The organism is Marinobacter sp. X15-166B (genome assembly GCF_001752365.1).
Lineage (GTDB): Bacteria > Pseudomonadota > Gammaproteobacteria > Pseudomonadales > Oleiphilaceae > Marinobacter.
In genome coordinates this window covers 2,648,918-2,763,387 of record NZ_MEIY01000001.1, presented here as the reverse complement: position 1 = coordinate 2,763,387, position 114,470 = coordinate 2,648,918, and the positions used below count along the sequence as shown (strand labels likewise).

Genomic DNA, 114,470 nt, shown 5'->3' with positions numbered 1-114,470 from the left:
CGCCCGCCACCAATGGTTTGCCCGCCGGGAATAACAATGCCGTCCGGCGTCACCGTCGTGGTCACGCCCAGGGTGGCCAGCCCGTCCGCCATCACCTGAATGCGGTCACTCTCCTTGACCCGCAACTCTTCTGCCCCGCGCAGCACCGTCTCCCCCTCGGCACAGGCCGCCGCAATGAACAGCACCGGGAATTCGTCGATGGCCAGTGGCACCTGGTCTTCGGGAATTTCAATGCCTTTCAGCTGGGCCGAGCGTACCGTCAGATCCGCCACCGGCTCGCCGCCCATGTCGCGCTCGTTGCTGACTTCTATATCAGCCCCCATCAGGCGCAGAATGTTGATGATGCCAACGCGGGTGGGATTCATGCCCACGTGGCGCAGGGTCAACTCGGAATCCGGCGCGATGGTCGCAGCAACCATAAAGAAAGCCGCAGAGGAGATGTCTGCGGGCACGTCAATGGTGGTGGCGGTTAACCGGCTGCCGCCGGTGACGCTGGCGGTGGCGCCGTCGCGGTGCACGTGGCACCCGAAGCCGGCGAGCATCCGCTCGGTGTGATCACGGGTCGGCGCGGGTTCAGTCACCGAGGTCATGCCCTCGGCGTACAAGCCGGCCAGCAACAAGCAGGATTTGACCTGGGCACTGGCGACCGGCATGTCGTAGTGAATGCCGGTCAGCTTCTGGCCACCGCTGATTTTCAACGGCGGACGCCCACCCTCTGCGGTGTCGATGACCGCGCCCATGGCGCGCAGAGGGGAGGCAACCCGGTTCATCGGCCGGGACGTCAGGCTGGCGTCACCGGTGAGCTCGCTGTCAAACGCCTGGGCCGCCAGCAAGCCGGCAAACAGCCGCATGCCGGTGCCCGAATTGCCCAGATAGATGGGCCCGCGCGGTGCGGCCAGACCATCAATGCCGACCCCGTGGATGCGCACCTGGCCCTTGTCCGGGCCTTCGATGGTCACCCCCATATCGCGGAACGCCTGAATGGTCGCCAGGCTGTCTTCACCCTCCAGAAACCCGGTGACTTCCGTGACGCCGTCGGCCAGCGCCCCCAGCATGATGGAGCGGTGGGACATTGACTTGTCGCCCGGCACCCGTATATCCCCGGAAACACGTCCGCCGGGCTGCATATGAAAGGTTACTTGTTTTTGATTCATGTCTGTCACGTACGACTGTCCTGAAAGCATTTTAGAAAAGTGTTCCCGCGCCGCTTTGGCACGGGTAAATACCTTGAGCAACCGGGCTCCGTCCTCAGTGGCAATGGCGGTGCGCAACTGCTGCAGATCCGCGTTGAAATGATCAATCACCCTCAACACAGCCTGCCGATTCGACAAAAATATGTCGTGCCACATGACCGGATCGCTGGCGGCGATGCGGGTAAAGTCACGAAAACCACCGGCCGCGTAGCGGAAGATGTCCATATTCTGATCTTCACCGGCCAGGGTATCAACCAGCGAAAACGCGATCAGGTGCGGAAGGTGGCTGGTGGCGGCCAGGACTTCGTCATGGTAGGCGGCGGTCATGGTCAACACGGTTGCGCCGCACCCTTCCCACAAGCGGGTCAGCTTTGCGAGCCCGTCACTGTCGGTGTGGGCCTGCGGGGTCAGGATGACCTTGTGGCGGTCAAACAGATCGCCGGTGGCCGCCTGGATACCGCTGCGCTCGGAGCCTGCAATCGGATGTCCCGGAATCACCTTGGGGCCGACCTGTCCGAACACCGCGGCCACCGCCTGCACAAAACTGACTTTGGTACTGCCCACATCGGTCAGCAGCGCATCCGCGTGCAGCCAGGGCCGCACCTGCTCGAGCACCGCCCGGGTGGCCTTTACCGGGACGGCGACCACCACCAGGTCGGCGCCAGTGACCGCGTCACGGATCGAGGCCGCTTCGTCGATCACTCCCGCAGCCAGGCCCTGCGCGAGATCCCCAGCCCGGGCGTCGGCACCAACGACCGTGGCCACGAGACCCCGGCTTTTACAGGCTTTGGCGAGTGAGCCGCCAATGAGCCCCAGCCCGATAACGGCCATCCGCTGAAACACGGGGCGTTGGTCAGGCACCCGCACCCACCTCGTTCAGGGCTACCGCCAGTGCCTGCAGCAGCTTGTCGTTCTCGTCCGCCAAGCCCACCGATACCCGCAAGTGCTCGGGCATCCCGTACCCGGCTACCGGGCGTACGATCACGCCCTGCCTGAGCAGGCTGGTGTTGATGTCGGCGGCCCGCTCCCCCACCCGCACCGCGATAAAGTTACCCGCTGATGGAATGAACTCCAGCCCGAGCCGTTCAAACCCGGTTTCCAATTGTGTCATCCCGGCGCTGTTGACCGCTCGGGAGCGCTCCAGATAAGCATCATCGGCGAGCACCGCAGTGGCCGCAGAAAGCGCAATGGCATCGACATTAAAAGGCTGGCGCACCCGGTTGAGCACATCGGCGATCGCCGGGTGACTGAGGGCGTAACCGACCCGCAGGGCGGCAAGCCCCCAGGCCTTTGAAAAGGTACGCACGACAATCAGATTGGGGAACTGACGGAGCAACGCAACCCCATCAGCGCTGCCCTCATCGACCATGAATTCACAATAGGCTTCATCCAGCACCACCAGCACCCGTGCGGGAATACGCCGGAGAAAAGCCTCAATGGCGGCCGCGGTATGCACCGTGCCGGTGGGGTTGTTGGGGTTGGCGACGAAAATCAGCCGGGTGGCGTCGGTCACCGCGTCGGCCATTGCGTCCAGATCGTGCCCCCACTCTTTGGCGGGCACACACACACCGCGCGCGCCTATGGCCTGGGTAACCAGCGGATAGACCGCAAACGCATACTGCGAATAAATAACTTCGGCGGATCCGTCGGCGTAGCAACGGGCGATCACTTCCAGAATATCGTTGGACCCGTTACCCAGAGTGATCTGCTCCGGGCTCACCGAAAAGCGTGTCGACAGTGCCTGTTTCAGCGCAAATCCGTTACCGTCCGGATAACGGCACAACTCCGCCAGTGCCCGGCCGGCAGCGGCCATGGCCAGCTCACTGGGCCCCAGGGGGTTTTCGTTGCTGGCCAGCTTGATGATGCCCTCGGGGCTCAGTCCGAACTCGCGGGCCAGCTCTTCGATCGGCTTGCCGGGCTGGTAGGGTGACAACGCCTGCACACCTTGTACGGCCAGGCTCTGATAATCAACAGACATATAAACGCCTCCCGGGCCAGGCTTCCAGAGCCCGGCGTTGCGTGATTCAGGATCAGAGCACACCGATTGGGTAGGACCCCAACCGCTTGAGCTCAACCGCTTCCTGGTCAATTTCAGCAATGACCTTGGCCACATTTTCATCGTCCATGTGGCCTTCAAAATCTATATAGAACACATAAGCCCAGGTGCGATTGGGGGACGGCCGGGTCTCGATTTTGGTCAGACTCAAACCGTGCTTGTGGAACGGCTCCAGCACCTGGTACAAGGCACCGGGCTTGTTGCGCATGGACACCAGAATCGATGACTTGTCCTCGCCACTGATGGCCACATCTTCACGTCCGATGATCAGGAAACGCGTGGTGTTGTCCGGACGGTCTTCGATGTTGCCCGCCAACACCTGCAAACCATACAGCTCGGCCGCCATGTCGCCCGCAATCGCGGCGGCACCGGGTTCCTCGGAGGCCCTGCGCGCCGCTTCCGCATTACTGCTGACGGTGATGCGCTCGACTCCAAAACGGTGTGTATCCAGCCACTGCCGGCACTGGGCAAATGATTGCTGATGGGAATAAATGCGGGTGATGTCCTCACTGTTGGTGTCCGGAGACGTCAGCAGGTGGTGGTGTATCCGCAACTGCACTTCACCACAGATCTTCAACGGCGAACTGATGAACATGTCGAGGGTGTGACTGATCATCCCCTCGGTGGAGTTCTCAACCGGCACCACCCCGTAATGGGCTGCCCCGGATTCCACCTCACGGAATACCGCGTCAATCGCCGGCATGGGCACACTGATGGCGGAATGGCCGAAGTGTTTCAGCGCCGCCGACTGGGTGAAGGTGCCGGCCGGCCCCAAAAAGGCCACGTGCATGGGCTTCTCCAGCGCCAGACACGCCGACATGATTTCCCGGAACAGGCGCGCCATCTCTTCGTCCGCCAGCGGCCCGGGGTTGTCCGCCTTGATCCGCCGCAGCACCTGCGCTTCCCGCTCGGGACGATAAAAGAACACGTCCTCCGGGTTGGCCTCCACTTTGACCCGGGCGACCTCCTGGGCGCAGGTCGCCCGTGCGCTGATCAGGGCCATGATTTCTTTGTCCAGACGATCGATCTCGTCTCTCAGCTTACCAAGTCGGGCCTGTTCATTCGCCATGTTATGCCCTCTCTTTCGCAAACTCGGCCATATAATCAATGAGTGCGTCCACGCCGGCTTCCGGCATGGCGTTGTACAGACTGGCGCGCATGCCGCCCACCGAGCGGTGCCCTTGCAGATTCAGCAGGCGGCGTTCTTCAGCCCCCGCCAGAAAGGCACCATTGAGGCTGTCGTCCGCCAGCACAAACGGTACGTTCATCCAGGAGCGATAACGCTGCTCGATCGGATTGGCATAAAAATCGTTGCCGTCGATGAAATCGTACAACTTGCCGGCTTTGCGCTGGTTCCGTTCGCCCATTGCGGCCACCCCACCCTGGGCCTTGAGCCACTTGAACACCAGCCCCGACAGGTACCAGGAATAGGTTGCCGGCGTGTTGTACATGGAGCCGTTGGCGGCCGCCACCTGGTAATTCATCATGGTCGGCGTGTCCTTGCGGGCCCGCCCGAGCAGGTCCTTACGCACCACCACCACCACCAGCCCCGAGGGCCCGATGTTTTTCTGCGCGCCGGCGTAGATCAAACCGAACCGGGACATGTCCATCGGCCGCGACAGGATGGTGGACGACAGGTCGGCCACCAACGGCACACCGGGGCTGTCCGGTACAAAATCGAACTCCAGCCCGCCAATCGTTTCATTGGGGGTGTAATGCAGGTAGGCCGCATCCGGGCTGGTGGTCCAGCTCTCGGCGGCAGGAATGGTCGCGAAACCTTGCGGCTCACTGCTGCCGGCCACGTTGACGGTGGCATAGCGACGGGCTTCCGCAATGGCTTTCTGCGACCAGATACCGGTGTTGATATAGTCGGCTGAGGTTTTGTCTCCGAGCAGATTCAGGGGGACAGTGGCGAACTGACTGCTGGCGCCGCCCTGCATGAACAGGACCGCATAGTCATCGGACACGCCCGCCAGCTCACGGAAATCCTGCTCGGCGGTGGTCGCAATCTCGACAAACTCGTCGCTGCGATGGCTCATTTCCATGACTGACATGCCGGTGCCCTGCCAATCCAGCATTTCATCCCGGGCCTGAGCCAACACTTCTGCCGGCAGCGTGGCCGGACCCGCACAAAAATTATACGCCCTACTCATAGTCAGCCGATCTCTCGCTCTTCCAATTTACGCCACCCGGTTCGGTAACGGACATGCGCTGTCCGCCACAGAACCGGATGATCCAGCTTGCACACTTACTCGTCGGCGGTCTCTGCAGACTCATCCCCGGCGTCGGCGTCGCCATCTGCTGCGGCGGCGTCGGCCAATCCGGACTCGTCCTCACCGCTGTCTTCGATGCGCTCAACGCCCACCAGCCGCTCGTTCTCCTGACTCAGCCGGATCAGGCGCACGCCCTGAGTGTTACGACCAAGAATACTGACTTCATCCGTACGGGTGCGCACCAGGGTGCCCTTGTCGGAGATCAGCATCATTTCGTCGCCTTCGAACAATTGCAAGGCGGCCACCAGATCGCCGTTTCTGTCGGTGCACTGCAGGGCGATGACTCCCTGACTGCCGCGGCCGTACACGGGGAACTCGTCCAGTGCGGTGCGTTTGCCGTAACCGTGTTCACTGGCCATCAGCAGCACACCATCCTCCTGGGGAATGATCAGCGAAACGACCCGCTGCCCCTCCGGCATGCGGATGCCGCGCACCCCACGAGCCGTCCGACTCATGGGCCGCACCGCGTCCTCTTTGAATCGTACCGCCTTGCCGGCCGAGGAAAACAGCATGATTTCGGCGTCTCCTTCGGTGATGGCGGCACCGATCAGGGTATCCCCTTCATCCAGCGACAGGGCGATCAAGCCGCTGCTGCGCGGGCGGGAAAAGTTGACCAGCGGGGTCTTTTTGACCACCCCGTTGGCGGTGGCCATCAGCACGAAGTGATCTTCCGGGTAATCGCGCACCGGCAGGAAGGTGGTGATCCGTTCACCTTCGTCCAGGGGCAGGATGTTGACCATCGGACGCCCGCGGGAGGCACGACTGGCGCGGGGAATTTCAAACACCCGCAACCAGTAGACTTTACCGTGGTTGGTGAAGCACAGGATAGTGTCGTGGGAGTTGGCCACCAGCAACTTCTCGATGAAATCTTCTTCTTTCATGGAGGTAGCGGCACGGCCGCGACCACCCCGGCGCTGGGCCTGGTAGTCTTCGACCGCCTGGGTCTTGGCGTAGCCGCCGTGGGATATGGTGACCACCAGATCTTCTTCGTCAATCAGGTCCGCCACGGTCAGATCCTGGCTGGAGCTCATGATCTCGGTGCGGCGCTCATCACCGTACTCGTCCACCACGGCCGCCAATTCGTCCCGGATAACCTGCATCAGGCGCTCGGGCGAGCTGAGAATGTCCAGCAGATCGGCAATTTTTTCCAGAATTTCACGGTATTCGCTCTGGAGCTTTTCCGTCTCCAATCCGGTCAACCGATGCAGCCTCAGATCCAGAATGGCCTGCGCCTGCTCCGGCGACAGATGGTATTGGCCGTCGCGCAACCCGTAGATTTCCGGCAGATCGTCGGGACGGCAGGCGTCTTCGCCGGCCCGCTCCAGCATGGCGCTGACCACGCCGGGCGGCCAGCCACGGGCCACCAGCTTGTCTTTCGCTTCAGACGCCGAAGGCGACTGACGGATCAACTCGATGACTTCATCGATGTTCGCCAGCGCAATCGACAGCCCTTCCAGAATGTGGCCCCGTTCCCGGGCCTTGCGCAGCTCGTAAATGGTCCTGCGGGTGACCACTTCGCGCCGGTGGCGCACGAAGGCGCTGAGCATGTCTTTCAGGTTGAGTATTTTGGGCTCACCGTCAATCAATGCAACCATATTGATACCGAACACGGTTTCAAGCTGGGTATGAATGAACAGGTTATTGACCACCACCTCGGGGTTTTCATTGCGTCGCAGTTCGATGACGACACGGATCCCCTCTTTGTTGGATTCGTCCCGCAGCTCAGTGATGCCTTCCAGACGCTTTTCTTTGACCAGCTCGGCAATCCGCTCGATCAACCGGGCCTTGTTCAGCTGGTAGGGCAACTCGGTGATGACGATGGACTCACGACCGTTCTTGGGATCGGCCTCAATTTCATAGCGCGCACGGATGCGGATCCGCCCGCGGCCGGTGCGGTAAGCCTCAACAATCCCCGCCCGGCCGTTGATGATGCCCTGGGTGGGGAAGTCCGGCCCGGGAATGAACTCCATCAGCTCATCCACGCTCAGATCCGGGTTGTCAATCAGGGCCAGACAACCGTTCACCACTTCGGTCAGGTTATGGGGGGGTATGTTGGTGGCCATACCCACGGCAATTCCCGAAGAGCCGTTCACCAGCAGATTTGGTATCCGGGTGGGCATGACTTCGGGAATGAACTCAGTGCCGTCGTAGTTGGGTACGTAATCCACCGTTTCCTTGTCGAGATCCGCCATGATCGCGTGGGCAATCTTTTTCATGCGGATTTCGGTGTAACGCATAGCGGCCGCGTTGTCGCCGTCGATGGAGCCAAAGTTGCCCTGCCCGTCTACCAGCGGGTAGCGAAGCGAGAACGGCTGAGCCATCCGTACAATGGTGTCGTAAACGGCCGAATCACCGTGGGGGTGGTATTTACCAATAACGTCACCCACCACACGGGCTGATTTTTTATAGGCCTTGTTCCAGTCGTTGTTCATGACGGACATGGCGTACAGTACGCGTCGGTGTACAGGTTTCAAACCGTCACGGACATCCGGAAGTGCCCGCCCGACAATAACGCTCATGGCGTAATCGAGATAAGACTGCTTGAGCTCGTCTTCAATATTAACGGGCAGGATCTCTTTGGCTAATTCACCCATCGAGAGAGGTTCCTTTACATTTGCTGGAAGTCGACTTGGTTATTCACTCACAAGCCGATGATTCTACCACAATCAAGCCGTTGGCTCAGTCAAAAACCACGGTCTTGTTTTCGTAGATGATTACGCGGTCTTCAATGTGAGCGCGAAGGCCCCGGGCGAGCACGTTCTTTTCCACGTCTTTGCCGAGGCGCACCATGTCTTCGATGGTGTCGCTGTGGCTGACGCGAATCACGTCCTGTTCGATAATCGGGCCCTGGTCCAGCTCCTCGGTCACATAGTGACTGGTGGCACCGATCAGTTTGACCCCGCGGCTGGCCGCCTGATGGTAAGGACGGGCACCCGCGAACGACGGCAGGAAACTGTGGTGGATGTTGATGGCCCGCCCGGCGTAACGCTCACACAGGTCCGGTGGCAGAATCTGCATGTAACGCGCCAGCACGATGACGTCCGCTTCGTAGGAATCGATCAACGCGCTGACGTCAGCAAATGCCTGTTCCCGGGTCTCCCGGCTCACCGGGACGTGGTGATAGGGTATATCGTGCCACTCGACCATGCGGCGTAAGTCGTCGTGGTTGGAAATCACTGCAACCACTTCCGCACTCAGCTCATTGCTGTGCCAACGGTGCAACAGGTCGGCGACACAATGGGACTCTTTGCTGCACATCAGAATAACCCGCTTGGGACGGGCCGAGTCGGCGATGTGCCAGGCCATGTCGAACTCACGGGCAATGGGCTCAAAGGCTGCACGGAACTGTTCCAGACCAAAGGGCAGTGAACTCGCTTTAATTTCGTGACGCATGAAAAAACGGCCGACCTGGGGATCCGAGTGATGACTGGCCTCGGTGATCCAGCCGTTGTAGGTCGACAAAAAATTACTAACCTTTGCGACAATGCCAACCCTGTCAGGGCAAGAGATCACAAGGCGATAGGTATGCTCCATGGGAACCTTTCCTTCTAGATTCAGGGAAAGCAGGCAAACATAAAACAGATCTGCCCGTAAAAATGACGGGCTATGATACCGCATCTGCCCGTCAGAAACGAAGTGCCTGGCCCGAACCGGTGCACCGTCTGCCCATTTGCATCATTTGCCGCTATGGGCCAGTCTTTATAAATCCTCCGAGCCACTCAGACAGGTGACAGCATGACCATGGATCGAGACGCATCACCCCTCAAATTCTTGCACTACTTCATTGTTTCAATAACGCTTTTCGGCTTCGCCGCGCACACCATGGCCGCCGCCCCGATACTGGAAGGTGAACGTCACCACCCGGTGGAAGGCTCACAGGGCATGGTGGCCACCAGTCACACGCTGGCCACCGACGTCGCCCTGCAAGTGTTGAAACAGGGCGGCAACGCCGTCGACGCAGCGGTGACGGCCAGCTTCGCGCTGGCGGTCACCCAGCCGCGTTCCGGCAATATTGGCGGTGGTGGCTTTATGCTGTTTGCCCCGGGAGACGGCTCCCCGGTCACCGCCATAGACTACCGGGAGAAGGCACCCGCGGCGGCCCACGAGACCATGTTCCAGGATGAAGACGGCAACGTGGTGCAGGAGCGCAGCCGCTACACTCATCTGGCCGCGGGCGTACCGGGCACGGTGGCGGGCATGGCCATGGCCCTGGAGCAGTACGGCACTATAACCCTGGCGGAAGCGCTGGCGCCGGCCATACGTCTGGCCCGCGAGGGCTTTATCGTGCCGCTCCGCTTTACCCAGGGGCTGGAACAGGCGAAAGAACGATTGCAACGTTCGGCCACCACCAAAACCACCTTCTACAAACAGGACGGTTCAGCTTACCAGCCGGGGGAAAGATTCCGTCAACCGGAGCTGGCCGACACCCTGCAACGCATTGCCGATACCGGCATACAGGATTTCTATGAAGGTGAAACCGCCAAGCTGATTGTGGCAGAAATGGAACGCAATGGCGGCCTGATTACCATGGAGGATCTCGCCAATTACCGGCCGGTCATGCGCGAACCGGTGCACGGTCGCTACCGGGGTTACGACATTTACTCCATGTCGCCCCCCTCCTCGGGTGGCACCCACATCGTACAGATCCTGAACATCCTGGAAGACTATCCGATCGCGGACTACGGCCATAACTCGGCCCAGACCCTCCACCTGATGGCCGAAGCGATGAAGCTGGCCTACGCCGACCGGACCCGCTACCTGGGTGACACGGATTTTGTGGAGGTACCGCTGAAGGGGTTGACCGATAAGGACTATGCCCGCCATCTGCGTCAGGGTATCGATCCCGACCGGGCCCGGCCGGCCAAAGACATACAGGCGGGGCAGCCGGGGGAATACGAAAGCAACGAAACCACGCATTTTTCGATCGTCGACCGCTGGGGCAACGCCGTGTCCAACACCTACACCATCAACTTCAGTTATGGCTCAGGCATCACCGTGGCCGGCGCAGGATTCCTGCTCAATAACGAGATGGATGACTTCAGTGCCAAACCCGGGGTAGCCAATGCCTACGGCCTGCTCGGCGGCGGTGCCAACAAGGTCGAACCCAACAAGCGCATGCTCAGCTCCATGTCGCCCACCATCGTGCGTCAGAACGGCAGCAACCGGCTGGTCACCGGCAGCCCCGGAGGCTCCCGCATCATCACCACCACCTTGCAGGTACTGATGAACGTGATCGACCACGGCATGAACATTCAGTCTGCGGTTGCGGCCCCGCGCATTCACCACCAGTGGCTGCCGGATGAAATCCGTATCGAACGGGGCATCAGCCCGGACACCGTCCGGCTGCTGCAGGACAAGGGGCATACCGTGGTCACCAAGCCGGCCATGGGCGCCATTCAAAGCATCTACATCGATGATACGGGCCGATTCTACGGCGGCGCGGACCCACGGCGCAGCACTTCATCGGCACAAGGCTACTAGAAATTATTGCGGAATTTACCCGGGGACAGACCTGCGTCTGGCCCCGGGTGGTTGTGAAGCTCAGTGCGGGATCGATTTCGACAATACGTTCATCACCAGAACACCTGCAATGATCAGCGCCATACCGACCACGGCGGGGGCATCCAGTCGCTGCCCAAACGCCAACCAGCCCACCACGGATATCAGCACAATGCCAATCCCCGACCAGAGTGCGTAAGCCACGCCGACCGGGATGGTACGCAGCATGAGCGACAGAAAATAAAACGCGATGCCGTAGCCCAGCACCACAATCAGGGAGGGCCAGAGGCGGCTGAAACCCTCACTGGATTTCAGCGCCGAGGTAGCCACTACTTCAGCGACGATCGCCGTTAGCAGGAATAACCAGTTTTTCATCGTATGGTTCCGGGAAATAATAAAGCCAGGGGTTTGCATGCGGTCACATTACCCGCAACTATGTGTATATGGCAGCCACCAGTCAGGGTGACCCTATGGAAGCAACTTTTGTCAGCAATCTGGTCGACCAACTTTACAAAAATCTGGGCGACACGCTCAACTCTCTGGGCATGAGCGGAATCGACTGGCAGGTGCTGCTTGTGCACCTCGCCGGTCAGCTGATCATCACCAGCATCTATCTTGCCTTTTTTGCGGGTCTGTACCTGCTGGTTATGTTTATCGTCCAGCAGGTGTTCGGCCGCATTCCCTTGCGCTCCATCAATATCCGCCATGTGCGTACCAGTGTGCGCTATCTGCTTTTACTGGGCGCCTCGCTGGCCATATTTGCCCAGTTCGGCGCCAGCACCGAGTTTCTCGGTGCCCTGGCGCGCGCCGGGTTCGTGGCGCTGGGCTTTTTTATCGGCTGGATGATTCTGTCCCGCGTCGTTGAGAATCTGCTGTCCCGCTACCGGGTTGACCCATCCATCCAGCAGCTGATCGAAAATCTGTTGTCGGTATGCGCTCTGGCTCTGGGGGTGGTAACGGTGCTGGCCCAGTTCGGGTTTGACGTGGTGTCCATTGTGGCCGGACTGGGCATCGTGGGGATCGCGGTGGGTTTTGCCGCCCAGTCCACCCTGTCCAACTTTATCGCCGGCATTACCCTGCTGATCGAACGTCCGTTCAGCATCGGCGACTGGGTCATCATCAACGGTCAGGAGGGCAAAGTCATCCGCATCGCCTTGCGTACCACCTGGCTGCGCACCCGCGACAACATTTTCACCATGATCCCCAATGACAGCGTTGCGTCAACCGATATCATCAATTACAGCGCCGAGGGTCCCACCCGGCTTAACATTCCGCTGGGTATTGCCTACAAGGAGTCGGTCGCCACGGCGCGGGACGCAATCATGAAGGTGTTGGCGGCGCATCCGGAGGTGATTCAGCGGGACGACATGGCGCCGCGGGTGCTGTTGAAAAATCTGGCCGACTCTTCGGTCAACCTGATGGCCCAGGTGTGGATCGAAGCCGGCGATCTGGACCATCAGCCGAAAATCATGGCGGACCTGCTGGAAACCATCAAGGAAGCCCTCGATGCCGAGGATATCGAGATTCCCTTCCCGCACCTGCAGCTGTTCATCGACGAGGCGGCGGGTCTGACACCGGTGCTGGAACCCCTGTATACGGCCACAGCCGCACCGGCGGAGCAGAAGCCGGGTTGATCCGCCCCGGTGGGTGCGCGGCGCCCCGGGGCACGGGCTAGAGCTGGTAAAACGCCCGATACCAGTCCACGAATCTGGCTATGCCCTCTTCCACCGGAGTGGAGGGTTTATAACCCACGTCGTCCATCAAGGCGTTAACGTCCGCATAGGTGGCGGGAACATCGCCCGGCTGCAGGGGCAGCAGGTTTTTGATCGCCTTTTTACCCACCCGCTCCTCGATGATTTCAATGAAGCGGGACAATTCCACCGGGTTGTTGCTGCCGATGTTGTACAACCGGTAAGGTGCCATGCTGGTGGCAGAATCCGGGGTGCCGCCCGTCCATGCCGGGTTGGGCGTGGCCACCTGGTCCAGCGTGCGTATCACACCTTCCACAATATCATCGATGTAGGTGAAATCGCGGCGATGCCTGCCAAAATTGAACACATCAATCGGTTCACCGGCGAGAATTTTACGGGTAAAAATAAACAACGCCATATCCGGCCGGCCCCAGGGCCCGTAAACGGTGAAAAAGCGCAGCCCGGTGGTGGGCAACTGATACAGATGGCTGTAGGTGTGCGCCATCAGCTCGTTGGCCTTTTTGGAGGCCGCGTACAGGCTCAGCGGATGATCGACATTGTCGTGCACCGAAAACGGCATGGTCTCGTTGGCGCCATACACCGAGCTGCTGGAGGCGTACACCAGGTGCTGCACCCCGTGGTGACGACAGCCTTCGAGAATGTTCATAAAACCCACCAGATTGGCATCCACGTAGGCGTGGGGGTTTTCAAGGGAATAACGCACCCCGCCTGGGCCGCCAGATGCACCACCCGCTCTGGTTTGTGGGTGCGGAAGAGTTCCGCCATGGCCTCCCGGTCGGCCACGTCCTGGCGTACCTCGGTGAAACCCGGTTGTCCTGTCAGGCGGGCCAGCCGCGCCTCCTTGAGGTTCACGTCGTAGTAATCGTTGACGTTGTCGACACCGATGACTTCATCACCGCGGGCGAGCAGGCGCTGCGCCAGGTGTGAACCGATGAACCCCGCTGTCCCTGTCACAAGAATTTTCACCGCCGAATCTCCGTAGGTCGTTCGTGGGCTGCTCTGCTGAGTGTCGCCCAGTTTATCGAATATGCCACTCTGGCCCCAAAAACAAAAAGAGCGCCCGGTGCGGGCGCTCTTTTGCAGACCGGCTACCGATCAGAACACCAGCCCGGCGCTCAGAAAGGGGCCACCAATCCTGATGTCGAGCTTGTCGTTGCTGTCTTCGTAATCGATCGACATCTGGCGATAGCCCGCGCGCAAGCGCACCACCGCCAGTTGGTACTGGGCGTAAGCGTTGAAATCGTAGACGGAATCACCACTGTACGCGATGGCGTTGCCTTCGGCACCGACCGCCAGGCCGGTCATGGGCAGATCAAACCGGGCAGCTACGTAGCCCATGGGCAGTACCGCATCGATTTCGGTCTTGCTGGCCGCGACCACGGGGCTGAGCTGAGTCATGGTCAGTTCGCCGGACAGGTCCCGCACGGTGAGCCCCAGGTCCAGATTGAGCCAGTTATCCAGCAATTCGTAATACAGCGTCAGATCCAGTTGATCCAGCTCCAGATCAGACCTGACCGGTCCGGCGACCAGAGTGTCGTAACCGCTCAACCCCAACTCGCCCCGACCACTCTGCTCTATCGCCGTGTAGGTCAGGCGCACATTGGGCAGCAGCGGAATCGGGTGCTCAATGTGGATGCCCAGATTGACGTTGTCCTGATTCTTCAGATTGAGCTCGTTGTCCACGTCGACGAACTTACTGTTCTTACCTGCGGTGCCGGTCAGTTCGGAGTCCCAGTAACTGATACTGGCGCCCACACCGACTATGTCCGCGTTTGCCAGTGGTGCGGCCAACACCAGAGCGCCACCGACTGCCACCATCAACTTACGCATAGCATTCCCTTTCCTGTTGAGCGATGAATATCAATTGAACTGCATCCCCAAACGGTGACCCACTTCTTCATAGGCTTCGATAACATCCCCCAGCCCCTGGCGGAAGCGATCTTTGTCCATTTTGGTGCGGGTGTCCTTGTCCCAGATCCGGCACCCATCGGGGCTGAATTCGTCCCCCAGAACAATCGTGCCATCGGCGCGACCGAACTCCAGTTTGTAGTCCACCAGCAACATACCGGCCTGGTCAAACAGGGTTTTCAGCACGTCGTTGACCTTGTAGGTCAGCACCTTCATCTGCTCGAGCTCGTCAGCAGTGGCCCAGCCAAGACTGATGGAAATGGCTTCGTTCACCATCGGATCGTGCAAGGCGTCGTTCTTGAGAAACAATTCGTAGGTCGGCGGGGTCAGCTCCAGCCCTTCTTCCACCCCCAGGCGACGACACAGACTGCCGGCAGAAATATTACGCACCACACACTCGACGGGGATCATGTCCAGCTTTTTGACCAGGGACTCATGGGGGGACAGCAAACCTTCGAAGTGGGTGGGGATACCCGCAGCGGCCAGCTTTTCCATGATGAATGCGTTGAACTGGTTGTTCACCCGCCCCTTCCGGTTGAGCTGCTCGACCTTCTGGCCATCAAACGCCGAGGTATCGTCCCGGAATTCCAGTACAAACAGGTTCGGATCATCGGTGCGGTACACTGACTTGGCCTTACCTGCATAAAGTTCTTCACGTTTTTCCATTGGTGTTCTCCGGCAGTCGCAACCGCGCATGTAATTTCAGAAGTTAATAAAGCTGCTCGTATAGCCGGGACAGCAGCTGTGCCGAGCGGTCCTCGCCCTGGTGGTCGCCCGCCTTGCCGGTGGTTACCCGTACGCCGCCGTCATCCCGCGCGAGGCTGACATGGAAGGTGTACTCCGGCTCGGGATCATCCGCAAACCAGCGAAACCAGCCCCGGGACAGCTCTTTCTCGGAACGGAAATCCACGTACAGCTGACCCTCGCTGCGGTCCAGATCGACGACGGTCACCCCCGCCTGCGCCAAAGCCTTGCGCACCTCGATCCACGCGCGGTCAAAGCCCAGCGTCATCGCCAGGGCGACCGGGCGCTCCCCCTCGGTGATCAACTGGACCCGAGGCACATTGGCAATCCCCAACGCAGCCCGGGAATAGGATTTGGTGTCATCCCGCGCTTGCAGAAACTCGGCCAGATCCGCCAGCAATTTCTTTTCAAGCTCGATGTCGATCGCCCGGGCCTGCCATTGCAGCAACTGCGCAGGTGCCGAGGCAACCCGACGGGGGCGCAACTGGAGCTCGGTGGTTTTACGGCGCACCCCGGGCGCGACTCGGGCCTGCACCAGCATCAGTGGTTCATTGTCTGCGTCCAGGGGCAATTCCAGTAACTCCCTGGCACGGCGACTGTAGTTCACCAGCTCACTCTGCACCTGCCCTAACTGGGGACTGTCGTAGGCAACCCCCAGACCCCGGTCGTTCAGATAGGCGGTCATCCGCGGCCACAACTGGCCCGGCACTTCGTTGACCAGCAACCAGGCGTTATCGTCCAGCGCTTCGACCAGGTAATTCTGCTCCAGAATTTCCGCGGTCATATCGGGCGGCACCGGAATCTCGGACGCGTACAGCCGGCCCTGATTGCGGCCAGGCAGTTCACGGATGGGATAGGCCTCGCCGATCCGCGCTCTCTGCGCTTCATTCGCGGTTTTTATGGGCGCCCTCGCCGTCGCATCGACATAACGCTGGGAGCGATCTTCAATCACTCCACACCCGGCGAGCGTCGTCACTAGCAGTGCGCTCACCGCAACAACTCTAATGGCCATCAGGCTGTCCTAAAGAAATTCCAACAAATAGCGTCACCGCCGCCCTCAAAGCACACCTGCGGCAACCAGAGCGTCTTCGACCTCGCCATGAAACTGCTCATGCAGGGACGTCAGTGGCAAACGGATGCCGTCATCAAGGTGTCCGAGACGATGCAGGGCCCACTTGACCGGGATGGGATTGGCCTCGAGGAACAGTTTCCGGTTCAACGGCATCAGCAATTCGTTCAGGCGCTCGGTTTCGGCCCGGTCACCCGCGATGGCCGCCTCGCACAAGCTGGCCATGGCTCTGGGTGCAACGTTGGCGGTCACCGAGATGTTGCCCTTGCCCCCGGCGAGCATCAGTTCAGCAGCCGTGGCATCGTCGCCTGAGTAAACCACCATCCGCCCACTGACCGCATTGATCAACTCAATGCCCCGGGGAATATTTCCCGTGGCGTCCTTGATGCCGACAATATTGGGGATATCGGCCAGCCGCTCCACCGTTTCATTGAGCATGTCGCAGGCGGTGCGCCCCGGAACGTTATAAACAATCTGGTTCACCGGCACCGCTTCTGCAATGGCGCGGAAATGGCGGTACAAGCCTTCCTGACTCGGTTTGTTGTAGTAAGGCACCACCAGCAGACACGCGTCGGCCCCCAGTTTGTATGCCTCGGTGGTCAGATGTATCGCTTCGCGGGTGCTGTTACCGCCGGTCCCGGCAATCACCGGTATGCGACCATCAAGATATTTGATGATATGACCAATAACCTTACAGTGTTCATTCGGATCGAGTGTTGACGACTCCCCTGTGGTACCGACGGCCACAATGCCGTGGGTGCCATTCTCAAGATGAAAGTCAAGCAATGCATCCAGGTGTTCCCAATGGATGCTGCCATCCTCGTGCATGGGGGTCACCAGCGCGACAAGGCTACCAGTAATCATAAAGACTCCGTCCGAGTAAAATGGTTATGGTAATGTTGGCTGCGAACTGACACAAGGGAAATAGAGGAGAACCCATGTCCAAGGTTGAACTTAACAAGCCGGTACCGGATTTTGAAGCCCGGGCGACCAGTGAAAAACACATCCGATTGGCGGATTTCAAAGGCAAGCAAAATGTGGTGATCTATTTCTACCCCAAAGACCACACCCCGGGCTGTACCACCCAGGGACAGAATTTTCGCGACCACCACCAGGCGTTCCAGGCACTGGACACGGTGATTTTGGGGGTATCCCGGGACAGCCTCAGAACCCATGAGAATTTCCGTGCCAAACACGAGTTTCCGTTCGAGCTGATCTCCGACCCCGACGAAGCCTTGTGCCAGCATTTCGGCGTAATCAAACTCAAGAAGCTGTATGGTCGAGAATACATGGGCATTGACCGCAGCACCTTCCTGATCGACAAGGACGGGGTCTTGCGCCGGGAATGGCGCACCGTCAAGGTCAAAGGCCATGTCGACGAAGTACTCGACGCTGTCAACGCGCTCTAAGCCAGCGCGCTGACCGGGCCTTCCTCTCAGGCCCGGTCAAACCGGGGAAGATCGCGTTTGACCGGCCAGGCGGTAAATACGGCCTTCAGCATGGTGGCCAGCGGAATCGCAAAGAACACCCCCCACAACCCCCAGACCCCACCGAAAAACAGTACCGCGGCAATGATGACCACCGGGTGCAGGTTGTTCACTTCGGAAAACAGGATCGGCACCAGCACGTTACCGTCCAGCGCCTGGATCACACCATAGGCCACCATCACCCAGACAAACTGCGAACCCCAGCCAAAGGTAAACAGGGCTATCACAGCGACCGGTATGGTCACCGCCGCCGCACCTATGTAGGGAATCACCACACTCAACCCCACCAGCAGGGCCAATAACGCCGTATAGGGCAACCCAAAGAGCTTGAAGGTCACATAACTGGTGCCCCCCACAATGATGATTTCCACGGCCTTGCCGCGCACGTAATTGGCACACTGGACGTTCACTTCGTCCCCAATCTGACGCATCAGCGGGCGCTGATGGGGCAACATCCGGGCAATGGCATCAATCAGCAGATTGCGGTCTTTGAGAAAAAAGAACACCAGAATCGGCACCAACACGATGTAAATCAGTATGGCGAGCAGATCGGGGATGCTCGACAGGGAAAACGACACCAACCACTGGGTCATGCGCGCGGTTTCAGCCGTCACCTGCCGATACAGGTTATTGACCGCCTCAGCGGACACCAGGGCTGGATACTGCTCAGGCAAAAGCTCAAGGTGTTCCTGTAAGCCTCTTATTATTCTTGGGGTTTCACCGGCCAGCGCGGTCACCTGAGTCCACACCAGCGGCAACAGCCCGAACATGAACCCGATCAGCACCCCCAGAAAGACCACGAACACCACGGCAATCGCCAGGCTTTCCGGCACCCCCCATTGGGTCAGCTTGGTCACCAGCCCCTGCAGAATGAAGGCAATGATTATGGCTGCAATCAGCGGGGCCAGCATGGCACCAAAAAAGATGACCGCCAGGGTGCCCACCACCAACAACAGCAGCAGGACAATTGCTTCTTCGTCTGAAAAGTATTTGTACGCAAGACCGCGTAGAATCCGAACCATCAAGGCCTCCTGAGGCTGCTTACTGGCCGCCGCACCGTATCACAAAACGGAAATTGCCATCGGTTTCTGTCTGGCAGACCAAGTGATGGTGCGACAATTTGAGGTACGCCGGAATGTCCCGTACCGAGCCGGCATCTGTAGCAATCACTTCCAGCTGCTCACCCGGACTCATCGCATTAAGGGCCAGCTTGGTTTTTAATAGGGGCATGGGACAACGCAGCCCGGAGGTGTCCAGAAATTTAGTAGGCATAGTGAGTAACAGGCATCATATTAATGGAACAGGCGCATTATGCCGATGGTCTTCGGTGAATGCACGGGCAAAGACGCAACCGCATCAGAGTGTACATGAGATTCATCAGGCAACATCTTTTTTCACCTGCAGTTAAAGCCACACTGACCGCCCTCCTGGTCGTCAGCTTCTCCCCGCACCAGCTGTTCGCCGCCGATCAGCCCCTGCCTTCTTTTGGCGGCCTGGGCGGCGGTCTGATCTCCGATCAGATGGAGGCTGAAATTGGCCGCCAGGTCATGGGGTCACTGAGGCGGTCCGCACCGCGGATCAGCGACGCCCTGGTTAACGATTACCTGCGCAACCTGGTCTACCGCTTGCTGCCCTCGGTGCCCCTGAACGATAAAAACATCACTCTGGTGATCATCGACAACGCAGACATCAACGCGTTTGCGGTGCCGGGCAATATTGTCGGCGTCAATGGCGGGCTGTTTCTGCACGCCAGCAGCGAGCAGCAGTTTGCCGCAGTTCTGGCCCACGAACTGGCCCACCTCAGCCAACGGCATTTTGCCAGACGCCTGGAACAACATGAACAAAGCGCACCGGTGGCGCTGGCCGGCATGATGGCAGGCATCATCCTCTCGGTGGTCACCAAATCGGACATCGGCATTGCGGCCATTGCCGGCACCCAGGCCTACGCCGTGCAGAACATGCTGCAGTACAGTCGCGCCCACGAACAGGAAGCGGACCGCATCGGCCTGGAAATCATGGCCGATGCCGGCATGGACCCCCGGGGCATGCCGGAAATGTTTGCCATCATGCTGCAGGAAAGCCGTTTGCAGGGTAACCAGATGCCCGAGTACCTGTCGACCCACCCCCTGACCCAGAGCCGTGTGTCCGACACCCACGCCCGTGCGGCGCAATACCGCGCCAGCGAGGCCACTGACGATCTGGAATACCATCTGATGCGCAACCGGCTGCAAGTGCACTACGCCCAAGACGCCAGCGCGGCTATCAAGACGCTGGAAGCCAACCTGAATGCCGGCTCTGACAAATTGCGCAGCGCCCGCCAGTACGGGCTCGCGGTCGCCCATCTTGCCAACCAGGCTCCGCACAAGGCCGAAGCTATCCTGCAACAACTGCTCAGCGCACACCCAAACCGGATCACCTACCAGGTCACCCTGGCGGAAGCGCTGGTCGCACAGCAGAAGCTGGCACGCGCCCGGAGCCTGCTGGAAGCTGCCCTGGTGCGGAATCCGGGCAACACCCCGATCATGGATGCCCTCGCTACGGTGGAAATGAGCGACGGTCATGGCCGGGCGGCGGCCGGATATTTACAAGGTCTCACCCGACAGGACCCACAGAACGATGAATTGTGGCGCCGGCTGGCGGACGCGGAAGGCCTGGCCCGCAACATTGTCGGTGTGCATCGGGCAAAAGCGGAATATTTCATCTTGATGGGCGATCTTGAAGCCGCCCAACGGCAGTTGCAGGAGGCCCAGGAAAAAGTGGCTCCTGGTGCCCCCCTCCGTCAGGTGATCACCGAGCGCCTCTCGGCTGTGTCTGCAGCCCTGCAGAGGCGCCAGTGAGCTGACCCTCAGTTATTGGCGGCGGCCGCCAGATTCATGCCGGAGGTAAAATCAAGCATGCGCTGCAAAGGCGACAGCGCCCGCTCACGCAGATCCGCGTCGACCAGCACCTCCTGATTACCATTCTCTAGCACATGGAGCAGGTTTTCCAGACCGTTCATGGCCATCCACGGGCATTGCGCACAGCTTCGGCAGGTCGCTCCATCCCCTGCGGTCGGGGCCTCGATCAGCGTTTTGTTCGGCGCCAGCTGCTGCATCTTGTAAAAAATGCCGTTATCGGTGGCCACAATGAAGCGTTCATTCGGCATGGACTGCACCGCATGGATCAATTGCGAGGTTGATCCAATCACATCAGCCAGCTCTACCACCGCCTCCGGCGACTCGGGGTGCACCAGTACCGCGGCGTCCGGGTAAAGTGCCTTGAGGTCTTCCAGGCCGCGGAACTTGAACTCTTCGTGCACGATGCACGATCCGTCCCACATGAGCATATCGGCGCCGGTGGTTTTCTGGATGTAGTTCCCCAGGTGTTTGTCCGGTGCCCAGAGTATCTTTTCCCCCTTGGCATCCAGCGATTCGACAATCGCCTGCGCGCAACTCGAGGTGACCACCCAGTCGGCCCGCGCCTTGACCGCCGCAGAGGTGTTCGCATAGACCACCACCGTGCGATCGGGGTGCTGGTCACAAAAAGCCGCGAACTCATCGGCCGGGCAACCGATATCCAGAGAACAGGTGGCCTCCAGAGTGGGCATCAGGACCCGTTTTTCAGGGTTCAGTATCTTGGCAGTTTCACCCATGAACCGCACCCCGGCCACCACCACGGTTGACGCCGGATGACGATTGCCAAAACGAGCCATTTCCAGCGAGTCCGCCACGCAGCCACCGGTTTCTTCGGCCAGCCTTTGAATATCCGGATCGGTGTAGTAATGAGCGACCAGCACCGCATCCTGATCTAACAACGCCTGACGGATACGCGCTTCCAGTGCCGCCTTTTCTTCATGGCTCAGCGGTTTGGGTTCGGCGGCATGAGCCAGATATTCTTGTACCAGAATTCGGTCTACAGACTTTGTCATTACAGCATCTCTGATTATTGGCAGTTTCGGGATCAGTATACCACCTTAAAAATGGCTTTGATCACTCGACCTCAGGAGCTTGCGGTTGCAACCTCTCCTGCACACATTGCCCTATTAGATGGGTTCTTTCGGCCAAAAAAAAGAGCCCTCAGGCTCTTTTTTCCGACTTCGCACCGACTCTTGGGGCCGGCAGGCGAAATCATGTTGGTGGGTCGTGATGGATTCGAACCATCGACCAATTGGTTAAAAGCCAACTGCTCTACCAACTGAGCTAACGACCCAAAACTACTCAGCAAGCCTGCGACAACTTTACCACCTGCTTACCCGAATGTCCTGATGCTCAGCCACCAGAATCATTCAAATATGGTGGGTCGTGATGGATTCGAACCATCGACCAATTGGTTAAAAGCCAACTGCTCTACCAACTGAGCTAACGACCCAAGCGAGGCGCACATAATACGGATTTTATTCCGGTAATCAACCCCTTTTTTGCAGAAATCTGGCAGAAATTCAGCGCGCGTCCAAAAATTTCTGCGCCAGCGCGGCCGCACTGCTCTGCGGATAGTTACTTACCACCTCTTCCATCCGGCTGATGGCCTGCTGTTTGCTGCCCTGCCGGTCCAGCGTAATGCCGAGTTTATAGGCCGCATCGGGGGCCTTGCGGTGATCGTCATAGCGGCTGATGACAATGGTGAAGGCCTGCTTCGCCTGCTCCAGCTGCGGCTTGACAAGGTACACCTCGCCCAGCCAGTAATACGCATTCACCATCAGATCCCCTTCGGGGTACTTGCTGATAAAGTCGTACAGGGCACTGATGGCCGCATCGTAGTCTTTGTCGTCGTGGATGAGTGCCTGGATGGCCTGATAGGCCTGCTGTTCCTCGTCGCCAGGAGCCCGGTAGTCGCGACTCGGACGCGGCTCGCTCTGCGCCTGCGCTGGTTGCTCTGCCGCGACGGGCACGGCAGTCACGTTCTGCAATTGTTCTGACAGACTCAGGATGCGCTGATCCAGATCGATGTAACGGCTTTTGGATTGCCTGGAAAGCCGGTCAATCTGATTGCTCTGCTCTTCCAGCGTGCCCCGCAACTGGCGCACCTCCCGCTGCAGCTGTTCGATCATATAAAACAGCTCGGCATTCCCCTGGGTAGCGGCGGACGTGCGCTGCGCTGCAGCCTGACTGGTCTGAAAAGCCGGTGTAGCCGATTGCGCCAGTGCACTACCCACGAAGGATAGTGCCACCGTCGCCATGAGGTATTTTCTCATGGATTATCCTGTATAAACGTGAGCCCGGCCGGTTTTACTGGAAGACCAGCTCAACCCGGCGGTTCTGGGCGTGATCACTTTCGCTGGAACCCATCGCTTGTGGCTTCTCTTCACCGTAGCTCACGGTTTCCAGCTGATTGCGGGAGGCACCGTTAACGATCAGAAAACGCTGCACGGAGTTGGCACGACGCTCGCCGAGGGCCAGGTTGTACTCTTTGCTGCCACGCTCATCGGCATGGCCTTCCAGGCGTACACGCTGCCCCGGGTTGGCGGCCAGGAACTGGGCGTGGGCGATCAGCACATCACGAACGTCCTGCTTGATCTCGGAGGTGTCAAAGTCGAAGTAAAACACCGTCACATTGCGCAGCGCTTCCAGTTCTGCCTGTTCGGCCAACTGCTGCGCCTCGGCATCGGTCAGTCCGGTTGAGGAAATGCCATCTTCTCCGGCACCGCCATAAACCGTACTGCCACCACTTTGGTCTACCGCAGACGCACCGGTACCGTAACCTTCTTCGCCGTCAATGTCACCGGTCGAGGAGCAACCCGCCATCAACCCCAGTGACAGTACGATTGCAAATGCTTTTTGCTGCACAGAAAACTTCATAATGCTTTCCTTGTATATCATGGATGTTAAGTAGTAATGATCATCAGGATCACCGGATCACCGGTGACCAGGCAGGATCCCGGACATCGCCTTCTGTGGCCGGTAATGTGTAGCTGGCCCCTCCCTCAACGGAAATAACCGTCAACACACTTTGCTCACCCTGCCGGGTGGCGTAAATCAGCATCCGGCCATTGGGCGAGACGCTGGGTGACTCGTCCAGACGGGTGCGGGTCAATACGGTTTCTTCACCGCTGTCGGTGTTCATCCGCGCAATGTGAAACGCTCCCGCCCGCTGATGCACGTAATACACGTGTTTGCCATCGGCACTGGGACGCGGCCGGGCGTTGTAGCGACTGCCAAAGGTGAGACGTCGCGGTGCAGCACGCTCACTTTGCTTGTAGTATATCTGAGGCCCCCCGGAGCGGTCGGAGGTGAAGTAAAAGCCCTTGCCGTCCGGCGCCCAGGCGCCTTCCGTATCGATCGCCCAATGGTTGGTCAAGCGGGTCAGTTTGCGACTCGCGATATCCATTTTATAGATCTCGGCGTTACCATCCTTGGAGAGGGTCATCAGCAGTGAGCGCCCGTCACTCGACCAGGCGGGGGCCGAGTTCAGTCCCGCAAAGGCCGCAATTTTGGTCCGCGCCCCGGTCGCCAGTTCATGAATGTAAATTGCCGGCTTGCCGGTTTCAAATGACACATAGGCAAGCTTTTTGGCGTCCGGTGACCAGGCCGGCGATAAAATGGGTTCCTTGCTTTCCAGGCGGATGCGCGAGCGCTGGCCATCGAAATCACTGACCTGAAGCTTGTAGAGCGGCTCACCACCCCGTTTTTGCAGGGTCACATAGGCCAGCTTCGTGGAGAACGCCCCCGGTACCCCGGTAATAGCCTCGTACACCTTGTCACTGACGAAGTGGGCCAGAGAGCGCATGCTTTTGACCGGTGCCGACGCCGTTTCCCCCAGCAGGCGCTCCTCCCGGTTTACGTCAAACAGTTCATAGCGGACCACCACCTTGGCACCGTCACGGGTCAGCTCACCAATCAACAGGTAACGCTGCCCCAGCAGCCGCCAGTCGCGGTAATATACGTCCGCCCCCCGGGAAGGCAGACTCAGCATTTTTTCCGGCGACAGGGTGGCGAACTCCCCGCTGAGCATCAGATTTTGGCGGACGATGTCACTCAGATCATGGGCGGCGCCGAGATCTCCCGACTTGGCAAAGGGCACCACCGCCATTGGAATCGCCCGGTCGGCCCCCTCGGTCACCCGGATCAGCAACTCCGCCCGGGCCGAGACTGCAAATCCGGACACCAACAACAGCAGCGCCAGAGCTCGGGCAATCGCCCCCAGACCAGAAGCCCCGCGGGCCGAGAATTTGATATGAGTTCTGTTCATGCGCGGCACTCTCTTTATCTCAGTCGCTGTTTATTGAATTCAATGGTGAATTGGCGAAAATAGGCTTCAAACGTATCCCGGTCGTTTGGCACCGGGTAGCGGTTCAAGCTGCGCACCGCACTCATCGCCGAACTGTCAAACGCAGCGTTGCCACTGCCGCTCACCAGCTTTGCCGACACCAGTTCGCCGGTAGGCAGGAGGCTGATCTGCACCCGCGCCACCATGTCGTTGGTGGCGGAGGGTGGCTCGTACCAGGCCTGACTCAGCCTTTGCCGGATCAACCCCTGATAACGCTCGCTGTCTGACAGCATGCGGGCGTTTTTTCGCTTGGGCCGCTGCGGCGGCCTCGGCCCGGCGGGCTTCTTCCGCCAGTCTGTTTTTCTGAGCCTCATCCGCCAGGGACTGCAGCAGTGCTTCCTGCCGTTTACGCTCGACCTCCCGACGCTGAGCCTCGGCCACCCGCTGGGCCTCGGCGGCGGCTTCCTGTTCCCGGCGCTGCTTCTCGGCCTCGGCCTGACGACGCCTCTCTTCAGCGGCCCGGCGTTCACGTTCGGCTTGTTTCTGCGCGGCTTCGGCTTCGGCCTTGCGCTGGGCCTGAGCTTTTGCTTCTGCCTCGGCTTTCTGGCGGGCCGCTTCGGCCCGTCGCGCAACCTGCTCGCGCTCACGCTCTTGCGCGGCCCTGGCCTGCTGTTCCTGCTGGCGCCGCTGCTCCTCTTTCTTTTGCTCTTCCCGGCGCTTCTGTTCCAGCCTGGCCTGCTCGGCGCGCGCGGCCTGCTCCGCTGCTTGTCGCTGTCGCTCTTGCTCTTGCTCTGCCCGGGCCGGAGGCTGACTGACCGGTTCGGGCTGCTGGATCATCAGGGTTGCCGAGATACTGCTCGGCGCCGCTATTTCTTTCGGTGAGGTCCACTCCCAACTGAACAAGGCCACCGCCAGAATCACGCCATGCAGCACCAACGAGAAGGCAACCGGCGACTTCCATGGCGGCGCGCCGGCACTGATACTCTCCCGCTCTCGACCCGTCACTCAACACCCACCTTACTTGTCGTCTGCCTGCGCTTCAGTTATCAAGCCAACACCGGTGGCACCCGCACCCTGCAGTTCTGCCATCAGCCGGACTACGGTGCCGTATTCCACGTTGGCATCGCCGCGCACCAGCACTTCACGATTGCTGCGGCCCGCCAAAATCTTCGCGATCTGCTCGCCCAGCTCTGACAGCGCCATCGGATCGCTGCCCCGATCACCCACGTCCAGATAATAAGCTCCATTGCTGTCGACCGAAATGATAATGGATTCGACGTCTTTCTCCGCGTGAATCGGATCCGAGGTGGTTTCCGGTAAATCCACTTTAACGCCTTGGGTCATCATCGGCGCAGTCACCATAAAGATCACCAGCAGCACCAACATGACATCGATATACGGCACCACGTTGATTTCGGCCATCGGCTTGCGCCGGGGGCCCAGCATCATTCCCATGCCCTTCATAATCGCGCTCCTGTCACCTCGGGTCTCTGTGCGGTCATGCTGTTAAGGCTCACTTGGCCGCCGCTTTTTCACTGTGGTGCACCCGGCGATGCAGGATGCTGGAAAATTCATCCGCAAAAGTTTCGTAGTTTTTCAACAACGCGTCGGACTTGGCGGCAAACCGGTTATAGGCAATGACTGCCGGAATGGCCGCAAACAACCCCATGGCGGTGGCAATCAGCGCTTCGGAGATGCCGGGGGCGACCGTTGCCAGAGTCGCCTGCTGCACCTGAGCCAGCCCACGGAAGGAGTTCATAATGCCCCAGACGGTGCCAAACAAACCGATGTAGGGACTGGTGGAACCCACCGTCGCCAGAAACGGCAGATGCAACTCCAGACGCTCCTGCTCCCGCGAGAAGGCTACGCGCATGGCCCGCTGGGTACCCTCCATGACCGCATCCGCATCCCGGCTTTGCTGGCGCAAACGTGAAAACTCTTTAAAACCGGCCCGGAACAGCGACTCCATCCCCGAGAAGGGGGTCGGATTGGCGTTGACGTCCCGGTAGAGCTGCCCCAGATCCATACCGGACCAGAACTGTTCCTCGAACGCCAGTTGCGCCTTGCGGGCCTGGTTAAAGACTTTGACCCGCTGGTAAATCAGCGCCCACGAAACAATCGAGGCGACGACCAGCAATAACATAACCAACTTGACCAACAAGCCAGCGTTCGCAATGAGAGACCATACCGAAACGTCTGTTTCCACCTTCTACTCCCGGTCCATTCCAATTTATAGGTGTGGGTTAGCGTATCTTGTTCAATAGTTCGAGGATTGCGTCCGGCATCCGCCTGGGCTTGCCCGTATCCAGTGCCACACAGGCAACCTTTACATCGGCCTCCGCCAACAGGACGCCGTCACTTTTGCGCGTGACCCGTTGCAAAAACCCCATCCAGACCCGTCCAAAACCGGTCAGTTCGGCGCTGACCAGCAGTTCGTCATCCAGTTTTGCGGCCGCCGCGTAATGAATGGACAGCCGCTGCACCACGTAGCTGTAGTTGTCGGCCAAACCACCGCGCAGACCAATTCCCCGGTCCCGGACCCACTCCGTGCGTGCCCGCTCCATGTAATGCAGGTACTTGGCATGAAAAACAATACCACCTGCATCGGTATCTTCAATATATACCCGCACCGGTAGCCGGTACGTGGCTGAGGCTGATTCAGTCAATGCGGCTCTCCTGCAGATTGCGTGGCGGCGTAACCCCGAAATGCAGGTAGGCATTGGAGGTGACCATGCGCCCGCGCGGGGTGCGGACAATGAAACCCTGCTGGATCAAAAACGGTTCGAGCACATCTTCAATGGTGCCCCGCTCTTCACTGATGGCGGCCGCCAGGCTTTCAACCCCCACCGGACCACCGTCAAACTTTTCAATCATCGCCAACAGCAGCCGACGGTCCATATGATCGAAGCCTTCGCTGTCCACCTTGAGCATATTCAGCGCGTCGTCGGCCAGTTGCGCAGTGATGCTGCCATCCGCTTTTACTTCGGCAAAATCACGGGCCCGGCGCAGCAGACGGTTGGCGATGCGCGGGGTGCCCCGTGAGCGCCGGGCAATCTCGAAGGCCCCGGCGCGATCAATGCCCACTCCCGACAATTCGGCCGAGCGCATGACGATCCGGGTCAGATCGTCGGTGTTATAAAATTCCAGACGCTGGACGATCCCAAACCGGTCCCGCAAGGGCGCGGTCAGCAAGCCGGCGCGGGTGGTGGCGCCGACCAGGGTAAACGGCGGCAAATCCAGCTTGATGGAGCGGGCTGCAGGGCCCTCGCCGATCATGATATCCAGCTGGTAGTCTTCCATGGCCGGGTAGAGCACTTCTTCGATGGCCGCGCTGAGGCGATGGATTTCATCGATGAACAGCACATCGCCTTCTTCCAGATTGGTCAACATGGCCGCCAGGTCACCGGCCTTTTCCAGTACCGGTCCGGAGGTGGTTTTGATCGCCACGCCCATTTCATTGGCGATGATGTTGGCCAGAGTGGTTTTGCCCAGCCCGGGCGGCCCGAAGATCAGCACATGGTCCAGTGCCTCCTGCCGTTTGCGCGCCGCGGATATGAATATACCCATCTGTTCGCGCACCGCTTCCTGACCCACGTATTCGGCCAGTAACGTGGGCCGGATGGCCCGGTCGTAAACCTCTTCATACTGGCCGTGTTCGGCGGAAATCAGTCGATCAGACTCAATCATTAAGGTGCCCGTTAGTGATGACGGCGTAACGCTGGCTATTGTACAAATGTCGCTGAGGGTGTCACGTTACCCTCTCTACACATAACGCGCCAGCTAAGGCCTTCATATTGAGATTAAATTCCGGTTATCCTGCCGGAATCATGCTTCTCAGCGACAAACGAATCAGCTCGGCGCTGCTCATTCCGGGTGCGGCCACTGAATTGACCGCCTTGGCGGCCTCCTGGGGGCGATACCCCAGGGTAATGAGTGCCGCTTCGGCCTCTTCGGCAGGATCGCTGACCCCGGCCGGCGCAGGCTCACTGCCCTCCCCGCCCGCCGGCACCGGTGTGAACTGCCCCTCCAGTTGCCCCACCCGGTCGGCCATCTCGATCAACAGGCGCTCCGCGGTTTTCTTGCCGATACCCGGCAGTTTGACCAGGGATTTGACATCCTTGGCTTCGATGCAACGGATGAAACGTTCCGCATCAAGGCCCGAGAGTATGCCCAGCGCCACCTTGGGACCCACGCCGTTGACCCGGATCAGCAACCGGAACAGATCCCGGTCAATCTTGGTGGCAAAACCGCACAGACTCTGGGCGTCATCCCGCACCACCAGATGGGTGTGGAGGATCAATTCCTGCCCCGGCTCCGGTAACTGGTAAAACGTGGTGCAGGGAATGTCCACCTCGTAGCCCACCCCGCCGCAATCAACCAATACCTGTGCCGGCGCTTTTTCCACCAGCAGGCCTCGAATACGACCAATCAATGCATGACTCCTTCGGCACCAGGCCAGACGTTAGTTGTTGGGTCTACAAACCGGGTATTCAGCGAATGCGGCCGCCGCGCACACGGCCTCTCGCCGGGGCTGCCCCTGACGGGCCCGCACTGGCAGCCACCCGAATCAGACTCTGGCTCATGTGGGCATGGCACATGGCAATCGCCAGGGCATCGGCGGCATCGGCCTGAGGCTTGCGCGACAACCCCAACAGGACCTGCACCATGTGCTGCACCTGGGATTTGTCCGCGCCGCCTTTACCGACCACCGCCTGTTTCACCTGACGGGCGGAATATTCGCTGACGGGTAACCCGCTGTTCGCCGCGCTGACAATTGCGGCTCCCCGGGCCTGCCCCAGTTTGAGGGCAGAATCCGGGTTGCGGGCCATGAACACCTGCTCAATGGCGAATTCCTGCGGACGATATTCGCCGATCAGGGTCGCCAGGCTGTGAAAGATGATTTGCAGGCGCTCGGCGAGAGGTTTTTCACCCAGCCGGATGCACCCGCTATCGAGGTAGTGAATATGACGCCCCTCGGTACGGACGATACCGTACCCGGTAATTCGGGATCCAGGATCGACACCCAGTATGATGGCCACATTCACTCCCTGGGAAGGATCAATCGGTCAGTTGCGCCATGATGTCCTCCGGTATCTCGGCGTTGGAATACACGTTCTGAACATCGTCCAGATCTTCGAGCATGTCCAACAGCTTCAACACCGTTTCCGCACTCTCGCTATCGAGCTCGGCGGTGGTGGAGGGCACCATGGTAATCTCGGCGTCGTCCGGGGTCAGCCCGGCCGCCACCAGAGCCTCTTTAACCCCCAGATATTGCTCGGGGCTGGTGAGGATTTCAAAGGATCCATCCTCTTGCTCGGCCACATCGTCCGCCCCGGCTTCGAGAGCGACCTCGATCAACGCCTCTTCGTCGGCGTCCGGCGAGTAGGTCAGGACCCCCTGCTTGCTGAACAGGTAGGCCACCGAGCCATCCGTACCCAGATTGCCACCATTGCGGCTGAACGCATGACGCACTTCGGCCACGGTACGGTTTCGGTTATCGGTCATGACCTCAACATAGATCGCCACGCCACCCGGGCCGTAGCCCTCGTAGGTCAGCTCTTCATAATTGCTGTCATCGCCCCCACCGGCACCCCGCTCAATGGCGCGCTCGATGGTGTCTTTTTTCATGTTGGCGGTGAGCGCCTTGTCGATCACCCCGCGCAACCGGGGGTTGTCTTCCGGATTGCCCCCGCCCTCACGGGCGGCCACCGTCAACTCCCGGATGATTTTGGTGAAAATCTTGCCACGCTTGGCGTCCTGAGCCGCCTTGCGATGCTTGATATTGGACCATTTACTGTGTCCGGCCATAACCCACTCCGTTACCGCTTAATCCACATCTGGTGTCTCTTACCCGGTGTCTTAACCTTGCGGTTTTGCACCGTCTGTAGCCGCATCACCAGCCGATGTTAATGCCGACCGACGCAAGCGTATGTGCAACTCTTTGAGCTGCTTGTCCTCCACCACGCCCGGCGCTTGGGTCATCAGACAGGTTGCGCTCTGGGTTTTCGGGAAGGCGATCACGTCGCGGATCGACGAAGCGCCGGTCATCAGCATGATCAGGCGGTCCAGCCCGAACGCCAACCCACCGTGGGGAGGGCACCCGTACTTGAGCGCGTCCAACAAAAACCCGAACTTCGCCTGAGCTTCCTCGTCATCAATACCCAGGGTGCGGAACACCGTGCTCTGCATGGTGGCATCGTGGATACGGATGGAGCCACCGCCCAGTTCCGTGCCGTTCAGCACCATGTCGTAGGCCCGGGACAGGGCCGCAGCCGGTGCGGCCGCCAGCTCGTCGGCCGTGCAGGCGGGCGCAGTGAACGGGTGATGGATGGGCGTCAGGCCACCGTCCGGCGTTTCTTCGAACATGGGGAAGTCCACCACCCACAGGGGCGCCCATTCGCGGGTCAGCAGGTTCATGTCGTGACCGATGCGAACGCGCAATGCGCCCAGGGCTTCGTTGACCACGGTGGCGCGGTCCGCCCCGAAAAAGACGATGTCGCCGTCTTCGGCACCGGCGCGTTCTACTACCGCCAGCGCCACCTCATCACCGAGGAATTTGACGATGGGCGACTGCAGGCCTTCTGCGCCTTTGCTCAGCTCATTGACCTTGATGTACGCCAGCCCCTTGGCACCGTAGATGCCCACGTATTTGGTGTAATCATCAATCTGCTTGCGGGTCAACTCGCCGCCTTTCGGTACCCGCAAAGCCGCCACACGTCCTTTGGGATCCCGGGCCGGGCCTGCGAACACCTTGAAATCCACATTGGCGACCAATTCACCCACGTCCACCAGTTCCAGCGGAATACGCAAATCCGGCTTGTCGCTGCCAAAACGCCGCATGGCCTCGGCATAAGGCATCCGCGGGAATTCGGGCAGGTCAACCTGCATCACTTCCCGGAACAGATCCCGCATCATGGTTTCGGTCAGGCCCATCAGACCTTCTTCATCGATGAACGATGCCTCGATGTCAATCTGGGTGAATTCCGGCTGGCGATCGGCCCGCAGGTCTTCATCGCGGAAACATTTGGCGATCTGATAATAGCGATCCGCACCGGACACCATCAGCAACTGTTTGAACAGCTGCGGTGACTGGGGCAAGGCGAAGAACGAGCCTTCATGGGTGCGGCTGGGCACCAGATAGTCCCGGGCGCCCTCGGGCGTGGCCCGGGTCAGTATGGGGGTTTCCACATCCATAAAGCCGTTGCTGTCCAGAAAGTTGCGCATATAACTGGTGACCCGGGAACGGAACCGCAACCGTTTGAGCATTTCAGGGCGACGCAAATCGATGAACCGATAGCGCAAACGCACATCCTCACCCACGTCCACGTGTTCGTCCAGCGGGAAAGGCGGCGTTGCCGCGGCGTTCAGGATACTGACCTCATGGCACACAACTTCAACCTGGCCGGTGACCATAGTGTTGTTTTCAGTACCCGCCGGGCGACGACGCACGCGCCCGCTGACCTGAATGACAAACTCACTGCGGACTTTTTCGGCAATCGCAAAACTCTCAGCGGCTTCCGGATTGAACACCACCTGGGCGATGCCATCGCGGTCCCGCAGGTCAAGAAAAATGACACCGCCGTGATCGCGACGACGATGAACCCAACCGCAAAGGGTTACGTCCTGGTCAATGTGAGATTCGTTGATTCCACCGCAATAGTGACTGCGCATACCCGTTCCCGTTCGCTCTGTGTGTAGGTAAAGTTGGTTTCTGGAAAAGCCGCCCATTATAAACACAATAGCGGCGAAAATCAGGGTTGTTAATGACGCTGTCCCGCCGGAGGGCTAGAATGGCCCGTTCAGCCTGATCTACCCGTGGAGATAAGCAGTGTCCGCCCGAGCCGAGCAAAAACTCCGAACCCGCCGTGCGCTGATGGACGCCGCCCTTGCCCAGCTCAGTGCCGAACGCGGCTTTGGCAGCCTGAGTCTGCGTGAGGTGGCCCGTGAAGCCGGCATCGCCCCGACGTCTTTTTACCGCCACTTCAGCGACTTGAATGAACTCGGCCTGGTGCTGGTGGATGAAGGCGGTGTGGCCCTGCGCCAGCTGATGCGGCAGGCCCGTAAACGCATCGCCCAGAACGGCAGCGCCATTACCACCTCCATTGACACTTTCATGGAATACCTGGACGACAACGCCAATCTGTTCCGGTTAATGTTGCGGGAACGCACCGGTGTCTCCAAGCCGTTCCGCACCGCCGTGCAGGCGGAAATCGACCATTTTGTGACCGAACTGGCGGACGACCTGCGCCGGGTCGCTCAGGAGGAAAACCGGCCGCTGCTGGACGCGCGCCTGGTCGCCGAGGCCATGGTAACCCTGGTCTTCAACCAGGGTGCTGACGCCCTGGATGCCAGCCCCAAAGAACGCAAGGTGCTCACCACCAAACTGAAGCTGGAACTGCGGATGATTCTGATCGGCGCACAAGTGCTGGCCCGGGTGGCGGCCAAGCAGTAGCTTGCTCACACTGCCTGTACCGCCTGCACCACGGTGCTCAGCTCGGCAATCCGCTGCGTCAGCGCCTCACGCCCATAAGGGACCACCGGCTGCTTGCCCCACACCGGTGCGGGCCACGCCGGATCGCTGTTGAAGCGGACGATGTGATGCACGTGCAGTTGCGGCACCACATTACCCAGCGCCGCCACGTTCAGCTTGTCACCGCCAAAATGAGCCATGAGCGCCCGGCCCAGCGCCGCCGACTCCCGCATCAGCTGCACCTGATCGGCGTCCGCCAGCTCATAACTTTCCCGGACGGCGGGGCGTCTTGGCACCAGAATGACCCACGGCCAGGTGGCATCGTTCATCAGCCGGATGTCGCACAGGGCACTGACCCCCAAGCCGACCGTATCGGCCTGCAGACGGTCATGCAACCGATAGCTCTGCGCCATTACCCGCCCCCCGGGTGAAACTGGTTGTGGCCGCGGCCAATGGCGTAATACACCAGTTTGTGGCGCGCCAGCATGTCGGGCTCGTACAGGTTACGGCCATCGAATACGACTTTTTCTTTCAGGGCCGCGGCCATGCCGGCAAAATCCGGTGAGCGAAACTCTTTCCATTCGGTGCAGATCACCAGCGCGTCAGCGCCTTTCAGGGCCTGTTCCTTGGTCCCGCACAGGATCAACCCCTCCTGATCACCGTACAGGCGCTGGGTTTCCTGCATGGCCTCCGGGTCGAACGCCTGCACGGTGGCGCCGGCTTTCCACAACTCCTCCATAAACACCCGGGACGGTGCTTCGCGCATGTCGTCGGTGTCGGGCTTGAAGGCCAGTCCCCACAAGGCGATAACCCTTCCGCCGAGATCACCGTTGAAGTAATGGTTGAGCTTGTCGACCAGCACGTACTTCTGCGCGGCATTGACCTGCTCCACCGCATTCAGCAACACCGCCTCGTAGTCACAACTGCGGGCAGTACGCGCCAGCGCCTGCACATCCTTGGGGAAACACGAGCCCCCATAACCGGCACCAGGGTAGATGAAGTGGTAGCCGATACGGGGATCCGACCCAATACCGCGGCGCACCTGTTCAACATCAGCACCCAACCGCTCCGCCAGATTGGCGATTTCGTTCATGAAACTGATTTTGGTCGCCAGCATCGCGTTGGCCGCATACTTGGTCAGCTCTGCGGAGCGGATATCCATGTAGATCATGCGGTCGTTGCTGCGATTGAACGGGTAGTAGACCTCCCGCAACAACTCCTGAGCCCGCTCACTGTCAGAGCCGATGATGATCCGGTCCGGCTTCATGAAGTCGTGGATGGCGGCGCCCTCTTTCAAAAATTCCGGGTTGGACACCACGTCAAACTCCAGTTCCAGATCGCGCTGCTCCAACTCCGCCCGGACTGCGGCCCTGACCCGATCCCCGGTGCCCACCGGCACCGTGGACTTATCCACGATCACCTTGTACTCGCTCATGCGCTGGCCGATGCTGCGGGCGACCGCGGTCACGTACTGCAGATCCGCCGAACCGTCTTCATCCGGTGGTGTGCCCACCGCAATGAACTGCAGAACCCCATGGGCCACCGCCGCGTCGGCATCCGTGGTGAACTGCAGGCGGCCGGCCTCAACGGTCTGCCGGACAATGGGCTCCAGTCCAGGCTCATAGATGGGGATCTGTCCGCTCAGCAGCCGGTCGATTTTTGCCTGATCCACATCCATGCACAAAACATCGTGACCCACATCCGCAAGACAGGCCCCCGTCACCAATCCCACGTAGCCTGTACCAAATATTGTGATTTTCATCCGTATATATACCCGTTATTTTGTGTCGGTCGTAAGCCCGGCTGTTCAGCTGCCCGCTTTCCGGTCCTGCCAGATCTTCTCCCAGGCCAACGCGGTGCGGACAATTGTGGCCAGATCATCAAAGTCCGGGGTCCAACCCAGGGTTTCGGTAATGCGGCGGTTGTCGGCCATCAGCGCCGCCGGATCTCCCGCACGACGTCCGGTTTCGGTGACCGGGAAATCCACCCCCGCCTGTTCCCTCACCACATCGATCACCTCACGCACGGTGAAGCCACGGCCGTACCCGCAATTCAACACCACGGATTCTCCCCCACGGGCCATGTAGTCAAGCGCCATCACATGAGCCTTGGCCAGATCCTCGACATGGATATAGTCCCGCACGCAGGTGCCATCGCGGGTATCGTAGTCGGTGCCGAACACACTCATGCCCTCGCGGACCCCCGCCACGCACTCACAGGCCACCTTGATCAGGTGGGTGGCCTCGGGGGTGGCCTGGCCCAGCACTCCTTCGGGGTTGGCACCGGCAACATTGAAATATCGCAGAATCACGTAGCCCAGGGACGAGGCAGCGGCCAAATCCATGATCATGCGCTCGCTCATCATTTTCGAGGCCCCGTAGGGGTTGATGGGCGCCAGCGGCAAATCTTCGGTGAGCACGGTTTCAGCCGGCATGCCGTACACGGCTGCGGTCGACGAAAACACCATGTGAGGCACCCGATGGCGCTCGATCGCCTTCAGCAGGTTCAAGGTATTGCGGGTGTTGTTGCTGTAATACTTGAGGGGGTTGCTGACCGACTCAGGCACCACAATGTTGGCGGCGAAGTGCAGGACCGCATCAAAGCGGTGGGTTTCGAACAGCGCTTCCAGCGCCTGCTCATCGGCCAGATCGCCAACCACGAGCTCGCCGCAGGTGACGGCCCAGCGGTACCCGGTGGACAGATTGTCAAACACCACCACTTCGTGACCGGCGCGGCCCAGTTGCCGCACCACATGACTGCCGATATAACCCGCCCCGCCGGTAACCAAAACTTTCATAATTCCGCCTTGTGTGTCCCTGATACTGACTGACGCAGGCGGCGCTTCTGTGCCCGCCGCGCCGCAAAAAAATCACTGATCAGCTGGCTGCAACGCTCGGCCAACACGCCGCCAGTGGTTTCCACCCGCCAGTTCAGGTGGGTCTCATCAAGCGTCCGGCGTGCGGATTCGACCGCCCCGGCCTTGGGCTCGGTTGCGCCATACACCAGCCTGGAGATCCGACTGTGCACAAGCGCACCCACACACATGGTGCAGGGTTCCAACGTAACGTATAAGGTCGCGCCGCTCAGGCGGTAGTTACCTTCTCGCCTGGCTGCGGCCCGGATTGCCTGAATTTCGGCATGGGCCGTGGGATCGCAGCTACTTATCGGCAAATTATAGCCGGACCCGAGTTCTTTGCCATCACGCACCACCACCGCACCCACAGGTACTTCGCCCGCGGCGGCCGCCTGCTCGGCCAGGGTGAGCGCGCGGCGCATCCATTCTGCATCGTCAACCAACATCGGTTGCTCTCCGGTTCAGCCGGCGCCGCATGGCCCCAGATTGATCTTCATTTGGTATTAAAACGAGCATTATGAAGCGCCGGCAGGGGGATGACCAGAGTTCTGTGCAGGGAGCCGTCTAGGCCTTGGACGCTTGCAGGGCTTTGTAGCGCTCGGCCAACTCGGCACGAATCGCCCGCCGTTCCTTGCCATTGGCAAATCGCCGGATTTCATCATCGGTGCGTGGGTCCAGCGGGGGCACCTTGACGGATTTACCATCCTCGTCAACCGCCACCATGGTAAAAAAGCAGCTGTTGGTATGCCGGACCAACTTTTCACGGATGTTTTCAGTGATCACTTTGATGCCCACTTCCATGGACGTGTTGCCGGTATAATTAACGCTGGCCAGAAAGGTGACCAGTTCACCGACGTGGACGGGTTGGAGAAAGGTAACCTGATCGACGGACAGAGTGACCACATAACTCCCGGCGTACCGGCTGGCGCAGGCATAGGCCACCTGATCAAGGTATTTGAGCAAGTCGCCACCGTGCACATTACCAGAAAAGTTGGCCATGTCCGGTGTCATCAAAACCGTCATGGTCAGTGTTTTAGATTCGAGTTCCATAATGCTCTCTTAAGAAGATTGCCAGCCCGTCAACGCGGTGCCCGATACCCTGAGCGGCGTCAACTGCCGGTCGAATTATACCGGCCTTTGTTATTGAATCTCTTAATCCCGGCTTCGCAGCGCCCACCTGGTGTATTAACCGCTACAGGTTCGCCCGTCGGTGCAGCCAGTCAGGCAATAAGCGGCACAAAACGAAAGCCCGGGAATGCGCGACGCTCAAGGTGGCCGTCCTCACGCTTAGCCACAACCACCAGATCGGTCTGGACGGGAATCACCATGATGCCGCCGGGGTTCAGCTGTTCAATCAGCCCGGAAGGAAGCTCTTTGGCGGCGGCGGATACCAGAATCTTGTCGAAGGTCTGGCCTGGGACGCCGAGAGCCCCGCCGGCAGCCTGCAGTTTGATGTTGGTGAACGGATATTTTTCGAGATTGCTGCGTGCCAGCGCCAGCAGTCCGGGAACACGCTCAACCCCGGTCACAAAACCCGAGCGGGCGGTTTGAGCCAGCAGCGCGGTGCTCCAGCCCGATCCACAGCCGATATCAAGAATACGGTCACTTTCTTCAAGCTCCAGCAGTTCCAGCATAAACGCCACGGTGTAAGGCTGGGAAATCGTTTGTCCGGAGCCGATGGCCAGCGGATAATCCTCATAAGCCTCATCCTGCAGGTCCGGGCTGACAAAGTCTTTGCGGTCAATCGTCTTGAAACTTTCGATCAGCCGCGCAGATTTGAGCACCCCGCGCTGCTGCAGATGACGACAGAGCTCGTAATGATTGATCATCTTTTTCTCCCGCTCCACGTCATTTCAGGATAGGCGGACTTCACTGAAATGTCCTTAGCGATGCAGGACCGGGTGATTTTTGCCGGGGCGGTCGCGCGCTGCGCGAAATCCACCAATGAAGGTTCAGCGGAAGGGCTGCTTGTCAAGCTGCACATTCCCGCCGGCCTCTTTATCGATATTAATCCAGGCCTGCCTGTTGTCGCTCCCGTTATCACGAAGCTTACCGTCGCACTGTGAAATAAACGTGCGGGTGAGATGGTTACCCTGAGGATGCGGACTCAGAGGCCACGCAACGGTCGCCGGGGCACCCGCTCTATTCAGTTTGGGGTCGGTCGGCTGATTGGTGCTGAAAATTGACCAGTTCATCAGGCGGTAGGGGTTCACTGAAGTAATAGCCCTGCGCCAGATCACACCCCAGCTCGTCCAGCAATGCCAACTGGGCCCGCTCCTCAACGCCTTCCGCCACCACCAGCAATCCCAGACTGTGCGCCATGGCAATGGTGGCGACGACCAGATCGCGATCCTCTTTGTTCAGGGTAATGCCGTTAATGAAACTTCGATCCACCTTCAACACATCGAATGCATACCGCCGCAGATAACTTAACGACGAATACCCGGTCCCGAAATCGTCCATCGCCAGCAGAACCCCCAGCTCATTGAGGTCTGCCAGCGCCTTGTCAATGTGTGCCTCGCCGTTCATCAACACGCCTTCGGTGATTTCAAGTTCCAGTCTCGCTGGCTCGATCTCTTGCTCGCGGAGGGTTTGTGCAATAAATTCGACCAGTTTTTTGTCCCGGAACTGTCGGGGGGACAGATTCACCGCCATGGTGTAGTGCCGTTGGTGCTGCGCTTGCCACTGACCCAGAAACGCAATTGCCTGTTTGATGACAAACTTGCCGACGGGACCAATCAACCCGGTATGTTCGGCGATGGGAATGAACTCGGCCGGCGACACCTGGCCCAGAATCGGATTACGCCAGCGCAGCAAGGCTTCCGCGCCTACCATGCGTTCCGTGCGGACGTCGAATTTAGGCTGGTAAGACACTGAAAACTCGTTACGTTCCAGCGCACCGTGCAGCTGCGCTTCGATTTCCAGACGGCGTAAAATGCGGTCGTTCATTTCTTTGGTAAAAAAAGAATAGGCGTTACGCCCCAGGGCCTTGGCCTGATACATGGCGGTGTCCGCATTGCGCAACAGGTTGGAGGCGGATGCACCGTTGTCGGGGTAAATCGCGATGCCAATACTCAGGGTCAGGACCAGCTCCCGGCCATCAAACCGGAAAGGCTCCCGAAATAACCCGAGCAAACCTTCGGCAATGTCCACCAGATCGTTGATGTCCTTCAGGGCCCGCAGCAGAACAATGAACTCGTCCCCGCCCAGACGGCCCACCGTATCCGATTTGCGCACCGCCCGTTTCAACCGCCGGGCGGCTTCAACCAGCAGTTTGTCGCCGACCTCATGGCCCAGAGAGTCGTTGACCTTCTTGAAATCGTCGATGTCCAGAAACAGGACCGCGGCTTGCTCCCCGTCCCGCTCCATTTCCTTGAGCATTTGCGACAACCGGTCCAGAGACAGGAAACGGTTGGGCAAGGAGGTCAGCGCGTCAAAATACGCCTGCTGGCGAATCATTTTGGCAGCTTTTTGTTTTTCGGTGATATCGCGCACGATGACCATAAACTGTGCCTGCGTCGGCAGGTAACTCACCCGCGCTTCGAAGTACGCCAGGTCTGCAGGCAGGTTCAGCTCATACTCGAAACTGGAATGCCCGCTCTGTTCCATGGCTCGCGCCATTTGGGTCTGAAACTTGCGCGCGATCTTGTTGGGCAGAAACTCCATGGCCCGCTGACCAATCAAGTTCTCGGGTGCAACGTAAAGGTTGGTATGATCGCCGGCGTGGTAGTCGATGACCACCCCGTCTGCATTCATCAAGAAAAACAAATCGGGGGTCGCTTCAAAGACGGCCCTGAGCATGTGCTCCTTCAATACCGTTTCGGCCTGGGCCCGGCGCACTTCAGCCAAATCGATATCGATGCAATACATTTCCCGCTGATTGTTGTCGTCGACAAACATGACATGATTGGAAAAGACGTTGACGTCTTCGCCCGCCTTGTTGCGCAATACCAGTTCGGACGCGGGAATCGCCACCCCTTGCTCCAGCCAGTCCCGATGGCCCGCGATCACCGCGCCGCGCATGTCTGCGGGAATGATCAGATCTTCCAGCTTGCGACCCAGGGCTTCTGCTGCGGTGTAGCCATAGATCACTTCACTCCCTCTGTTCCAATAAACAACCCGACGCTGTTCGTCGTACCCCTGAACGGAGATCGCATCCACCGCATCAAATAACTGATGTACGGACTCACGTGTAGCTGTTTTTCGGATTTCCATATCGTCAGCTTGACTGCCTCGTATATAGCCAATAAAAAAGCCCACCATACGTGGGCTTGAGAATGCATTCAATCCAACAATCGCCCGTCACGGCCGGGCGCTGGATCATTCCCACTCAATGGTGGCGGGCGGTTTGGATGACACATCGTACGTCACCCGCGACACCCCGGATATCTCGTTGATAATCCGGTTGGATACGGTTTCCAGCAACTCATAGGGCAGGTGCGCCCAGCGAGCGGTCATAAAATCGATGGTTTCTACCGCACGCAACGCGATCACCCATTCGTAGCGGCGGGCGTCGCCCACCACCCCGACCGACTTGACCGGCAAAAACACCGCAAACGCCTGACTGGTTTTGTGGTAGAGGTCCGCACGGTGAAGTTCTTCCAGGAAAATCGCGTCCGCACGACGCAGAATATCCGCGTATTCTTTTTTGACCTCTCCGAGGATACGGACGCCAAGCCCCGGGCCTGGGAATGGATGGCGGTACACCATGTCATAGGGCAAGCCCAGCTCCAGACCGATCTTGCGCACTTCGTCCTTGAAGAGCTCCCGCAGCGGCTCCACCAGCTTGAGTTTCATGGTCTCAGGCAGCCCCCCCACGTTGTGGTGGGATTTGATGACCTGGGCTTTACCGGTTTTACCCGCCGCCGATTCAATCACATCGGGGTAGATGGTGCCTTGCGCCAGCCAGTTCACATCGGTGATCCGGTGGGCTTCTTCATCAAACACTTCTATAAAGGTGTTGCCGATGATCTTGCGCTTCTGCTCCGGGTCACTGACGCCTTGCAATCGCTCGAGGAACAAGTCCTGGGAGTCTGCGCGAATGACCTTCACGCCCATGTTACGGGCGAACATATCCATCACCTGTTCGCCTTCGTGCAACCGCAGCAGACCGTTATCCACAAACACACAGGTCAGCTGATCCCCAATGGCCCGGTGCAGCAGGGCCGCCGTAACCGAAGAATCCACCCCACCGGAGAGCCCCAGCAGCACCTTGTCGGTGCCGACCTGCGCCTGGATCTGACGGACCGCGTCATCAACGATTTTCGCGGGCGTCCACAGGGCTTCACAGCCGCAGATGTTCACCACAAAGTGCTCCAGAATCCGCGTACCCTGCAGCGTGTGGGTCACTTCCGGGTGGAACTGGACACCGTAAAGGTTACGGGACAGGTCCTGCATCGCGGCGATGGGCGCGCTCTCGGTGGACGCCAGCAACTCAAACCCGGCCGGCATGGTGACTACTTTGTCGCCGTGGCTCATCCACACATCCAGCAACGCGTCGCCGGTCGCCGTCAGGTGGTCTTTGATGTCGTTCAGCAAGGGGCTCTCGGCGCGCACTTTGACCTGGGCGTAGCCGAACTCGCGTTTTTCTGAATTGGCCACCTTGCCGCCCAACTGCTCGGCCATGGTTTGCATGCCGTAGCAAATTCCCAGGACGGGCACCTTGCCATCCAGCACGCTTTGAGGCGCGCGGGGTCCGCCCAGCTCAGTGACGGACTCCGGGCCACCGGCCAGAATGATGCCTTTGGCGCCAAACTCGTTCAGCTCGTCGTCGGTAATATCGAACGCCCTGATTTCGCAATACACGCCGATTTCACGAACGCGGCGAGCGATCAGCTGGGTGTACTGTGATCCAAAGTCGAGAATCAGGATGCGGTGGTCGTGAATGTTCTGGGCCATGAGTTCCTCAAATCAGGGTAATCGGCTGGCATCAGCCGATACGGTAGTTTGGCGCTTCTTTAGTGATGGTCACGTCGTGGACATGACTCTCCCGCATACCTGCGTTGGTGATGCGCACAAACTGGGGCTTGGTGCGCATCTGCTCCATATCCTCACAGCCGGTGTACCCCATGGACGCACGCAGCCCGCCCATCAGCTGATGAACAATATTGCGCATGGGTCCCTTGCAGGCAACGCGGCCTTCAATGCCTTCGGGCACCAGTTTTTCAACACCTTCGCTGGCGTCCTGGAAATAGCGGTCACTGGATCCCTGTCCCTGCCCCATGGCACCCAACGAGCCCATGCCCCGGTACGCTTTGTAACTGCGCCCCTGGAACAGTTCGATTTCGCCGGGTGCTTCGTCCGTTCCCGCTAACAGGCTGCCAACCATCACGCTGTAGGCACCCGCCGCAATGGCTTTGGATATATCGCCGGAGAAACGCACCCCACCGTCGGCAATCACCGGCACGCCGCGCTCCTTCAGCGCGGCGGCCACGTTGGACACTGCGGTGATTTGCGGCACACCGATTCCGGCAACGATCCGGGTGGTGCAAATCGAGCCCGGGCCAATGCCCACTTTGACGCCGTCAGCGCCGGCATCCGCCAGGGCAATGGCGGCGTCGGCGGTTGCAATATTGCCACCAATGACCTGCACATGGGGGTAAGTTTCCTTCACCCAGCGGACCCGCTCGATCACCCCGCTGGAATGTCCGTGGGCGGTATCCACCACGATGACATCAACCTCGGCCTGGACCAGCGCCTTGACCCGTGCCTCAGTGTCGGCGCCGGTACCCACGGCCGCGCCCACACGCAAACGGCCGTGTTCATCCTTGCAGGCCATGGGATAATCTTTCGCCTTCTGGATGTCCTTGACCGTAATCAGACCCCGCAGTTCGAACTCGTCGTTGACCACCAGAATCTTTTCGATGCGGTGTTTGTGCAATAGCTCTTTGACCAGCGTCAGATCAGCGCCTTCCTTGACCGTCACCAGCTTTTCCTTGGGCGTCATGATCTCGGACACCAGCGTATCCATGCGGCTCTCGAAACGGATATCGCGTCCGGTCACAATGCCGACCAGCTCACGACCTTCCACCACCGGCATGCCTGAGAAGTTATTCGCCAGGGTGATATCAACCAGTTCGCGCACTGTGGTGTCGGGGGTTACCGTGATCGGGTCCTTGACCACGCCACTTTCGAACTTCTTGACCTTGCGCACTTCGGCCGCCTGCTGTTCAACGGTCATATTTTTGTGCATCATGCCGATACCGCCTTCCTGCGCCATGGCAATGGCCAGGTCAGCGTCGGTCACCGTGTCCATCGCGGCCGAGACCAGGGGAATATTCAAAGCGATCCCTTTGGTCAATTGTGTTTTGAGGCTGACATTTTTGGGCAGAATTTCAGAATATCCAGGCACAAGCAGGACATCGTCAAATGTGAGGGCTTCTTCGGCAATACGCAGCATTGGGACCCGCCTTTTGAACATGCTAAGTTGCGGGTTTGACGATGACGCCAAACCCTTAATCGGCCTATTATAAGTAGGTGACAGCTTACAGTAAACCGCACACTGCCAAGGGGTCGATCGCATGTTTCTGAAATCTCGCTGAATGTGCCTTTCGGCATCTTCGGCATTCCCTTATAAAATAGACCCGCATCTGACCGACAATCCCGTCACCGCGACCCAAATTAAATGCAGGATTCTATGGATCACCCGCACATTCCCGCGCAAATTCGTGCGCTGACCGTCAGCGAACTCAACCACCAGGTACGTCATCTGCTCGAAACCAGCTTCATGCAGGTCTGGGTGGAAGGCGAGCTGTCCAGTTTTTCACGGCCCTCCTCCGGCCACTGGTACTTCACTCTGAAAGACCGCAAGTGTCAGGTTCGTTGCGCCATGTTCCGCGGGTTCAACCAGCGGGTCCGCAGCATCCCGCGGGAAGGGGACCTGGTGCGCATCCGGGGCAAAGTCAGCCTGTACGAAAACCGGGGCGACTTCCAGATGATCGCCGAACAGATTGAGCCCGCGGGCCTGGGGGCCTTACAGCAGGCCTTCGAGGCTCTCAAGCGCAAGCTGCACGGCGAGGGTCTGTTTGCTGTGGAGCGCAAACGGGCACTACCCTACCCACCCCGGCACATTGGCATTGTGACCTCGCCCACCGGCGCGGCCATCCACGACATACTGACCGTGCTGGCGCGCCGCTGCCCCAGCATCCCGGTCACTCTCTACCCCACCGCGGTACAGGGCAAGGCGGCCACAGCCGACATCATCGCCGCCATCGAGCGGGCGCAGCAACACGGCAAGGCGGATGTACTGATTGTTGGCCGGGGGGGCGGCTCCGTCGAAGACCTGTGGTGTTTCAACGAAGAGTCGCTGGCCCGGGCGCTGGCCGCCTGCACCATCCCCACGGTCAGCGCCGTCGGTCACGAAGTCGACGTCAGCATCGCCGATTTTGTTGCGGATTTGCGCGCGCCGACCCCGTCGGCCGCCGCCGAGAGCATTTCGCCCGACCAGCAGGACTGGCTGCGGGCCTTGCGCGATTATGAACAGCGCCTCGTGCACGCCACCGGCCGGGCGCTGCGACTGTTCGAAACCCGCCTGAACCATCTGAGCACGCGACTGCGGGACCCGCGCCGGGAATTGCAGATCAAGGCTCAGCGCCTGGACGAGCTGGAGCTGCGCCTGGATAACAGCATGACCCAGGCGGTGCGGCAATTACGCAATCGCGTGGAGCAGCTGCAGGACCGGCTGCGCGGTCAGTCGCCCCGTCGCCAGCTTGGCCAACACCAGCAGGAACTGGCCCGCCTGCAACAACGCCTGGACCATACGATCCATACCCTGATGGCACAACGCCGGCGCCAACTCGAACACCTGGTGCAGACGCTGCATGTGGTCAGCCCCCTGGCCACCCTCGGTCGCGGCTACGCCATTGTCCAGGACGAGCACCAGCGGATCATCCGGCACGCCAGTGATGTGCAGCCCGGCGACCCAATCCGCGCCCGTGTCGCCGAAGGGGTCATCGAAGCGACCGTTACCTCCAACGCTTTGCTGTAGACCGGCACGACCGGCATGCCGGCGTCCGACGGTGACGCACTTAGCCAATGGTCTAGTAGCCGCCGACCTCAATCTGCTGAAAAGTTGGAGCCAGCGACGCTCCAGACAATAACGACAACAACACCACGCAGATAATAAGGGGACGCCATGGATTACCGTGCCACGTGGGACCTCTCCATCAACGCTCCGGAACAATTCTGGGGCGAGCAAGCGCAACACATCCACTGGCTGACCCCGCCGAAAACCATTTTCAGGGCCGTTGACGCCGCCCATGGCGAATGGTTTTCCGATGGCACCCTCAACTCGTCTGACCTGGCGCTTGACGCCAATATCCGTGCCGGACGGGGAGCCCAGCATGCGCTGATCTACGACTCGCCGGTGACCAACACTGTCCGCTATTACACTTACACAGAACTGAAAGAAGAAGTGGCGCGATTTGCCGGCGCCCTGCGGGCCGAAGGCGTCCAGAAAGGTGACCGGGTGGTCATTTACATGCCCATGATCCCGCAGGCGGTCATTGCCATGCTGGCCTGTGCCCGCCTGGGCGCGGTGCACTCCACGGTGTTTGGCGGCTTTGCCGCCGGTGAACTGGCGGCGCGTATTGACGATGCAGCACCGAAAGCCGTGGTGACCGCCTCCTGCGGCATTGAAGTCAGCAAGATCATTGCCTACAAACCGCTCGTTGACGAAGCGCTCCGGCAGGCCCGCCATCAACCGGACTGCTGCATTGTGTTTCAGCGCCCGGAAGCGACCGCCACCCTGGTGGCTGGCAGAGACAAGGACTGGGGCGAAGTGATGGCCGCCGCGCACCCCGCCGACCCGGTACCGGTGGCGGCCACCGATCCGCTGTATATTCTGTACACCTCCGGCACCACCGGAAAACCCAAAGGGGTGGTGCGGGACAATGGTGGACACGCGGTGGCACTGCGCTACAGCATGTCGCTGGTTTACGATGCCCGCCCCGGTGACGTGTTCTGGGCCGCTTCCGACGTGGGTTGGGTGGTTGGCCACAGCTATATTGTTTACGGCCCCCTATTTGCGGGTTGCACCAGCGTACTCTATGAGGGCAAGCCCGTTAAAACCCCCGATGCCGGGGCCTTCTGGCGCGTGTGCCAGGACCACAAGGTCAACCTGCTGTTTGCCGCGCCAACCGCCTTCCGGGCGATACGCAAGGAAGACCCGGAAGCGGATCAGCTGCACCGTTACCAGATTCCGGCCCTGAAACGCATCTTCCTTGCCGGAGAACGTCTGGATCCAGCCACCTATGACTGGCTTCGGGAGTGCACCCACCTGCCAGTGCTTGACCACTGGTGGCAGACCGAAACCGGCTGGGCCATCTGTTGCAACCCCATCGGCATCGAGATGATGACGGTCAAGCCCGGTTCCGCCAGCCTGCCCTCCCCTGGTTACAACGTTCAGGTCGTGGATGCCGCCGGTCGCCAGGCGGGCGCGGGCGAACAGGGTCGGATTGCCATCAAACTGCCCCTGCCACCGGGCTGCCTGACCACGGTGTGGGGGGACGATGGCCGTTACCGGAGCACCTACCTGGATCCGATACCCGGCTATTACGACTCCGGGGACAGCGGTTACATCGATGAAGACGGATATGTGTTTGTCATGGGGCGCACGGACGATGCCATCAACGTGGCAGGGCACCGACTGTCTACCGGCCAGATGGAAGAGGTCATTGCTTCCCACCCGGCGGTGGCCGAATGCTGCGTGGTGGGCACGCATGACGGCCTGAAAGGGCAATTGCCACTCGGATTGGTACTGGTCAAGGACAGCGCCACCATCGCCCCCGACGAACTGGAAGAAGAACTGATCGATATGGTGCGGGAAAAAATCGGCGCACTCGCCTGTTTTCAGCGGGCGATCGTGGTTGAACGGCTGCCCAAGACCCGATCCGGAAAAATCCTGCGCCGTATTATCCGGCAGATGGCTGACGGTGAGCCCTGGTCCGCCCCCAGCACCATTGATGACCCGGCGATTCTGGAAGAAATCAACCAGCGCCTGTCCGGTGGCGAAACATAAACAACCCAACTTTGACGCCCCCAAAACTGGGTCTATACTGAATTTGCGGTGTAAGAACAGTGGTATTTCGTGAAAGTGCTCGACGCTCTATGGCTAGTAGCTGCTCGCTGACCCTTCTCCGGTACTCTCTGAACTTATTATCAGCAATAGTTATTCCGTCAGGAATAACAGCACGCCCGTGCGGGCACAATCCAGGAACTACAGGAAAGATCAATGTCTGACATCAAAACCGGCCACGTGAAGTGGTTCAATGAATCCAAAGGTTTCGGCTTTATCGCTCAGGATGGTGGCAGTGACGTATTTGTACACTACAGCGCCATAAACGCCGGAGGCTTCCGCACACTGACTGAAGGCCAACAGGTACAGTTCACCGTGACCCAAGGCCCGAAAGGCCCCCAAGCGGAGAATGTAACCCCTGTTTGAGGCGCGTGCCTCTCGCCGTTGTCCCTCACGGGCATCGAAAAAGCCGGCAAGCTTGCCGGCTTTTTCTTTGGCGTAACTCAGGCGCTTAATTCTGCGGGCCGGGCCGCCGCCGGCGCCGGTCGATCCGTACCCACGTGACGGGCAACCGCGGACAACAGCGCCTGAATCGTGGCGGAGGTAGTGTCTTCCGCCAGGGCCGCCCCACTGTAATGGGCGCCTTCGATGCTCACCCGGATACAGGCCAGTGCATTGGCTCGGGTCCCTTCACCCAAGGCAAACTCATCATAGGCCTCTACTGCCACCACCACCCCAAATTCGGCTTTCAGGGCTTCCACAACGGCCTCGACCGCCCCCAGGCCCTGACCTTCAAGCTGCATGGGATGATCCGGCCGGCCAAAGCTTACGTGGGCACGCACCCCGGCTTCGTCCCGGTGCAGATCGTAGGACGCCAATGCCCAGGCGGGGGCCACACTGAGGTATTTCTCTTCAAACAGGCGGTGTATGGTCAGCGAGTCGATTTCACCGCCGTTGGTTTCAGCCTCTTGCTGCACCACCTTACTGAACTCGATCTGCAACCAGCGCGGCAGACTGATGTCGTAATCCCGCTCCAGCACGTAAGCAACGCCGCCTTTGCCTGACTGGCTGTTGATACGCACAACTTCGTCGTAACGACGCCCCACATCCGAGGGATCTATCGGCAAATACGCCACCTGCCAGAGATCATCGGCCGAACGCCGGGCCAGGCACTTGCGGATGGCATCCTGGTGGCTGCCCGAAAACGCGGTAAACACCAGATCACCGGCATAGGGGTGACGGGGATGGGTGGAGATCTCGGTGCAGGCCTCCACGGTTTCCACGATTTCGGCCATCCCGGACAGGTCCAGGCACGGGTCGATTCCCTGGGAATAGAGGTTCATAGCCATGGTCACCAGGTCCATGTTTCCGGTGCGCTCACCATTGCCCATCAACGTACCTTCCACCCGGTCGGCACCGGCCATCACCGCCAACTCAGCGGCTGCAACCCCGCAGCCCCGGTCGTTGTGGGTGTGCACACTGATACTGAAGTGGTCCCGATGGCGCACGTGGTCGCAGACCCATTCAACCTGATCGGCGAACACGTTGGGGGTGGACATTTCGACGGTCGCAGGCAAGTTGATGATCACCGCCTGCCCCTGATCCGGTCGCCACACCGCGTTGACGCTGTCAATGACCTCAACCGCAAAGTCCAGCTCGGTCCCGGTAAAACTTTCGGGCGAGTATTGAAAGGTCCACTGGGTTTCGGGGGTGCGATCGGCATGCTCTTTCACCCAGCGCGCGCCGTTCACGGCAATCTCGCGGATGCCGTCCCGGTCCAGCTCAAAGACCTGCTCCCGTTGCACGGTGGAGGTCGAGTTGTAGACGTGCACAATCGCTTGTTTGGCACCCTTCAGCGCTTCGAAGGTGCGGGCAATCAGTTCGGGACGTGCCTGGGTCAGCACCTGAATGCTCACGTCGTTGGGAATGCGGTCTTCTTCGATCAATTTGCGACAAAAATCGAAATCGGGCTGACTGGCCGCCGGAAATCCGATTTCAATTTCCTTGAACCCCAGCTTTACCAACAAATCAAATAACCGCTGCTTCTGACTCACACCCATGGGCTTAACCAGCGCCTGATTGCCGTCCCGGAGATCAACCGCACACCATTGCGGCGCCTGCTCGATCACCCGGTCCGGCCAGCGACGGTCGGTTTTGCGCACTGGTTTGAAGGCAACGTATTTACGATGGGTAAAGCTCATGTTGAAACCACCTTTCAATGTGAATAGTCAGACAGTGGGGACAGCATACTGCACCCGACCGGGATAATGATTGCGTTTTAGCGCTCTAAAAAAACTATTATCAGCTACATTATTGCCAATACATGCACCATGGAGACCAATCATGCCTGCAAGCGACAAAAAGCTGGTAAAACTGGACAGAATGGACCGAAAAATCCTCGAGCAACTGCAGTTGCGGGGCGACCTGACCAACCAGCAACTCGCCGACACCGTGGGCTTATCGCCCTCACCGTGCCTGCGCCGGGTACGTGCCCTGGAGGAGGCCGGGATCATCCGTCACCGGGTCACCGTGCTGGACCCCAAAAAGCTCGGGCTGTCCCTGACCGCGATCATTCTGATTGGTATGGACCGGCACACACCGGAACGGTTCGCCGCGTTTGAAGCTGCGGTGGCCAGTCACCCGGAAGTGCAGGAGTGCTACCTGATCACCGGCCACGAAGCGGACTACATGCTCAAGGTGGTGGTCCCCGACATGGACCACTACCATCACTTTCTGCTCAATCACCTCACCCGCATCAAGGGTGTCAGCGGGGTGCACTCGAGTTTTGTTCTGCGACGGGTGCTGGACAGCACGGCCCTGCCCCTGAGTTACCTGGAACAGCCGGCCCCCTAGCCCCCGGCCCTCCGGTGTCGGGCCGCTCACCCATGAATCTGTACCTTGACCGGCAGGCTCCGTACAATAACCCCCACATCACCATGAGGACAACAACCGCCCCGACCAAACCGCGCAGGTTTGACGGTCTCCAGAGTTGTCAATTCTCCTTCAACAGCTTACGGAAGATACAATGCGAGCAAGCCGTTATCTGATTGCCACCCAGAAAGAAAGTCCGGCCGATGCCGAGATCATCAGTCACCAGCTCATGCTCCGCGCGGGCATGATCCGCAGACTGGCATCAGGATTATATACCTGGCTCCCCATGGGGCTGCGGGTATTGCGCAAAGTGGAAAAAATCGTGCGCACCGAAATGGATAAAAGCGGGGCTCAGGAACTGTTGATGCCCGCCGTGCAGCCGGCCGAACTCTGGCAAGAATCCGGACGCTGGGAGGAATACGGGGGCGAACTTTTGCGGATGAACGATCGCCACGGCCGTGAATTCTGCTTTGGCCCGACCCACGAGGAAGTGATCACCGACATCGTCCGCAATGAGCTGAAAAGCTATAAAGAGCTGCCCGCCAACTTTTACCAGATTCAGACCAAATTCCGCGACGAGCGCCGCCCCCGGTTCGGGGTCATGCGCGCGCGGGAGTTCCTGATGAAGGACGCCTATTCCTTCCATCTGAACGCGGACTCCCTGGATGAGACCTATCAGCTGATGCACCACACCTACTGTGCCATATTCGACCGGCTGGGCCTCAATTACCGTGCGGTACAAGCAGATTCCGGTTCGATCGGCGGCAGCGCCTCGCACGAATTCCACGTACTCGCCTCCTCCGGTGAAGACGACATCGCGTTCAGCACCCGGGGTGATTACGCCGCCAACATCGAGAAAGCCGAAGCGGTGGCCCCCGCCGGCGAGCGTCCGGCTCCGGCCGAGCCACTGACCGAAGTCGCCACCCCGGACCAGCGCACCATCGAAGCGGTCTCGCAATTCCTCGGTATCGACGCCACCCGTACGGTGAAAACCCTGCTGGTGAAAGCCGAACTGCCGGAGGAAGCCGAAGCCGATGCCGATGCCGGGGTGGTGGCCCTGATTCTGCGCGGAGACCACACCCTTAACGAAATCAAGGCCGCCAACCTGCCCGGCGTTGCCGACCCACTGACCATGGCGACCGACGAAGAAATCGAGCAAGCCACCGGTTGCAATCCGGGCTCGATCGGTCCGGTGGGTCTGAACATCCCGGTCATTGTTGACCGCAGCGCGGCCCATCTGGCGGACTTTGTCTGTGGTGCCAACAAGGAAGGCATGCACCTCACGGGCGTAAACTGGGAGCGCGACGCCCCGCTGTCCCGGGTGGAGGACCTGCGCAATGTGATCGAAGGCGACCCCAGTCCGGACGGCAAGGGCACTCTCGAAATCCGCCGCGGTATCGAAGTCGGCCATATTTTCAAGCTGGGCAACAAATACAGCAAGGCCCTGAACGCCACCGTACTGGATGAACACGGCAAAGCCACAATTGTGGAAATGGGTTGTTACGGGGTTGGGGTGTCGCGGATTGTCGCCGCGGCCATTGAACAGAACCACGATGACAAGGGCATCATCTGGCCGGAGGCCATTGCGCCGTTCGAGATTGCCCTCATCACGCTGAATGCCCATAAGTCCGAAGCGGTCATGGAGGGAGCAGAGAAACTCTATGACCAGTTGCGTCAGGCGGGCTTTGATGTACTGCTGGATGACCGTAAAGAACGTCCGGGCGTGAAGTTTGCCGACATGGAACTGATCGGCATTCCCCATCGCATTGTGATTTCGGAACGCGGGCTGAAAGCCGGGACCCTGGAGTACAAGGGTCGTCGTGATGACGAGAGTCAGGACATCGCTGTGGCTGATATCCTGCCGTTCTTGCTGGCCGCCTCCCCCCGTCGCGGGCTGTAACTGCCATATCCGGCTGGTGACGGCGGTCGCCAGCCGATTTGCCCCTTATTCACGGCCCTCCCGACCCTGCGGGTAAACCCTGGGCTCTATATCCAGCGCGACCCCGAAGCGGGCCCACACAGCGCTGCGGATCTGGTCCGCCAGCGCCAGTATGTCCCTGCCCGTTCCCCGGGCATGGTTCACCAGCACCAAAGCTTGCCGGTTGTGCACCCCAACGCGCTCGTTACGAAACCCTTTCCAGCCACACTGATCGATCATCCACGCGGCGGCGAGCTTTACTTTATGGGTACCGGGGTAACCCACTATACCCGGAAACTCCGAGCGCAGGCGCTGCCAGGTGGGCATGGACACTTCGGGGTTTTTAAAGAAGCTGCCCGCATTGGGCAGCTGCGGCGGATCCGGCAACTTGCGGCGGCGGATCGCCATCACGCCCTGGGCCACCGTGAGGGGGGTCAGCGCCCCTTCGGGTTGGGCAAAGTAGTTGCGCAACTCGCCGTATCCCAGCGAAAAGGGTTTGCTGCGGCACAGGCGCAGACTGACCTCAAGAATGATGTACCGATCCGGCCGGTGTTTGAACAGGCTGTCGCGATAACTGAACCGGCAGTCCGGGTTAGTGAGCTCAACCAGCTCCCCCGTTTCACAATCCAGTGCCAGCAGACTTTCCAGGGTGTCGCCAAGCTCCACTCCGTAAGCGCCGATATTCTGCACCGGGGCCGCCCCCACCGTGCCGGGTATCAGGGCCAGATTCTCGATGCCGCGGTAATTGGCAGCCGCCGCATAGAGAACCGCGTCGTGCCAGTTCTCGCCGGCCCCCAGTATCAGAGTGGCCCGGTCGCCTTCGACATCGCGCCAGTACTTGCCCATCTTGGCAATGTGGATGACCAGGGTATTCACCTGATCCACCAGCACCAGATTGCTGCCTCCCCCCAGAATCAGCGGGTCGAGGTTGCGTTCCTTGGCCCACAACAGCGCCGCCATCAATTCTGACACCTTGCGGACAGACACAAAGTAGCGCGCCCTCACGTCAAACTGAAAGGTGTTGAAGGCCCGCAGGCATACGTTTTCCCGGATACTTAATGGTTTAGCCACAAGCTCCTGTCACCTCAAGTTTCTGCCGGACCGCCTGCAACAGCCCCAGACCGGCATCCTCGATCAGGTCGAGCACATGCTCAAAGCCTTCCTCTCCACCGTAGTAGGGGTCGGGTACTTCCTCAAGGGCCTGCCGGGGTGCGTAATTCAGGAACAACTCCGGCTCGGTGCCACCGGCGCTCGACCAGGCGCCGTGCAGTATGTCCAGATTACTCCGATCCATGGCCAATACAAAATCAAACTCGGTCAGATCTTCCGCCCGGAATTGCCGGGCCTGCAGGTGCTCCAGGGCCACACCCCGTTTTGCCGCGGCGGCGATGGTGCGTTCGTCCGGTGATTTGCCGGTGTGCCAGTCTGCGGTGCCACAGGAATCGACTTTGACCGCATCGGCCAGCCCCGCGTTTTCGAGCATCTGCTGAAACACGCCTTCGGCGGTTGGCGAACGGCAGATATTGCCAAGACAAACAAACAACACTTTGATTGCATGATTCACAACACAACTCCCACCGTTAACAAATCATTAATCAGATGCAGCCAGCAACGCCCGCAGCCGTTGCAGATCTTCTTCCGTATCGACCCCCGCGGGGGGGGCGACGCAGGCCTCGTCCACATGGATGCGGGCACCATGGTGCAGCGCTCGCAGTTGCTCCAGCGACTCCGTCACCTCACTGGGCGCCGGGGGCCAGGTCACGAAACTACGCAGCAGACTGACCCGGTAACCATAGATGCCAATATGCCGGTAATAATGGCAACTGGCCGGCAGGTCCCGGGGCGGTTGCTGGCCCGCCCAGTCATTGCGGGCCCAGGGAATCGGGGCGCGACTGAAATAGTGGGCAAACCCGTTGATGTCGGTGACCACCTTCACCACATTGGGGTTGGTCACCGCACCGATATCGGTAATCCGCTCACTCAGGGTGGCAATGGCTGCCTGCGGATGGGCCAGCAGGTTATGGCCCACCTGATTGATCAGAGCCGCGGGTATCAGCGGCTCATCGCCTTGCACATTCACCAGGCAGGCGTCCCCGGGGAAACCGAGTTGGCGGGCCACTTCTTCCAGCCGGTCGGTGCCACTGGCGTGGTCGGCCGAGGTCATCAGCGCTTCGGCGCCGAATCCCTCGCACACCTGCACAATGCGCTGGTCATCGGTGGCAATCACCACCCGTTCGGCATCACTTTCCATGGCCCGCTCAAACACATGCTGGATCATGGGTTTGCCCGCAATATCGGCCAGTGGTTTACCGGGCAGCCGGGTGGACGCAAAGCGCGCGGGGATAACAACGGTGAACGACATGGTTTGCTCCTTCACAGGCGGTCAGCCGGATGCACGAACATACTTAATGTTTATCCAAGCGCTCGTCGGTGGTCAGCGTGCGGGCTTCCACCGCCAGCATCACCGGAATACCGTCACGCACCGGGAACGCCATGGCATCGGTGTAGCAGATCAGTTCCTGTTTGTCCGCATCCAGCTTCAGATCCCCCTTGCACACCGGACACGCCAGCATCGCCAGCAATTTTTTATCCATGATTGAGTCTCGCTATCGAAGTAAACATCAACGTGTGTAACCCAGTTCTGCGAGCCGTTCCAGCAACCCCGGCTCAAACGACTTGTCCAGAACGGCCTCTACCTCCAGCACCCAGGTGTTTACAGGGGCGATGGCGCGGCACTTGACCGCATCTTTCGCGGTCATTAACAACAGCTCGTCCGGCTCGGTCAGCAGATCATCGGCGGCAAACCGGTGGTGATCGGGCAGCGCCCGCCCTCTGACCCGGGCACCCAGTGCGCTCAGCGTATCGAAAAACCGCCCCGGGTTGCCGATGCCGGCCACCGCCCGCACCCGTTGACCGGCCAGTCTGGTCACCGGCTGCAGTTCCCCCGTGCCCAGGTGACGCAAGGTCGTGGGCTGCAGGGTCATCAAAAACGACCGGCCATGGGCCAGCTCCGCCCTGGCCTGCCCATTGGTGATCACAAAGTCCACCGAGCGCAGCCGTGACAGGGGCTCCCGCATTGGCCCCACCGGTATGGGCGCGCCGTTACCCACCCCTCGGGCGCCATCAAATACCGCGATTTCAATATCCCGGGGCAGACGGTAATGCTGTAACCCGTCGTCACACACCAACACATCGCCCAAGTGCTGCGCCAGGGCCCACTGGGCTGCGCGGTTGCGATCCGGGTCCACCACAACGGGACAATTGCACTGCTGTGCCAGCATCAGCGGCTCATCCCCCGAGGCCCGGGAATCGGTCGTGGCCGTGACCCGCAGCGGATAGTCCGCCGCTTTGCCGCCATACCCCCGGGTCAGAATAACCGGTCGCCAGCCATGACGGCGCAACATCCTGACCAGCCAGGCGGTCAGCGGCGATTTGCCGGTGCCTCCGGCGGTGATGTTGCCCACTACAATAACCGGAGCGGCCACCGGATGGCGAGCGGCGTAGGCCAACGCCCGGTCGCGCCTTTGGTGTGCAATGTGACGATAAGCAAGGGCCAGCGGCCACAGGATTGCCAGGGGGCGCCCCCGCCGGTACCACAACCGGTCCACCAGGGTGGTCATGCCGGGTCGCTGAACTGCATCTGGTGCAGCTGGGCGTAGGCCCCACCCGCCGCCAGCAGCTGGTCGTGGCGACCGGATTCAATGATGCGGCCGTTATCGAGCACCACAATCCGGTCAGCCTGCTCAATGGTCGACAGGCGGTGAGCAATGACCAGAGTGGTGCGGCCTTGCATCACGCTTTCCAGCGCTGCCTGTATGTGTCGCTCAGACTCGGTATCCAGGGCCGAGGTAGCCTCATCGAGAATCAGGATGGGCGCGTCTTTGAGCAGCGCGCGGGCAATCGCCAGGCGCTGGCGCTGGCCGCCCGACAACATCACCCCGTTGTCGCCGATCAAGGTATCCAGCCCTTCGGGCATGCGATCAATAAACTCGAGCGCATGGGCCTTGGCGGCGGCTTCCCTGATGTCTTCCCGGCTGTAGGTGTCGAGCGAACCGTAGGCAATGTTGGCCGCTACCGTGTCGTTAAACAGCACCACATTCTGGGTCACCAACGCAACTTGTGCCCGCAACGCTTGCAGCTGGTAATCCATCAACGGGTGGCCGTCCACCAGAATTTCGCCACTGGTGTAATCGTAAAAACGGGGCAGCAGGCTGACCAGAGTGGACTTGCCACTGCCGGAGCGCCCCACCAGCGCCACACTCTGTCCGGCCGGAATATCGAGATTGATGTTACCCAGTACGTCGTCCAGCTGTTCACCGTACCGGAAGCAGACATCACGGAAACGGATATCGCCCTTGACCCGCGCCGGCGCATAATCGCCGGTGTCCTGTTCCGGCTCTTCGTCGATGGTGCTGAACACGTCGTGGGCGGCGGCCACGCCCTTCTGGATTTTAGCGTGGACCGAGGTCACCTGGCGGATGGGCTTCGCCATGGTGGTGGCCGCGGTAATGAAGGCCACCAGCTGGCCGGTGGTCATGGAGCCCCGGATTTCCGGGGCCAGCATGACCCACACCAGGGCGGCGATGGCAACTGCGACCAGCACCTGGATAACCGGCACGCTGATGGCCTGGGTGGAGGCCATTTTGAGACTCTGTTGCAGGTTACGTTCGCTGACTTTGCGAAACCGCGCCTGCTCGTAGGCTTCCCCCCCGAAGGTGCGGACCACCCGATACCCGGTGATACTTTCGGAAGCCACGTGGGTGATGTCCCCCATGGAGCCCTGGATACGCTGGCTTAATTTGCGGAACCGCTTGCTGGCGTAACTGACCACCAGTCCGATCACCGGCCCGGCGGCCAGAAAGATCAACGTCAGTTTCCAATTGGTGTAGAGCATGAAGCTCAACAGCCCGAGAATGGTCAGCCCTTCGCGCAGAGTGATGGTAATCGCGTTGGTGCTGGCCTCGGCAACCTGCTCCACGTTATAGGTGAGTTTGGACACCAGCCGGCCGGAGGCGTTGCTGTCGAAATAGCGGGAGGGCAAGGTCATCAACCGGTCGAACACCTCGGTACGCAAGGCGTTGATTACCTGACGACCGACATAGCTGATGAAGTACTGGCTCATGAAGGTGCCCAGACCGCGCAGCGAAAACACCGCAACAATCAGGCCCGTCAAAAACACCCGGTTCTGGGCCGTGGGGTTTTCGATGGCAGCAATCACATACTCCATCGCCGCGGCCATGCCGGTAGAGGCAACGGCATAAATGACGTTGCCCAGCACCGCCAGAGCAAAAGCCAGCCAGAACGGCTTGACGTATCGCAGCAAGCGCTTGTAGGTTTGCCAGTTACTGTCCGTCGATTGCTGCTCAGTCACGCCGTCGCCTTGCTGCTCAGCGGTCATCGTTCGCCCGCTCGGTTGTAATGCTCAGTTTGCTGAAACCCAGCTGGCCCGCCACATCCATAGCGCGCACCACATACTGATGGGCGGTGTTGGCGTCTGCGGTGATGATAAACGGCAGACTCCGGTCCCCCTCTGCCAGCTCACTCACCGCCCGCTTCAGTGTTTCCAGTCGATTATTGACCAGTGTACGATCATTGACGGCATACTGCCCCTGGGCGTTGATGACCACATCAATCTGTTGCACGGCTGCTTCGGCGGCCTCGCCATTGGCTTCAGGCAGGTCAACCAGCAAATGGCTTTCCCTGCTGAAGGTGGTCGAGACCATGAAAAATATCAGCAGCAGAAACACCACATCGATGAGCGGCGTCAGATCAACCCCGACTTCCTGACTTCTCTGGCGCTTGAACTTCACGACGCTCAGGCTCCTTCAACGTCGATTTCACGGTCGCCATGGACCACCTCGACCAGCTTGATCGCTTCCTGTTCCATATTGACCACCAGGGCATCGACACGGCGGATAAAATATCGGTGGGCAATCAGCGCCGGGATGGCCACACTCAACCCCGAAGCGGTGGTGATCAGCGCCTCGGATATCCCTCCGGCCAGGTTGCCGGCGTCGCCCACCCCCGCCAGCTGGATTTCGGCAAACACCTTGATCATGCCGATCACCGTACCCAGCAGCCCCAGCAACGGGGTGATGGTTGCGACCGTGCCCAGAGGATTCAGAAACCGTTCCAGCTCGTGGATTACCTGGCTGGCCTCGTGCTCGATGCTTTCTTTCATGATCTCACGACCGTGCTTGGCGTTCATCAATCCGGAGGCCAGCACCCGCCCCATGGGGGAGGAAGCATAGAGGACCTGCAATTTGCGACTGTTCAGCTCTTTCTTTTTGATCCAGCGCCAGAGTTCATTAATCGTATGCTGAGGCGCGATACGGGGCGCCCGCAAGGACCAGAAGCGCTCAAGAATAATGGCCAGTGCAAGAATGGAACAAGCCACAATCGGCACCATAAGAATGCCACCAGCTTTCAACAACTCGAACACGCCTGATCTCCCTGATAGTTTAAAAGCGGCGCTACTTTAACATAGCTATTGGCCGTGGCCACAGTACGAGTGTCACGCTATGAAGCGGGATTCGCCGATCACGGCGGCGAGGCCCGCATCCAGAAGGGCACCCGGGCCCGGGTTGGGTGCACGGTGAACCCGTCCCGGCTGAGCCGGAACTGGATGCCCCCCGTCAGGGCGGTGTTGAAACTGCGGCTGGCAACCCCTTGATAGCGGGCTACAACATCGGGGTGGGGATGGCCGAAGCGATGGCGGTAACCCGCACTGTACACGACCGCCGCAGGCCGCAAGGTCTCGACCCAGAGTTTGCCGGATGAGGTTTGGCTGCCATGATGGGCTGCCACCACCACCAGAGTCTCCCCGGGATCGGCGTCGAGCACCTTCAGCAAGCGCTCTTCCGCCCCTCGGGAAATATCCCCCGGCAGGATCACCCGGACCGCCCCGTAGCGGGCCACCACCACGCAGGATGCATTATTACTGCTGCGCTCCCCCGGCGGCGGGTAGTCCCGCCAGAAGGACAATTCAACCCTCCCCACCCAGCTGCGCGTCCCCACGGGGCACGCCAGCGCCCCGGGCAGGTACTTCGCAAGCCGTGCCGGCTCGCCGCTGTACGCCACGCCAACCGTGAGCGCCGCTTGCAGCTGTGGCAGCCCGCCGGCATGGTCCAGATCGCCATGACTGATCACCAGCTGATCAATATGGCGAACCCCCAGGCGGCGATAATTCGGCAACAGCACGCCAGTAACGGCGGCGTACCCTGATGGGTATTCGGGTCCGGTGTCGTAGACCAGCACCTGGTTCTCGTCACGCAACAGCACGGACAACCCCTGCCCCACGTCCCAGACCCATAACTCGGGGTGCGTTACCGTGGTATTGCCCGCGTGCCGGCCAGCGCCGGTCACCGCCCACAACACCACCCAGGCCATCACTGCCCGTCGAAAACCGCGCCCCGGATACAGCAAGGCCAGCAGCCCCGGCAGGGTCAGGACCAGGACTTCCACCCGGGTCGGTGACCAGGCCGGAGCCGGTGCGTCCGCCAGCCGTTCCAGAGTCCACCACAGAGGGGTCAGCACGGCCTCAAAGCCAAGCCCGACCCAGGGCGTCAGTGCCGGCAGGAGCGCGGCAATCAGCGCACCCAGCAACAACAGCGGCATGACCACCACCGACACCCAGGGCACCGCCACCAGATTGGCCAATACCCCCATCACCACCGGCGGCTGGTCCATGAAAGCCAGCACCGGCCCCAGCCCGACGAACACGGCCAACTGCGCCACGATCACCCCCCGTACCGGACCCGGCCGGCCTGCTCGCCGCGAAAACACCAGCACCAGCACGGCAACCGCTGCGAACGACAGCCAGAACCCCCGGTCGAGAGGTGAAAACGGGTCGGTCAGCAGGGTGATTGCCAACGCCAGCAACAGCCCCAGCCACACACTCACCTGCCGGCCGCATAACAGCACCCACCCCGCCACGGCAATCATGATAAGTGCCCGCCGGGTGGGCACCGCAAACCCGGCGGCCAGCGCATAGACCAGGCTGGCCGCCATTACCGCTGCAAACACCAGCAGCCGTGACCGGGACGGCGTCGACCAGTGCGCGGGTAACCGCAGCAACAAGCGACTTGCCAACCAGCCGGCGCCCAGGGCAATCAAGCCCAGATGCAGACCGGAGATGGCCACCAGGTGGATGGTTCCGGTGGCTTTGAACACCCGCCAATGATCAGCATTCAGTGCGCCCCGTTCACCGATAAGCAGCGATTGCACCAGCGGAAAACTGCGCAGATTGCCCCACCGGGCCTGTAATGCCCGGGCAAGGCCGCCCCGCCACTGGTGATAGGCGCACCTCGGCCCGCACCGGACATCGGTTGCCGGGGTGAGTTCCCGTACCGTTCCGGTTGCTCCGAAGCCGTGACGGAACAGCCAGCCTTCGTACCCGAACCCAGCCGGGTTTGCCGAGCCATGGGGGCGTTTGAGGCTGACGACCAGATTGACGGTCTGTGGAATGTACCTATGGGCGTCCCGGCCGTACCAGGCAAGTTTCAGTTTCCGGGGCAGGGCCTTGCCCCCCGGACGGAGGCCGGTGGCGGTGTCGTGCCACCGCTGCACACACAGATCGAAGCGCACGCTGGCGAACGCCCCCTCCGTCGGCAAGCCACACAGGTAGCCGCTTACACGCAGGGTCTGGCCTTCCAGCTCGGCCGGCAGCCTGCGCTCCAGCCGTGCGTCAGCCTGCCACGCCGCCCATGCCAGACCGGCGAGAAAACACCCCAGCAGCAGGGCCGGATTCGCCCGGCGCGTGACGATCCCGAACAGGGCAGCCACGACCACCCCCCCGACCAGCGCTGACGAAGGTGGAATGACGCCAACCCAATACAGTAAGATAACGCCGCACGAGAACGCGGCCATCCCTGCCCGCACCGAACACCTCCCGGACAATTCCGTGTCCGATTAACGAAATTTCGAATATTCTGCTCTAACCTGATAAGAGCGCAACCGACTGGCTGAATAGGCAGAACTTCCAGATGCCCAAGAAGTTCATGAAGCGTTACTTACCTTCCCCAGACAAAATACGCTCCATTAAAGCACTAAGCTTTCTGGGCGACATCCTGCACGAACCCAACTTGTGGCACATCAACCGCCATGGGGTGTCCCGGGCCTTTTTGGTGGGGGTGTTTTTGTGCTTCATCCCCATGCCGTTCCAGATGGTCGCGGCCGCTGTCTGTGCTATCTGGTTCAACGCCAATCTGCCGCTGTCCGTGGCCCTGGTGTGGATCAGCAATCCCCTCACCATACCGCCCATTTTCTATTTCAACTATAAAGTGGGGGCCTGGATACTGCACCGCCCGGTGCTGGACTTCGAGTTTCAGCTTTCCTGGTCGTGGATCAGCGGGCGCCTGGTGGAAATCGGCATCCCGCTGTTTTTTGGTTCGGTACTGGTGGCAACCGTCAGCAGTTGCGCCTGTTATCTGCTGATCCAGTATCTGTGGCGACGCAAGGTGCGTATCGACTGGCGCCAGCGTCGCAGCAGTAGTCAGCGTTGCTAGCCGTCGTCGGCCTGCAAGCACCCCTGCTCCAACCGCAACACCCGTCCCAGACTGCGTGCCATCCGCATATCATGGGTAACCAGCACGAACGCGATACCCAGCTGATCGCGCAGTGATTCGATCAACCGTCGCACACTGTCACCGGTGTGCTCATCCAGGTTACCGGTCGGCTCGTCCATGAGCACGCATTGCGGATCATTGGCCAGTGCCCGGGCTATGGCCACCCGCTGACGCTCCCCTCCGGACAGCTCCGCGGGCTTGTGCTCGAGCCGCTGCTGCAAGCCCACTTCGGCCAGCAATGTTTGCGCCTTGGTACGCGCTTTCTTCAGAGACACGCCCCCCAGCGCAAGGGGCATCATGACGTTTTCCAGGGCACTGAACTCGGGCAGCAGGTGGTGGAACTGATAGACAAACCCCAAATGCCGGTTACGGAACCGCGCCCGGCCCGCCTCGCTCATGCGGTGGATATCCTGGCCGCAGATGGCAATGTGTCCCGAGGACGGCTTGTCGAGACCGCCCAGCAGGTTGAGCAAGGTGGTCTTGCCCGCCCCACTGCTGCCAACAATGGCCACCGTTTCCCCCGCCTCTACCGTCAGAGAGATGTCGGAAAAGATGGTCAGCTGGCCGGGGCCTTCATGGTAGGTGCGGGTGACCCGGTCGCAAAAAATGACCGGCCGGGGCGCGGCGGTGGAAAAACTTGACTCACTCATAACGAAGGGCCTCTGCCGGGTCGATGCGGGATGCGCGCCAGGCGGGGTAGATGGTCGCCAACAGGCTCATGGCCAGCCCGGCGCCACTGATTACATACACGTCCTGCCACTGCAATTGCGAAGGCAGGTAACTGATGAAATAGACATCGGCGCTCAGGAACTGATGCCCCAATGCCGTTTCCAGCCAGGCAATCAGGTCGCTGATGTGATAAGCACCCAGCACCCCCAGAGCGGTACCGACCAGGGTGCCAAACACGCCGATCACCGCCCCCTGCACAATAAAAATGCGCATGATACGGCCCGGGGTCGCGCCCATGGTGCGCAGGATGGCAATATCCGCGGTTTTATCGGTCACCACCATCACCAGGGTCGAGACAATGTTAAAAGCCGCCACCGCGACGATGAACATCAGCAGCAGACCAATCATGGTCTTCTCCATGCGGATCGCCTGAAACAGGTTGCCGTGGGTGCGGGTCCAGTCAGACACGTAGTAACGTCCGCCCAAACCCACAGCGGCCTCCTCGGCAACCCTCGGGGCCATGAACAGGTCCTTGACCAGCAGCCGCACCCCCTGGGCCTTGCCACCGGTGCGCATCAGCGTGGCCGCATCGTCCATGTGAATCAACGTGTAGTTTCCGTCCAGCTCGGCACCCACACTGAACACCCCCTTCACCGTGAACCGCTTCAGCCGGGGCAGCACCCCTGCGGGGGTGATCGACGCTTCGGGCAACACCACGGTCACCTTGTCGCCGATTTGCAAGCGCAGGCTGGACGCCATCAACTTGCCGATGATGATGCCGAACTCACCGGATTTGAGATCATCCAGCCGGCCCTCGATCATGTGATTTTCAATAATGGAGACGGTCCGCTCCTGCTCCGGCAAAATGCCGTTCAGCATCACCCCGCGCACGTTGCCTCCGCCGGTCACCATGCCCTGTCCTTGCACATAAGGCGCAGCGGCAATGACCGAGGGGTGACTGGTCACCCGCTCATCCACCAGCTGCCAGTCTTCCAGAACGTCATCACCGATGATGACCGCGTGAGGGACCATGCCCAGAATGCGCTGTTTGAGCTCCCGGTCGAATCCGTTCATCACCGAGAGCACAATGATCAGCACGGCAACGCCCAGCATGAGGCCGATCATCGAGGTCAGCGAGATAAAGGATATAAAGTGGTTGCGGCGTTTGGCGGCGGTATACCGCAACCCCACGTACCACGAAAGAGGTTTGAACATAATTAGGAGCCTGCTGCTAAACTGTGCAATTACAAAAGAAAACCGGCATATACGGAGCACTCATGTCATCCCGGATCCCCACACTGACCCCCTCGGAACGCCGTGACTACTTTCGCATCGATGACCGCATTGGCCTGGAAGTCCGCATATTACCCTCTGACCAGAGCAGCGACACCATCATCCCGTTCGATGACGGGCCACTGGGAGAACTGCGCGCTGAGCTGAAGCGCCTGGACCAGGATATCCGCCAGCAACTGAGCAGCCTCGCCGAAACAGACCGCTTGCTGAGCACCCTGATCAAGTCACTGAACAGCAAGGTAGATACGTTGGCGCGCATTATGGCCTTTGATCAAAATCCGTTGCAACCGAAGGACTGGAATCAAGTCACTCTCAGTGAAGGTGGCCTTGCGTTTGAGGCTCCGGAAAATCGCTACCAGCCGGATGACCTGCTGGTCCTGCGGATGACCCTGTCACCGGAGCTGTTTCAGCCCGAGGCCGTCGCCCGGGTAATCAAGGTCACGGCTGGCGGGGCGGGCAATGATCGGGTGCACACCCGGTTTTCGGCTATCAGTGAAAACAGCCGGCAACAAATAGCCCGACATGTGATGAGGTGGCAGGTTCGGCAACGGCAAAAGTAGTAAGATATTAATTTTTAGAAATCAATACATTCGGGAGTAGTTACAACAATGAAAATCACTGCAACCAGAGGGGTTCTGCCCCTCGCCGCCACCCTGGTACTGAGCTGGACCGGATTAAGTGCCCCGCTGGCGGTGGCTGACGAAGTGCGGGTCCCGATCATGAGTCAGGCCGATCGCAGCGCCCTGGCCAAACTGCCCCGTAGCGGCCAGTCGCAAGCAGCCGTGCGCCAGTCGTTCGGCACCCCGCAAGCCACCTCCGGCCCGGTTGGCCAGCCTCCCATCAGTCACTGGGACTATCCCGCCTTTGTGGTGTATTTCGAACAGGACCGGGTGATCCACACGGTGTTGAAACCGGATCTTTGACACCGGGCTGGTCCGGTACCCGCAGGCGCACAATAAAAACGCCTCTGACACCCTGACGTGGCCCCATGGACACGGTAGAATGCCGGCCATGGACCTTCGGTTATGCAACCCTTACAGAGAGTGGTGGTGACTTGACTGCAACAACCGTGATGCCCGCCGAGTGGGCCCCCCAAAGCGCTGTCATGCTGACCTGGCCCCATCAAGGCACTGACTGGCACGAGTCTCTCCACGAGGTGGAGCCGGTGTTTCTGGCCATTGCCCGGGCCGTGCTGCGTTTTCAGCACCTTCTGATCAGTTGCGAAGACGGTGACCGGCTTGCCAGGGTTACCGAGGAACTGGAACGATACTGTGCCGAGCACCGACTGCCGGGCCGGGTGATCGCCATCTGGGCGCCGGCCAACGACACCTGGGCGCGGGACCACGGGCCGCTCAGCGTCGTCGGGGCCAACGGCCTGCAACTGCTGGATTTCCGTTTTAATGCATGGGGAGACAAGTTTCCGTGGACCAAAGACAACGCGCTGAACCAGCACCTCAGCAAGGCCGGGGCTTTCGGTCAGACCCCCTTGCACCCGGTTGATTTTGTTCTCGAAGGCGGCGCACTGGAATCGGACGGTGCGGGCACCCTGCTGGTAACCAGCGAATGCCTGCTGACCCCCACCCGCAACCCGGCCTACGACCGCAGTGGCATTGAAGACATGCTCGGCGAAACCCTCGGCGCCCAACGGGTGCTGTGGCTGAACCACGGTTACCTCGCGGGGGATGACACCGACAGCCATATTGATACTCTGGCACGCTTCTGCGCGGTGGATCACATCGCCTATGTGGCCTGCGACCGGCCGGACGACGAGCATTACCCGGCGCTACGCGCCATGAAGGACGAACTGGAACAGTTCCGTCAGGCGGACGGCCAACCCTACAAACTGACCGCCCTGCCCTGGCCGGACGCCCTGTTCGACGACGACGGCGACCGTCTGCCCGCAACTTACGCCAACTTCCTGATCATTAACGGTGCCGTATTGTTACCGGTGTACCGAGTGCCCCAGGACCAGGCCGCCATCGACATCGTGCAGGCCATTTTTCCTGACCGCGAAATCATTGCCATCGACTGTGCACCGCTGATCCGCCAGCATGGCAGCCTGCACTGCGTCACCATGCAATTACCTGAAGGAGTCGTTGCACCTTGAGCACAAGCCCGTCAACACTGAAAATTGCCGCCATCCAGCAAGCCTCCGGCGCTGACAAGCAGCGTAGCATGGCCACCTCGGAACGCCTGATCCGTCAGGCGGCCCGCGAAGGGGCCCAACTGATCGTGCTGCAGGAATTGCACGCCACGCAGTATTTTTGTCAGCAGGAAGACACCGCCATATTCGATCTGGCCGAACCCATTCCCGGCCCGACCAGCCACCAACTGGCTGCGCTTGCGCGGGAACTCGGGGTGGTGCTGGTGGGCTCCATTTTTGAGCGCCGCATGAACGGCGTGTACCACAATACCTGCGTGGTCTTCGAAACCGACGGCACCCTGGCGGGCCAGTACCGCAAGATGCACATTCCGGACGACCCCGGCTTTTATGAGAAGTTTTATTTTACCCCCGGGGATGCGGTTGATAACAACGGACGCAGCGGCTTTACCCCCATTGACACCTCCGTGGGCCGCCTGGGCCTGCTGATCTGCTGGGATCAGTGGTATCCGGAAGCCGCCCGCCTGATGGCGCTGGCGGGCGCGGAAATCCTGATCTACCCGACCGCCATTGGCTGGGACACCACCGATGACCCGGACGAACAGGCGCGCCAGCTGGAAGCCTGGGTAACCGTCCAGCGCGGCCACGCGGTAGCCAACAACCTGCCGGTGATTGCCCCCAACCGTGTGGGTCACGAACCCGATCCTGCGGGCCACGCGGAAGGCACACTGTTCTGGGGCAACAGCTTTATCTGCGGCCCCCAGGGCGAGATTCTGGCCCGGGCCAATCACACCGACGAACAGGTACTGAGCGCCACCATCGACCGGAACCGCACTGACGCCATCCGCCGTATCTGGCCCTATTTCCGTGACCGGCGCCTCGACGCCTACGGCGATCTGCTGAAACGGGTGCGGGATTAACGCACCATGCTAAGATTGATTGATTCGGTCATTGATCAGCTCAATACCGTGGTGCTGGGCAAAGACCGGCAGGTTCGCCTCGCGCTATGCGGGCTGATGGCTCAGGGTCATCTGTTGATCGAAGACATTCCCGGCCTGGGCAAAACGACCCTGTCCCACGCCCTGGCCCGGGTGATGGGCTTGAGTTACCATCGCATCCAGTTCACCAATGACCTGCTGCCGGCCGATGTGCTGGGGTTTTCCATGTACGATCGGGACGCCGGACAACTGGTGTTTCATCCGGGGCCAATCTTCGCACAGGTGGTCCTGGCCGACGAGATCAACCGGGCGTCGCCGCGTACCCAGAGTGCCCTGCTGGAAGCCATGGAAGAACGCAAGGTGTCCATAGAAGGCGAAACCCGCCCGCTGCCCCGGCCGTTTTTTGTGATCGCCACGCAGAACCCGATTGAGCAGGGGGGCACTTACCCGCTGCCGGAGTCGCAACTGGACCGCTTCCTGATGCGCCTGCGCCTCGGTTATCCGGACCCGAAAGCGGAGCGAGAGCTCCTTGAGGGTGAAGACCGGCGCGAGATGACGGCGCGACTGCAGCCGATCCTGTCGCAACAGGACGTACTGGGGATACAGGACGCGGTTGGCCGGGTGACCGCGAGCGGGCCATTGCTGGATTATGTCCAGCGACTGCTGGAACACAGCCGGCGCATGCCCGGGCTGATGTACGGGCTTTCCCCCCGGGCCGGACTGGGACTGATCCGCGCGGCCAAAGCCTGGGCGCTGATCCAGGGGCGCCGCCACGTGCTCCCCGACGACGTCCAGGCGGTATTCCCCGCCATTGCCGAACACCGCCTGGAACCTGACGACTCCGCCAAAAGCGCAGAGCGGGTGCGGCACATGCTGCAGACCGTTCCGGTGATCGACTGAGCAGCGCCCCGGGAACGAAGTGGCGGCCCTAGTGTCAGATAGCGACAGGTAATGACGGAAATTAAACATTTCAATCAGTAACGCACCGGCCCGCTGGCCGGCTGCGTGTACCATACCGTTTTGAGAAAGACCGGCAGATTGCGCACCCAAGCGGCTGTACTGGCCGGTCTGCACATGAGAGAGAAACCATGACCGACACGAACCATTCACGACTGATCATTCTTGGCTCCGGCCCGGCTGGCTACACCGCCGCTGTCTACGCCGCCCGCGCCAACCTGCAACCGACCCTGATTACCGGTCTGGAAGTGGGTGGCCAGCTGACCACGACCACAGACGTCGATAACTGGCCCGGTGACAACGACGGCGTTCAGGGACCGGAGCTGATGCAGCGCATGCTGAAGCACGCCGAACGCTTTGACACCAACATTGTCTATGACACCATCAATGAGACCGATTTACAGACGCGCCCGTTCCGGCTCAAGGGTGACAGCGGTGAATACACCTGCGATGCCCTGATTATTTCTACCGGCGCATCCGCCATGTATCTGGGTTTGGAGTCAGAAGAAGCGTTCAAGGGTAAAGGCGTCTCCGCCTGCGCCACCTGCGATGGTTTTTTCTACAAAAAACAAAAAGTTGCAGTTATAGGCGGCGGCAACACCGCGGTGGAAGAGGCGCTCTACCTGTCGAACATTGCCGATGAAGTCACCCTCGTGCATCGCCGCGATGCGCTGCGCGCGGAGAAAATCCTGCAGGACAAATTGTTCGAAAAAGCCCGCACCGGCAACATCCGCTTGATGTGGGATCACACCCTGGACGAAGTACTGGGGGACGAAACCGGGGTTACCGGCATGCGCATCAAGAGCACTAAAGACGGTACCACCCAGGAGATCGACCTAGCCGGCGTGTTCATCGCGATCGGGCACTCCCCGAACACCGGCATGTTTGAGGGCCAGCTCGACATGGAGAACGGCTACATAAAGATCCGCTCCGGGCTGGAAGGCATGGCCACCCAGACCAGTATCCCCGGCGTCTTTGCGGCTGGCGACGTGGCGGATCACACCTACCGGCAAGCGGTGACGTCAGCCGGTTTTGGCTGCATGGCGGCTCTGGACGCTGAGCGGTTCCTCGACCAACAGAACTAGCAATGTCTGCACTTGCCCTGCTTGACGACGACGCGCTCTGGTTCCCGACCCCGGAGCGCGCTTTGGTCGAACCGGACGGATTGCTGGCGGTTGGCGGAGACCTGTCACCGGAACGCTTGTTACTTGCTTATCGACACGGCATTTTCCCGTGGTACAGCGACAACCAGCCCATATTGTGGTGGTCCCCCGACCCGCGCTGCATTTTGCGGCCGGAACGTATTCACGTTTCGAGAAGCCTGCGGCGAACCCTCAATCAGCGGCGATTTACGGTCACCCTCAACCGCGATTTTCGGGCGGTGATCGAATTGTGCGCCGACAGCCGCGATGACGGCACCTGGATTACCGAGGAGATGATCGCGGCCTACACCCGCCTTCACCGGCAAGGGCATGCCCACTCCATCGAAGCCTGGGACGATCGGGGCGCCCTGGTTGGTGGCCTGTATGGCATCGCCCTGGGGCGCTGTTTCTTTGGCGAATCCATGTTCTCGCTGCAAACCGATGCGTCCAAGGTGATTATGGTCCACCTCGCGCATCAGTTGGCGGCCTGGGGTTACGTGGTAATGGACTGCCAGGTCGAGAGCGGGCATCTGTTGCGCATGGGCGCCGAATGTGTTCCCCGGACAGAGTTTTTATCTATACTGGAGGAACACGTAGACTGCGCTCCCGGCCACTGCCACTGGGAGCTCCAGTGGCAGTGGCCGGGAGCGAAGACCTGAATGAGCAATCTGAAAACCCTGGTGTTTTTTGCGACACCCGCCCATGATTGCAGCTATCTGCCGGGTCGCGCGGCGACCACCATGTTCGTGGACCCCCGCGCCAGAGTGGATAAACATCTGTACAGCCAGCTCACCACGCTGGGCTTTCGCCGCAGCGGGCATAACTACTACCGGCCCCACTGCGAAACCTGCAACGCCTGCGTACCGGTGCGACTGAACGTTCATCATCTGCAACCGGACCGGAACCAGCGCAGAGTCTGGCGAAAAAACCAGGATCTGACCTGCACTCTGGTACCGGCAGCATATTCCGATGAGTATTACGCCCTGTACGAGCGTTACATTGAACAACGGCACGACGACGGTGATATGTTTCCCCCCTCACGGGAACAGTTCACGTCCTTTCTGGTAGACGGTGCCACCGACACCTGGTTTTTGGAAATGCGGCTTCACGGCGCCCTGGTGGGCCTTGCCGTCGTGGACGAACTGGACGATGGCCTGTCCGCCATCTATACCGTGTTTGACCCCGATATGGAGCAACGCAGCCTCGGCACCTTTGCGGTCCTCTGGCAAGCCGAGGAAATACGCCGCCGCGGGGCGACCTACCTGTATCTGGGTTACTGGATCGCCGAGTGCCGGAAAATGAATTACAAAACCCGCTTCCAGCCCCTGGAGTCGCTGATCAAAGGGCGGTGGCGGGTGCAGTAAGCGGTATTTATTTTGCTTAATGACTGCGAATCAGGCAGAATTGCGCAATTTCGAGTTATGGAAAGTCCATTTAAATGAGGTTCCTGCTTAATGGCAAAATCAGATGCTATTGAAATGGAAGGGGTAATCATCGACACCCTTCCGAATACCATGTTTCGTGTCGAGCTCAGCAACGGCCACGTTGTGACGGCTCACATCTCAGGCAAGATGCGTAAAAACTACATCCGCATTCTGACGGGCGACAAGGTCAAAGTCGAGCTCACCCCTTACGATCTGAGCAAAGGCCGTATTGTTTATCGCGCCCGCTGATTCCTGAACGATACCGTCAAGGTATAAAAAAACCGCTCCCTGCCCGGGTGCGGTTTTTTTATGTGCCGAGATCAGCCCCTAGACAACTTCTTCGGCTTCGTTCTCGTACTCGAACACCAGCTTGTCGTTCTCCAGCCGGACATTGACCTCACCACCATGGTCCGACAGACTGCCGAACAGTATCTGCTCCGCCAGCGGCCGCTTGATCTGCTCCTGAATGAGGCGCGCCATCGGCCGGGCTCCCATGGTCACGTCGTAACCATGCTCTGCCAGCCACTCCTTGGCCGCATCCTCAACGTGCAGGACCACATGTTTCTCGTCCAGTTGCGCCTGCAACTCGGTGAGAAACTTGTCGACCACGTGGGTGATGGTGGTCTTGGCAAGATCGGAGAACTGGATGATGGCGTCCAGGCGGTTGCGGAATTCCGGCGTGAACGTTTTGGTGATCACTTCCATGCCATCGCTGCGGTGATCCTGCTCACTGAACCCGATGGAACGCCGCGCCATGGTTTCAGCGCCGGCGTTGGTGGTCATCACCAGAATGACATGGCGGAAATCTGCCTTACGGCCATTATTGTCGGTGAGGGTCCCGTGATCCATGACCTGCAACAGCAGGTTGAAGACCTCCGGGTGGGCCTTTTCGATTTCATCCAGCAGCAACACACTGTGAGGGTGCTTGTTGACCGCTTCCGTCAACAGGCCGCCCTGGTCAAAGCCGACGTACCCGGGAGGCGCACCGATCAACCGTGATACGGTGTGCCGCTCCATATACTCTGACATATCGAACCGCACCAGCTCGATGCCCAGCACCTTGGCCAGCTGGCGGGTAACCTCGGTCTTGCCGACCCCGGTCGGCCCCGCGAACAGGAAGGCCCCCTCCGGCTTCTCCGGTGCATTCAAGCCGGCCCTGGCCAGTTTGATGGCTGACGACAGTGATTCGATGGCCGGGTCCTGACCGAACACCACCATTTTGAGATCGCGTTCCAGATTGCGCAGCTGGTCTTTATCGCTGCTGGACACGCTCTTCGGCGGAATGCGGGCAATGGTCGCCACCACCTCTTCAATGTCTTCCGTGTCGATCAGCTTCTTGCGTGCATCCGCAGACACCAGCTGCTGACGCGCCCCCGCCTCGTCGATGACGTCAATGGCCTTGTCCGGCAGATGCCGGTCATTGACGTAACGATCAGCAAGTTCGGCCGCCGCCAACAGCGCCTTGTCGGTGTATTCCAGATCATGATGGGCTTCAAAGTGGGGCTTCAACCCTTTCAGAATCTGATAGGTATCGTCCACACTGGGCTCATTGACATCGACCTTCTGGAAGCGGCGCGCCAGGGCACTGTCTTTCTCGAAGACTCCCCGGAATTCGGAGAAGGTCGTGGAACCAATGCATCGGATCTCGCCGGAGCTCAGCATGGGCTTGAGCAGGTTGGAGGCATCCATCACCCCGCCGGAAGCGGACCCGGCGCCGATGATGGTGTGGATCTCGTCGATGAACAGGATGGCATGATTCTGCTTTTTAAGATCCGACAAGACCCCTTTCAGTCTTTTTTCAAAATCGCCGCGGTACTTGGTTCCGGCAAGCAAGGCTCCCAGGTCCAGCGAGTAGACCACCGCATCCGCAATCACCTCCGGCACCTGTTGGTCGACGATACGCTTTGCCAGGCCTTCGGCAATTGCCGTCTTGCCCACGCCGGCCTCACCCACCAGCAGCGGGTTGTTTTTACGGCGACGCACGAGAATCTGCACCACCCGCTCAACCTCGTGCTCGCGACCAATCAGCGGATCAATACGTCCCTGCCTGGCCTGCTCGTTCAGGTTGGTGGCGAAGCTGTCCAGCGGCTTGCTGCTGCCCCCTTCTTCGCCGCCCTCCTCCTGGGAAGCCTGATCCAGACTGTCGGGATCATCAGCGCCCTGCACCCGGGAGATACCATGGGACACGAAATTAACCACGTCAATCCGTGCAATATTCTGCTTTTTCAGAACGTACACGGCCTGGCTTTCCTGCTCACTGAATATGGCGACCAGCACGTTGGCGCCGGTCACCTCTTTCTTGCCGGATGACTGCACGTGGAACACCGCCCGTTGCAGGACGCGCTGGAAGCCCAGGGTCGGCTGGGTTTCCCGCTCGATATCACTGTCGGGAATCAACGGTGTGGTTGAATCTACAAACTCTATCAGCTCCTCCTGGAGTTGCTGAAGGTCTGCCCCACAGGCTTTCAAAACGGCTACCGCGGACTCATTGTCGAGTAGCGCCAGCAGCAGATGTTCAACCGTCATGAATTCATGACGCTTGTCACGGGCGTTTTTGAAGGCCGTATTCAGAGTATGTTCAAGATCTTTGCTCAGCATGGGCCACCCCGGGGTCTATCAGTCCGCACGTTCAATCTCGCACAGCAACGGGTGCTCGCATTCGGTTGAATACTGGTTCACCTGTGCTGCTTTCGTTTCTGCGATGTCACGGGTATACACCCCGCATACGGCTTTTCCTTGCGTATGGACGAGCAGCATCACTTGCGTCGCCTTTTCTTCATTCATTCCGAAGAAGATCATCAACACTTCCACCACAAAATCCATGGGAGTGTAATCGTCGTTCAACAGTACAACCCGGTAACGCGCAGGGCGCTTCAAGGCTGGCTTGGCGGGGGCAACGCTCAGGTCGTCCTGGTGCCCTGGTTCATCGCCGCCTCCCTGACTTAATACTAGTAGAGAATTGTAGATATTCCGCATGGTTTCTTTACCGACAACGGTGCCTTTGTATTGATAGATGGCTTCGACCCGGCCCTATTTCAAGGGATGCAGGCAGAAAGGGCCTGAGCGGGTTAACAGGGCTACCATGGTAGCGCGTCTCCTGCCCCTTCAACCAGCCATTCTGTCGCGAGGCACTATTGACTCTGACAGGATATTGGTCAACAGTATCCTCAACATTGTTAATTCATGTTAAAACACGTAACTGATTCTTGTGTATTCGCGCACTTATACTAGTGAGCAATGATGACCGAACAGGGGAGTTCAACATGCCTACAGGCAAAGTCAAATGGTTTAATAACGCCAAGGGTTATGGCTTCATTATTGAAGACGGTTGCAGTGACGACTTATTTGCACACTTTTCTTCGGTGCAGATGGAGGGCTACAAAACCCTCAAAGCGGGTCAGGCCGTGACGTTCGACACCAAGCCAAGCGACAAGGGTATGCACGCCATCAATATTGTTCCTGTGGACCAGCCGGACAAGCCCCAGGAGGATTCCTCCGAGCAGGCCGCTGACAACAATCCTCCACTGGCACCCCACACCGCCAACGCCTGACCCTGTGATGCCCCGGTACCTCCGGGGCCCGTCCTGCCAGCTGTGCGCCGGTCTGGAGCAAGGCAGCAGCGGGCTGTTGCTGTGCGATCCGTTCCATGTTGCAATGCTCGCCAACCCGACATTCAACCCGGCGACCCATGCAATGGCAACCCTGATCCTGCTTAACAAACCCTTTCAAGTGATGTGCCAGTTTACCGATGACCAGGGGCGGGCAACGCTGGCCGACTACGTCACGACGCCCGGCGTGTACCCCGCGGGGCGTCTGGATTACGATTCCGAAGGTCTGGTATTGCTGACCGACAGCGGCCCGCTGCAGCATCGCATCGCGTCGCCGGCCAACAAAACCCCCAAAACCTACTGGGTGCAGGTCGAGGGTGTCATAACCGACCATGCCCTGTCGCGCTTGCAGGAGGGCGTCGCGCTCAAGGACGGTGTGACCCGCCCGGCCCGGGCCGAGGCTATCCCTCCTCCAGCCGTATGGCCGCGGCACCCGCCCATCCGCGAGCGCCGGAACTCACCCACCTCCTGGCTGGCGCTGACGCTGACCGAAGGGAAAAACCGTCAGGTACGGCGCATGACGGCTGCCGTAGGCTTTCCGACCCTCCGGCTGATCCGCCACCGCATTGGTGAGTGGACACTTGACGATCTGCCCTCCGGCCAGAGCCGAAAGGTACACGTTCATTTACCCAAATCGCCGGCGAACCGCCGGCCCCCTGTCAGAAAGGGAAAGCCATTATGATCTGGACACCCCACGCCACCGTTGCTGTCATTGCCGAGGATACACAGGGGCGATTTTTGATGGTTGAGGAACTGAGCCGGGGCCAGGTGGTCTTCAACCAGCCGGCCGGTCACGTCGAGGAAGACGAAGGAATTGCCGCGGCGGCCATCCGTGAGACCCTGGAAGAAACCGGTTGGCAGGTCGAACTGCAGCATCTGTTAGGCGTATACACCTACAAAGCCCCTGCCAATGGGGTGACCTATTACCGCTTTTGTTTCGCCGCCCGCCCGCTCACCCGGGTCAGCGACGTACTCGATAAGGATATAATCGCCGCTCACTGGCTCACTCTGGAACAGATCCGCGACCTCGATTCCAGCCTGCGCAGCCCCCTGGTGCTCCAGTGTCTGGAGGACTACCGCGACGGCCGCCGTTACCCCCTCGAGGTGATTGCCACCCCGCAGACGTAACGTCCCGATGGTGGTACAATGCTGCGTTTTAACAAGCATCGGCGTAGAGATGAGTAAAACACCCGAAAACACCCGCGTGATTGTCGGCATGTCCGGCGGCGTTGATTCGTCGGTAGCCGCGTGGCTCCTGAAGACCCAGGGTTATCAGGTCGAAGGCCTGTTTATGAAAAACTGGGACGAGGACGACGGCACCGAATACTGCACCGCCATGACCGATCTGGCAGACGCCCAGGCGGTGGCCGACAGCATCGGCATTCCCCTGCACACGGCCAGTTTTGCGGCCGAGTACTGGGACCGGGTGTTCGAACATTTCCTGCAAGAGTACCGGGCGGGGCGCACCCCCAACCCGGACATACTGTGCAACAAAGAGGTCAAATTCCGGGCCTTTCTCGATTACGCCATCACCCTGGGCGCGGATTTCATCGCCACCGGCCATTACGCGCGCCGGCGAGCGGCCGGTGACGCAGGCGGTACCGCCGAATTGCTCAAAGGGCTGGACGCCAACAAGGACCAGAGCTACTTTCTTCACGCGGTGTCCGGCCAGCGCATTGCCCGCACCCTGTTCCCGGTCGGCGAACTGGAAAAACCGGAAGTGCGGCGCATTGCGGAACAGCAAGGGTTCATCACCTACGACAAGAAAGATTCAACGGGCATCTGTTTTATCGGTGAGCGCAAGTTCACGGACTTCCTCAAACAGTACATCCCCGCCCAACCGGGTGACATCGAAACCCCGGAGGGGGAAGTTATTGGCCGCCATCAGGGACTGATGTACCACACCATCGGTCAGCGGCAAGGTTTGGGCATCGGCGGACTGAGCACCCATGGGGATGCCCCTTGGTACGTGGCCCGAAAAGACCTCACGCGCAATGTCTTGATTGCCGTGCAGGGCAAAAACCACCCCTTGCTGTTTGCCCGCGGCCTGTTGAGCGGCCCGGTTGACTGGATCGCCGGGAACGCACCGGCGGCTGAATTCCGCTGCAAGGCCAAGACCCGTTACCGCCAGCCGGATCAGGACTGCACCGTCAGCGTGCACGGCACCGGGTTCAGGGTGGTCTTTGATGACCTTCAGCGGGCAGTGACCCCCGGGCAGTCGGTGGTGTTCTATCAGGGCGATGTGTGCCTGGGCGGCGGAGTTATCGAACAAACCTGGCGCGAGGACGAAGCTGTCTCCGCCGGCGGTGTTCCTGCATGAAACGCTCGCTGACAGAACAAACCCTGGCGTTGGCAGGTGTCTTTCAAGCCGCCACCCTGGTGCAGCAAATAGCCCACACGGGCCGCTGTGCGGATGCCAGCTTTCAAGCCAGTGCCCGCTCCCTGTTCCAGACCAGTCCCGAGTCCACCCTGGCGGTCTATGGGGGGCTGGAGGATCTGCGCGAAGGACTCACGACGCTGGCCAGCGTGTTCAGCGATCAAAGCAAACCGCAAGATCTGGAAGTCCTCAAATATGCGTTAAGCCTGATCCACCTGGAGGGCAAACTGAATCGCCACGAGGAGATGATGAATATTCTCGGTAACCGGATTGAACAGGCCCGCCACACCGCCGATCACTTCGGTTACCTGCACAGCAACCTGATCGGCAATCTGGCATCGGTCTACAGCGACACCATCAGCACCCTGCAGCCGCGCATTCAGGTCAGCGGCGACCCCGGCATTCTGCAGGTTGACGAAAACGCCGCCAGAGTGCGCGCCATGCTTCTGGCCGGCATACGGTCGGCGGTACTGTGGCGCCAGACGGGTGGCCGCCGCTGGCAACTGGTGCTGACCCGGCGGAAAATCATTACCACCGCGAGGGCGCTTGCCGAGCAGGCTAATCATTCGTTACACAACTGAATCCCTGCCGCGGCTGTTGTATACTGATCGGCCGCTTTTTTCCAAGATGATTTGAGAGGTTTTCGATGGAACTCACAGCACTCACTGCTGTCTCCCCGGTTGATGGTCGCTACGGCAACAGAGTTACCGTTTTCCGTAACATTTTCAGTGAATACGGATTAATCAGGAACCGGGTAACCGTGGAGATACGCTGGCTGCAAGCGCTCGCCGCGCATCCCGGAATTACCGAAGTGCCGGCCCTCAGCAGTGATGCCAACCAGTTCCTGGATCAGCTGGTGGCCAATTTCAGTCTGGCCGACGCCGAACGTGTCAAAGACATAGAGCGCACCACCAACCACGACGTCAAAGCGGTGGAATACCTCATCAAGGAAAAAATTGCCGGGGTTCCGGAGCTGCATGCGGTGACCGAGTTTGTTCACTTTGCCTGCACCTCCGAAGACATCAACAACCTGTCCCACGCGCTGATGCTGCGCGAAGGCCTCGACCAGGGGCTGCTGCCGGCCATGGAGCAGCTGATCGAACGACTCCGGAAACTGGCCCACGAACACGCCGATGCCCCCATGCTGTCCCGCACCCACGGGCAAACCGCGTCGCCCACCACCGTCGGCAAGGAAATCGCCAACGTGGTGCACCGGCTCGCCCGCCAACTGACGCAAATTCAGAACGTGGAATTGCTGGGCAAGATCAACGGCGCTGTGGGCAATTACAACGCCCACCTGTCCGCTTATCCGAGCGTCGACTGGCAAGCCCACGCACAGGCGTTTGTGGAGAGTCTCGGGCTGAACTGGAACCCGTACACCACCCAGATTGAACCCCACGATTACATCGCCGAGCTGTACGATGCCATCGCCCGTTTCAACACCATCCTGATCGATCTGGACCGGGATATCTGGGGATACATTTCGCTGGGCTACTTCAAACAGAAAACCGTTGCCGGTGAAGTCGGCTCGTCGACCATGCCCCACAAGGTTAACCCCATTGATTTCGAGAACTCGGAAGGCAACCTGGGCATCGCCAATGCCCTGCTGCGCCACCTCGCCGAAAAACTGCCGATTTCGCGCTGGCAGCGGGATCTGACGGATTCCACCGTGCTGCGTAATCTCGGCGTCGGATTCGCGCACAGTCTGATTGCCTACGAAGCCACCCTGAAAGGACTGGGCAAACTGGAAATCAACCCCGCGCGCCTGGCAGAAGATCTGGATCAGGCCTGGGAAGTGCTGGCCGAGCCAATCCAGACGGTCATGCGCCGCTACGGCATCGAAAAACCCTACGAAAAACTAAAAGACCTCAGCCGTGGCCACGCCATGAGCCAGGACGTTATTCAGGACTTTGTCGCCAAACTGGATATTCCCCAGCAGGCCAAAGAAGAACTGCTCGCGCTGACCCCCGGTGGCTATACCGGTAACGCCAGCGCCCAGGCAAAGGCGGTGTAACGGATGAAACTACTTGGCGGACTGTCAGTTGATGATTTTTTGCGCGACTACTGGCAAAAAAAACCACTGGTCATCCGCCAGGCGTTTGCGGACTTCCAGTGCCCGGTCAGTGCCGACGAGCTGGCCGGCCTGGCCTGCGAAGAAGCGGTCGAGTCCCGCATCATCCTTGAGCAGGACGACGGCAAACCCTGGCAACTTCACAATGGCCCGTTCGCGCCCGAGCGCTTTCAGAACTTGCCGGAAAGCCACTGGACCCTGCTGGTTCAGGGACTGGACCACTGGGTCCCGGACATTGCCGATCTGCTGGAAAACTTCCGCTTCATTCCCAACTGGCGGCTGGACGACATCATGGCCAGCTATGCCCCCAAAGGCGGCAGCGTTGGCCCTCATTTTGATCACTACGACGTATTTCTGCTGCAGGCCCATGGCAAGCGGCGCTGGACCTTCGGCGGCCATTGCGATCACACCTCGCCACGGATTGAAGGCACGCCGCTGCGCATCCTGAGCGGCTGGGAAGGCGAAGAGACGCTGACCCTGGAGCCCGGCGACATGCTGTATTTGCCCCCGGGCGTCGGTCACCATGGCGTTGCCGAAGACGACTGTATCACTCTGTCCATCGGTTTCCGGGCACCCACAGTCGACGATGTACTCACCGGCTACACCGATTTCCTCTGCAGCCAGAGCGACGTGTCCCGGCACCTGGCCGACCCGGACCTGGCCCCGCAGGATAACCCGGGCGCCGTGTCCGACCGTGCCATCGACTCGGTGGAACAGGTGCTGCGGGAGGCCCTGCAGGACCGGCGACAGATGGTGTTGTGGTTTGGGCAATACTCCACCGCACCGAAAAATCTGGATATCGTGGTACCAGCGGATGAACCCGTCAACGCCGATACCTTCAGAGCCACGGTGGCCGATGGCGCCCAGCTGCGCTGGAACGAAGGCTCGCGTTTTGCTTATTATGCGTTTGACGAGGAGACTGCACTGTTCGTTGACGGCGAACGCTATCTGCTGCGCGGGGCGGCGCAGCCGCTCGCGCCATTGCTGTGTCTCAGCTCCAGAGTGGCCATGGAACCACTGACGGAGTATCTGCAGGACGGCGCGATTCTCGGTCTGCTGGTGGTCTTGTACAATCAGGGCAGTCTTTATTTCGAATGAAGCTCACGATCCGCAAATACAGCTGGCAGCAAGCGCCTGAGGCGGTGCGAAGCATCCGTCAACGGGTGTTTATCGACGAGCAGCAGGTACCCGCAGAACAGGAATGGGACGCCACGGACGAGATCGCCGACCACTACCTGGCGGTTACCGCCGACCAGACGCCGGTGGGCGTGGCACGCATGTTCCCCTCGGTCACCCAGACCGCGCAGATTGGCCGCATGGCCATTTTGCCCGAGTTCCGCAGTCAGGGCGCAGGCGAACAGCTGCTCCACCATCTGATCCGCGACGCCGCCGGGCATTTCCGGGATGTGCAGCTATCGGCGCAGCAATACGCCATTCCTTTTTATCAGCGTTGCGGTTTTCATGTGTGCTCGGACCTGTATCAGGACGTCGGCATCCCCCACGTGGACATGCGCTGCCTGGCGCCCACGCTGATTGCCACGCAATCGAACGGGCGCGCCCACCCCATGGTGCTGGGCAAGGATACCCAGCCATGGCAATGCGACACGGACGCGGCGCTGGCCGACCTGACCGACGCGCTGAGCGGCCAGGCCGGGCAACGTATCTGGCTGTACGAGCACACGCTGGAGCACGCCCGGTACGACCGCCACCGCTTTCACGAGTTGCTGTCGACCCTGGCCCGCCAGCACCGGCTTGCCGATGTACGCCTGCTGATTCACGACGACAAGCCCCTGGCCAAACGCCGCCACCAGATCGTCGAGCTGATGCGCCGCTTACCCAGCCGCATCCAGCTGCGCGTGATCAATCCGCTCTACCCCCACGCCGAGCATCCCTTTCTGCTGGTGGATCGGGCGGGCATTCTGGCTCGCACCCGGTTCGGCCAACCCCAGGGAGTGGCCAACTTCTCCGCCCGCCATCAGGTCAAACAGGCCGCCGATCAATACCAGCGTATGTGGGATACCGCCTCCCCTTCGCGGGAGCTGCGTGAACTAGCCCTGTAGCCCGGCGGCGTTCGGGCTGGCCGGCAAATCCCCCTCGAACATACGGCCGAAGGGGGCAAACTCTTCGTCCACTTCCTGCGCCACATCGACGATCAGCTGCCGCAACCACTGATGGTCGGCGTTGTTCTGCAGCAGCGGACTCCAGGCCATCTTGAGTTCAAAGGTCGGGATATCAAAGGGCGGGACCTTAACCACCAGGCGGGGGTTGTCTTTCTGCAACCAGGCGGCCCGGCAGGGCAAGGTCGCAATCAAGTCATGCTGCCCCGCCAGCAGCATCGCCACCTGATAATGCCTGGTAAACACAGAAATCCGTCGTTTGTGACCGAGCGCAGCCAGGGCCTCATCAACCCACCCCAATCGCTGCACATCGTTCGGGTTGACCCCCACACCCACGCCGAAGCCGGTTTTACTCACCCAGATGTGATTCGCCGCCAGATAGGCCTCGAGGGTGAACGGCGCTGCCAGAATGGGGTTGTCGGAACTCATCTGACAGGCAAAATACTCCGCCCACAGAGTTTTCTGGTGGAACGACTGGGGAATCGTGTCAAACCGGTTAATGGCCATGTCGACCCGCCCCTGCTCCACATCCAGAAAGCTGACGTCACTCGGCGTCAGCACATCCAGGGTTACCTGGGGCGCTTCCTGGCGTATCCGCCGCAACACCCGGGGCATGAGACAGGATTCCGCGTAGTCACTGGCCATGATGCGAAACACCCGTTGACTGTCGCGGGCGGAAAACGGCGTTTTTTCCTGCACCGCCTGCTCGATTTTGGCCAATATGTTGCGTACCAGAGGCTGCAACTCCGACGCCCGCTCCGTTGCGGTCATGCCCTCACTGGTTCTCACCAGCAGAGGGTCGCCAAACAGATCACGCAACCGTCGCAAGCTGTTGCTCATGGCCGGCTGGGTAATCCCGAGGTGGTTAGCGGCCTTGGTGACGTTCCGCTCGCGCAGCAAAACATCGAGGTACACCAGTAAATTCAAGTCGACGCGCGACAGATTCATTGCCTTGCTCCCGATGCGCCGGACACGCCTTATTCCCGGCGGGCCCTGTGTATTCATGCGGTAAATACTCTTACAAAGAGCATACATAAAAACAATCTACACCACCGTATCACGCCGTACAGATACGGACTAGCGCCTGGTTTTCTGGTAAGGTCTGGGTTTATCTCAAGAGCGCCTCGGAGAAGATGAATACCACCGTCGTATTGATGTTCGGCTTGCTTGTCGCGGTGTCCTTAGCGGTCATCGTGTTCAGCCAAATGCGGGAAAAGGCCAGGATCGAGCGCGCCCGAAAAGTGGCCGCGCTGGAGAACGGGTTTAATCACAGCCGGCGACTGTTCCACGAAATTCCGGGCCATTATCTGACTCCGGAGCTGAAGTTGCTGCTGCTGGGACGCATGGAAGACGTCGCCCGGAAACTGAACGGTTTCAACACCGACAAGCCGGTCAAGGCCTGGCTCGATGAAATCGAGGAACACCGGCAGGCCGTGGAAGCGGGCGCGGACCGGCACCCGACACCCTCGATTGACTCCAAAGACAAGTCTGCCTATATCAAGGACTTGCTAGCTGATCTCTTCAAGCTGATCGAATACCTGCATAAATCAAGGCAGTTGAGCAATGCTGCCGCGCAACGCAAGCTGCGTCATGTCCTCTTTTTGGTGCACAAAACCCATGCCGATCTGCATATCTTTCAGGCTCGGGATTTCATCCGCCAGAATGAGACCCGCCGGGCAATCCACGAGTACCACCTGGCCATGACCGAACTGAACAAATCCCGGGACAACCCGGTCGCGGCCAAAACCCTGGAGACTCTGCGTACCCACATCAAGGAGCTGGAGGCGGTTGCGGCCGACGCCGGTGCTCAGCCGTCCGGAGAATCCCAGCGTCGCCTCGACCAACAGTGGGACAACTTCTTTGAAGACGACCACAGCTGGAAGAAAAAGGCGGATTACGACGATTAACAAGGATGTCCTAGCCCGTGATCGACCGGTATAACAAACGCCTGTCATACCGCCTCACCAGAAATACGGTTCTGGTGGCGATGCTATTGGGCCTCACGCTCAACCTCGCCCAGGTTGCCATCGATTTTTTCAATGCCCGCCAGGCCATGGATAATGACATAGAGGCACTGATCGGCATCAGTCACAGTCCGGCCTCACAAATCGCCTACAATATTGACATCCGTCTGGCCGAAGAACTGCTCCAGGGCCTGCTCAACCACCCGGCCGTGATTGATGCGCGCATCATCGATTCGGAAGGTCACACCCTGGCGGCGGCCAGCAAGCGGAGTTCCGACTCCCGGTTCCGCCAGTTGAGCGATGCCCTGTTCGGCCCCAGCGAGTTTTACAGCGACGAACTGCAGGTACCGTTACTGGCGGACATGAAGCTCGGCCAACTGGCCATCACCACCGATACCTTTCACTACGGCGTGCAGTTTTTGCAGCGGGCCGGTCACACCATTCTGAGTGGCATCGTAAAAAGCCTGCTACTGACCCTGGCGTTACTCGTCATTTTTTACCTGGTACTCACCAAGCCGTTGCTTAAAGTGATCGATGCGCTTGGCCGGGTTGATACGGATTCTCCCGAGAAGATGCGATTGCCCACCCCACCCGGTCACGAACGGGATGAGTTGGGGCGCATGGTCAGCATCATCAATCGCCATCTGGACACGATCGACGACAGCCTTGGGCGCCTGAGAGCGGCGGAAAGTGCCATGAAACACTACTCCGCCCGCCTGGAAGGGGAAGTGGCCGACCGCACCCGTGAAATCTCAGAAAAAAACAAAGCCTTGCAGCGCGGCAATTACACCCTGATCCGGACCAAGGAAGAGGCGCTGCGCAAGGCGCGCTCCCGGGCGGACTTCCTCGCCAGCATGAGCCACGAAATCCGCACCCCTCTGAATGGCCTGCTGGGTATGCTGGAGCTCTCCCTGGAAGGCGAACTCTCAAAAACCCAGCGCAGCCGGCTGATCGTCGCCCGCAGTGCTGGTGAAAGTCTGCTCCGTTTGCTCAATGACGTGCTGGACATCTCCAAGGTCGAAGCCGGCAAGCTGAATCTGGAAACCATCCCCTTCAGTGTGCGCGCAGTGACCGAGGAGTGCTGCATCCTGTACGCGCCGGAGGCCAGACGCAAAAATATTGAACTGATCTGCGATATTGGCCCTGAACTGAAAGAATATTACCTGGGCGACCCCACCCGCACCCGACAGATCATCAACAACTTGCTGAGCAATGCAGTCAAATTCACCAACGCCGGCGAAGTGCTGGTGCGGGTCCGGGCATTCCAGCACAACCTCCGGTTCGACGTCATCGACACCGGCATCGGCATATCCAGTGCCGCCTTGAACAAAATCTTCTCGCCATTCTCCCAGGCAGGTTCAGACACCACCCGTCTGTACGGTGGTTCGGGTCTGGGCCTGGCACTGTGCCGGCAGCTGGTGGAACGCATGCATGGCCAGATACTGGTGGAATCCGACCCGGGCCAGGGCACCCACTTTACGGTGTTGCTGCCCCTGCCCCCGTCTACCCCGGAAGTGTCGCAACTGGCGGTGGCCCTGCCCAACGATGTCCGCCGCAACGGCGTGGCCTTGCTGTTGCCCCCCGCCCACCCTCACCAGACGGTGCTGGAAAACCAGCTCAAAGCCTGGGGCGTGCCCGTGCATGGCGACCGCACTGGCACGGCCGCTATCCTGATGGTGGCGCCGGAAGACCCGGAGGCACCTGCGTTGGCGGCAGACTGGCCCGGCAAAGGTGTTATCTGGGTGGATCGCAGTGGCACCTACATGCCGCCCCCCGCACACCGCCTGCTGATTCTGCCCCTGCAGCGGCAGGCGTTGCTGGACTGCCTGAATCTGCACAGCGAACCCCGCGCCGACGACCGGGGCAGCGGGCCTGCCCTTCACCATACTGCGCCTCCAGCGGTTCAGAAGCCCCCTGCACCAACCGGGCCACACCTGTTGCTGGTTGAGGACAACGCCGTCAATCAAATGGTAGCCAGCGGCATTCTGAAAAAGCTCGGTTACACGGTCGCAATTGCGGAAAATGGTCAGCAGGCACTGCAGGCGCTGCGCCAACACCACTACGACCTTGTTTTGATGGACTGCCAGATGCCGGTCATGAATGGTTACCAGGCGACCCGGGAAATCCGCAAACACGACCAGTGGGCGGATCTGCCCATCATTGCTGTGACCGCCAATGTCATGCAAGGGGACAAAGACGACTGCCTGAACGCCGGCATGAACGATTACATTACCAAACCCTACAAACGGGAAGATCTGGTTGCCGTGATCGAGCGCTGGGCCCCACGGCCCAAGCAGGGTGGTTAACTCAGGCCTGCAGCAGTTTTTCGATATCCGCCCGCAGGGCGTCCGGTTTGGCGGATGGCGGATACCGCCCGACCACCTGCCCCTGACGGTTAACCAGGAACTTGGTGAAATTCCATTTGATGCGTCTGGACCCCAAGAGTCCGGTGGCCTCCTCTTTCAACAATCGAAACAGGGGGTGGGTGTCGGCGCCGTTGACGTCGATCCTGGCAAACATCGGAAAATCGACCTGGTAATTCAACCGGCAAAATTCGCTGATTTCAGCGTCGGTGCCCGGGTCCTGATTCATAAACTGATTACACGGAAACCCCAGCACTGCAAATCCCCGCGCCTTCAGCTCGGCATACAGCGCTTGCAAGCCCTCGAACTGGGGGGTAAACCCGCACTTGCTTGCGGTATTAACGATCAACAGCACCTGGTCTCTGTAGTCGCCGAGGGTGCGCTTATTGCCGGTGATATCAACAACTTCTATTTTGTAAAGTGATCCGGGCATGGCGGAGCTCCGTCCTGTGTGTGGGCCAACTATGTAGCCCGTCCCCCGAGAAGACAAGGCCCGATAACCGGACAAGCCTTCCACCGGCCACCCGTTTTCCGGTTAACTAAGTGTGCCTATTGCCATTTTTCACCACATCTCAGCACCTTTCCCCTATTGCCGTAATAGTCTGCTCCGATAGAATAGAGCTTTTCATGCTCATAATTGGAGTGAATGGTTTTATGCAGAACTACAAGAAGTCCGCCAAGCTGGATAACGTGTGTTACGAAATACGTGGCGTAGTTTTGCAGGAAGCGCGACGTCTGGAAGAAGAAGGCCATCGGATTCTCAAACTCAACATCGGCAACCCGGCGGCGTTCGAGCTCGACGTACCTGAAGAAATTCAGCAGGACGTCATCTCGAACATGCAGTCGGCTCAGGGCTATGTTGAATCCAAGGGACTGTTCTCGGCGCGCAAGGCGGTGATGCATTACTGCCAGGAGCGCGGCATCAACAAAGTCGACATCGATGACATTTACCTGGGCAACGGGGTCAGTGAACTGATCGTCATGTCCATGCAGGCGATGCTCAATACGGGTGACGAGGTGCTTATTCCTGCCCCTGACTATCCGCTGTGGACCGCCGCGGTCACCCTGTCCAGCGGCAAACCGGTGCACTATCGCTGTGATGAACAACAGGACTGGTTCCCCGACATTGACGATATCCAAAAGAAAATCACCTCAAGAACCAAGGCTATCGTGCTGATCAACCCCAACAACCCGACGGGCGCGGTCTATCCTAAAGAGTTGCTGGAACAGGTCATCGAATTGGCCCGCCAGCACAACCTCATCATTCTGTCCGATGAAATTTATGACAAGATTCTCTACGACGGGGTCGAGCACGTTTCCGCCGCCGCCCTAGCGGACGATGTGCTGTTTTTCACCTACAATGGCCTGTCCAAAAACTATCGGGCGGCCGGGTACCGCTCAGGCTGGCTGATCATCAGTGGCGCCAAGTACAAGGCCAAAGACCTGATCGAAGGCATTGAGATGCTGTCGTCCATGCGCCTGTGCGCCAACGTGCCCGCGCAACTGGCGATACAGACTGCGCTGGGGGGATACCAGTCCATCAACGACCTGGTGGCCCCGGGCGGTCGCCTCCACGAACAACGGGAAACCGCCTGGTCGATGCTCAACGACATCCCCGGGGTCAGCTGCGTCAAGCCAATGGGAGCCTTGTACCTGTTCCCCCACCTCGATCCGAAACGCTTTGATATCCGCAATGATGAGCGGCTGGTGCTGGATCTTCTGCTGCAGGAACGCATTCTGTTGGTGCAGGGATCGGCGTTCAATATTGACGGCCAGCAGCATTTACGGGTGGTGTTCTTGCCGCGCAAAGACACCCTGGAAGACGCCATGACGCGCCTGGCGCACTTCCTGTCCGCCTACCAGCAGTAACCGGAGCCAGGGGCGTGGCCGACATCCATATCGAAGAGTTTTACCGGGACACCGCAGTAGCACTCGTACAGCTTTACCGTGTGTTCCCGCGGCGCATGAGCCTGTTTGTGGAGGACATCGCCGGCCCGGACCAGACCGACGAGTTCGGCCTGCACAGCGACCGCCACATGGCGTGTTTCGGCGGCCTGCTGTGGCTGGCCGAAGAGGGCCTGATTCGCTATGTGGACACCATCCGCCAGGAAGCGCTGGACCAGGCCATTCTCACCCATAAGGCCTTTACCCGCCTGTGCGCGCCCGCCTCGGCGGCGGCCCTTGCGGCATTTACACCGGAGGCCCTCGCCCGGAGCGACGCCCTGCCCCCCTCGGTGCGGGCGCACCTTGGCAGCCACATCAGCCTGATCCAGGGGGTGCTGCGCAGCGGCAGTTCCACGCAAATTGGTCAGGTGATGAAAGCCGTTTTTTTCACCGAGCCGGATAAGCGGTAATGCCACTTGAAGCGGATGCCGGGCAGCCCAATACTGTTTAGCAGTGTTTACTACTGAAGGATCGATACATGCGTATTCTTTTGTTCCTGGCCACCAACCTCGCCGTTATTCTGGTGGCCAGCGTCACCCTGAAATTACTCGGCGTCGACAGCTATCTGGCCCAAAATGGCATCCAGTATGGCTCCCTGCTGGCGTTCGCGGCGGTCTTCGGGTTTGCCGGCTCGCTGATTTCCCTGTTCATTTCCAAGCCGATGGCAAAATGGAGTACCGGGGCAAAGATCATCGCCAACCCCCAGTCGCCGGCGGAACGCTGGCTGGTGACCACCGTGCAGGAACTGGCCGACAAGGCCGGCATCGGCATGCCGGAGGTGGCCATCTTTCCGGCCTCCCAATCCAACGCCTTTGCCACAGGCTGGAATCGCAATAACGCCCTGGTGGCGGTCAGCGAGGGGCTGTTGACCCGTTTTAACAAGGACGAAATCAAGGCGGTGCTGGGCCACGAGATCGGCCATGTGGCCAATGGCGACATGGTCACGTTATCGTTGCTGCAAGGGGTGGTGAATACCTTTGTTATATTTGCGTCGCGGGTCATTGGGTCGTTTGTCGACCGGGTCGTTTTCAAGAATGAACGCGGTCACGGCCCCGGCTTTTTCATCGTCAGCATCGTGGCCGAACTGGTGCTCGGTATTCTTGCCAGCACCATTGTGTTCTGGTTTTCCCGCCGCCGGGAGTTCCGTGCTGACATTGCCGGCGCGCAACTGGCCGGACGCGGAGCCATGATCAGCGCGCTCGCGCGTCTGAAGCAGGAAAGCGAAGTGCCCGACCAGATGCCCGACAGCCTGCAGGCCTTTGGCATCAACCGGGGGGCCCGCGCCGGCCTGAGCGCCCTGTTCATGACTCACCCCCCCCTGGACGACCGTATTGCCGCGCTGCAAGCCGCCGAATTGCGGTGACGGTGCGACCGATGGCGGGGGCCATGCTGCCCTTGGCTTCCCGAGCGTACTTTATTGCCCCGAAAGCAATCCTTGCGTACTCTTGGCGTAAGCCTGAAGGCAGACTCACGATTCAATCCGCGCGGGGAAATTGACATGACCGAGGGCAGTGCGATGTTACAGCAGAAGCATGACAAAGAATCCGGGATGAACGGCGCAGCGATTGTCCTGCCGGACGGACGTGAAGTGCCCATCACCGACACCATGGTGCGCCAGTCTCTCGAGGCGCTGGACACTCCCCCCACAGGTAAACCGGACGCCTGACCCCTGCCCCGGCTGGCGGACCCTAGGCTTCCAGCCGAAAACCCAGCGCACGGAAGGTGCGCCGCAGCGATTCGTTGGCCTCGGCCAGTGTCACCGTCACACTGGCGTGTTCACGTCGCACCGGGTAGTGTTTCCGTAACCCGTCAAACGCCGCCGCACGGTGAGTGGCAGCGAGTCTCATGGTGTACCGCAGGCGGGCGTCGTCGCTGCGCGGGTCATAGCACGCATTCACCGCGGTTGCCACCGCGGTGAAATCCTGCGCAGAACCGGTGAAACACAGCCGCTCCAGGGGCGGCTCGGGCAACAACTGGCCGAGCTCTCTGGTTGGCGCGACGCCCTGCAAGCGGCACACCGCCTGATAAAGCATCTCCGTGCCCCGGGCTTTGCCCTCCAGACTATACCCGGCGATATGGGGCGTCCCCAGCCAGACCCGGCTCACCAATTCGGGTGCAATCGCCGGTTCGTTTTCCCACACATCCAGCACGACCTCCGGTGCATTGGCCGCCTGCAGACGACGCAGCAGTGCGCTCCCGTCAATGACCTCGCCCCGTCCGGTATTGATCAGCAATTGCCCCGCCCGCAAGCGCGCCAGCTCGCTCGCACCCAACAGTTGATACGTCGGGTCGGAACCGCAGGTCGTCAAGGGGGTATGCAGACTGACCACGTCGCAGGCCAGCGCCTCTGCAAGACTGACGTAGTCACCGCCGGGATCGCGCGCTTGCCGTGGCGGGTCGTTTACCCTGACCGCGAAACCCAGGCCCGCCAGGGTGCGGGCCAAGGCCCCACCCACATTACCGGCGCCCACGATGCCGACGCTCAGACTGGTCCAGTCGGCGAGGCCCTGGCGCTGTGCATGAAGCACCAGAACGCTGAGGACGTACTCCACCACACTGTTGGCGTTGCACCCCGGTGCCGCCTCAAACCGGATCCCCTGTGCGTCCAACCAGCCGTGCTCTATGTGGTCGGTACCAATGGTGGCGGTGCCGACAAAGCGGACGCGACTGCCGGCCAGCAACCGTTGGTCGACCCGCGTAACCGAGCGCACCAGCAGAATGTCCGCCTCCCGGACGTCGGCTGCCGTCATGGCCCGGCCCGGCACCCGCCGGACCTCCCCCAGGTCGCCAAAAAAAGGCTCCAGCAACGGGATGTTTTCGTCGGCGACAATGATCATGCCGGGACCGGTCTCAGTAACGTCTTGATCTGGGTGCGCCACGGCCGCCGGCAGGTGGCCGCCGCCGGCCTCTGCGACGACTGATGGGCGGGTTGGGCAAAGCGGCCATCAGCTCTTCGTCCGGTACGGTGGTGGCGAGCTTCTGGCTGATGTACTTCTCTATCGCCGGCAGCGAGAAGGAATCGTCTTCGCTGGCAAAACTGATGGACACACCGCGTTTGCCGGCACGGCCCGTGCGACCGATGCGGTGCACATAGTCTTCCGCCTGTTCCGGCAGATTGTAGTTGAACACGTGGGTCACGCCGTCCACGTGGATGCCCCGGCCCGCCACATCGGTGGCCACCAGCACCTGGATCTCACCGCGTTTGAACTGGTCAAGGGTTTTCAAGCGCTTGTTCTGCGCGATTTCGCCCGACATCAGGGCAACTTTCACCCCCTGATTTCGCAGGTCTTCGTCGAGATCACGGCACTGATCCCGGCGGTTGGCAAACACAATGGCCTTTTCCACCTCGGGATGCTTGAGGTAGTTCACCAGCACCGGCAGCTTCTCGTCTTCACCCACCAGATACACGGTCTGCTGAACCCGCTCGGCGGTTTTCTGCTCGGGTTCGATCTCGACAAACTCTGCGTTGCGGGTCCACATGGACGCCAGATTCAGCACGTCCTGATTGAATGTCGCGCTGAACAGCAAGGTCTGCCGGTCTTCTTTGGAGGTACACTTGCGGATGATACGCTTCACATCGGGAATGAAGCCCATGTCGAGCATACGATCCGCTTCGTCCAGGATCAGGATGTCGAGCTGATCGAGGAACACATCCTGTGAGCCAAGGAAGTCGATCAACCGTCCGGGGGTGGCCACCAGAATGTCCACCACGTCGTTTTGCAGTTGATCCCGCTGCTTGTCGTAGTTCATGCCACCCACCACGGTCACCACCTTATGCCCGGTGTAGCCACACAACTGCTCGGCATCTTTGGCAATCTGCATGGCCAACTCCCGGGTAGGCGCCAGCGCCAGCACCCGCGGTTCTGACGCAAACCGCTCACTGGCCGGGATGGGGGTTTCCAACAGGCTCTGTATAGCCGTGATCAGAAACGCGGCGGTTTTTCCGGTCCCGGTCTGGGCCTGCCCGATGAGATCCTGGCAGGCCAGGGTAAAGGGCAGGGTTTCCGCCTGAATCGGTGTGCAAGCGGTAAAGCCGATGTCGGTAATGGCATTCAGGAGCCGCTTGTCCAGGTTGAGGTCTTCAAATTTCATCCCGGGGAGCACCGGAGCCGTTTGCGCATTAGATGTTGTCATAGTCAATCAGTTAACCTTACCGTCTGATGGTTACAGCTGGCCGGTGTTCAGACGTTGGCGCTGCCACTGGGAATGGAACCGGTCTGTCGTACCATAAAATGTCATAAGCGTTTGCAAAAACGCCTGAGCACGCGCAGGCAAACCCTGCAATAAATATTGATCAGCCTGATCTCTGACCCGCAAACGGAAGCCGGCCGCATCGACCGCTCCTGCGCCGTTCAGATTATCAACGCTGATATGAAACCGAAAGTCCGCCGCCACCGAGAACAGCCATTCCAGCGCCTGAGGTTTTACCTCCACTCGCTCAAACAGCTGTTGTTGCGCAGCGGTTCTGCCATCCGGACAATACCAGTAGCCATAGTCGGGCAATTTACGGCGCTCAGCGCCGGCGATGCACCAATGAGCAATTTCATGCAACGCGCTGGCAAAAAACCCGTGCGCGAAGATCACCTTCGCCGGGGCGCCAGCCTCTGTTGCGGGCAGGTATTCAGGTTCGGTGCCGCCCAGAACCAGGATGGTGTCGTGGGTTTCACGAAACTGGTCATTGAACAACATGATAAGATCATTTGGATGGTGAGTCATTCGGGGCTATTGTGCGTCTTTATGGCCGGCAATTCCAGCGGGAACTTTTCTGCAGTTTGGCCCTCTATCATGCCACTACCCGCACCCAGTTAAAAAAGATTGTGAGAATATGACGACAACTCCGGTTTTTCCCTTGCATTTATCGGGTTCACACTCGCGCGGGCGGGTCCTCGCAGCGCCGGTCACGACGGTACTGGTCGCCCTGCTGCTACTCAGTCTGACGCTGCCCGCACACGCCCTTGGCAGCCGCAGCGGGCTGTTCGGTGGCAGCAGTGATTTCCTGCCGGTGGATCAGGCCCTGCCCTTCAGTCACACCATTGAAGACGACCGTCTGGTGTTAAGCTGGGATACCGCCCCCGAGCACTACCTTTACCGGGAGCGGGTCGCGGTTACTTCGTTGACCGAGGGCGTCAGCGTTGACGACCTGCAATTCTCCCTGGCCGGCGAAACCATCGACGACCCCTTTTTCGGCGAGTCCACCGTGTTCTATCAGCCGGTAGACGCGACGGTCGCTGTGACCCTGCCCGCCCGGCTGTCTGAAGCCCGCCTGGAAATCTCCTATCAGGGCTGCGCCAATGCCGGTCTTTGCTACCCGCCCCAGACCAGAACGGTGGTGTACCACGCAGGTACCGGTTCGGCGACGGGTGCCGACGGCGGGACGCCGGGCCCGGCAGGCGGCACCACGGTGCCCACCGACACCCGATCGGCCACCGGCCTGGCCGGCTATCTGGCCAGCCAGTCGGCCACCACCATAGCGCTGCTCTTTCTGGTGCTGGGTCTGGGGCTGACCTTCACCCCGTGCGTCTTGCCCATGGTGCCCATCATTTCCGCCCTGGTGTCCAGCAAGAACACCCAATCCACCGCACACGCCGTGTTACTGGCCGGCAGCTACGTGGTGGGCATGGCCCTGACCTACGCCGCCGCCGGGGTGCTGACCGGCTTGCTGGGGGCCGGTTTTAACCTGCAGGCACACCTGCAATCCCCCATCGTGCTGGGCGTATTTGCTGGTTTGTTTGGCCTGTTTGCGCTGGCCATGTTCAACGTATTTGACCTGCAACTGCCCGCATTCATTCGCGACCGCCTTAACACCGCCAGTCACACCCTGACAGGGGGCCGGGTGGCCAGTGTGTTTGGCATCGGTGCCATTTCCGCGCTGGTGGTATCACCGTGTGTTTCTGCTCCGTTGGCGGGCAGCCTGCTGTACATCAGCGCCACTCAGGACGCAGTCATTGGCGGTATTGCCCTGTTTGCCCTCGGCCTGGGCATGGGCATTCCCCTGATTCTGGTAGCCGTCGGCGGCCGCAAGTACCTGCCCTCGACCGGCCCGTGGATGAACATCGTCAAATCGTTTTACGGCGTGATGCTGCTGGCTGTCGCCATCTGGTTGCTGGAACGGCTGATACCCGCGTGGGCGTCGCTCACCCTGTGGGGGCTGCTGGTGGCGGTCACCGGCGTACAGCTGGGCGCCTTTGACAAAGCCAGCCCGGGGTGGGCGCGCACCTGGAAGGGGCTGGGTCTGGTGATGTTTGCCTACGGTCTCGCCCTCCTCACCGGGGCGCTGGGAGGCGCGGACGACCCCCTGAAGCCACTCGCGCCATACACCGCCAAACCCGGGGCGGCGGACCACGCCCCTGCCGGTGAGTACGCGGGCTTTCTCAGACTCGCCTCGACCCAGGCAATCAACGACCAACTCCGGCAAGCCGCGGTGGCGGGCCAGCCGGTCATGCTGGACTTCTACGCCGACTGGTGCATTTCGTGCAAGATCATGGAGCGCCGGGTTTTTGCCGACCCGGTGGTGGCCCAGGCATTGTCGGGCCACAAACTGTTACAGATTGACCTGACCGCCAACACCGCCGAGCATCAGGCCATGCTCAACGACTTCGGCCTGTTTGGCCCACCGTCCATCCTGTTTTTCCACGGGGATGGACGCGAGAACACCGAGGCCCGGGTGCTCGGTGAAATGGACAAAAACACCTTTCTGGCCCACCTCGATACTGCGGTGGGCCTCACGCCCCGCGGCGAATGAAAAACACATAATCCTGGCCACTGACCTGCTGGCTTACCAACTCGTGATTCAGGAACCGGCAGAACCGGGGAATGTCCCGCGTGGTGGAGGGGTCGGTGGCCACGACCTTGAGCACTGCCCCCTCACTGACTTCCTGGATACGGCTGTGCAACATCATCACCGGCTCCGGACACATCAACCCGCGGGTATCCAGTTCGGCACTGTAGTCCGGTTCACTCATCTATTCCCCTCCCAACGACTACTGACTTATTGAAAATATGTGCTAAATTATTGCATAAGAATCAAAACAATGCTGTCGCGTGCAGAAAGTCGGGCAGCCACCATCACAGCCGAGGTAACCTATGATTCGTGTCTTGATCGAGCGCCACATTGCCGAATCGCTAGAAGCCGCCTATGAAGAGCGGTCCCGGAAGGTGTTGCAACAAGCCGTTGCCGCAGACGGTTTCATTTCCGGGGAAACCCTGGTTGACGCCACGGACCCCAATCACCGACTGACCCTGGCAAACTGGCGCTCGCAGGCCGACTGGGATCGCTGGTACCATTCGGACACCCGCCGCGAACACATGCTCGAAGTGGTCCCCATGCTCGATCAGGAAGAACGTATCACCATCTTGCTCCAGAGCTGAACAGCCGGGGCCATCAGGCCCGCATGAAGGCCACACTGGCTCGGACGGCGGCGTCCAGTAACTCCTCCCGGGTTTCCCTTTGCCGCTTCAGTGGTTCGAAATCGTGGTTGCCGCCCTGTAGCCAGCACAACTCCACCGGCCACTCCGGGTCGAGCGCGTTGACCACCTCGTCCTGTTTGCCGAATGGATCCCGGGTGCCCTGCACCACCAGCAAAGGCCGGCGCAGGTCGGCGAAATGCCCGGTGCGCCAGCGCTCAGGCTTGCCCGGCGGGTGGAACGGGTAGCCGAAGCACACCACCCCGTCGAACTGCGCCGCCACCTCCGGCTTGCAGCTCAGGTGAGTGGCGACCCGCCCGCCCATGGATTTGCCACCGATGAAGACGGGGCGCGCCGCCCCCACCTCTCCCCGCACCCGCGTGAGCACGTTTTCAAAACTGCCGGTCAGCACCGGCATCCGGTCGGGGGGCCGCCGTCTGCCGTCAACGCGTCGCTGCTGCATGTAGGGGAACTCGAACCGCACCACCTGAACCCCGTGCTCGGCAAACCCGGCGGCCACGCGTTCCAGCACGGGCGAGTCCATCGGTGCGCCGGCGCCGTGGGCGAACAACAACAGCGGCAACTCCGGGTGTCCGTCAGATATCAGGGTATCTCCGTTCATGTGGTTCACCTCACCCTCGAATAGGATTATCATATAGCGCTCCAACATATCCTTGGTAGGCGGATGAGTCCATCCGCCGTTGTGAATCCAACAAGTGGAGCCTGAGTATTTCCGGCCATGATGCTGATTTGAGAGGCTTTGACGGCACCGCACGGCTTGACCTGTGTCGTTGCAATGCCGTCATACTTTCTCCATACTTGCGCCCGCACAACTTCCCACTCTAAATGTATCGGTAGGGCTATGAGCACAGTAAATCCAAACCTGACATACAACTACAAGGTGGTGAGACAATTCGCCATCATGACAGTCGTATGGGGTATTATCGGGATGAGCCTCGGTGTGCTGATTGCAGCACAACTCGTTTGGCCGGCAGTTAACCTGGATCTTCCCTTTACCCACTTCGGCCGCCTCCGGCCGCTGCACACCAACGCCGTCATCTTTGGTTTTGGCGGTAGCGCTCTGTTTGCTACTTCCTACTACGTGGTTCAGCGTACCTGTCAGGCACGGCTGTTTTCCGACGGACTGGCCCAGTTCACCTTCTGGGGCTGGCAGGCCGTCATGGTCGCAGCGGTGATCACCCTGCCCATGGGGTTCACCTCGACCAAAGAGTACGCCGAACTGGAGTGGCCCATTGACATCCTCATCACTGTGGTCTGGATCGCCTACGGTACCGTGTTCTTCGGCACCATCACCAAGCGAAAGGCGCCGCACATTTACGTAGCCAACTGGTTCTACGGTGCCTTTATCATCACCATCGCCATGCTGCATATCGGCAACAACCTGGCGATCCCGGTAACCGCCTTCAAGTCCTACTCCATCTACTCCGGTGTCACCGATGCCATGATCCAGTGGTGGTGGGGACACAACGCGGTAGGCTTCTTCCTGACCGCAGGTTTCCTGGGCATGATGTACTACTTTGTACCCAAGCAGGCGGGTCGTCCGGTGTATTCCTACCGCTTGTCGATTGTGCACTTCTGGGCGCTGATCGCCACCTACGTCTGGGCGGGCGCGCATCACCTCCACTACAGCGCACTGCCGGACTGGGCACAGACCGCCGGTATGGTGATGTCCCTGATTCTGCTGGCACCCAGCTGGGGCGGTATGATCAACGGTATGATGACGCTCTCGGGTGCCTGGCACAAACTGCGTACCGATCCGATCCTGCGTTTCCTGGTGGTGTCCCTGTCGTTCTACGGCATGTCTACCTTCGAAGGCCCGATGATGGCGATCAAGACCGTGAACGCACTGTCCCACAATACTGACTGGACCATTGGCCACGTGCACTCCGGTGCCCTGGGCTGGGTCGCCATGATCAGTATCGGCGCCATCTACCACCTGATCCCCAAACTCTGGGGTGTGCGGGAGATGTACAGTGTTGCCCTGATCAACGTGCACTTCTGGCTGGCCACCATCGGCACGGTGTTGTACATCGTCTCCATGTGGGTCAACGGCATCATGCAAGGCTTGATGTGGCGCGCGGTGAACGACGACGGCACCCTCACTTACAGCTTTGTAGAGTCCCTTGAAGCCTCTTATCCCGGTTATTTCGTCCGCTTCCTGGGCGGTGCAATCTTCCTGTCCGGGATGCTGGTTATGGCTTACAACGTGCGCATGACCATTCGCCAGAAAGACGCTGTCGCACTTGACAACAGTGCCGCACAGGCCGCCTGAGAAGAGATAAGAGACCAATGAGACACGACATAGTTGAGAAAAATATTGGGCTGATGTCCGTACTGGTTGTTCTGGTCATCAGTACCGCCTTCCTCGGTGAAATTCTGCCGCTGTTCTTCCACAAGGGGGTCAACGAACCCATTGCCGGCCTGGAGCCGCTCACCCCCCTGGAACTGGAAGGCCGGGATATTTATATCCGCGAAGGTTGTCATGTGTGCCATACCCAGCAGATCCGCCCGTTCCGTGCGGAAACCGAACGTTACGGCCACTACTCGGTGGCCGGTGAGTTCGTGTATGAGCACCCGTTCCTGTGGGGCTCCAAGCGCACCGGACCGGATCTGGCCCGTGTTGGCGGGCGCTATTCAGACGCCTGGCAGCGCATGCACCTGTACGATCCCCGCAGCGTGGTGCCCGAATCCAACATGCCCGCCTTCCCGTGGCTGTTTGAAAACAAGGTCAACCATAAGCATACCCGTGCCAAGCTGAAGGCCCTGCAAACCCTTGGTGTCCCCTACACCGATGAGCAGATCGAAGGCGGCGCGGCCGAGGTAGAGGGTCAGTTTGAGATTGATGCACTGGTCGCCTACTTGCAACAGCTGGGAACCGTGCTACCAACCAAACGGTGATTCTGATGGATATTAACGACCTGCGCGGCATACACACGGTACTCGTTCTGCTGGTGTTTCTCGGCATTGTCTGGTGGGCCTACAGCGCCCACCGCAAGAAAGCGAATGACGAAGCCGCACACTTGCCCTTTGACGACGACGAGATTGATCGCCGCACCCTGGAAAAAGAAAAGACGGAGAAGAAACAATGAGTACCTTTTGGAGCATATGGGTCAGTGTGGTCGTGCTCGGTACCATATACGGATGCTGGTGGATCCTGTGGGCTACCCGTAAAAGCCAGACCACCGACAGTGAAACAGAGCGCACCACCGGCCACTCCTTTGATGGCATCGAAGAGTATGACAACCCGCTGCCGAAGTGGTGGTTCTATCTGTTCGTCTCCACGGTGATCTTCAGCCTCGCCTACCTTGCCCTGTACCCGGGGCTGGGGAACTTCAAAGGCCTGTTGGGCTGGACCCAGTACAATCAGTGGGAACGGGAAGTCGAACTGGCCGACGCCAAATACGGCGAACTGTACGCCCAGTTCGGCAACACCCCGATTGTCGAATTGGCCCGCAACGAAGATGCCCTGCAAATGGGCCAGCGGCTGTTTGCCAACAACTGCGCCGTCTGTCATGGTTCCGCCGGCCGTGGATCGGTTGGTTTTCCGAACCTGACCGACGATGACTGGCTGTATGGCGGCGACCCGGACAGCATCGTCCACTCCATCACCAAAGGTCGTGAAGGGGTGATGCCTGCCAAGGGGCTGATGCCGAACATGACCGCCACCCAGGTGGATCAGGTGGTAAACTACGTGCTGGGTTACAGCGGTCGCGCCAGGGATGCCGACGCAGCCGAAAAAGGTGCAGCGGTGTTCGCCCAGGCCTGTGCGGCCTGCCATGGCGCAGACGGTACCGGCATGCAGGCGATGGGCGCCCCCAACCTGACGGACGATATCTGGCTGTATGGCAGCACCTACGAGCGCATTGAGGAGACCGTGCTCTATGGTCGCCACAACAAGATGCCGGCGCAGGAAGATCGCCTCAGCGCGGATCAGATCCACATCCTCGCCGCTTACGTGTACAGCCTGTCGAACAACTGACAGCCCCGGGGCTGATTTCAGCCCCTGTCTTTTGAACCCTGGGCCCGAGCGTGTATCGGACCCAGGCTTGAAAAGATTCGACTAGCCCTTTTGGAGTGGGTTATCCCCCTGCTGGGAGGCAGTGATGAGTAACGAGATTCCCGTCAAACAGATCGACCCTGCGACGGAGCCTTCCAACAACAAAAACAAAATCGAAACAGTTGAGCTCTACGCCAGTCGCAAGAAGATCTACACCCGCGAAGTGAAGGGTGTCTTTCAACGCATTCGTTTTATCAGCCTGATTGCGCTGATGGGCATGTTTTTCCTGTTCTGCTGGATATCCATTAACGGGCAACCGCTGATTCACTTTGACCTGCCGGCGCGGGAATTCCATCTGTACGGCGCCACCTTCTTCCCGAAAGATTTTTTCCTGCTCTCCGGCATGCTGATCATTGCCGCGTTCGGGTTGTTTTTTATCACCACCCTGTTCGGTCGCGTGTGGTGCGGCTACACCTGCCCGCAAACCGTGTGGACCTTTATTTTCATGTGGATCGAAACCCGGGTGGAAGGCAGCCGGAACGCGCGTATCAAACTGGACAAGGCTCCCCGTTCTGCGGAAAAAATCATCAAAAAAACGACCAAGCACAGCCTCTGGCTGCTGATCGCGCTGGCCACCGGGCTCACCTTTGTGGGTTACTTCTACCCGATCCGTGAGCTGATTGTTGATATCGCTACGCTGAATGCCAATGGCTGGGCTTATTTCTGGGTGGCGTTTTTTACCGTGGCCACGTACCTGAACGCCGGCTGGTTGCGGGAGCAGGTGTGCCTGTACATGTGTCCCTACGCCCGTTTCCAGTCGGTGATGTATGACCCCAACACCCTGGCCGTGGCCTATGACCCGAACCGTGGCGAGCCCCGGGGCGGTCGAAAAAAAGGCGTAGCGCCCAGTGAGGTGGGTTTGGGGGATTGCATCGATTGCGGTCTGTGTGTACAGGTCTGCCCCACCGGCATCGACATCCGCGACGGACTGCAGTACGAGTGCATCGGTTGCGCCCTGTGCATCGACGCCTGTGACGAGGTCATGGAGAAAATGGACTACCCCAAGGGGTTGATCCGCTATGCCACCGAAAACGAACTGGAGGAGCGCCCCTCCAAAATACTGCGTCCCCGCACGTTTGGTTACGGCGCCGCGCTCACGCTGATGATCGCCGTACTGGTGTTCATCCTGGCGACCCGGGTTCCGGCGGAACTGGATGTGCTCCGTGACCGGGGCGCCCTGTTCAATTACACCGGGCAGGGGTTGGTGGAGAATTCCTACACCCTCAAAATCGCCAACCTGTCGGAAATTCCGCAAACCTACCACATCCGGGTCGAGGGTCTGGACGGCATCCGGCTGACCTCCAAGAGCAAACTTCTGGTCGCCAGCCGGGAACATGCGTCCCTGCCGGCTGTCGTAGAGGCTGATCCGGATGCCATCCAGGACACCAATAACACCATTCGCTTCATCATGACCTCAGAGCAAGACGAGGCTCTGAACATAGTCACCGAGAGCCGCTTTGTCGGTCCGGGTCAATAACCCTGGTTTGATGGCAGGCAGCGCCTGCCTTGAGAGAAATGAATTATGAGTGATGCATCACCTGTCAGCCCTTGGTACCGCCAGCCCTGGTTCTGGTTTTTGCTGATTTTCCCCACAGCTTCCATCATCTGGTGCACCGTGGCCATTACTGCCGCGGTCACCAGCGATAATTCTCTGGTGACGGACGAATATTCCAAAGAAGGCCGCGGCATCAACCTGGAGCTTGCCAAAGACACCAGGGCGGTTGAACTCGGCCTGCACGGTCAGCTGACCTTCGCCGACCAGCAGATTCACCTGCACCTGGCCCCAGGGCACCGCCTGGGGGCCGCTCCCTATCTGGTTCTGCAGATTTATCACCCCACCCTGGCGAAACGCGACCGCACGGTGCAACTCAGCCCGGTGGCTGACAATTACTACACCGCGACCCTGCCAAGAGGCATGGACGGACGCTGGTACATCGATTTGCGCGGCCCCGACAACGACTGGCGTCTGAAGGGTGAAATCAACCTGCCTGCATCAACCCCGACGGAGCTGGGGGCGGTAGCGCAAACCCACAGGTGATGCGAGTGTCCTGTTACCATTGTGGGGAACCGGTTGACGGCGCACCGCTGATTTCCCTCGAACTCGATGGCCAGCAGCAACGCTTCTGCTGCTATGGCTGCCGGGCGGTCTGCGAGACCATTCATAACGAAGGCCTTACCGGCTTTTACCAGCACCGCACCGCCCCTGCGGTCACCCCCCGGGAACTGACCAAAACCGAGCACGACCGGCTGCTGGAACTTGATCATCCGCTGATGCAGAAAGCCTTCGTCAGCCCGGTCAGCGGCGGACTCGAAGCTCAGTTACTGATTCAGGACATCACCTGCGCGGCGTGCATCTGGTTGTTGGAAAAACACCTGGCCTTACAGCCCGGGGTCTTGGCCTTTTCCGTCAATCACACCACCCAACGGGCCCGTCTTGCCTGGGACCCCCAGCAGGCGCACTTGAGTGACCTGCTCATCGCCATTCACCGCCTGGGTTACCGTGCCCGTGCCTACCAGGCAAGCGAGGCGGAGCGGGCCCTGAAAGCCGAAAACCGCAGCGCCCTGATCCGGCTGTGCGTGGCCGGACTGGGTTCCACCCAGAGCATGATGCTGGCCTTCCCGCTGTATTTTGAAATCCACAGCGGGGTATCCCCCGAATTCGTCCAGTTTTTCCGCTGGTTCAGCTTGCTGGTGGCCACCCCCGTGATCCTGTACAGCGCCCGGCCGTTTTTTGACAACGCCATCAGAGACCTGCGCAGCCGCCACCTGACCATGGACGTACCGGTGGCCACCGCCATCGGGCTGGCCTATCTTGCCAGCGTGTGGGTGACCCTCATGGGCGGCGAAGAAGTCTATTTCGAAGCCGTGTGCATGTTCACCTTCTTTCTGTCCCTCGGGCGCTATATTGAAGCCCAGGCTCGTTATCGTGCCGGTATTACCGGGCAGGCCATGGCCGGCACCCAGCCGGAAGCCGCCACCCGGGAACGCAACGGTGAACTCCAGCTGGTGCCTGTGCATGAGCTGGAAATTGGCGACCTGATTCAGGTGAAACCCGGCGAAACCCTGCCGGTCGACGGCGAAATCACCGCTGGCCACTCCACCCTCAACGAAGCCGCCCTGACCGGCGAATACCTGCCGGAAACCCGCAGCCCGGGTGACAGTGTGCACGCAGGCAGCATCAACGGCGAGAACCCGCTGACCGTCCGGGTGTTGCGTACCGGCAGTCAGACCCGGCTGTCCAACATCCTCAGAATCCTCGACCGGGTGCAGGCGGAGAAACCGCCGGTTGCGCTGATGGCGGATCGCATCGCCGGCATTTTTGTCAGCCGTATTCTGATTCTGGCACCGGTGGTGTGGATCGGCTGGTGGCTGGCCGGCGCGGATAACGCGTTCGACATCACCCTGTCGGTGCTGGTGGTGACCTGCCCCTGCGCGCTGTCGTTGGCGACCCCCACTGCCCTGACCAGTGCCACCGTTCGCTTGCGTCGTCTCGGGTTTCTGCCAACCCGCGGGCACACCCTGGAATCGCTGCACAAAATCGACACCGTGGTGTTCGACAAGACCGGCACCCTGACCCAGGGCAGACTGACCCTGGTGGCCACCGAGTGCTTCGGCGACCTGACCGCCGCACAGGCCCTGGCTCTGGCGACAGGGCTGGAAGCCCGCTCCGAACACCCCATTGCGAAAGCGTTCAAGTCCCGTCGCAGCGAGCCGGTCACCGAGGTGGAAAACCACATTGGCGGGGGATTGACCGGAGTCTGGCGGGGGCAGCCGGTGTACATTGGTCACAGCGAGTTTGTATCCCGGTATGTGAGCACCCCCCTGCCGTCCCGCACCAGCGGACACGGGATCGAGATCTGGCTGGCCGCCGACAACCGCTGGCTGGCCTGCTTTACTCTGGATGACCAGTTGCGGGCCGATGCCAAACCGGCCCTCGCCCGACTCCAGCAGATGGGCATTCAGACCCTGCTGCTCAGCGGTGACCGCTCCGGTCATGTCCAGTACATAGCCGAACAGTTGCATATCGACCGGGCCATCGGCCAGGCGTCCCCGGAAGACAAACTGGCGCACTTGCGCCGGCTCAAGGCCGAAGGTCACACCATCATGATGGTGGGTGACGGGCTCAACGATCTGCCTTCCATGGCGGGCGCCGAAGTGTCCGTCGCCATGGGCAGCGCCGCGGATCTGACCCAGCTCAGCGCCGATGCGGTGCTGATGAACGGGCAGTTGAAGCATTTGATCACCGCCATCAACACCAGCGCGCAGACCCGCCGGGTCATTCGCCAGAATCTGTTGTGGGCGCTGACCTACAATGCGTCCGCCCTGCCCCTGGCCGCCGCCGGACTGGTCCCCCCCTGGGCGGCGGCCATCGGCATGTCGGCCAGCTCGCTGTTGGTGGTGCTCAACGCGCTGCGATTGAGTCGTGATCGCGCAACCGCTCCGCTGCCACTGCCCCGTGTGGGTGCCCAGGCCACCCCCTGATGGCGTATTGATATGATTTTCATTGCACTCGAGGTGCCGTTATGGAAATAGTGATGATCCTCATTCCCGCCACGCTCATTTTGGTTGCCCTGGGCATCCTGCTGTTTTCCTGGGCGGTGAAAAACGGGCAATACGATGACCTGGAGGGGCCGGCCCACCGGATTCTGTACGACGATGATGCGCACATGATCCCGACCGAATCCCGGCAGGAGACCGAGAAACCCGATACGCCGGACCCGGACAGCGAGCAACAAGCGCCGCGCTCCGGGGACTGACCGTGGGCGACGGGTTGTATCTCAGCTACACCAGCGCTTTTATGATTGGATTTCTGGGCAGTACCCACTGTCTGGGCATGTGCGGGGGCATCAGTGCCTCCCTGTCCATGGCGCTGCCGGTTGGCCGGGGGTTCAGGGTGCGCCAGACCTTGATGCTGCTGGCGTTTAACGGGGCCCGAATCGCCAGTTACGTGCTCATTGCCACGCTGATTGCCCTGCTCAGCACCCAGGCCAGCGCCCAATGGGGTCCGCTTGGCCTGGGGCTGCGTACCCTCGCCGGGGTGTTGTTGATCCTGATGGGCCTGTCCATGGCCCAGTGGTGGCAAGGTATCCGTTACGTGGAAAAACTCGGCGCGCCGGTCTGGGCCAGACTGGCACCGCTGACCGCACGACTCCTGCCCGTCCGGCATCCGGTACAGGCGCTGGCGCTGGGATCGCTGTGGGGCTGGTTGCCCTGCGGGTTGGTGTACAGCACGCTCGGCTGGGCCGCACTGCAACCGAGTGTCGCCGGTGCCGCCGGTACCATGCTGTTTTTCGGGCTGGGCACCCTGCCGTCCATGCTGGGTACCGGCTTTGCCGCCCGCTCGATTACCCGCCTGCGCAGCCACACCGGTTTCCGGTCAATCACCGGCACCCTGCTGATCCTGTTCGGGGTTTGGACACTGCCGCTGAGCGGGCTTATATATTAAGGATGTCGAGCCGGCCAAACTCCGGCTCAGCCACTTCTGCGCCCCTCACCTGACCGGCCTCGTCCGCCAAACGCTTGTTGTTGCGGAAGTCGTAGAGGGTGGGATCCGCCAGGTGGGAGGGTTCGACATTGCACAACGCACGAAACATGGAGTCGAGGCGACCGGGATGGGTGCGTTCCCACCCTTGCAGCATTTCCTTGATCACCTGACGTTGCAGATTTTCCTGGCTGCCACACAGGTTACACGGGATGATCGGGTAGCCGCGTAACTGCGCAAACCGGGCAATGTCCTGTTCACGGCTGTAAGCGAGCGGCCGGATTACCGTATTGCGCCCGTCATTGCTGTGCAGTACCGGCGGCATGGATTTCAGCTTGCTGCCATAAAACATGTTAAGAAACAGCGTTTCCAACAGGTCATCGCGGTGATGCCCCAGGGCAATTTTGGTGACACCGTGTTGCTCGGCAAAGTTGTAGAGTATGCCACGGCGTAATCGGGAACACAGAGCGCAGGTGGTTTTACCTGCCGGCGTCTTGTCCACCACAATGCTGTAGGTGTCTTGTTCAATGATGTGGTATTCAATACCCAGGCCGGCCAGATAACGGGGCAGGACCTCTTCCGGAAACCCGGGCTGTTTCTGGTCCAGGTTGACGGCAATGATCTCAAACGACACGGGTGCGCTTTTCTGCAGATTGAGCAAAATGTCCAGCATGGCGTAAGAATCCTTGCCGCCACTGAGACAACACATCACCTTGTCGCCCGCTTCGATCATGGAAAAGTCCGCAATCGCCCGCCCCACATCCCGGCGAAGGCGCTTTTGCAGCTTGTTAAGTTCTTGTTTATGCTGATGCTCAGCGTCAGCAGTTTGGCTGGCGTCAGGGGTTGCGGGTCGGGAATCAGGCATAAATGGGCACATTCAGTATGATCAGTGAAACCGGGATTATACGCGTCCCAGAATTCCATGGACAGGCCGGACAATATTAATGCAGACCCACCACTCACCGGCGAGTCCGGCGGAGCAACTGGAAGACCGGATTGGGCACTTGATGATCGCCCTCGAACGTCTGTTGCGGCAGAACCCCGAGGGCCTGTCGGAGCACGCGGTGATCAAACAACTCCAGGCCCCGCCCTGGGAATTGCTCGGGGCCGTTAATTTCCATGAGCCGGCGCAACTTTACCCGGTGCATTTTCTGATCTACCACGCGGTGTACCGGCTCCGGGACGCCCTGAGCAAGCAGGGCGAATCCCTGTCCACCTCGCCCCTGTGCCTGAAAATCACTCTCGATCCGGTCGTCTCCGGCACCGGGGTGCCGGCCCCGGAGGACGAACTCAGAAAATACTATCTGGACCTGCGCAATTACCGCTTGCCGGACGGTGAGATTGAGGCGCTGCTGCGGGACTTCTGGGCGGGCACGTCAGGCGAAGCGCCGGATAACGACGCGTTACACGCTGCGGCCCGGCAGTTGGGCTTTGCGTCCCTGCCAGAAACCTTTGAACCCATCAAGCAACAGTTTCGTCGGGAAATCATGGCGGTGCACCCGGATCGGGGCGGTGATACGGAAGCCGTTCAACAACTAAACGCAGCGTTTCAAGTGCTGAAAAATCACTTTCGCAGACGCGGATAAGGGAGTGAATCCTACTATGCAGTTGTCTATATTCCATCGTGTTGTGGCCCTGTCACTGTTGCTGGCCAGCAGCTGGGCCCGTGCGGATCTGGTGGTCCTTCAATATCACCATATCGACGACTCCACACCGCCGTCCACCAGCACCACGCCCTCGCTGTTCGACGCGCAGCTGGCCCTTATTGACGAACTTGGCCTGGAGGTGGTGCCGCTGGACACCGCAACCCGGGACGCACTGGCGGGACGCTCCGCCGACCGGCAGCAGGTTGCCATTACCTTCGACGATGCCCACGCCTCGGTACTGACGGCCGCGGCCCCCCGACTGGCCCGCAAAAATTTTCCGTATACCATTTTCGTCAACACTCAGGCCATCGGCCAACCTGGGTACCTCAACTGGCAGCAGCTCGACGAGCTGAACCGGCAACCCGGCGTGACGATTGCCAACCACAGTGCCGACCACGGTCACCTGGCACGTCGCCTCAATGAACCCCAGGAGGCGTGGCTGCAACGGGTGCAGACCAGCATGGACACGGCGCAGGAGACCCTTAGAAAACGCCTGGGGGTGGAGTCGACCCTGTTCGCCTACCCTTACGGCGAGTTTGACCGTGACCTGGAAGCGTTGGTTGCCGCCCGGGGGTGGCTCGGTTACGGCCAGCATTCCGGTGCCATTGGCGCCAGCTCACACCCCACCCGCCTGCCCCGCTTTCCCATGGCCAATGCCTACGGTCAGCTGAACGCGCTGACCGACAAGTTGCGCAGTAAAGCCTTGCCGGTCGATGCAGGCGACCTGCCGGATGGCGTCATCGACGCTCAGCAGACCGGCGGGAACCCGCCCCGATTAAGGCTGACGTTGCCCGAGACCCTGGCCGCCGGACGGCTCAGCTGCTTTGCTTCCCGCCAGGGACGCATAGCGGTCACCGCCATCGGCAAGCATACGGTCAGCGTGGTGGCCCCCGAGAGCTTCAACAGCCGGCGGTTTCGCTACAATTGCACTTACCCGGCGGGCGCAGGACGCTATTACTGGTTTTCACAGCCCTGGCTCGACCTGAGCCAACCGGAAGACTGAACACCCGGGTCACTCGCCACGGCCATCCGGCCCCAACAGTGCAGCGATGCGCGTCTGCAGCACCGGGAGGACTTCTGCCGCAAACCAGGGATGGCGGTGCAACCAGATGTTGTTGCGTCCGCTCGGGTGGGGCAAGGGCAACACCGCCGGCCAATGATCGCGCCAATTGCGCACATTGTCGGTAACCGCCCGCCGGGGGCCAGGCAGATGATACGCCTGGGCATATTGCCCGATGGCCAGCACCAACTGCAGCTCCGGTAGCTGCTGCAGCAGGGTTGCGCGCCAGGCCGGCGCGCATTCGGCTCTGGGCGGCAAATCTCCGCCACGGCCCTTGCCGGGATAACACAACCCCATCGGTATTATGGCAATGCGCTGCGGATCGTAGAACACTTCCGGCGTGACCCCCATCCATGCCCGTAACCGCACACCGCTGGGATCGTTGAACGGGATCCCGGTGTCATGCACCCTGCGCCCCGGTGCCTGGCCGGCTACCAGAATGCGGGCGCGGGTGTCCATCTGCAAAACCGGCCGCGCACCGCACGGCAACTCAGGTTCGCACAGGGTGCACTGGCGCACCCGGGCCAACAGGCGATCGAGAGATTCCACCGATTCCGACCTCACTCCACGACATTCCAGAACAGGCTCGCGCCCTGCTCCGGCGTGCTCGCTTCACGCCGCATCCAGCCGAACAATTCGCGCCCCATCCCCCCACGGTTGCCGGTAAGGTCCGCGGTTGCAGGTGTGCGGGCGTCGAGCTGAGCGTCGCTGAGGTGCACCTGCAACCGCCCGGCGTCAGCGTCCAGGGTGATTTCATCACCGTCCTGCAGCAGCGCCAGGGGCCCGCCGCTGGCCGCCTCCGGATAGACATGAATGGCCGCGGGAACCTTGCCGGAGGCCCCGGACATGCGCCCGTCCGTCACCAGTGCCACCTTAAAGCCTCGATCCAGCAACAGTCCCAGGTAGGGGGTCAGTTTGTGCAACTCGGGCATACCGTTCGCCTTGGGCCCCTGATAGCGCACCACCACCACACAATCCCGATTCAGCTCCCCCGCCTCAAAGGCGGCCTCCAGGCGGTGCTGATCATGGAAGATCACTGCCGGGGCGGTCAGCGTCCGGTGTTCGGGCGCCACGGCTGACACCTTGATCACCCCGCGCCCCAGATTGCCCTGCAGGACTTTCAGACCACCGTCTGCGGCAAAGGGGCGCTGCACCCCACGCAATACCTGGTCGTCTCCACTGGCGGAGCGGGCCGGGGCCCAGCGCAAACGCCCGTCGTGCAGTTGCGGCATTTCGGTGTAGGCGCTCAGCCCCCGGCCTACCACGGTTTGCACGTCGTCGTGCAGATACCCGCCCGTCAGCAATTCGCGGATCAGAAACGGGGTGCCACCGGCTTCATGGAAATCGTTCACATCGGCCGAACCGTTGGGGTATATACGGGCCAGAGACGGCACCACCGCCGACAAGTCGGCAAAATCATCCCAGTTGATGAGGATCCCCGCGGCTCGAGCCACCGCCACCCAGTGCATGGTGTGGTTGGTGGAGCCGCCGGTCACCAACAGTGCTACCAGGGCATTAACGATGCTTTTCGCGTCGACCATGTCCGCCAGTCCCAGCGTGCCACCGTTAGGGGCTGACAGGCGAATGGCCTGCTCCGTCGCTCGCTGCGTCAACGCATCCCGCAACGGCGTATTAGGCGATACGAACCCGGAACCCGGCAATTGCAGCCCCATCACTTCCACCAGTAACTGATTGCTGTTGGCGGTGCCGTAAAACGTACAGGTGCCGGGGCTGTGATAGGCCTGACTTTCCGCCTCCAGCAGCGCGTCCGAACCCACCTGACCGTCTGCGTATTGTTGCCGTACCCGCTGCTTCTCTTTATTGGGCAGGCCACTGGGCATGGGACCGGACGGAATCAATACCGCGGGCAAATGACCAAAACTCAGCGCTCCGATCAGCAGACCCGGTACGATCTTGTCGCAGATCCCCAGCAACGCCATGGCGTCAAACATATTGTGACTCAGCGCAACGGCGGTACTCATGGCGATGACGTCGCGGGAAAACAAACTCAACTCCATACCCGGTTGCCCCTGGGTGACACCGTCACACATGGCCGGTGTGCCCCCGGCCACCTGGGCCACCGACCCCATCCCCTGCGCGGCCTCACGGATCAGCGGCGGAAACCGTTCATAGGGCTGATGGGCTGATAACATGTCGTTATACGCAGTTACGATGGCCAGGTTCGCCTTGTTCATGAACCTGAGGGTGTCTTTGTCGGTGGCGCCGCAGGCCGCAAATCCGTGGGCCAGATTACTGCAGGACAGCGCACGGCGCTGCGGCGCGGTGGAAGCGGCCTCGGCCATGCGGGCGAGGTAATCATCACGCTGCGCCTGACTGCGGTGAATGATACGCTGGGTTACCTGTGCGACCGTCGCGTGCATATTAGGTCTCCATCGTTGGTTTCATTGAGGTACGACAGCTCGTCTCGTGGTAAGTTTACCTGCTTTATTGATCAATAACCCAATCACTCCCCGAATTCGTACTTAAATGATCTAATATAACTACATATCGACACAACCAAGGACACGACCTCTAACTCGGCGCTGTCACCCTACTGTCATGCAACGGTAATATAGTACCCACACTCCGATCCACGAAAGGAAAGCTTTACTATGCTCAGGCGCACCAAGATCGTCGCAACCCTCGGCCCCGCAACAGATTCCGCAGACGCACTGCACGCAATCCTGGTGGCAGGGGTCAACGTCACCCGGCTCAATTTTTCACACGGCAGCGCCGCAGAGCACCTTGAACGGGCGAATCAGGTACGCAAAATTTCCGAGCAACTGGGGCAGCACACCGCGATTCTGGCCGACCTGCAGGGGCCGAAACTGCGCATCGCCCGATTTGTCGACAACAAGGTCACCCTGAAAGCGGGTCAGACCTTTGTGCTGGACGCCACCATGGATAAGGACGCCGGCACTTCGGAGGCCGTGGGCGTCGATTACGAACAGCTCATCGACGATGTTGCGCCCGGGGATATCCTGGTACTGGACGATGGCCGCATCGAAATGGAAGTGCAGTCGGTCAATGAGCACAGCATTACTTCCCGGGTATTGATCGGTGGCCCGCTGTCCAACAACAAGGGCCTGAACAAGCGCGGAGGCGGGCTGTCCGCCGATGCCCTGACCGACAAAGACCGGCAGGACATTGTCACTGCAGCCCGCCTGGGGGCCGACTATGTCGCGGTGTCCTTCGTACGCACCGCGGACGACATGCAGCTTGCGCGCGCACTGCTGCGGGAAGCCGGCTCGTCCGCTGGCCTGGTGGCCAAAATAGAAAGGGCGGAACTCGCCCATGACTCCGCTGCACTGGACGCGGTGATTGAAGCCTCGGATGCGGTGATGGTGGCCAGAGGGGATCTGGCGGTGGAGATCGGTGACGCCGAACTGGTCGGCGTCCAGAAGCACATCATCGCCCGCGCGCGGACGCTCAACAAAGTGGTGATTACTGCCACCCAGATGATGGAATCGATGATCGACAACCCGATGCCCACCCGGGCGGAGGTCTCCGACGTCGCCAATGCGGTGATCGATTACACCGACGCGGTGATGCTGTCGGCGGAAACCGCCGTTGGCGATTACCCGACCGAGGCGGTGGAAGCCGTGGTGCGCATCTGTCTGGGGGCGGAAACGCTGCCCTTGACCCATCAGTCGCGCCACCGTATCCATGAGGGCATGACCGAAATTGGTGAGGCGATTGCGCTATCGGCCATGTATGCCGCCAATCACCTGGCCGGCGTACAGGCTATTATCTGCATGACTGAAACCGGCGCGACTCCCCTGCTGATGTCCCGTATCAAATCCAGCCTGCCGATCTTCGCGTTGTCGCGACACCCTGAAACCCAGAATAAAGTCGCGCTTTACCGCGGGGTGCAGACCATTCCGTTTGATACCACCCAAATACCGGCGCACGAAACCAATGAGCGAGCGGTCGCCGCCCTGCTGGAAACCGGGGTGGTTGCCAAGGGCGATCTGGTGGTGGTCACCAAAGGCGACTACGGGGATGCCCAGGGCGGCACCAACACCATGAAGATCGTCGAAGTGGGTAAAGCTATCCGCTGACCCCGGCAAGGAGTCAGCCCAGCAGGGCGAGACTGTCGGCGGCAATCCGGGTGATCGAGGCCCAATCTTCGGCCTCCACCCGGTCACGTGGCAGCATCCAGGTGCCACCCACCGCAGCGACGTTGGGTAATTCCAGGTAAGCACGGGCGGTGTCCTGGCGGATCCCGCCCGTCGGGCAAAAGGTAACGTCGGGAAAGGGCCCGAGAAAAGCCTTCAGGGCAGGAATTCCGCCCGCCACTTCGGCGGGAAACAATTTGAACACCCGCAAGCCGCGGGCGTATCCCAGCATCACCTCAGACGCGGTCGCCACCCCGGGCAGCAGCGCCACCGTCGACCCCAGCCCGTGTTCCAGCAGGCTCTCGGTCAGCCCGGGGCTGATGGCAAACTGCGCCCCCGCACGTTCCACCTGACGGTATTGCTCAACCGTGGTGACCGTGCCGGCGCCCACCCACACGTCGGGCAAGGCCTTGCGCACCCGCTCTATGGCTTGCAGACCGTGGGGCGTTCTCAGGGTGATCTCCAAGATCCGTATGCCCCCCGCCACCAGTGCCCGACACAGGGGCAGCGCGTGCGCCGGGTCCTGCACCGCAATAACCGGTATCAGCGGTCCTGCGGCCAACAGATCCCGAAGGCAACGCTGGTGCGCGTCCGTCATGGTTACCATGGCATAGTCCTCAAGGGCTCCAGTAGATACGCAAACCGGCGTTCAAAAACGCCCTGACCGGCATTGCCTCTACATTGTCCAGGTCTTCACAGGCGTGCCGCAACGCCCGCAGTTTGTCGTCACCGCGGATATGCAGGAATCGGGTGGTGCCAGATTGCAGCACGTTGCGGGTCAGGGTCATGCGGGCGTGATCCTGCGACGGCGGCGTCATCATGGCCACCCGGGCAGAGGTATTCGGGTCCAGCCCGGTATCGAGTTGCGGGGCGTCCGCAAACAAGGAAGCGGTATGACCGTCCTTGCCCATCCCCAGAACCACAGCCGTCGCCGGCCACGCCAATTCCTGCAACTGGGATTCGACCACTGCACAGGCTTCCGCGTCCAGGTCCCCGGGCTGTTTGAACGGCACCAGGGTGGCCCGGGCTGCCTGATTCTGGATCAGGTGGCGTCGCACCTGCGCAGCATTGCTGGCCGGGTCGAACTCGGCCACCCAGCGCTCATCCGCCAGCACGACGTCCACCCGCTGCCACGGCAACCGGATCTGACTCAACGCTTTCAGAAACGGCAGCGGGGTACTGCCCCCGGAAACCACCAGCGTTACCCTCTCGGCATCGGCCAAGCCCCCCTCGAGCTCAGCCGCAACCGCCGCAGCCAAAGCCTCTCCGAGCAGCACTTCATCTTCCGCATCAATCCACTCTATGCCTGTGGGCAAACCCATTTCAAGCGTCTTCATACCAGCTCCTGCCATCCCGGGTAATCATCGCGATCGACGCTACCGGCCCCCAGGTCCCAGCCGCATAGCGCTTGGGCTGCGTACTGTGATCGTGCCAGTTAGACACTAACTGATCGACCCAGCGCCAGGCCCACTCAACTTCATCCCTGCGCACAAACAAATACTGGTTGCCCCGCATTACCTCCCATAACAATCGTTCATAAGCGTCCGGTATGCGCCCTGCATTGAAAGCTTCGGAGAAGGTCAACTCCAGCGGCCCCTGGCGCAGGCGCACCCCTTTACCCAGCCCCTGCTCCTTGGTCAAAATCTGAATAGCCATGCCTTCATCGGGCTGCAACCGGATGATCAGTTTATTGTTGGCCAGATGGCGCTGGTCCGGATCGAAAATATAGTGGGGAGCCGGCTTGAAATGGATGATGATCTGCGCAAATTTTTCCGGCATGCGCTTCCCGGTGCGTATGTAGAAAGGCACCCCCGACCAGCGCCAGTTTTCAATTTCCACCTTGAGGGCCACAAAGGTTTCCGTCCGGCTGTTCTTGTTGGCCCCTTCCTCTTCCAGATAGCCCGGAACCAACTCACCCTCACTCGACCCGGCCGTGTACTGCCCCCGCACCAGATGGGTCTCCACCAGATCCGGAGTGATGGGTCGCAGCGCCTTGAGTACCTTAACCTTTTCATCACGAATGCTGTCTGCAGAGAGATCGGAGGGCGGGTCCATGGCTATCAGACAAAGCAACTGCAGCATATGATTCTGGATCATGTCCCGCACCTGGCCGGCCTTGTCAAAGTAACCCCAGCGCCCCTCGATCCCGACACTCTCCGCCACCGTGATCTCGACATGGGAAATGTGGTTCTGATTCCACTGGGAGGCAAAGAGGTTGTTGGCAAACCGCAACGCGATCAGGTTCTGGACGGTTTCCTTACCCAGATAATGATCGATCCGGAACAGCTGTTTTTCACTGTACACTTCTGCCAACTGGTCATTGATGTCGCGGGAAGACTCCAGGTCCTGGCCAATGGGCTTTTCCACCACGACCCGGGTTCGCTCACTGCAACAGTCGACAATCTGCAGGTTACGGGCAATCACGCCATACAGTGACGGCGGGGTCGCCATGTAGATCACCAGTTCGTTGTCCGAGGTCTGGCGCCACTCCTTGAGACACTCGTAGGCCGCCGCATCCTGAAAGTCCAGACAACGGTATTCCAGCCGTTGCAGCAAGCTGGCCAGCACCTTGCCCTCCAGTTGGTCGGCCGGCACTGTCTGTCGCAGCTGGGCCTCCAGATCGACCCGCAGCTGGTCGGTATCCGTGTGCCTGCGCGCCAACGCCAAAATGCGGTTACCCTTTGCCAGCAGCCCGGCGCGCTCCAATTGGTAGAGCGCGGGGTACAACTTGCGGCGGGCCAGGTCACCCAGACCACCGAATATCACAAGGTCACACTGAGTTTGGCTTTTTCCTGACATGATGCCCTTCTTCAATAACGCTACCGTATTATCAGCAATAGCACAAATGTAGTAATTTTATCGAAATATTTTATCGGGACGAGTGGACAAGCGGCCGTTTTAGCAGCACCTGACATGAATACTACCGCAACCGGACGGGAAACGCGCTATAATCGCCAACTCCTGTGAACCAGACCTGAAGGGGAGATCCGCTGTATGGCCGCAACTCACATACACCGTGACGACAATTTACTTGCTGACATTCAAGCGCGGCTGGAAAGCCTGAACAAGTCGGAACGGAAAGTAGCTGAGGCGATTTTACGAGACCCGAGTGCTGCCACCCGCTACAGCATCGCCGCCCTGGCGCGGGCTGCGGACGTCAGTGAACCGACGGTGAACCGGTTTTGCCGGGGGTTTTCGGCGACAGGGTTTCCAGACTTCAAGATCCGCCTGGCCCAGAGTATCGCCACCGGCACCCCATACATCGGTCAGAATATTGAAGTGGATGACAGTGTCGAAGAGTTTTCCAACAAGATCATGCTGCGCACCATCGCCAGCCTGGAAAAGGCCCGCCAGGCCCTGTCCCACAAGGCCCTGGCCACGGCAATTGATTATCTGATTCAAGCCAAACAAATCAACTTTTTCGGCATGGGCGCCTCCGCGTCCGTTGCCCTGGATGCGCAGCACAAGTTTTTCCGCTTTAACATCCCGGTAATGAGTTACGACGATGCCCTGATGCAGCGCATGGTTGCCGCAGGCTGTGGTACCGGCGACGTGATCGTTGCCATCTCCTATACCGGACGCACCCGGGAGACCGTGGACATTGCCCAACTGGGTCGCGAGAATGGAGCCACGGTAATCGGCATCACCTCCCCGGGGTCGCCGCTGGCCGAAGTCTGCTCGGTGGTTCTGGGGGTCACCACCTCCGAAGATACCGAGGTGTATATGCCCATGTCATCGCGCATCATTCACCTGGCCGTGATCGACATCCTCGCCACGGGGGTCACACTCAAACGGGGCACGGATTATCTGGGGCACCTGAAAAAGATAAAAGACTGCCTCAAAGCCACCCGTATTCCCACCGATTAAAGGCGACCGCAATAAAAAACCGAAGCGCCAG

111 protein-coding genes, 2 tRNA genes and 2 pseudogenes (1 of these 115 cut by a window edge) are annotated in these 114,470 nt (G+C 60.0%); 50 read left to right on the top strand and 65 right to left on the bottom strand.

The genetic code is table 11. The annotated features are described in order from the left end of the window. The 6 genes from BG841_RS12970 to purU all read right to left on the bottom strand — a co-directional run. Window positions 1–2,024, bottom strand: partial view of a bifunctional prephenate dehydrogenase/3-phosphoshikimate 1-carboxyvinyltransferase gene (locus BG841_RS12970; protein WP_265733895.1) — the 5' portion only. The gene continues 175 nt to the left of window position 1, outside the view; only the first 2,024 of its 2,199 coding nucleotides appear in the window; its start codon is at window positions 2,022–2,024; its stop codon lies off the left edge, out of view. Between the two features lie 22 nt (window positions 2,025–2,046). Next, on the bottom strand, window positions 2,047–3,171 hold the full coding sequence (gene hisC, locus BG841_RS12965; protein ID WP_070058038.1) for a histidinol-phosphate transaminase: 1,125 nt from the start codon (window positions 3,169–3,171) through the stop codon (window positions 2,047–2,049). A gap of 52 nt (window positions 3,172–3,223) precedes the next feature. After that, complete coding sequence (gene pheA, locus BG841_RS12960; protein ID WP_070058037.1) at window positions 3,224–4,318, bottom strand: prephenate dehydratase; 1,095 nt, start codon at window positions 4,316–4,318, stop codon at window positions 3,224–3,226. 1 nt (window position 4,319) lies between these two features. Then, window positions 4,320–5,402 carry a 3-phosphoserine/phosphohydroxythreonine transaminase gene (gene serC / locus BG841_RS12955; protein WP_070058036.1) on the bottom strand — a complete coding sequence of 361 codons (1,083 nt, stop codon included), beginning with the start codon at window positions 5,400–5,402 and terminating at the stop codon, window positions 4,320–4,322. Window positions 5,403–5,497: 95 nt separating this feature from the next. Then, complete coding sequence (gene gyrA / locus BG841_RS12950; RefSeq protein WP_070058035.1) at window positions 5,498–8,116, bottom strand: DNA gyrase subunit A; 2,619 nt, start codon at window positions 8,114–8,116, stop codon at window positions 5,498–5,500. Window positions 8,117–8,201: 85 nt separating this feature from the next. Next, window positions 8,202–9,056: a formyltetrahydrofolate deformylase gene (gene purU / locus BG841_RS12945; protein WP_070058034.1), complete on the bottom strand. Its 855-nt coding sequence runs from the start codon at window positions 9,054–9,056 to the stop codon at window positions 8,202–8,204. A 288-nt stretch (window positions 9,057–9,344) separates the two neighbouring features. Between purU and ggt the strand changes: the two genes are divergently transcribed. Then, window positions 9,345–11,003, top strand: a complete 1,659-nt coding sequence (gene ggt / locus BG841_RS12940) for a gamma-glutamyltransferase (RefSeq protein WP_228141735.1) — start codon at window positions 9,345–9,347, stop codon at window positions 11,001–11,003. 60 nt (window positions 11,004–11,063) lie between these two features. Here the strand turns inward: ggt and BG841_RS12935 are convergent, their stop codons facing one another. Next, a complete protein-coding gene (locus BG841_RS12935) occupies window positions 11,064–11,396 on the bottom strand; it encodes a DMT family transporter (protein WP_070058033.1) in 333 nt (110 codons plus the stop codon). A gap of 95 nt (window positions 11,397–11,491) precedes the next feature. On the opposite strand from BG841_RS12935, the gene BG841_RS12930 reads away from it, so the two are divergent. After that, complete coding sequence (locus BG841_RS12930) at window positions 11,492–12,655, top strand: mechanosensitive ion channel family protein (protein ID WP_070058032.1); 1,164 nt, start codon at window positions 11,492–11,494, stop codon at window positions 12,653–12,655. A gap of 37 nt (window positions 12,656–12,692) precedes the next feature. Here the strand turns inward: BG841_RS12930 and BG841_RS12925 are convergent. From BG841_RS12925 to dapA, 5 genes and pseudogenes are all read right to left on the bottom strand, one after another. Continuing rightward, window positions 12,693–13,699, bottom strand: a pseudogene (locus BG841_RS12925) (NAD-dependent epimerase). A 129-nt stretch (window positions 13,700–13,828) separates the two neighbouring features. After that, window positions 13,829–14,563, bottom strand: coding sequence for a TIGR04219 family outer membrane beta-barrel protein (locus BG841_RS12920; RefSeq protein WP_070058031.1), 735 nt, complete (start codon window positions 14,561–14,563; stop codon window positions 13,829–13,831). A 30-nt stretch (window positions 14,564–14,593) separates the two neighbouring features. After that, window positions 14,594–15,307 carry a phosphoribosylaminoimidazolesuccinocarboxamide synthase gene (gene purC / locus BG841_RS12915; protein WP_070058030.1) on the bottom strand — a complete coding sequence of 238 codons (714 nt, stop codon included), beginning with the start codon at window positions 15,305–15,307 and terminating at the stop codon, window positions 14,594–14,596. Between the two features lie 43 nt (window positions 15,308–15,350). Further along, complete coding sequence (gene bamC / locus BG841_RS12910; protein WP_070058029.1) at window positions 15,351–16,397, bottom strand: outer membrane protein assembly factor BamC; 1,047 nt, start codon at window positions 16,395–16,397, stop codon at window positions 15,351–15,353. Window positions 16,398–16,442: 45 nt separating this feature from the next. After that, complete coding sequence (gene dapA / locus BG841_RS12905; protein ID WP_070058028.1) at window positions 16,443–17,318, bottom strand: 4-hydroxy-tetrahydrodipicolinate synthase; 876 nt, start codon at window positions 17,316–17,318, stop codon at window positions 16,443–16,445. Between the two features lie 74 nt (window positions 17,319–17,392). Here dapA and BG841_RS12900 point away from each other — a divergent pair, with 74 nt between their 5' ends. Further along, window positions 17,393–17,863: a peroxiredoxin gene (locus BG841_RS12900; RefSeq protein WP_070058027.1), complete on the top strand. Its 471-nt coding sequence runs from the start codon at window positions 17,393–17,395 to the stop codon at window positions 17,861–17,863. A 26-nt stretch (window positions 17,864–17,889) separates the two neighbouring features. Here the strand turns inward: BG841_RS12900 and BG841_RS12895 are convergent, their stop codons facing one another. Together BG841_RS12895 and BG841_RS12890 are read right to left on the bottom strand one after the other, a co-directional pair. Next, window positions 17,890–18,963 (bottom strand): AI-2E family transporter, encoded by a 1,074-nt coding sequence (locus tag BG841_RS12895; protein ID WP_070058026.1) that lies wholly within the window; start codon window positions 18,961–18,963, stop codon window positions 17,890–17,892. 19 nt (window positions 18,964–18,982) lie between these two features. Beyond that, window positions 18,983–19,213, bottom strand: coding sequence for a sulfurtransferase TusA family protein (locus BG841_RS12890; protein ID WP_070058025.1), 231 nt, complete (start codon window positions 19,211–19,213; stop codon window positions 18,983–18,985). 95 nt (window positions 19,214–19,308) lie between these two features. Here BG841_RS12890 and BG841_RS12885 point away from each other — a divergent pair, with 95 nt between their 5' ends. After that, on the top strand, window positions 19,309–20,778 hold the full coding sequence (locus tag BG841_RS12885; RefSeq protein ID WP_070058826.1) for a M48 family metalloprotease: 1,470 nt from the start codon (window positions 19,309–19,311) through the stop codon (window positions 20,776–20,778). Between the two features lie 8 nt (window positions 20,779–20,786). Here the strand turns inward: BG841_RS12885 and nadA are convergent, their stop codons facing one another. The 15 genes and pseudogenes from nadA to aspS all read right to left on the bottom strand — a co-directional run bounded on the left by nadA (window position 20,787) and on the right by aspS (window position 32,794). Next, window positions 20,787–21,848: a quinolinate synthase NadA gene (nadA, locus tag BG841_RS12880; RefSeq protein WP_070058024.1), complete on the bottom strand. Its 1,062-nt coding sequence runs from the start codon at window positions 21,846–21,848 to the stop codon at window positions 20,787–20,789. A gap of 205 nt (window positions 21,849–22,053) precedes the next feature. After that, window positions 22,054–22,129, bottom strand: a tRNA-Lys gene (locus tag BG841_RS12875). 83 nt (window positions 22,130–22,212) lie between these two features. Beyond that, window positions 22,213–22,288, bottom strand: a tRNA-Lys gene (locus BG841_RS12870). A gap of 70 nt (window positions 22,289–22,358) precedes the next feature. Next, on the bottom strand, window positions 22,359–23,111 hold the full coding sequence (ybgF, locus tag BG841_RS12865) for a tol-pal system protein YbgF (RefSeq protein ID WP_070058023.1): 753 nt from the start codon (window positions 23,109–23,111) through the stop codon (window positions 22,359–22,361). Window positions 23,112–23,145: 34 nt separating this feature from the next. After that, entirely contained in the window at window positions 23,146–23,715 is a 570-nt protein-coding gene (gene pal / locus BG841_RS12860) for a peptidoglycan-associated lipoprotein Pal (protein ID WP_070058022.1), read from the bottom strand. A 49-nt stretch (window positions 23,716–23,764) separates the two neighbouring features. After that, entirely contained in the window at window positions 23,765–25,105 is a 1,341-nt protein-coding gene (gene tolB, locus BG841_RS12855; RefSeq protein WP_083260260.1) for a Tol-Pal system beta propeller repeat protein TolB, read from the bottom strand. A 14-nt stretch (window positions 25,106–25,119) separates the two neighbouring features. Further along, window positions 25,120–26,032 (bottom strand): annotated as a pseudogene (gene tolA, locus BG841_RS17435) (cell envelope integrity protein TolA). Between the two features lie 108 nt (window positions 26,033–26,140). After that, window positions 26,141–26,587 (bottom strand): protein TolR, encoded by a 447-nt coding sequence (gene tolR, locus BG841_RS12845; RefSeq protein ID WP_070058021.1) that lies wholly within the window; start codon window positions 26,585–26,587, stop codon window positions 26,141–26,143. 49 nt (window positions 26,588–26,636) lie between these two features. Then, complete coding sequence (tolQ, locus tag BG841_RS12840) at window positions 26,637–27,329, bottom strand: protein TolQ (protein ID WP_070058020.1); 693 nt, start codon at window positions 27,327–27,329, stop codon at window positions 26,637–26,639. A gap of 37 nt (window positions 27,330–27,366) precedes the next feature. After that, window positions 27,367–27,789, bottom strand: a complete 423-nt coding sequence (locus BG841_RS12835) for a YbgC/FadM family acyl-CoA thioesterase (RefSeq protein WP_070058019.1) — start codon at window positions 27,787–27,789, stop codon at window positions 27,367–27,369. Then, a complete protein-coding gene (gene ruvB, locus BG841_RS12830) occupies window positions 27,782–28,810 on the bottom strand; it encodes a Holliday junction branch migration DNA helicase RuvB (protein ID WP_070058018.1) in 1,029 nt (342 codons plus the stop codon). Before ruvB ends, BG841_RS12835 begins: the two co-directional genes overlap by 8 nt. Before the next feature lie 124 nt (window positions 28,811–28,934). Next, entirely contained in the window at window positions 28,935–29,555 is a 621-nt protein-coding gene (gene ruvA / locus BG841_RS12825; protein ID WP_070058017.1) for a Holliday junction branch migration protein RuvA, read from the bottom strand. Between the two features lie 58 nt (window positions 29,556–29,613). Continuing rightward, the gene (ruvC, locus tag BG841_RS12820) at window positions 29,614–30,162 is read right to left on the bottom strand and encodes a crossover junction endodeoxyribonuclease RuvC (RefSeq protein WP_070058016.1); all 549 of its coding nucleotides are present in this window, start codon (window positions 30,160–30,162) and stop codon (window positions 29,614–29,616) included. A 19-nt stretch (window positions 30,163–30,181) separates the two neighbouring features. Beyond that, window positions 30,182–30,931, bottom strand: coding sequence for a YebC/PmpR family DNA-binding transcriptional regulator (locus tag BG841_RS12815; protein ID WP_070058015.1), 750 nt, complete (start codon window positions 30,929–30,931; stop codon window positions 30,182–30,184). A gap of 51 nt (window positions 30,932–30,982) precedes the next feature. Further along, window positions 30,983–32,794 (bottom strand): aspartate--tRNA ligase, encoded by a 1,812-nt coding sequence (aspS, locus tag BG841_RS12810; protein WP_070058014.1) that lies wholly within the window; start codon window positions 32,792–32,794, stop codon window positions 30,983–30,985. A 157-nt stretch (window positions 32,795–32,951) separates the two neighbouring features. Between aspS and fabR the strand changes: the two genes are divergently transcribed. Next, on the top strand, window positions 32,952–33,575 hold the full coding sequence (fabR, locus tag BG841_RS12805) for an HTH-type transcriptional repressor FabR (RefSeq protein WP_070058013.1): 624 nt from the start codon (window positions 32,952–32,954) through the stop codon (window positions 33,573–33,575). Between the two features lie 5 nt (window positions 33,576–33,580). Here fabR and BG841_RS12800 read toward each other — a convergent pair whose 3' ends face one another. The 6 genes from BG841_RS12800 to BG841_RS12775 form a co-directional block, all read right to left on the bottom strand. Next, window positions 33,581–34,006, bottom strand: coding sequence for an HIT domain-containing protein (locus tag BG841_RS12800; RefSeq protein ID WP_070058012.1), 426 nt, complete (start codon window positions 34,004–34,006; stop codon window positions 33,581–33,583). Continuing rightward, a complete protein-coding gene (locus BG841_RS12795) occupies window positions 34,006–35,355 on the bottom strand; it encodes a UDP-glucose dehydrogenase family protein (RefSeq protein WP_070058011.1) in 1,350 nt (449 codons plus the stop codon). Before BG841_RS12795 ends, BG841_RS12800 begins: the two co-directional genes overlap by 1 nt. 45 nt (window positions 35,356–35,400) lie before the next feature. Next, entirely contained in the window at window positions 35,401–36,390 is a 990-nt protein-coding gene (gene galE, locus BG841_RS12790; RefSeq protein WP_070058010.1) for a UDP-glucose 4-epimerase GalE, read from the bottom strand. Further along, window positions 36,387–36,893 (bottom strand): tRNA adenosine(34) deaminase TadA, encoded by a 507-nt coding sequence (gene tadA, locus BG841_RS12785; RefSeq protein ID WP_070058009.1) that lies wholly within the window; start codon window positions 36,891–36,893, stop codon window positions 36,387–36,389. Before tadA ends, galE begins: the two co-directional genes overlap by 4 nt. Window positions 36,894–37,011: 118 nt before the next feature. Continuing rightward, window positions 37,012–37,497 carry an acyl-CoA thioesterase gene (locus BG841_RS12780; RefSeq protein ID WP_070058008.1) on the bottom strand — a complete coding sequence of 162 codons (486 nt, stop codon included), beginning with the start codon at window positions 37,495–37,497 and terminating at the stop codon, window positions 37,012–37,014. A gap of 170 nt (window positions 37,498–37,667) precedes the next feature. Continuing rightward, a complete protein-coding gene (locus tag BG841_RS12775) occupies window positions 37,668–38,276 on the bottom strand; it encodes a protein-L-isoaspartate(D-aspartate) O-methyltransferase (protein WP_070058007.1) in 609 nt (202 codons plus the stop codon). 48 nt (window positions 38,277–38,324) lie between these two features. Here BG841_RS12775 and BG841_RS16890 point away from each other — a divergent pair, with 48 nt between their 5' ends. After that, complete coding sequence (locus BG841_RS16890) at window positions 38,325–38,513, top strand: hypothetical protein (RefSeq protein ID WP_141737094.1); 189 nt, start codon at window positions 38,325–38,327, stop codon at window positions 38,511–38,513. Window positions 38,514–38,589: 76 nt separating this feature from the next. Here BG841_RS16890 and BG841_RS12770 read toward each other — a convergent pair whose 3' ends face one another. The 3 genes from BG841_RS12770 to guaB all read right to left on the bottom strand — a co-directional run bounded on the left by BG841_RS12770 (window position 38,590) and on the right by guaB (window position 43,846). Next, window positions 38,590–40,662, bottom strand: coding sequence for a putative bifunctional diguanylate cyclase/phosphodiesterase (locus tag BG841_RS12770; RefSeq protein WP_070058824.1), 2,073 nt, complete (start codon window positions 40,660–40,662; stop codon window positions 38,590–38,592). Between the two features lie 105 nt (window positions 40,663–40,767). Continuing rightward, a complete protein-coding gene (guaA, locus tag BG841_RS12765; protein ID WP_070058006.1) occupies window positions 40,768–42,345 on the bottom strand; it encodes a glutamine-hydrolyzing GMP synthase in 1,578 nt (525 codons plus the stop codon). Window positions 42,346–42,376: 31 nt separating this feature from the next. Continuing rightward, window positions 42,377–43,846 (bottom strand): IMP dehydrogenase, encoded by a 1,470-nt coding sequence (gene guaB, locus BG841_RS12760; RefSeq protein ID WP_070058005.1) that lies wholly within the window; start codon window positions 43,844–43,846, stop codon window positions 42,377–42,379. Window positions 43,847–44,083: 237 nt separating this feature from the next. Here guaB and xseA point away from each other — a divergent pair, with 237 nt between their 5' ends. From xseA to BG841_RS12745, 3 genes are all read left to right on the top strand, one after another. Beyond that, window positions 44,084–45,433 (top strand): exodeoxyribonuclease VII large subunit, encoded by a 1,350-nt coding sequence (gene xseA, locus BG841_RS12755; RefSeq protein ID WP_070058004.1) that lies wholly within the window; start codon window positions 44,084–44,086, stop codon window positions 45,431–45,433. A 147-nt stretch (window positions 45,434–45,580) separates the two neighbouring features. After that, on the top strand, window positions 45,581–47,464 hold the full coding sequence (locus BG841_RS12750) for a propionyl-CoA synthetase (RefSeq protein WP_070058003.1): 1,884 nt from the start codon (window positions 45,581–45,583) through the stop codon (window positions 47,462–47,464). A 222-nt stretch (window positions 47,465–47,686) separates the two neighbouring features. Further along, entirely contained in the window at window positions 47,687–47,887 is a 201-nt protein-coding gene (locus tag BG841_RS12745; protein ID WP_070058823.1) for a cold-shock protein, read from the top strand. Window positions 47,888–47,964: 77 nt separating this feature from the next. Here the strand turns inward: BG841_RS12745 and leuA are convergent, their stop codons facing one another. Further along, the gene (gene leuA / locus BG841_RS12740) at window positions 47,965–49,662 is read right to left on the bottom strand and encodes a 2-isopropylmalate synthase (RefSeq protein ID WP_070058002.1); all 1,698 of its coding nucleotides are present in this window, start codon (window positions 49,660–49,662) and stop codon (window positions 47,965–47,967) included. A gap of 142 nt (window positions 49,663–49,804) precedes the next feature. Here leuA and BG841_RS12735 point away from each other — a divergent pair, with 142 nt between their 5' ends. After that, window positions 49,805–50,314, top strand: a complete 510-nt coding sequence (locus tag BG841_RS12735; RefSeq protein WP_070058001.1) for an Lrp/AsnC family transcriptional regulator — start codon at window positions 49,805–49,807, stop codon at window positions 50,312–50,314. Window positions 50,315–50,486: 172 nt separating this feature from the next. After that, entirely contained in the window at window positions 50,487–52,232 is a 1,746-nt protein-coding gene (locus BG841_RS12730; RefSeq protein WP_070058000.1) for a proline--tRNA ligase, read from the top strand. A 45-nt stretch (window positions 52,233–52,277) separates the two neighbouring features. Here the strand turns inward: BG841_RS12730 and murB are convergent, their stop codons facing one another. The 9 genes from murB to BG841_RS12685 form a co-directional block, all read right to left on the bottom strand. Next, window positions 52,278–53,321 carry a UDP-N-acetylmuramate dehydrogenase gene (gene murB / locus BG841_RS12725; RefSeq protein WP_070057999.1) on the bottom strand — a complete coding sequence of 348 codons (1,044 nt, stop codon included), beginning with the start codon at window positions 53,319–53,321 and terminating at the stop codon, window positions 52,278–52,280. After that, a complete protein-coding gene (locus tag BG841_RS12720) occupies window positions 53,314–53,814 on the bottom strand; it encodes a low molecular weight protein-tyrosine-phosphatase (RefSeq protein ID WP_070057998.1) in 501 nt (166 codons plus the stop codon). Before BG841_RS12720 ends, murB begins: the two co-directional genes overlap by 8 nt. A gap of 27 nt (window positions 53,815–53,841) precedes the next feature. Then, on the bottom strand, window positions 53,842–54,612 hold the full coding sequence (kdsB, locus tag BG841_RS12715; protein ID WP_070057997.1) for a 3-deoxy-manno-octulosonate cytidylyltransferase: 771 nt from the start codon (window positions 54,610–54,612) through the stop codon (window positions 53,842–53,844). A 43-nt stretch (window positions 54,613–54,655) separates the two neighbouring features. Then, on the bottom strand, window positions 54,656–54,844 hold the full coding sequence (locus BG841_RS12710; protein ID WP_070057996.1) for a Trm112 family protein: 189 nt from the start codon (window positions 54,842–54,844) through the stop codon (window positions 54,656–54,658). A gap of 27 nt (window positions 54,845–54,871) precedes the next feature. Further along, a complete protein-coding gene (lpxK, locus tag BG841_RS12705; protein ID WP_070057995.1) occupies window positions 54,872–55,870 on the bottom strand; it encodes a tetraacyldisaccharide 4'-kinase in 999 nt (332 codons plus the stop codon). Continuing rightward, entirely contained in the window at window positions 55,867–57,648 is a 1,782-nt protein-coding gene (msbA, locus tag BG841_RS12700) for a lipid A export permease/ATP-binding protein MsbA (RefSeq protein ID WP_070057994.1), read from the bottom strand. The genes lpxK and msbA overlap by 4 nt, the downstream gene beginning before the upstream one ends. Next, on the bottom strand, window positions 57,638–58,060 hold the full coding sequence (locus tag BG841_RS12695; RefSeq protein ID WP_070057993.1) for an ExbD/TolR family protein: 423 nt from the start codon (window positions 58,058–58,060) through the stop codon (window positions 57,638–57,640). Before BG841_RS12695 ends, msbA begins: the two co-directional genes overlap by 11 nt. 5 nt (window positions 58,061–58,065) lie before the next feature. Continuing rightward, complete coding sequence (locus BG841_RS12690) at window positions 58,066–58,692, bottom strand: MotA/TolQ/ExbB proton channel family protein (RefSeq protein ID WP_070057992.1); 627 nt, start codon at window positions 58,690–58,692, stop codon at window positions 58,066–58,068. Between the two features lie 98 nt (window positions 58,693–58,790). Further along, window positions 58,791–61,118 (bottom strand): DNA internalization-related competence protein ComEC/Rec2, encoded by a 2,328-nt coding sequence (locus tag BG841_RS12685; RefSeq protein WP_070057991.1) that lies wholly within the window; start codon window positions 61,116–61,118, stop codon window positions 58,791–58,793. A 116-nt stretch (window positions 61,119–61,234) separates the two neighbouring features. Here BG841_RS12685 and BG841_RS12680 point away from each other — a divergent pair, with 116 nt between their 5' ends. Continuing rightward, window positions 61,235–61,756 carry a DUF2062 domain-containing protein gene (locus tag BG841_RS12680; protein WP_070057990.1) on the top strand — a complete coding sequence of 174 codons (522 nt, stop codon included), beginning with the start codon at window positions 61,235–61,237 and terminating at the stop codon, window positions 61,754–61,756. Here BG841_RS12680 and BG841_RS12675 read toward each other — a convergent pair. Both BG841_RS12675 and BG841_RS12670 read right to left on the bottom strand, forming a co-directional pair. Beyond that, window positions 61,753–62,466: an ABC transporter ATP-binding protein gene (locus tag BG841_RS12675; RefSeq protein WP_070057989.1), complete on the bottom strand. Its 714-nt coding sequence runs from the start codon at window positions 62,464–62,466 to the stop codon at window positions 61,753–61,755. The two genes, BG841_RS12680 and BG841_RS12675, sit on opposite strands and share 4 nt — an antisense overlap. Continuing rightward, window positions 62,459–63,700, bottom strand: a complete 1,242-nt coding sequence (locus tag BG841_RS12670) for a lipoprotein-releasing ABC transporter permease subunit (RefSeq protein WP_070057988.1) — start codon at window positions 63,698–63,700, stop codon at window positions 62,459–62,461. Before BG841_RS12670 ends, BG841_RS12675 begins: the two co-directional genes overlap by 8 nt. A 62-nt stretch (window positions 63,701–63,762) precedes the next feature. Between BG841_RS12670 and BG841_RS12665 the strand changes: the two genes are divergently transcribed. The 9 genes from BG841_RS12665 to infA all read left to right on the top strand — a co-directional run bounded on the left by BG841_RS12665 (window position 63,763) and on the right by infA (window position 70,589). Further along, window positions 63,763–64,338, top strand: a complete 576-nt coding sequence (locus BG841_RS12665) for a PilZ domain-containing protein (RefSeq protein ID WP_070057987.1) — start codon at window positions 63,763–63,765, stop codon at window positions 64,336–64,338. Window positions 64,339–64,386: 48 nt separating this feature from the next. Further along, on the top strand, window positions 64,387–64,701 hold the full coding sequence (locus BG841_RS12660; protein ID WP_070057986.1) for a hypothetical protein: 315 nt from the start codon (window positions 64,387–64,389) through the stop codon (window positions 64,699–64,701). Between the two features lie 149 nt (window positions 64,702–64,850). Then, window positions 64,851–65,885 (top strand): agmatine deiminase family protein, encoded by a 1,035-nt coding sequence (locus BG841_RS12655; protein WP_074454348.1) that lies wholly within the window; start codon window positions 64,851–64,853, stop codon window positions 65,883–65,885. Then, on the top strand, window positions 65,882–66,799 hold the full coding sequence (locus tag BG841_RS12650) for a carbon-nitrogen hydrolase (RefSeq protein ID WP_070057985.1): 918 nt from the start codon (window positions 65,882–65,884) through the stop codon (window positions 66,797–66,799). The genes BG841_RS12655 and BG841_RS12650 overlap by 4 nt, the downstream gene beginning before the upstream one ends. Before the next feature lie 6 nt (window positions 66,800–66,805). Beyond that, window positions 66,806–67,717, top strand: coding sequence for an AAA family ATPase (locus BG841_RS12645; protein ID WP_070057984.1), 912 nt, complete (start codon window positions 66,806–66,808; stop codon window positions 67,715–67,717). 188 nt (window positions 67,718–67,905) lie between these two features. Then, entirely contained in the window at window positions 67,906–68,859 is a 954-nt protein-coding gene (gene trxB / locus BG841_RS12640) for a thioredoxin-disulfide reductase (protein ID WP_070057983.1), read from the top strand. Between the two features lie 2 nt (window positions 68,860–68,861). Then, entirely contained in the window at window positions 68,862–69,575 is a 714-nt protein-coding gene (gene aat, locus BG841_RS12635; RefSeq protein WP_070057982.1) for a leucyl/phenylalanyl-tRNA--protein transferase, read from the top strand. Continuing rightward, a complete protein-coding gene (locus BG841_RS12630) occupies window positions 69,576–70,280 on the top strand; it encodes an arginyltransferase (protein ID WP_070057981.1) in 705 nt (234 codons plus the stop codon). A 90-nt stretch (window positions 70,281–70,370) separates the two neighbouring features. After that, window positions 70,371–70,589, top strand: coding sequence for a translation initiation factor IF-1 (gene infA / locus BG841_RS12625; RefSeq protein WP_070057980.1), 219 nt, complete (start codon window positions 70,371–70,373; stop codon window positions 70,587–70,589). 78 nt (window positions 70,590–70,667) lie between these two features. Here the strand turns inward: infA and clpA are convergent, their stop codons facing one another. Continuing rightward, window positions 70,668–72,938, bottom strand: a complete 2,271-nt coding sequence (gene clpA / locus BG841_RS12620; RefSeq protein ID WP_070057979.1) for an ATP-dependent Clp protease ATP-binding subunit ClpA — start codon at window positions 72,936–72,938, stop codon at window positions 70,668–70,670. A gap of 18 nt (window positions 72,939–72,956) precedes the next feature. Continuing rightward, window positions 72,957–73,316, bottom strand: coding sequence for an ATP-dependent Clp protease adapter ClpS (clpS, locus tag BG841_RS12615; protein WP_070057978.1), 360 nt, complete (start codon window positions 73,314–73,316; stop codon window positions 72,957–72,959). A gap of 287 nt (window positions 73,317–73,603) precedes the next feature. Here clpS and BG841_RS12610 point away from each other — a divergent pair, with 287 nt between their 5' ends. From BG841_RS12610 to BG841_RS12575, 8 genes are all read left to right on the top strand, one after another. Next, window positions 73,604–73,891, top strand: a complete 288-nt coding sequence (locus tag BG841_RS12610; protein ID WP_070057977.1) for a cold shock domain-containing protein — start codon at window positions 73,604–73,606, stop codon at window positions 73,889–73,891. Window positions 73,892–74,033: 142 nt separating this feature from the next. Beyond that, complete coding sequence (locus BG841_RS12605) at window positions 74,034–74,630, top strand: pseudouridine synthase (protein ID WP_070058821.1); 597 nt, start codon at window positions 74,034–74,036, stop codon at window positions 74,628–74,630. Next, window positions 74,627–75,076, top strand: coding sequence for an NUDIX hydrolase (locus BG841_RS12600; RefSeq protein WP_070057976.1), 450 nt, complete (start codon window positions 74,627–74,629; stop codon window positions 75,074–75,076). The genes BG841_RS12605 and BG841_RS12600 overlap by 4 nt, the downstream gene beginning before the upstream one ends. A gap of 49 nt (window positions 75,077–75,125) precedes the next feature. Then, on the top strand, window positions 75,126–76,268 hold the full coding sequence (gene mnmA / locus BG841_RS12595) for a tRNA 2-thiouridine(34) synthase MnmA (RefSeq protein WP_070057975.1): 1,143 nt from the start codon (window positions 75,126–75,128) through the stop codon (window positions 76,266–76,268). After that, window positions 76,265–76,906, top strand: a complete 642-nt coding sequence (gene hflD / locus BG841_RS12590; protein ID WP_070057974.1) for a high frequency lysogenization protein HflD — start codon at window positions 76,265–76,267, stop codon at window positions 76,904–76,906. The genes mnmA and hflD overlap by 4 nt, the downstream gene beginning before the upstream one ends. 65 nt (window positions 76,907–76,971) lie before the next feature. Continuing rightward, window positions 76,972–78,339 carry an adenylosuccinate lyase gene (purB, locus tag BG841_RS12585; RefSeq protein WP_070057973.1) on the top strand — a complete coding sequence of 456 codons (1,368 nt, stop codon included), beginning with the start codon at window positions 76,972–76,974 and terminating at the stop codon, window positions 78,337–78,339. Between the two features lie 3 nt (window positions 78,340–78,342). After that, window positions 78,343–79,494 carry a cupin domain-containing protein gene (locus tag BG841_RS12580; RefSeq protein WP_070057972.1) on the top strand — a complete coding sequence of 384 codons (1,152 nt, stop codon included), beginning with the start codon at window positions 78,343–78,345 and terminating at the stop codon, window positions 79,492–79,494. Continuing rightward, window positions 79,491–80,456 (top strand): GNAT family N-acetyltransferase, encoded by a 966-nt coding sequence (locus BG841_RS12575; RefSeq protein ID WP_070057971.1) that lies wholly within the window; start codon window positions 79,491–79,493, stop codon window positions 80,454–80,456. The genes BG841_RS12580 and BG841_RS12575 overlap by 4 nt, the downstream gene beginning before the upstream one ends. On the opposite strand, the gene BG841_RS12570 is transcribed toward BG841_RS12575, so the two are convergent. After that, window positions 80,445–81,461: a LysR family transcriptional regulator gene (locus BG841_RS12570; RefSeq protein WP_070057970.1), complete on the bottom strand. Its 1,017-nt coding sequence runs from the start codon at window positions 81,459–81,461 to the stop codon at window positions 80,445–80,447. The genes BG841_RS12575 and BG841_RS12570 overlap by 12 nt on opposite strands. 185 nt (window positions 81,462–81,646) lie before the next feature. Here BG841_RS12570 and BG841_RS12565 point away from each other — a divergent pair, with 185 nt between their 5' ends. Beyond that, window positions 81,647–82,420, top strand: a complete 774-nt coding sequence (locus BG841_RS12565; protein ID WP_070057969.1) for a hypothetical protein — start codon at window positions 81,647–81,649, stop codon at window positions 82,418–82,420. A 17-nt stretch (window positions 82,421–82,437) separates the two neighbouring features. Continuing rightward, complete coding sequence (locus BG841_RS12560; protein ID WP_070057968.1) at window positions 82,438–84,783, top strand: hybrid sensor histidine kinase/response regulator; 2,346 nt, start codon at window positions 82,438–82,440, stop codon at window positions 84,781–84,783. Between the two features lies 1 nt (window position 84,784). On the opposite strand, the gene BG841_RS12555 is transcribed toward BG841_RS12560, so the two are convergent. Next, window positions 84,785–85,273 carry a glutathione peroxidase gene (locus tag BG841_RS12555; protein ID WP_070057967.1) on the bottom strand — a complete coding sequence of 163 codons (489 nt, stop codon included), beginning with the start codon at window positions 85,271–85,273 and terminating at the stop codon, window positions 84,785–84,787. Between the two features lie 221 nt (window positions 85,274–85,494). Between BG841_RS12555 and BG841_RS12550 the strand changes: the two genes are divergently transcribed. From BG841_RS12550 to BG841_RS17085, 4 genes are all read left to right on the top strand, one after another. After that, window positions 85,495–86,709 carry a pyridoxal phosphate-dependent aminotransferase gene (locus tag BG841_RS12550; protein WP_070058820.1) on the top strand — a complete coding sequence of 405 codons (1,215 nt, stop codon included), beginning with the start codon at window positions 85,495–85,497 and terminating at the stop codon, window positions 86,707–86,709. A 14-nt stretch (window positions 86,710–86,723) separates the two neighbouring features. After that, window positions 86,724–87,194 (top strand): hypothetical protein, encoded by a 471-nt coding sequence (locus tag BG841_RS12545; protein ID WP_070057966.1) that lies wholly within the window; start codon window positions 86,724–86,726, stop codon window positions 87,192–87,194. 68 nt (window positions 87,195–87,262) lie between these two features. Then, window positions 87,263–88,147 (top strand): protease HtpX, encoded by an 885-nt coding sequence (gene htpX / locus BG841_RS12540; RefSeq protein ID WP_070057965.1) that lies wholly within the window; start codon window positions 87,263–87,265, stop codon window positions 88,145–88,147. Between the two features lie 135 nt (window positions 88,148–88,282). After that, the gene (locus tag BG841_RS17085; protein WP_158007612.1) at window positions 88,283–88,450 is read left to right on the top strand and encodes a PA1571 family protein; all 168 of its coding nucleotides are present in this window, start codon (window positions 88,283–88,285) and stop codon (window positions 88,448–88,450) included. Window positions 88,451–88,472: 22 nt separating this feature from the next. Here BG841_RS17085 and pdxB read toward each other — a convergent pair whose 3' ends face one another. From pdxB to BG841_RS12525, 3 genes are read right to left on the bottom strand one after another with little or no spacing between them, the layout of a single operon-like run. Beyond that, window positions 88,473–89,621 (bottom strand): 4-phosphoerythronate dehydrogenase PdxB, encoded by a 1,149-nt coding sequence (gene pdxB, locus BG841_RS12535; RefSeq protein WP_070057964.1) that lies wholly within the window; start codon window positions 89,619–89,621, stop codon window positions 88,473–88,475. A gap of 13 nt (window positions 89,622–89,634) precedes the next feature. Next, the gene (locus BG841_RS12530; RefSeq protein ID WP_070057963.1) at window positions 89,635–90,918 is read right to left on the bottom strand and encodes a DEAD/DEAH box helicase; all 1,284 of its coding nucleotides are present in this window, start codon (window positions 90,916–90,918) and stop codon (window positions 89,635–89,637) included. A 30-nt stretch (window positions 90,919–90,948) separates the two neighbouring features. Next, window positions 90,949–91,473, bottom strand: coding sequence for an elongation factor P hydroxylase (locus BG841_RS12525; protein WP_322853372.1), 525 nt, complete (start codon window positions 91,471–91,473; stop codon window positions 90,949–90,951). 136 nt (window positions 91,474–91,609) lie between these two features. On the opposite strand from BG841_RS12525, the gene dsbD reads away from it, so the two are divergent. Further along, complete coding sequence (gene dsbD, locus BG841_RS12520) at window positions 91,610–93,526, top strand: protein-disulfide reductase DsbD (RefSeq protein ID WP_083260258.1); 1,917 nt, start codon at window positions 91,610–91,612, stop codon at window positions 93,524–93,526. On the opposite strand, the gene tusA is transcribed toward dsbD, so the two are convergent. Next, complete coding sequence (gene tusA / locus BG841_RS12515; RefSeq protein WP_070057961.1) at window positions 93,507–93,746, bottom strand: sulfurtransferase TusA; 240 nt, start codon at window positions 93,744–93,746, stop codon at window positions 93,507–93,509. The two genes, dsbD and tusA, sit on opposite strands and share 20 nt — an antisense overlap. Window positions 93,747–93,867: 121 nt before the next feature. Between tusA and BG841_RS12510 the strand changes: the two genes are divergently transcribed. Beyond that, window positions 93,868–94,152 carry an antibiotic biosynthesis monooxygenase family protein gene (locus tag BG841_RS12510; RefSeq protein WP_070057960.1) on the top strand — a complete coding sequence of 95 codons (285 nt, stop codon included), beginning with the start codon at window positions 93,868–93,870 and terminating at the stop codon, window positions 94,150–94,152. 13 nt (window positions 94,153–94,165) lie between these two features. Here the strand turns inward: BG841_RS12510 and BG841_RS12505 are convergent, their stop codons facing one another. Continuing rightward, on the bottom strand, window positions 94,166–94,843 hold the full coding sequence (locus BG841_RS12505) for an alpha/beta fold hydrolase (RefSeq protein ID WP_228141659.1): 678 nt from the start codon (window positions 94,841–94,843) through the stop codon (window positions 94,166–94,168). 207 nt (window positions 94,844–95,050) lie between these two features. Here BG841_RS12505 and ccoN point away from each other — a divergent pair, with 207 nt between their 5' ends. The 9 genes from ccoN to BG841_RS12460 all read left to right on the top strand — a co-directional run bounded on the left by ccoN (window position 95,051) and on the right by BG841_RS12460 (window position 103,712). Then, entirely contained in the window at window positions 95,051–96,481 is a 1,431-nt protein-coding gene (ccoN, locus tag BG841_RS12500) for a cytochrome-c oxidase, cbb3-type subunit I (protein WP_070057959.1), read from the top strand. Window positions 96,482–96,498: 17 nt separating this feature from the next. Then, the gene (gene ccoO, locus BG841_RS12495) at window positions 96,499–97,107 is read left to right on the top strand and encodes a cytochrome-c oxidase, cbb3-type subunit II (protein WP_070057958.1); all 609 of its coding nucleotides are present in this window, start codon (window positions 96,499–96,501) and stop codon (window positions 97,105–97,107) included. 5 nt (window positions 97,108–97,112) lie between these two features. Further along, the gene (locus tag BG841_RS12490; protein WP_070057957.1) at window positions 97,113–97,298 is read left to right on the top strand and encodes a CcoQ/FixQ family Cbb3-type cytochrome c oxidase assembly chaperone; all 186 of its coding nucleotides are present in this window, start codon (window positions 97,113–97,115) and stop codon (window positions 97,296–97,298) included. Beyond that, window positions 97,295–98,188 (top strand): cytochrome-c oxidase, cbb3-type subunit III, encoded by an 894-nt coding sequence (gene ccoP, locus BG841_RS12485; RefSeq protein ID WP_070057956.1) that lies wholly within the window; start codon window positions 97,295–97,297, stop codon window positions 98,186–98,188. Before BG841_RS12490 ends, ccoP begins: the two co-directional genes overlap by 4 nt. Before the next feature lie 124 nt (window positions 98,189–98,312). Beyond that, window positions 98,313–99,743, top strand: coding sequence for a cytochrome c oxidase accessory protein CcoG (gene ccoG, locus BG841_RS12480; RefSeq protein WP_070057955.1), 1,431 nt, complete (start codon window positions 98,313–98,315; stop codon window positions 99,741–99,743). 45 nt (window positions 99,744–99,788) lie between these two features. Beyond that, window positions 99,789–100,304, top strand: a complete 516-nt coding sequence (locus BG841_RS12475; protein ID WP_070057954.1) for a FixH family protein — start codon at window positions 99,789–99,791, stop codon at window positions 100,302–100,304. Further along, a complete protein-coding gene (locus BG841_RS12470; protein ID WP_070057953.1) occupies window positions 100,304–102,748 on the top strand; it encodes a heavy metal translocating P-type ATPase in 2,445 nt (814 codons plus the stop codon). Before BG841_RS12475 ends, BG841_RS12470 begins: the two co-directional genes overlap by 1 nt. Before the next feature lie 41 nt (window positions 102,749–102,789). Next, window positions 102,790–103,023 (top strand): cbb3-type cytochrome oxidase assembly protein CcoS, encoded by a 234-nt coding sequence (gene ccoS / locus BG841_RS12465; RefSeq protein ID WP_070057952.1) that lies wholly within the window; start codon window positions 102,790–102,792, stop codon window positions 103,021–103,023. A 2-nt stretch (window positions 103,024–103,025) separates the two neighbouring features. Beyond that, a complete protein-coding gene (locus BG841_RS12460) occupies window positions 103,026–103,712 on the top strand; it encodes a sulfite exporter TauE/SafE family protein (RefSeq protein WP_141737092.1) in 687 nt (228 codons plus the stop codon). On the opposite strand, the gene ttcA is transcribed toward BG841_RS12460, so the two are convergent. Beyond that, window positions 103,702–104,613 carry a tRNA 2-thiocytidine(32) synthetase TtcA gene (ttcA, locus tag BG841_RS12455; RefSeq protein ID WP_070057951.1) on the bottom strand — a complete coding sequence of 304 codons (912 nt, stop codon included), beginning with the start codon at window positions 104,611–104,613 and terminating at the stop codon, window positions 103,702–103,704. The two genes, BG841_RS12460 and ttcA, sit on opposite strands and share 11 nt — an antisense overlap. Window positions 104,614–104,692: 79 nt before the next feature. On the opposite strand from ttcA, the gene BG841_RS12450 reads away from it, so the two are divergent. After that, complete coding sequence (locus BG841_RS12450; RefSeq protein WP_070057950.1) at window positions 104,693–105,334, top strand: DNA-J related domain-containing protein; 642 nt, start codon at window positions 104,693–104,695, stop codon at window positions 105,332–105,334. A gap of 16 nt (window positions 105,335–105,350) precedes the next feature. Beyond that, window positions 105,351–106,397, top strand: coding sequence for a polysaccharide deacetylase family protein (locus tag BG841_RS12445; protein ID WP_070057949.1), 1,047 nt, complete (start codon window positions 105,351–105,353; stop codon window positions 106,395–106,397). A gap of 9 nt (window positions 106,398–106,406) precedes the next feature. Here BG841_RS12445 and BG841_RS12440 read toward each other — a convergent pair whose 3' ends face one another. Both BG841_RS12440 and edd read right to left on the bottom strand, forming a co-directional pair. Continuing rightward, the gene (locus tag BG841_RS12440) at window positions 106,407–107,003 is read right to left on the bottom strand and encodes a uracil-DNA glycosylase family protein (protein WP_228141658.1); all 597 of its coding nucleotides are present in this window, start codon (window positions 107,001–107,003) and stop codon (window positions 106,407–106,409) included. A gap of 11 nt (window positions 107,004–107,014) precedes the next feature. Then, a complete protein-coding gene (edd, locus tag BG841_RS12435; RefSeq protein WP_070057947.1) occupies window positions 107,015–108,835 on the bottom strand; it encodes a phosphogluconate dehydratase in 1,821 nt (606 codons plus the stop codon). Window positions 108,836–109,066: 231 nt separating this feature from the next. On the opposite strand from edd, the gene pyk reads away from it, so the two are divergent. Beyond that, window positions 109,067–110,515, top strand: a complete 1,449-nt coding sequence (gene pyk / locus BG841_RS12430; protein ID WP_070057946.1) for a pyruvate kinase — start codon at window positions 109,067–109,069, stop codon at window positions 110,513–110,515. 13 nt (window positions 110,516–110,528) lie between these two features. Here pyk and BG841_RS12425 read toward each other — a convergent pair whose 3' ends face one another. Genes BG841_RS12425 through zwf form a run of 3 tightly spaced genes read right to left on the bottom strand, consistent with a single transcriptional unit; the run spans window position 110,529 to window position 113,371 of the window. Beyond that, window positions 110,529–111,179, bottom strand: a complete 651-nt coding sequence (locus tag BG841_RS12425) for a bifunctional 4-hydroxy-2-oxoglutarate aldolase/2-dehydro-3-deoxy-phosphogluconate aldolase (protein ID WP_070057945.1) — start codon at window positions 111,177–111,179, stop codon at window positions 110,529–110,531. 10 nt (window positions 111,180–111,189) lie between these two features. Then, window positions 111,190–111,909, bottom strand: a complete 720-nt coding sequence (gene pgl, locus BG841_RS12420) for a 6-phosphogluconolactonase (protein WP_070057944.1) — start codon at window positions 111,907–111,909, stop codon at window positions 111,190–111,192. Further along, entirely contained in the window at window positions 111,896–113,371 is a 1,476-nt protein-coding gene (gene zwf / locus BG841_RS12415) for a glucose-6-phosphate dehydrogenase (protein ID WP_070057943.1), read from the bottom strand. Before zwf ends, pgl begins: the two co-directional genes overlap by 14 nt. A gap of 195 nt (window positions 113,372–113,566) precedes the next feature. Here zwf and hexR point away from each other — a divergent pair, with 195 nt between their 5' ends. Then, window positions 113,567–114,439 carry a transcriptional regulator HexR gene (gene hexR, locus BG841_RS12410; RefSeq protein WP_070057942.1) on the top strand — a complete coding sequence of 291 codons (873 nt, stop codon included), beginning with the start codon at window positions 113,567–113,569 and terminating at the stop codon, window positions 114,437–114,439. Window positions 114,440–114,470 lie beyond the last annotated feature (31 nt).

Bases quoted from the DNA above. Each gene is read 5' to 3' on its own strand.
- BG841_RS12555 (WP_070057967.1), bottom strand. From the start codon at position 85,273: ATGCCCGGATCACTTTACAAAATAGAAGTTGTTGATATCACCGGCAAT.
- aat (WP_070057982.1), top strand. From the start codon at position 68,862: ATGTCTGCACTTGCCCTGCTTGACGACGACGCGCTCTGGTTCCCGACC.
- pheA (WP_070058037.1), bottom strand. From the start codon at position 4,318: ATGGCGAATGAACAGGCCCGACTTGGTAAGCTGAGAGACGAGATCGAT.
- dsbD (WP_083260258.1), top strand. From the start codon at position 91,610: ATGACGACAACTCCGGTTTTTCCCTTGCATTTATCGGGTTCACACTCG.
- BG841_RS12510 (WP_070057960.1), top strand. From the start codon at position 93,868: ATGATTCGTGTCTTGATCGAGCGCCACATTGCCGAATCGCTAGAAGCC.
- BG841_RS12730 (WP_070058000.1), top strand. From the start codon at position 50,487: ATGCGAGCAAGCCGTTATCTGATTGCCACCCAGAAAGAAAGTCCGGCC.
- BG841_RS12770 (WP_070058824.1), bottom strand. From the start codon at position 40,662: ATGGAAATCCGAAAAACAGCTACACGTGAGTCCGTACATCAGTTATTT.
- tolB (WP_083260260.1), bottom strand. From the start codon at position 25,105: ATGAACAGAACTCATATCAAATTCTCGGCCCGCGGGGCTTCTGGTCTG.
- lpxK (WP_070057995.1), bottom strand. From the start codon at position 55,870: ATGACCACCCTGGTGGACCGGTTGTGGTACCGGCGGGGGCGCCCCCTG.
- dapA (WP_070058028.1), bottom strand. From the start codon at position 17,318: ATGATTACTGGTAGCCTTGTCGCGCTGGTGACCCCCATGCACGAGGAT.
- BG841_RS12505 (WP_228141659.1), bottom strand. From the start codon at position 94,843: ATGATAATCCTATTCGAGGGTGAGGTGAACCACATGAACGGAGATACC.
- tolR (WP_070058021.1), bottom strand. From the start codon at position 26,587: ATGAAGGGCATGGGAATGATGCTGGGCCCCCGGCGCAAGCCGATGGCC.
- BG841_RS12580 (WP_070057972.1), top strand. From the start codon at position 78,343: ATGAAACTACTTGGCGGACTGTCAGTTGATGATTTTTTGCGCGACTAC.
- BG841_RS12490 (WP_070057957.1), top strand. From the start codon at position 97,113: ATGGATATTAACGACCTGCGCGGCATACACACGGTACTCGTTCTGCTG.
- BG841_RS12665 (WP_070057987.1), top strand. From the start codon at position 63,763: ATGTCATCCCGGATCCCCACACTGACCCCCTCGGAACGCCGTGACTAC.
- BG841_RS12610 (WP_070057977.1), top strand. From the start codon at position 73,604: ATGCCTACAGGCAAAGTCAAATGGTTTAATAACGCCAAGGGTTATGGC.
- BG841_RS12930 (WP_070058032.1), top strand. From the start codon at position 11,492: ATGGAAGCAACTTTTGTCAGCAATCTGGTCGACCAACTTTACAAAAAT.
- ccoS (WP_070057952.1), top strand. From the start codon at position 102,790: ATGGAAATAGTGATGATCCTCATTCCCGCCACGCTCATTTTGGTTGCC.
- BG841_RS12900 (WP_070058027.1), top strand. From the start codon at position 17,393: ATGTCCAAGGTTGAACTTAACAAGCCGGTACCGGATTTTGAAGCCCGG.
- BG841_RS12895 (WP_070058026.1), bottom strand. From the start codon at position 18,963: ATGGTTCGGATTCTACGCGGTCTTGCGTACAAATACTTTTCAGACGAA.
- nadA (WP_070058024.1), bottom strand. From the start codon at position 21,848: ATGACAAAGTCTGTAGACCGAATTCTGGTACAAGAATATCTGGCTCAT.
- hflD (WP_070057974.1), top strand. From the start codon at position 76,265: ATGAAACGCTCGCTGACAGAACAAACCCTGGCGTTGGCAGGTGTCTTT.
- leuA (WP_070058002.1), bottom strand. From the start codon at position 49,662: ATGAGCTTTACCCATCGTAAATACGTTGCCTTCAAACCAGTGCGCAAA.
- BG841_RS12565 (WP_070057969.1), top strand. From the start codon at position 81,647: ATGAATACCACCGTCGTATTGATGTTCGGCTTGCTTGTCGCGGTGTCC.
- BG841_RS12445 (WP_070057949.1), top strand. From the start codon at position 105,351: ATGCAGTTGTCTATATTCCATCGTGTTGTGGCCCTGTCACTGTTGCTG.
- BG841_RS12935 (WP_070058033.1), bottom strand. From the start codon at position 11,396: ATGAAAAACTGGTTATTCCTGCTAACGGCGATCGTCGCTGAAGTAGTG.
- BG841_RS12660 (WP_070057986.1), top strand. From the start codon at position 64,387: ATGAAAATCACTGCAACCAGAGGGGTTCTGCCCCTCGCCGCCACCCTG.
- BG841_RS12655 (WP_074454348.1), top strand. From the start codon at position 64,851: ATGCCCGCCGAGTGGGCCCCCCAAAGCGCTGTCATGCTGACCTGGCCC.
- BG841_RS16890 (WP_141737094.1), top strand. From the start codon at position 38,325: ATGTCCTTAGCGATGCAGGACCGGGTGATTTTTGCCGGGGCGGTCGCG.
- ybgF (WP_070058023.1), bottom strand. From the start codon at position 23,111: ATGAGAAAATACCTCATGGCGACGGTGGCACTATCCTTCGTGGGTAGT.
- BG841_RS12570 (WP_070057970.1), bottom strand. From the start codon at position 81,461: ATGAATCTGTCGCGCGTCGACTTGAATTTACTGGTGTACCTCGATGTT.
- ttcA (WP_070057951.1), bottom strand. From the start codon at position 104,613: ATGCCTGATTCCCGACCCGCAACCCCTGACGCCAGCCAAACTGCTGAC.
- BG841_RS12575 (WP_070057971.1), top strand. From the start codon at position 79,491: ATGAAGCTCACGATCCGCAAATACAGCTGGCAGCAAGCGCCTGAGGCG.
- purB (WP_070057973.1), top strand. From the start codon at position 76,972: ATGGAACTCACAGCACTCACTGCTGTCTCCCCGGTTGATGGTCGCTAC.
- pal (WP_070058022.1), bottom strand. From the start codon at position 23,715: ATGAAGTTTTCTGTGCAGCAAAAAGCATTTGCAATCGTACTGTCACTG.
- BG841_RS12425 (WP_070057945.1), bottom strand. From the start codon at position 111,179: ATGGTAACCATGACGGACGCGCACCAGCGTTGCCTTCGGGATCTGTTG.
- htpX (WP_070057965.1), top strand. From the start codon at position 87,263: ATGCGTATTCTTTTGTTCCTGGCCACCAACCTCGCCGTTATTCTGGTG.
- BG841_RS12605 (WP_070058821.1), top strand. From the start codon at position 74,034: ATGGCAACCCTGATCCTGCTTAACAAACCCTTTCAAGTGATGTGCCAG.
- guaA (WP_070058006.1), bottom strand. From the start codon at position 42,345: ATGGCCCAGAACATTCACGACCACCGCATCCTGATTCTCGACTTTGGA.
- serC (WP_070058036.1), bottom strand. From the start codon at position 5,402: ATGAGTAGGGCGTATAATTTTTGTGCGGGTCCGGCCACGCTGCCGGCA.
- BG841_RS12630 (WP_070057981.1), top strand. From the start codon at position 69,576: ATGAGCAATCTGAAAACCCTGGTGTTTTTTGCGACACCCGCCCATGAT.
- gyrA (WP_070058035.1), bottom strand. From the start codon at position 8,116: ATGGGTGAATTAGCCAAAGAGATCCTGCCCGTTAATATTGAAGACGAG.
- mnmA (WP_070057975.1), top strand. From the start codon at position 75,126: ATGAGTAAAACACCCGAAAACACCCGCGTGATTGTCGGCATGTCCGGC.
- BG841_RS12920 (WP_070058031.1), bottom strand. From the start codon at position 14,563: ATGCGTAAGTTGATGGTGGCAGTCGGTGGCGCTCTGGTGTTGGCCGCA.
- trxB (WP_070057983.1), top strand. From the start codon at position 67,906: ATGACCGACACGAACCATTCACGACTGATCATTCTTGGCTCCGGCCCG.
- BG841_RS17085 (WP_158007612.1), top strand. From the start codon at position 88,283: ATGACCGAGGGCAGTGCGATGTTACAGCAGAAGCATGACAAAGAATCC.
- BG841_RS12890 (WP_070058025.1), bottom strand. From the start codon at position 19,213: ATGCCTACTAAATTTCTGGACACCTCCGGGCTGCGTTGTCCCATGCCC.
- BG841_RS12800 (WP_070058012.1), bottom strand. From the start codon at position 34,006: ATGGCGCAGAGCTATCGGTTGCATGACCGTCTGCAGGCCGATACGGTC.
- BG841_RS12675 (WP_070057989.1), bottom strand. From the start codon at position 62,466: ATGAGTGAGTCAAGTTTTTCCACCGCCGCGCCCCGGCCGGTCATTTTT.
- BG841_RS12450 (WP_070057950.1), top strand. From the start codon at position 104,693: ATGCAGACCCACCACTCACCGGCGAGTCCGGCGGAGCAACTGGAAGAC.
- BG841_RS12795 (WP_070058011.1), bottom strand. From the start codon at position 35,355: ATGAAAATCACAATATTTGGTACAGGCTACGTGGGATTGGTGACGGGG.
- bamC (WP_070058029.1), bottom strand. From the start codon at position 16,397: ATGGCCATTAGAGTTGTTGCGGTGAGCGCACTGCTAGTGACGACGCTC.
- BG841_RS12815 (WP_070058015.1), bottom strand. From the start codon at position 30,931: ATGGCCGGACACAGTAAATGGTCCAATATCAAGCATCGCAAGGCGGCT.
- tadA (WP_070058009.1), bottom strand. From the start codon at position 36,893: ATGTTGGTTGACGATGCAGAATGGATGCGCCGCGCGCTCACCCTGGCC.
- edd (WP_070057947.1), bottom strand. From the start codon at position 108,835: ATGCACGCGACGGTCGCACAGGTAACCCAGCGTATCATTCACCGCAGT.
- BG841_RS12710 (WP_070057996.1), bottom strand. From the start codon at position 54,844: ATGGATAAAAAATTGCTGGCGATGCTGGCGTGTCCGGTGTGCAAGGGG.
- BG841_RS12600 (WP_070057976.1), top strand. From the start codon at position 74,627: ATGATCTGGACACCCCACGCCACCGTTGCTGTCATTGCCGAGGATACA.
- aspS (WP_070058014.1), bottom strand. From the start codon at position 32,794: ATGCGCAGTCACTATTGCGGTGGAATCAACGAATCTCACATTGACCAG.
- BG841_RS12780 (WP_070058008.1), bottom strand. From the start codon at position 37,497: ATGGAACTCGAATCTAAAACACTGACCATGACGGTTTTGATGACACCG.
- kdsB (WP_070057997.1), bottom strand. From the start codon at position 54,612: ATGTCGTTCACCGTTGTTATCCCCGCGCGCTTTGCGTCCACCCGGCTG.
- ggt (WP_228141735.1), top strand. From the start codon at position 9,345: ATGGCCGCCGCCCCGATACTGGAAGGTGAACGTCACCACCCGGTGGAA.
- purU (WP_070058034.1), bottom strand. From the start codon at position 9,056: ATGGAGCATACCTATCGCCTTGTGATCTCTTGCCCTGACAGGGTTGGC.
- guaB (WP_070058005.1), bottom strand. From the start codon at position 43,846: ATGCTGCGTATTGCCGAAGAAGCCCTCACATTTGACGATGTCCTGCTT.
- zwf (WP_070057943.1), bottom strand. From the start codon at position 113,371: ATGTCAGGAAAAAGCCAAACTCAGTGTGACCTTGTGATATTCGGTGGT.
- msbA (WP_070057994.1), bottom strand. From the start codon at position 57,648: ATGACCGCTGAGCAGCAAGGCGACGGCGTGACTGAGCAGCAATCGACG.
- BG841_RS12735 (WP_070058001.1), top strand. From the start codon at position 49,805: ATGCCTGCAAGCGACAAAAAGCTGGTAAAACTGGACAGAATGGACCGA.
- BG841_RS12525 (WP_322853372.1), bottom strand. From the start codon at position 91,473: ATGTTGTTCAATGACCAGTTTCGTGAAACCCACGACACCATCCTGGTT.
- BG841_RS12670 (WP_070057988.1), bottom strand. From the start codon at position 63,700: ATGTTCAAACCTCTTTCGTGGTACGTGGGGTTGCGGTATACCGCCGCC.
- BG841_RS12645 (WP_070057984.1), top strand. From the start codon at position 66,806: ATGCTAAGATTGATTGATTCGGTCATTGATCAGCTCAATACCGTGGTG.
- ruvB (WP_070058018.1), bottom strand. From the start codon at position 28,810: ATGATTGAGTCTGATCGACTGATTTCCGCCGAACACGGCCAGTATGAA.
- ccoG (WP_070057955.1), top strand. From the start codon at position 98,313: ATGAGTAACGAGATTCCCGTCAAACAGATCGACCCTGCGACGGAGCCT.
- BG841_RS12475 (WP_070057954.1), top strand. From the start codon at position 99,789: ATGAGTGATGCATCACCTGTCAGCCCTTGGTACCGCCAGCCCTGGTTC.
- BG841_RS12775 (WP_070058007.1), bottom strand. From the start codon at position 38,276: ATGATCAATCATTACGAGCTCTGTCGTCATCTGCAGCAGCGCGGGGTG.
- BG841_RS12680 (WP_070057990.1), top strand. From the start codon at position 61,235: ATGCCCAAGAAGTTCATGAAGCGTTACTTACCTTCCCCAGACAAAATA.
- hexR (WP_070057942.1), top strand. From the start codon at position 113,567: ATGGCCGCAACTCACATACACCGTGACGACAATTTACTTGCTGACATT.
- ccoO (WP_070057958.1), top strand. From the start codon at position 96,499: ATGAGACACGACATAGTTGAGAAAAATATTGGGCTGATGTCCGTACTG.
- ccoN (WP_070057959.1), top strand. From the start codon at position 95,051: ATGAGCACAGTAAATCCAAACCTGACATACAACTACAAGGTGGTGAGA.
- BG841_RS12550 (WP_070058820.1), top strand. From the start codon at position 85,495: ATGCAGAACTACAAGAAGTCCGCCAAGCTGGATAACGTGTGTTACGAA.
- infA (WP_070057980.1), top strand. From the start codon at position 70,371: ATGGCAAAATCAGATGCTATTGAAATGGAAGGGGTAATCATCGACACC.
- xseA (WP_070058004.1), top strand. From the start codon at position 44,084: ATGGATCACCCGCACATTCCCGCGCAAATTCGTGCGCTGACCGTCAGC.
- BG841_RS12685 (WP_070057991.1), bottom strand. From the start codon at position 61,118: ATGGCCGCGTTCTCGTGCGGCGTTATCTTACTGTATTGGGTTGGCGTC.
- tusA (WP_070057961.1), bottom strand. From the start codon at position 93,746: ATGAGTGAACCGGACTACAGTGCCGAACTGGATACCCGCGGGTTGATG.
- BG841_RS12470 (WP_070057953.1), top strand. From the start codon at position 100,304: ATGCGAGTGTCCTGTTACCATTGTGGGGAACCGGTTGACGGCGCACCG.
- purC (WP_070058030.1), bottom strand. From the start codon at position 15,307: ATGGAAAAACGTGAAGAACTTTATGCAGGTAAGGCCAAGTCAGTGTAC.
- pdxB (WP_070057964.1), bottom strand. From the start codon at position 89,621: ATGATCATTGTCGCCGACGAAAACATCCCGTTGCTGGAGCCTTTTTTT.
- hisC (WP_070058038.1), bottom strand. From the start codon at position 3,171: ATGTCTGTTGATTATCAGAGCCTGGCCGTACAAGGTGTGCAGGCGTTG.
- clpA (WP_070057979.1), bottom strand. From the start codon at position 72,938: ATGCTGAGCAAAGATCTTGAACATACTCTGAATACGGCCTTCAAAAAC.
- pgl (WP_070057944.1), bottom strand. From the start codon at position 111,909: ATGAAGACGCTTGAAATGGGTTTGCCCACAGGCATAGAGTGGATTGAT.
- BG841_RS12885 (WP_070058826.1), top strand. From the start codon at position 19,309: ATGAGATTCATCAGGCAACATCTTTTTTCACCTGCAGTTAAAGCCACA.
- clpS (WP_070057978.1), bottom strand. From the start codon at position 73,316: ATGCGGAATATCTACAATTCTCTACTAGTATTAAGTCAGGGAGGCGGC.
- BG841_RS12750 (WP_070058003.1), top strand. From the start codon at position 45,581: ATGGATTACCGTGCCACGTGGGACCTCTCCATCAACGCTCCGGAACAA.
- BG841_RS12530 (WP_070057963.1), bottom strand. From the start codon at position 90,918: ATGACAACATCTAATGCGCAAACGGCTCCGGTGCTCCCCGGGATGAAA.
- galE (WP_070058010.1), bottom strand. From the start codon at position 36,390: ATGAAAGTTTTGGTTACCGGCGGGGCGGGTTATATCGGCAGTCATGTG.
- ccoP (WP_070057956.1), top strand. From the start codon at position 97,295: ATGAGTACCTTTTGGAGCATATGGGTCAGTGTGGTCGTGCTCGGTACC.
- pyk (WP_070057946.1), top strand. From the start codon at position 109,067: ATGCTCAGGCGCACCAAGATCGTCGCAACCCTCGGCCCCGCAACAGAT.